General features: G+C 66.1%; 101 protein-coding genes. 31 read left to right on the top strand and 70 right to left on the bottom strand.

Features of this window, described 5'->3' with window-relative positions; translation table 11 throughout:
* The first annotated feature begins 149 nt into the window (after positions 1–149).
* The 4 genes from CSQ99_RS17720 to CSQ99_RS17705 are packed head-to-tail and all read left to right on the top strand — an operon-like array spanning position 150 to position 3,341.
* Entirely contained in the window at positions 150–470 is a 321-nt protein-coding gene (locus CSQ99_RS17720) for a HypC/HybG/HupF family hydrogenase formation chaperone (protein ID WP_099040308.1), read from the top strand.
* A complete protein-coding gene (gene hypD, locus CSQ99_RS17715) occupies positions 467–1,567 on the top strand; it encodes a hydrogenase formation protein HypD (RefSeq protein WP_099040307.1) in 1,101 nt (366 codons plus the stop codon). Before CSQ99_RS17720 ends, hypD begins: the two co-directional genes overlap by 4 nt.
* Positions 1,560–2,639: a hydrogenase expression/formation protein HypE gene (gene hypE, locus CSQ99_RS17710; protein WP_099040306.1), complete on the top strand. Its 1,080-nt coding sequence runs from the start codon at positions 1,560–1,562 to the stop codon at positions 2,637–2,639. Before hypD ends, hypE begins: the two co-directional genes overlap by 8 nt.
* Complete coding sequence (locus CSQ99_RS17705; protein ID WP_099040305.1) at positions 2,640–3,341, top strand: DUF6390 family protein; 702 nt, start codon at positions 2,640–2,642, stop codon at positions 3,339–3,341. It begins immediately after the preceding gene.
* A 1-nt stretch (position 3,342) separates the two neighbouring features.
* Here the strand turns inward: CSQ99_RS17705 and CSQ99_RS17700 are convergent, their stop codons facing one another.
* Together CSQ99_RS17700 and CSQ99_RS17695 are read right to left on the bottom strand one after the other, a co-directional pair.
* Entirely contained in the window at positions 3,343–3,537 is a 195-nt protein-coding gene (locus CSQ99_RS17700; RefSeq protein ID WP_099040320.1) for a DUF3046 domain-containing protein, read from the bottom strand.
* 10 nt (positions 3,538–3,547) lie between these two features.
* A complete protein-coding gene (locus CSQ99_RS17695) occupies positions 3,548–4,720 on the bottom strand; it encodes a glycosyltransferase (protein ID WP_099040304.1) in 1,173 nt (390 codons plus the stop codon).
* Between the two features lie 41 nt (positions 4,721–4,761).
* Here CSQ99_RS17695 and CSQ99_RS17690 point away from each other — a divergent pair, with 41 nt between their 5' ends.
* Together CSQ99_RS17690 and CSQ99_RS17685 are read left to right on the top strand one after the other, a co-directional pair.
* A complete protein-coding gene (locus tag CSQ99_RS17690) occupies positions 4,762–5,202 on the top strand; it encodes a limonene-1,2-epoxide hydrolase family protein (protein WP_099040303.1) in 441 nt (146 codons plus the stop codon).
* A gap of 29 nt (positions 5,203–5,231) precedes the next feature.
* Positions 5,232–5,648, top strand: coding sequence for a DUF5313 domain-containing protein (locus CSQ99_RS17685; protein WP_099040302.1), 417 nt, complete (start codon positions 5,232–5,234; stop codon positions 5,646–5,648).
* Here CSQ99_RS17685 and pspM read toward each other — a convergent pair.
* The 4 genes from pspM to pgsA all read right to left on the bottom strand — a co-directional run bounded on the left by pspM (position 5,645) and on the right by pgsA (position 8,464).
* Positions 5,645–6,463 (bottom strand): phage shock envelope stress response protein PspM, encoded by an 819-nt coding sequence (pspM, locus tag CSQ99_RS17680; protein ID WP_099040301.1) that lies wholly within the window; start codon positions 6,461–6,463, stop codon positions 5,645–5,647. The genes CSQ99_RS17685 and pspM overlap by 4 nt on opposite strands.
* 18 nt (positions 6,464–6,481) lie before the next feature.
* Entirely contained in the window at positions 6,482–7,294 is an 813-nt protein-coding gene (gene pspA, locus CSQ99_RS17675) for a phage shock protein PspA (RefSeq protein WP_099040300.1), read from the bottom strand.
* Between the two features lie 114 nt (positions 7,295–7,408).
* A complete protein-coding gene (clgR, locus tag CSQ99_RS17670; RefSeq protein ID WP_099040299.1) occupies positions 7,409–7,741 on the bottom strand; it encodes a transcriptional regulator ClgR in 333 nt (110 codons plus the stop codon).
* A 126-nt stretch (positions 7,742–7,867) separates the two neighbouring features.
* Complete coding sequence (gene pgsA / locus CSQ99_RS17665) at positions 7,868–8,464, bottom strand: CDP-diacylglycerol--glycerol-3-phosphate 3-phosphatidyltransferase (RefSeq protein WP_099040298.1); 597 nt, start codon at positions 8,462–8,464, stop codon at positions 7,868–7,870.
* Positions 8,465–8,505: 41 nt separating this feature from the next.
* Between pgsA and CSQ99_RS17660 the strand changes: the two genes are divergently transcribed.
* On the top strand, positions 8,506–9,015 hold the full coding sequence (locus CSQ99_RS17660) for an amino-acid N-acetyltransferase (RefSeq protein ID WP_176561069.1): 510 nt from the start codon (positions 8,506–8,508) through the stop codon (positions 9,013–9,015).
* A 51-nt stretch (positions 9,016–9,066) separates the two neighbouring features.
* Here the strand turns inward: CSQ99_RS17660 and CSQ99_RS17655 are convergent, their stop codons facing one another.
* Positions 9,067–11,523 carry an FtsK/SpoIIIE family DNA translocase gene (locus CSQ99_RS17655; protein WP_176561068.1) on the bottom strand — a complete coding sequence of 819 codons (2,457 nt, stop codon included), beginning with the start codon at positions 11,521–11,523 and terminating at the stop codon, positions 9,067–9,069.
* A 267-nt stretch (positions 11,524–11,790) separates the two neighbouring features.
* Here CSQ99_RS17655 and CSQ99_RS17650 point away from each other — a divergent pair, with 267 nt between their 5' ends.
* The 3 genes from CSQ99_RS17650 to CSQ99_RS17640 are packed head-to-tail and all read left to right on the top strand — an operon-like array spanning position 11,791 to position 13,789.
* Positions 11,791–12,105 (top strand): putative quinol monooxygenase, encoded by a 315-nt coding sequence (locus tag CSQ99_RS17650; protein ID WP_099040296.1) that lies wholly within the window; start codon positions 11,791–11,793, stop codon positions 12,103–12,105.
* Positions 12,105–12,917, top strand: a complete 813-nt coding sequence (locus tag CSQ99_RS17645; protein WP_099040295.1) for a mycofactocin-coupled SDR family oxidoreductase — start codon at positions 12,105–12,107, stop codon at positions 12,915–12,917. Before CSQ99_RS17650 ends, CSQ99_RS17645 begins: the two co-directional genes overlap by 1 nt.
* The gene (locus tag CSQ99_RS17640; protein ID WP_099040294.1) at positions 12,917–13,789 is read left to right on the top strand and encodes an SAM-dependent methyltransferase; all 873 of its coding nucleotides are present in this window, start codon (positions 12,917–12,919) and stop codon (positions 13,787–13,789) included. Before CSQ99_RS17645 ends, CSQ99_RS17640 begins: the two co-directional genes overlap by 1 nt.
* Positions 13,790–13,794: 5 nt before the next feature.
* Here CSQ99_RS17640 and CSQ99_RS17635 read toward each other — a convergent pair whose 3' ends face one another.
* From CSQ99_RS17635 to thyX, 3 genes are read right to left on the bottom strand one after another with little or no spacing between them, the layout of a single operon-like run.
* Positions 13,795–15,474, bottom strand: a complete 1,680-nt coding sequence (locus CSQ99_RS17635) for a ribonuclease J (RefSeq protein ID WP_099040293.1) — start codon at positions 15,472–15,474, stop codon at positions 13,795–13,797.
* The gene (gene dapA / locus CSQ99_RS17630; RefSeq protein ID WP_099040292.1) at positions 15,474–16,376 is read right to left on the bottom strand and encodes a 4-hydroxy-tetrahydrodipicolinate synthase; all 903 of its coding nucleotides are present in this window, start codon (positions 16,374–16,376) and stop codon (positions 15,474–15,476) included. The genes CSQ99_RS17635 and dapA overlap by 1 nt, the downstream gene beginning before the upstream one ends.
* A 25-nt stretch (positions 16,377–16,401) precedes the next feature.
* Positions 16,402–17,163 (bottom strand): FAD-dependent thymidylate synthase, encoded by a 762-nt coding sequence (thyX, locus tag CSQ99_RS17625; protein WP_099040291.1) that lies wholly within the window; start codon positions 17,161–17,163, stop codon positions 16,402–16,404.
* A 130-nt stretch (positions 17,164–17,293) separates the two neighbouring features.
* Here thyX and CSQ99_RS17620 point away from each other — a divergent pair, with 130 nt between their 5' ends.
* Positions 17,294–17,593: a DUF4193 domain-containing protein gene (locus CSQ99_RS17620; RefSeq protein ID WP_099040290.1), complete on the top strand. Its 300-nt coding sequence runs from the start codon at positions 17,294–17,296 to the stop codon at positions 17,591–17,593.
* Between the two features lie 35 nt (positions 17,594–17,628).
* Positions 17,629–18,216 (top strand): nucleoside deaminase, encoded by a 588-nt coding sequence (locus CSQ99_RS17615; RefSeq protein ID WP_099040289.1) that lies wholly within the window; start codon positions 17,629–17,631, stop codon positions 18,214–18,216.
* On the opposite strand, the gene CSQ99_RS17610 is transcribed toward CSQ99_RS17615, so the two are convergent.
* The 4 genes from CSQ99_RS17610 to CSQ99_RS17595 form a co-directional block, all read right to left on the bottom strand.
* Complete coding sequence (locus CSQ99_RS17610; protein WP_099040288.1) at positions 18,209–18,958, bottom strand: alpha/beta hydrolase; 750 nt, start codon at positions 18,956–18,958, stop codon at positions 18,209–18,211. The genes CSQ99_RS17615 and CSQ99_RS17610 overlap by 8 nt on opposite strands.
* A 66-nt stretch (positions 18,959–19,024) precedes the next feature.
* The gene (locus CSQ99_RS17605; RefSeq protein ID WP_099040287.1) at positions 19,025–20,239 is read right to left on the bottom strand and encodes a winged helix-turn-helix domain-containing protein; all 1,215 of its coding nucleotides are present in this window, start codon (positions 20,237–20,239) and stop codon (positions 19,025–19,027) included.
* Positions 20,236–20,721, bottom strand: coding sequence for a dihydrofolate reductase (locus tag CSQ99_RS17600; RefSeq protein ID WP_099040286.1), 486 nt, complete (start codon positions 20,719–20,721; stop codon positions 20,236–20,238). Before CSQ99_RS17600 ends, CSQ99_RS17605 begins: the two co-directional genes overlap by 4 nt.
* Before the next feature lie 7 nt (positions 20,722–20,728).
* On the bottom strand, positions 20,729–21,523 hold the full coding sequence (locus CSQ99_RS17595; protein WP_176561075.1) for a thymidylate synthase: 795 nt from the start codon (positions 21,521–21,523) through the stop codon (positions 20,729–20,731).
* Positions 21,524–21,583: 60 nt separating this feature from the next.
* Between CSQ99_RS17595 and CSQ99_RS17590 the strand changes: the two genes are divergently transcribed.
* Both CSQ99_RS17590 and CSQ99_RS17585 read left to right on the top strand, forming a co-directional pair.
* The gene (locus CSQ99_RS17590; protein WP_099040284.1) at positions 21,584–22,321 is read left to right on the top strand and encodes a dienelactone hydrolase family protein; all 738 of its coding nucleotides are present in this window, start codon (positions 21,584–21,586) and stop codon (positions 22,319–22,321) included.
* A 43-nt stretch (positions 22,322–22,364) separates the two neighbouring features.
* Positions 22,365–23,285, top strand: a complete 921-nt coding sequence (locus tag CSQ99_RS17585) for an HpcH/HpaI aldolase/citrate lyase family protein (protein WP_099040318.1) — start codon at positions 22,365–22,367, stop codon at positions 23,283–23,285.
* Here the strand turns inward: CSQ99_RS17585 and CSQ99_RS17580 are convergent.
* The 7 genes from CSQ99_RS17580 to aldR all read right to left on the bottom strand — a co-directional run bounded on the left by CSQ99_RS17580 (position 23,279) and on the right by aldR (position 27,240).
* A complete protein-coding gene (locus CSQ99_RS17580) occupies positions 23,279–23,740 on the bottom strand; it encodes a hypothetical protein (RefSeq protein ID WP_099040283.1) in 462 nt (153 codons plus the stop codon). The genes CSQ99_RS17585 and CSQ99_RS17580 overlap by 7 nt on opposite strands.
* Positions 23,741–23,801: 61 nt before the next feature.
* On the bottom strand, positions 23,802–24,254 hold the full coding sequence (locus tag CSQ99_RS17575) for a flavodoxin family protein (RefSeq protein ID WP_099040282.1): 453 nt from the start codon (positions 24,252–24,254) through the stop codon (positions 23,802–23,804).
* Positions 24,254–24,637 (bottom strand): hypothetical protein, encoded by a 384-nt coding sequence (locus tag CSQ99_RS17570; RefSeq protein ID WP_176561067.1) that lies wholly within the window; start codon positions 24,635–24,637, stop codon positions 24,254–24,256. Before CSQ99_RS17570 ends, CSQ99_RS17575 begins: the two co-directional genes overlap by 1 nt.
* Entirely contained in the window at positions 24,634–25,338 is a 705-nt protein-coding gene (locus CSQ99_RS17565; protein WP_245908966.1) for a hypothetical protein, read from the bottom strand. The genes CSQ99_RS17570 and CSQ99_RS17565 overlap by 4 nt, the downstream gene beginning before the upstream one ends.
* Positions 25,339–25,497: 159 nt before the next feature.
* The gene (locus tag CSQ99_RS17560; protein WP_099040281.1) at positions 25,498–25,962 is read right to left on the bottom strand and encodes a tetratricopeptide repeat protein; all 465 of its coding nucleotides are present in this window, start codon (positions 25,960–25,962) and stop codon (positions 25,498–25,500) included.
* Entirely contained in the window at positions 25,962–26,696 is a 735-nt protein-coding gene (gene dapB, locus CSQ99_RS17555; RefSeq protein WP_099040280.1) for a 4-hydroxy-tetrahydrodipicolinate reductase, read from the bottom strand. The genes CSQ99_RS17560 and dapB overlap by 1 nt, the downstream gene beginning before the upstream one ends.
* Positions 26,697–26,724: 28 nt before the next feature.
* Positions 26,725–27,240 (bottom strand): HTH-type transcriptional regulator AldR, encoded by a 516-nt coding sequence (aldR, locus tag CSQ99_RS17550; RefSeq protein ID WP_099040279.1) that lies wholly within the window; start codon positions 27,238–27,240, stop codon positions 26,725–26,727.
* A gap of 92 nt (positions 27,241–27,332) precedes the next feature.
* On the opposite strand from aldR, the gene ald reads away from it, so the two are divergent.
* Positions 27,333–28,448: an alanine dehydrogenase gene (ald, locus tag CSQ99_RS17545; protein ID WP_099040278.1), complete on the top strand. Its 1,116-nt coding sequence runs from the start codon at positions 27,333–27,335 to the stop codon at positions 28,446–28,448.
* A 5-nt stretch (positions 28,449–28,453) separates the two neighbouring features.
* On the opposite strand, the gene CSQ99_RS17540 is transcribed toward ald, so the two are convergent.
* From CSQ99_RS17540 to CSQ99_RS17510, 7 genes are all read right to left on the bottom strand, one after another.
* Positions 28,454–28,870 (bottom strand): YchJ family protein, encoded by a 417-nt coding sequence (locus tag CSQ99_RS17540; RefSeq protein WP_099040315.1) that lies wholly within the window; start codon positions 28,868–28,870, stop codon positions 28,454–28,456.
* A gap of 220 nt (positions 28,871–29,090) precedes the next feature.
* Complete coding sequence (bla, locus tag CSQ99_RS17535; protein WP_099040277.1) at positions 29,091–29,987, bottom strand: class A beta-lactamase; 897 nt, start codon at positions 29,985–29,987, stop codon at positions 29,091–29,093.
* Positions 29,988–30,004: 17 nt separating this feature from the next.
* A complete protein-coding gene (locus CSQ99_RS17530) occupies positions 30,005–31,357 on the bottom strand; it encodes a M16 family metallopeptidase (RefSeq protein ID WP_099040276.1) in 1,353 nt (450 codons plus the stop codon).
* Positions 31,335–33,587 carry a polyribonucleotide nucleotidyltransferase gene (locus CSQ99_RS17525; RefSeq protein ID WP_099040275.1) on the bottom strand — a complete coding sequence of 751 codons (2,253 nt, stop codon included), beginning with the start codon at positions 33,585–33,587 and terminating at the stop codon, positions 31,335–31,337. The genes CSQ99_RS17530 and CSQ99_RS17525 overlap by 23 nt, the downstream gene beginning before the upstream one ends.
* A gap of 307 nt (positions 33,588–33,894) precedes the next feature.
* Positions 33,895–34,386: an LppU family putative lipoprotein gene (gene lppU / locus CSQ99_RS17520; protein WP_099040274.1), complete on the bottom strand. Its 492-nt coding sequence runs from the start codon at positions 34,384–34,386 to the stop codon at positions 33,895–33,897.
* 19 nt (positions 34,387–34,405) lie between these two features.
* Entirely contained in the window at positions 34,406–34,675 is a 270-nt protein-coding gene (gene rpsO / locus CSQ99_RS17515; RefSeq protein ID WP_006241975.1) for a 30S ribosomal protein S15, read from the bottom strand.
* A 162-nt stretch (positions 34,676–34,837) separates the two neighbouring features.
* A complete protein-coding gene (locus tag CSQ99_RS17510) occupies positions 34,838–35,830 on the bottom strand; it encodes a bifunctional riboflavin kinase/FAD synthetase (protein ID WP_099040273.1) in 993 nt (330 codons plus the stop codon).
* Between the two features lie 113 nt (positions 35,831–35,943).
* Here CSQ99_RS17510 and mntR point away from each other — a divergent pair, with 113 nt between their 5' ends.
* Positions 35,944–36,615 (top strand): manganese-binding transcriptional regulator MntR, encoded by a 672-nt coding sequence (gene mntR / locus CSQ99_RS17505; protein WP_425437834.1) that lies wholly within the window; start codon positions 35,944–35,946, stop codon positions 36,613–36,615.
* 76 nt (positions 36,616–36,691) lie between these two features.
* On the opposite strand, the gene truB is transcribed toward mntR, so the two are convergent.
* The 3 genes from truB to CSQ99_RS17490 all read right to left on the bottom strand — a co-directional run bounded on the left by truB (position 36,692) and on the right by CSQ99_RS17490 (position 39,197).
* The gene (gene truB / locus CSQ99_RS17500) at positions 36,692–37,573 is read right to left on the bottom strand and encodes a tRNA pseudouridine(55) synthase TruB (protein WP_099040271.1); all 882 of its coding nucleotides are present in this window, start codon (positions 37,571–37,573) and stop codon (positions 36,692–36,694) included.
* Complete coding sequence (gene pptT, locus CSQ99_RS17495) at positions 37,570–38,181, bottom strand: 4'-phosphopantetheinyl transferase PptT (RefSeq protein ID WP_176561074.1); 612 nt, start codon at positions 38,179–38,181, stop codon at positions 37,570–37,572. The genes truB and pptT overlap by 4 nt, the downstream gene beginning before the upstream one ends.
* A 65-nt stretch (positions 38,182–38,246) precedes the next feature.
* Positions 38,247–39,197 carry a metallophosphoesterase family protein gene (locus tag CSQ99_RS17490; RefSeq protein WP_099040269.1) on the bottom strand — a complete coding sequence of 317 codons (951 nt, stop codon included), beginning with the start codon at positions 39,195–39,197 and terminating at the stop codon, positions 38,247–38,249.
* Positions 39,198–39,354: 157 nt separating this feature from the next.
* On the opposite strand from CSQ99_RS17490, the gene CSQ99_RS17485 reads away from it, so the two are divergent.
* Positions 39,355–39,936 (top strand): DUF3558 domain-containing protein, encoded by a 582-nt coding sequence (locus tag CSQ99_RS17485; protein WP_099040268.1) that lies wholly within the window; start codon positions 39,355–39,357, stop codon positions 39,934–39,936.
* On the opposite strand, the gene CSQ99_RS17480 is transcribed toward CSQ99_RS17485, so the two are convergent.
* On the bottom strand, positions 39,933–40,994 hold the full coding sequence (locus CSQ99_RS17480) for a hypothetical protein (RefSeq protein ID WP_099040314.1): 1,062 nt from the start codon (positions 40,992–40,994) through the stop codon (positions 39,933–39,935). The two genes, CSQ99_RS17485 and CSQ99_RS17480, sit on opposite strands and share 4 nt — an antisense overlap.
* A complete protein-coding gene (locus CSQ99_RS17475) occupies positions 40,984–42,117 on the bottom strand; it encodes a sulfotransferase family protein (protein ID WP_099040267.1) in 1,134 nt (377 codons plus the stop codon). The genes CSQ99_RS17480 and CSQ99_RS17475 overlap by 11 nt, the downstream gene beginning before the upstream one ends.
* Before the next feature lie 44 nt (positions 42,118–42,161).
* On the opposite strand from CSQ99_RS17475, the gene CSQ99_RS17470 reads away from it, so the two are divergent.
* Together CSQ99_RS17470 and CSQ99_RS17465 are read left to right on the top strand one after the other, a co-directional pair.
* Positions 42,162–42,779, top strand: coding sequence for a TetR/AcrR family transcriptional regulator (locus tag CSQ99_RS17470; protein WP_099040266.1), 618 nt, complete (start codon positions 42,162–42,164; stop codon positions 42,777–42,779).
* Between the two features lie 10 nt (positions 42,780–42,789).
* Complete coding sequence (locus CSQ99_RS17465; RefSeq protein WP_099040265.1) at positions 42,790–44,484, top strand: CocE/NonD family hydrolase; 1,695 nt, start codon at positions 42,790–42,792, stop codon at positions 44,482–44,484.
* Here CSQ99_RS17465 and CSQ99_RS17460 read toward each other — a convergent pair.
* Together CSQ99_RS17460 and CSQ99_RS17455 are read right to left on the bottom strand one after the other, a co-directional pair.
* Entirely contained in the window at positions 44,473–45,036 is a 564-nt protein-coding gene (locus tag CSQ99_RS17460; RefSeq protein WP_176561064.1) for a DUF1802 family protein, read from the bottom strand. The two genes, CSQ99_RS17465 and CSQ99_RS17460, sit on opposite strands and share 12 nt — an antisense overlap.
* Positions 45,033–45,314 (bottom strand): DUF2277 domain-containing protein, encoded by a 282-nt coding sequence (locus CSQ99_RS17455; protein WP_099040264.1) that lies wholly within the window; start codon positions 45,312–45,314, stop codon positions 45,033–45,035. The genes CSQ99_RS17460 and CSQ99_RS17455 overlap by 4 nt, the downstream gene beginning before the upstream one ends.
* A gap of 22 nt (positions 45,315–45,336) precedes the next feature.
* On the opposite strand from CSQ99_RS17455, the gene CSQ99_RS17450 reads away from it, so the two are divergent.
* Both CSQ99_RS17450 and CSQ99_RS17445 read left to right on the top strand, forming a co-directional pair.
* Positions 45,337–46,095: an enoyl-CoA hydratase gene (locus CSQ99_RS17450; RefSeq protein ID WP_099040263.1), complete on the top strand. Its 759-nt coding sequence runs from the start codon at positions 45,337–45,339 to the stop codon at positions 46,093–46,095.
* A complete protein-coding gene (locus CSQ99_RS17445; RefSeq protein ID WP_099040262.1) occupies positions 46,092–46,658 on the top strand; it encodes a class I SAM-dependent methyltransferase in 567 nt (188 codons plus the stop codon). Before CSQ99_RS17450 ends, CSQ99_RS17445 begins: the two co-directional genes overlap by 4 nt.
* 53 nt (positions 46,659–46,711) lie before the next feature.
* On the opposite strand, the gene CSQ99_RS17440 is transcribed toward CSQ99_RS17445, so the two are convergent.
* The 8 genes from CSQ99_RS17440 to rimP form a co-directional block, all read right to left on the bottom strand.
* Positions 46,712–47,161 (bottom strand): hypothetical protein, encoded by a 450-nt coding sequence (locus tag CSQ99_RS17440; RefSeq protein WP_099040261.1) that lies wholly within the window; start codon positions 47,159–47,161, stop codon positions 46,712–46,714.
* A 9-nt stretch (positions 47,162–47,170) separates the two neighbouring features.
* Entirely contained in the window at positions 47,171–48,514 is a 1,344-nt protein-coding gene (locus CSQ99_RS17435; RefSeq protein ID WP_099040260.1) for an MATE family efflux transporter, read from the bottom strand.
* A 33-nt stretch (positions 48,515–48,547) separates the two neighbouring features.
* Positions 48,548–49,546, bottom strand: coding sequence for a DHH family phosphoesterase (locus CSQ99_RS17430; RefSeq protein ID WP_099040259.1), 999 nt, complete (start codon positions 49,544–49,546; stop codon positions 48,548–48,550).
* Complete coding sequence (gene rbfA / locus CSQ99_RS17425; protein WP_099040258.1) at positions 49,521–50,036, bottom strand: 30S ribosome-binding factor RbfA; 516 nt, start codon at positions 50,034–50,036, stop codon at positions 49,521–49,523. The genes CSQ99_RS17430 and rbfA overlap by 26 nt, the downstream gene beginning before the upstream one ends.
* A 47-nt stretch (positions 50,037–50,083) precedes the next feature.
* Complete coding sequence (infB, locus tag CSQ99_RS17420) at positions 50,084–52,789, bottom strand: translation initiation factor IF-2 (RefSeq protein ID WP_099040257.1); 2,706 nt, start codon at positions 52,787–52,789, stop codon at positions 50,084–50,086.
* 67 nt (positions 52,790–52,856) lie between these two features.
* Positions 52,857–53,132, bottom strand: coding sequence for a YlxR family protein (locus CSQ99_RS17415; RefSeq protein ID WP_425437833.1), 276 nt, complete (start codon positions 53,130–53,132; stop codon positions 52,857–52,859).
* Between the two features lie 201 nt (positions 53,133–53,333).
* Positions 53,334–54,335, bottom strand: coding sequence for a transcription termination factor NusA (nusA, locus tag CSQ99_RS17410; RefSeq protein ID WP_099040255.1), 1,002 nt, complete (start codon positions 54,333–54,335; stop codon positions 53,334–53,336).
* Positions 54,332–54,871: a ribosome maturation factor RimP gene (gene rimP / locus CSQ99_RS17405; RefSeq protein WP_099040312.1), complete on the bottom strand. Its 540-nt coding sequence runs from the start codon at positions 54,869–54,871 to the stop codon at positions 54,332–54,334. Before rimP ends, nusA begins: the two co-directional genes overlap by 4 nt.
* 166 nt (positions 54,872–55,037) lie before the next feature.
* Between rimP and CSQ99_RS17400 the strand changes: the two genes are divergently transcribed.
* On the top strand, positions 55,038–55,550 hold the full coding sequence (locus CSQ99_RS17400) for a hypothetical protein (RefSeq protein ID WP_176561071.1): 513 nt from the start codon (positions 55,038–55,040) through the stop codon (positions 55,548–55,550).
* Positions 55,547–56,056: a ferritin-like domain-containing protein gene (locus tag CSQ99_RS17395; protein ID WP_099040254.1), complete on the top strand. Its 510-nt coding sequence runs from the start codon at positions 55,547–55,549 to the stop codon at positions 56,054–56,056. Before CSQ99_RS17400 ends, CSQ99_RS17395 begins: the two co-directional genes overlap by 4 nt.
* Positions 56,057–56,092: 36 nt before the next feature.
* On the opposite strand, the gene CSQ99_RS17390 is transcribed toward CSQ99_RS17395, so the two are convergent.
* The 8 genes from CSQ99_RS17390 to CSQ99_RS17355 form a co-directional block, all read right to left on the bottom strand.
* The gene (locus tag CSQ99_RS17390; protein ID WP_099040253.1) at positions 56,093–57,835 is read right to left on the bottom strand and encodes a proline--tRNA ligase; all 1,743 of its coding nucleotides are present in this window, start codon (positions 57,833–57,835) and stop codon (positions 56,093–56,095) included.
* Positions 57,836–57,862: 27 nt separating this feature from the next.
* Positions 57,863–59,365 (bottom strand): MFS transporter, encoded by a 1,503-nt coding sequence (locus CSQ99_RS17385; protein ID WP_099040252.1) that lies wholly within the window; start codon positions 59,363–59,365, stop codon positions 57,863–57,865.
* Between the two features lie 77 nt (positions 59,366–59,442).
* Entirely contained in the window at positions 59,443–61,023 is a 1,581-nt protein-coding gene (locus CSQ99_RS17380; RefSeq protein ID WP_099040251.1) for an MFS transporter, read from the bottom strand.
* A gap of 33 nt (positions 61,024–61,056) precedes the next feature.
* Positions 61,057–62,265, bottom strand: coding sequence for a uroporphyrinogen-III C-methyltransferase (cobA, locus tag CSQ99_RS17375; protein ID WP_099040250.1), 1,209 nt, complete (start codon positions 62,263–62,265; stop codon positions 61,057–61,059).
* Between the two features lie 9 nt (positions 62,266–62,274).
* Entirely contained in the window at positions 62,275–63,660 is a 1,386-nt protein-coding gene (locus CSQ99_RS17370; RefSeq protein WP_099040249.1) for a cobyrinic acid a,c-diamide synthase CobB, read from the bottom strand.
* A gap of 94 nt (positions 63,661–63,754) precedes the next feature.
* Positions 63,755–64,369, bottom strand: a complete 615-nt coding sequence (gene cobO / locus CSQ99_RS17365; protein WP_099040248.1) for a cob(I)yrinic acid a,c-diamide adenosyltransferase — start codon at positions 64,367–64,369, stop codon at positions 63,755–63,757.
* A gap of 36 nt (positions 64,370–64,405) precedes the next feature.
* Positions 64,406–66,235 (bottom strand): magnesium chelatase subunit D family protein, encoded by a 1,830-nt coding sequence (locus tag CSQ99_RS17360; protein WP_099040247.1) that lies wholly within the window; start codon positions 66,233–66,235, stop codon positions 64,406–64,408.
* Complete coding sequence (locus CSQ99_RS17355) at positions 66,232–66,678, bottom strand: GNAT family N-acetyltransferase (RefSeq protein ID WP_099040246.1); 447 nt, start codon at positions 66,676–66,678, stop codon at positions 66,232–66,234. Before CSQ99_RS17355 ends, CSQ99_RS17360 begins: the two co-directional genes overlap by 4 nt.
* Before the next feature lie 165 nt (positions 66,679–66,843).
* Here CSQ99_RS17355 and CSQ99_RS17350 point away from each other — a divergent pair, with 165 nt between their 5' ends.
* Genes CSQ99_RS17350 through CSQ99_RS17340 form a run of 3 tightly spaced genes read left to right on the top strand, consistent with a single transcriptional unit; the run spans position 66,844 to position 70,111 of the window.
* Positions 66,844–67,878: an alpha/beta hydrolase gene (locus CSQ99_RS17350; protein ID WP_099040245.1), complete on the top strand. Its 1,035-nt coding sequence runs from the start codon at positions 66,844–66,846 to the stop codon at positions 67,876–67,878.
* The gene (gene mtr, locus CSQ99_RS17345) at positions 67,875–69,290 is read left to right on the top strand and encodes a mycothione reductase (RefSeq protein ID WP_099040244.1); all 1,416 of its coding nucleotides are present in this window, start codon (positions 67,875–67,877) and stop codon (positions 69,288–69,290) included. The genes CSQ99_RS17350 and mtr overlap by 4 nt, the downstream gene beginning before the upstream one ends.
* Positions 69,287–70,111 carry a siderophore-interacting protein gene (locus CSQ99_RS17340; RefSeq protein WP_141562692.1) on the top strand — a complete coding sequence of 275 codons (825 nt, stop codon included), beginning with the start codon at positions 69,287–69,289 and terminating at the stop codon, positions 70,109–70,111. The genes mtr and CSQ99_RS17340 overlap by 4 nt, the downstream gene beginning before the upstream one ends.
* A gap of 37 nt (positions 70,112–70,148) precedes the next feature.
* Here CSQ99_RS17340 and CSQ99_RS17335 read toward each other — a convergent pair whose 3' ends face one another.
* The 12 genes from CSQ99_RS17335 to CSQ99_RS17280 form a co-directional block, all read right to left on the bottom strand.
* The gene (locus CSQ99_RS17335) at positions 70,149–70,895 is read right to left on the bottom strand and encodes an energy-coupling factor ABC transporter ATP-binding protein (protein ID WP_099040242.1); all 747 of its coding nucleotides are present in this window, start codon (positions 70,893–70,895) and stop codon (positions 70,149–70,151) included.
* On the bottom strand, positions 70,880–71,653 hold the full coding sequence (gene cbiQ, locus CSQ99_RS17330; RefSeq protein ID WP_099040241.1) for a cobalt ECF transporter T component CbiQ: 774 nt from the start codon (positions 71,651–71,653) through the stop codon (positions 70,880–70,882). Before cbiQ ends, CSQ99_RS17335 begins: the two co-directional genes overlap by 16 nt.
* Positions 71,654–71,656: 3 nt before the next feature.
* Complete coding sequence (locus CSQ99_RS17325; protein WP_099040240.1) at positions 71,657–72,007, bottom strand: PDGLE domain-containing protein; 351 nt, start codon at positions 72,005–72,007, stop codon at positions 71,657–71,659.
* Entirely contained in the window at positions 72,004–72,705 is a 702-nt protein-coding gene (locus CSQ99_RS17320) for an energy-coupling factor ABC transporter permease (protein ID WP_425437832.1), read from the bottom strand. The genes CSQ99_RS17325 and CSQ99_RS17320 overlap by 4 nt, the downstream gene beginning before the upstream one ends.
* 185 nt (positions 72,706–72,890) lie before the next feature.
* Positions 72,891–75,347 (bottom strand): GcvT family protein, encoded by a 2,457-nt coding sequence (locus CSQ99_RS17315; protein WP_099040239.1) that lies wholly within the window; start codon positions 75,345–75,347, stop codon positions 72,891–72,893.
* Positions 75,347–76,270 carry a choline/ethanolamine kinase family protein gene (locus CSQ99_RS17310; protein WP_099040238.1) on the bottom strand — a complete coding sequence of 308 codons (924 nt, stop codon included), beginning with the start codon at positions 76,268–76,270 and terminating at the stop codon, positions 75,347–75,349. The genes CSQ99_RS17315 and CSQ99_RS17310 overlap by 1 nt, the downstream gene beginning before the upstream one ends.
* 10 nt (positions 76,271–76,280) lie before the next feature.
* On the bottom strand, positions 76,281–76,616 hold the full coding sequence (locus tag CSQ99_RS17305; protein WP_099040237.1) for an ArsR/SmtB family transcription factor: 336 nt from the start codon (positions 76,614–76,616) through the stop codon (positions 76,281–76,283).
* Between the two features lie 74 nt (positions 76,617–76,690).
* Entirely contained in the window at positions 76,691–77,413 is a 723-nt protein-coding gene (locus CSQ99_RS17300; RefSeq protein ID WP_099040236.1) for a FadR/GntR family transcriptional regulator, read from the bottom strand.
* Between the two features lie 13 nt (positions 77,414–77,426).
* The gene (locus CSQ99_RS17295; RefSeq protein ID WP_176561070.1) at positions 77,427–78,203 is read right to left on the bottom strand and encodes a 3-oxoacyl-ACP reductase; all 777 of its coding nucleotides are present in this window, start codon (positions 78,201–78,203) and stop codon (positions 77,427–77,429) included.
* A complete protein-coding gene (locus CSQ99_RS17290) occupies positions 78,200–79,564 on the bottom strand; it encodes an aldehyde dehydrogenase family protein (RefSeq protein WP_099040234.1) in 1,365 nt (454 codons plus the stop codon). The genes CSQ99_RS17295 and CSQ99_RS17290 overlap by 4 nt, the downstream gene beginning before the upstream one ends.
* Positions 79,561–80,307 carry a gamma-glutamyl-gamma-aminobutyrate hydrolase family protein gene (locus CSQ99_RS17285; protein WP_099040233.1) on the bottom strand — a complete coding sequence of 249 codons (747 nt, stop codon included), beginning with the start codon at positions 80,305–80,307 and terminating at the stop codon, positions 79,561–79,563. Before CSQ99_RS17285 ends, CSQ99_RS17290 begins: the two co-directional genes overlap by 4 nt.
* Positions 80,294–81,661 carry a glutamine synthetase family protein gene (locus CSQ99_RS17280; RefSeq protein WP_099040232.1) on the bottom strand — a complete coding sequence of 456 codons (1,368 nt, stop codon included), beginning with the start codon at positions 81,659–81,661 and terminating at the stop codon, positions 80,294–80,296. The genes CSQ99_RS17285 and CSQ99_RS17280 overlap by 14 nt, the downstream gene beginning before the upstream one ends.
* Before the next feature lie 180 nt (positions 81,662–81,841).
* Between CSQ99_RS17280 and CSQ99_RS17275 the strand changes: the two genes are divergently transcribed.
* The 3 genes from CSQ99_RS17275 to ngg all read left to right on the top strand — a co-directional run bounded on the left by CSQ99_RS17275 (position 81,842) and on the right by ngg (position 87,034).
* A complete protein-coding gene (locus CSQ99_RS17275; RefSeq protein ID WP_099040231.1) occupies positions 81,842–83,413 on the top strand; it encodes an amino acid permease in 1,572 nt (523 codons plus the stop codon).
* 61 nt (positions 83,414–83,474) lie between these two features.
* Positions 83,475–85,274, top strand: a complete 1,800-nt coding sequence (locus CSQ99_RS17270) for an N-acetylglutaminylglutamine amidotransferase (protein WP_099040230.1) — start codon at positions 83,475–83,477, stop codon at positions 85,272–85,274.
* Positions 85,271–87,034, top strand: a complete 1,764-nt coding sequence (ngg, locus tag CSQ99_RS17265; RefSeq protein ID WP_099040229.1) for an N-acetylglutaminylglutamine synthetase — start codon at positions 85,271–85,273, stop codon at positions 87,032–87,034. The genes CSQ99_RS17270 and ngg overlap by 4 nt, the downstream gene beginning before the upstream one ends.
* A 19-nt stretch (positions 87,035–87,053) precedes the next feature.
* Here the strand turns inward: ngg and CSQ99_RS17260 are convergent, their stop codons facing one another.
* The 5 genes from CSQ99_RS17260 to CSQ99_RS17240 form a co-directional block, all read right to left on the bottom strand.
* On the bottom strand, positions 87,054–87,617 hold the full coding sequence (locus CSQ99_RS17260) for an alpha/beta hydrolase (RefSeq protein WP_099040228.1): 564 nt from the start codon (positions 87,615–87,617) through the stop codon (positions 87,054–87,056).
* Positions 87,618–87,678: 61 nt separating this feature from the next.
* On the bottom strand, positions 87,679–88,341 hold the full coding sequence (locus CSQ99_RS17255; protein ID WP_099040227.1) for a hypothetical protein: 663 nt from the start codon (positions 88,339–88,341) through the stop codon (positions 87,679–87,681).
* Positions 88,338–89,858: a cobyric acid synthase gene (locus tag CSQ99_RS17250; protein ID WP_099040226.1), complete on the bottom strand. Its 1,521-nt coding sequence runs from the start codon at positions 89,856–89,858 to the stop codon at positions 88,338–88,340. The genes CSQ99_RS17255 and CSQ99_RS17250 overlap by 4 nt, the downstream gene beginning before the upstream one ends.
* 90 nt (positions 89,859–89,948) lie before the next feature.
* Positions 89,949–90,809 carry a type I methionyl aminopeptidase gene (map, locus tag CSQ99_RS17245; protein ID WP_099040225.1) on the bottom strand — a complete coding sequence of 287 codons (861 nt, stop codon included), beginning with the start codon at positions 90,807–90,809 and terminating at the stop codon, positions 89,949–89,951.
* Positions 90,810–90,843: 34 nt separating this feature from the next.
* Entirely contained in the window at positions 90,844–91,446 is a 603-nt protein-coding gene (locus tag CSQ99_RS17240) for an acyl-CoA-like ligand-binding transcription factor (RefSeq protein WP_099040224.1), read from the bottom strand.
* Position 91,447: 1 nt separating this feature from the next.
* On the opposite strand from CSQ99_RS17240, the gene CSQ99_RS17235 reads away from it, so the two are divergent.
* Positions 91,448–92,560, top strand: coding sequence for a DUF1214 domain-containing protein (locus CSQ99_RS17235; RefSeq protein ID WP_099040223.1), 1,113 nt, complete (start codon positions 91,448–91,450; stop codon positions 92,558–92,560).
* The gene (locus CSQ99_RS17230; RefSeq protein WP_099040222.1) at positions 92,557–93,738 is read left to right on the top strand and encodes a sulfotransferase family protein; all 1,182 of its coding nucleotides are present in this window, start codon (positions 92,557–92,559) and stop codon (positions 93,736–93,738) included. Before CSQ99_RS17235 ends, CSQ99_RS17230 begins: the two co-directional genes overlap by 4 nt.
* Here CSQ99_RS17230 and CSQ99_RS17225 read toward each other — a convergent pair.
* Positions 93,731–94,339 (bottom strand): DUF1707 SHOCT-like domain-containing protein, encoded by a 609-nt coding sequence (locus CSQ99_RS17225; RefSeq protein WP_176561063.1) that lies wholly within the window; start codon positions 94,337–94,339, stop codon positions 93,731–93,733. The genes CSQ99_RS17230 and CSQ99_RS17225 overlap by 8 nt on opposite strands.
* Positions 94,340–94,389: 50 nt before the next feature.
* Positions 94,390–96,198, bottom strand: a complete 1,809-nt coding sequence (locus CSQ99_RS17220) for a penicillin-binding transpeptidase domain-containing protein (protein ID WP_099040221.1) — start codon at positions 96,196–96,198, stop codon at positions 94,390–94,392.
* Between the last annotated feature and the right edge of the window lie 205 nt (positions 96,199–96,403).

Here is a 96,403-nt window from a genome sequence, read left to right as displayed (position 1 = left end):
ACCCCACCAGGGTCAACCCGCACTGCGGGTGACAGGAATTTCGCGAGTCATTCCTCCGGTCTGCTACGACACGCTATGGACTGCAATCCCATTCACCTGCCGTGACACCCATACAAGTCGGAATTTCTCATGAGGAAGGGAGGCCGCTGATGTGCTTAGCGGTACCGGGGAAGATTGTCAGCATCGACGACCGTGACGGCACTCTGATGTCAGTCGTCGATTTCGGTGGAATCAAGAAAGACGTCTGCCTGGAGTACATCCCCGATGCGGAAGTCGGCCAATACGTCGTCGTCCATGTCGGTTTCGCACTTCAACGCCTCGACGAGGAATCAGCGATGCGCACACTCGCCGAGTTCGAACACCTCGGGGTGCTGAAAGAGGAGTTCACCGACGGTTTCGAGCTGGCCGCCCAGCAGGCCGGTCTCGACAACCCCAACTCGACCAACGGAAACACTGAGGTGAAGTCATGAAGTACCTGGATGAGTTCAGCGATCCCCAACTCGCCGGACATCTCGTCGACGAGATCAAGGCTGCCGCCAGTCAGCGGTGGTCGATCATGGAAGTATGTGGCGGACAGACGCATTCGATCATCCGGCATGGCATCGACCAGCTGTTGCCGGATACCATCGAGATGATCCACGGTCCCGGTTGCCCGGTCTGCGTGACGCCACTGGAGATCATCGACAAGGCCCTGGAGATCGCGTCACGACCCGATGTGATCTTCTGTTCATTCGGCGACATGTTGCGGGTGCCCGGCAGCGAAAAGGACCTGTTCGGTGTCAAGAGCCAGGGCGGCGACATCCGGGTGGTGTACTCACCGCTCGACGCGCTGAAAGTGGCACAGGACAACCCCGACAAACAGGTGGTGTTCTTCGGCATCGGCTTCGAGACCACCGCGCCAGCCAACGCGATGACCGTATATCAAGCCAAACGCCTTGGTATCGATAACTTCTCGCTACTGGTATCCCACGTCCTCGTGCCGCCGGCGATTTCGGCGATCATGGAATCGCCGTCCTGCCGGGTGCAGGCCTTCCTGGCCGCCGGTCATGTCTGCACCGTGATGGGGACCGAGGAGTATCCGTCGCTGTGCGACAAGTACGACATTCCGATCGTCGTCACAGGCTTTGAGCCGCTGGACATCCTCGAAGGAATCCGGCGCACGGTGCTGCAGCTGGAATCGGGACGTCACGAACTGGAAAACGCCTATCCGCGCGCGGTCCAGACCGAGGGGAACTCCGCGGCCAAGGCCATGCTCCTCGACGTCTTCGAAGTGACCGACCGAGCGTGGCGCGGCATCGGCATGATCCCGAGTAGCGGGTGGCGACTCTCGCACGCCTACCGCGACTACGACGCCGAGCATCGCTTCTCCGTCACCGACATCCACACCGAGGAGTCGTCGGTTTGCCGGTCGGGCGAGGTGCTCCAGGGGCTGATCAAGCCGCACGAGTGCGAGGCGTTCGGCACATTGTGCACCCCGCGCAATCCCCTTGGCGCCACGATGGTCTCGTCGGAGGGAGCCTGCGCCGCCTACTACCTGTACCGGCGGCTGGAGTTGTCGAATGCCTGAGACCCCCGCGGAGGCCGGCGCCACCATCGACATGGAGTCGTGGGTGTGTCCGGCGCCCCTTCGGGATTCACCGAACATCGTGATGGGACACGGTGGCGGTGGCGCGATGTCGGCCGAACTCATCGAGCACCTCTTCCTGCCTGCGTTCGGTCCCGCGGCCGATGCGGGCATGGGCGATTCCGCGGTGCTGGATGTCGGCAATGTGCGGTTGGCGTTCTCGACCGATTCCTTTGTGGTCAGACCGCTGGTTTTCCCCGGCGGTACGATCGGCGACCTCGCGGTGAACGGCACCGTCAACGACCTGGCGATGGCGGGTGCGCGGCCACTCGTGCTGTCAACGGCCTTCATTCTCGAGGAGGGCACCCCTCTCGATGAGCTCGCACAGATCGCCCGCGCTGTGGGGACGGCGGCGATGGCGGCAGGCGTCAAGCTGGTGACGGGCGACACCAAGGTGGTCGATGCCGGTCACGGGGACGGCGTATATATCAACACCGCCGGCATCGGGCTGATCGACGAACGCGCCGACATCCGTCCGCAGCGGGCGACCGAGGGCGACGTCGTCATCGTCAGCGGCGACATCGGCGTACACGGGGTGGCGGTGATGAGCTGCCGCGAAGGACTGGAGTTCGGCACCACCGTCGCGAGCGACACTGCGCCCCTGCACGGCCTGGTTGCCGCGATGATCGAAACGGGTGCCGATATCCACGCGCTGCGCGATCCCACCAGAGGTGGCGTCGCGGCGACGCTGAACGAGATCGCCAAGACGGCTCGCGTCGGCATCTCGCTGGACGAGCGGACACTACCGATCCCCGCCGAGGTCCGCGACGCCTGCGGGCTGCTGGGCCTCGACCCGCTCTATGTGGCCAACGAAGGCAAGCTGCTCGCGTTCGTTGCATCGGCGGACGCCGATAGGGTTCTCGCCGCCATGCAAGCCCACCCGCTCGGCGCCCACGCCACCGTGATCGGTCACTGCGTCGGCGAGCATCCGGGGATGGTGTCCGCCAAGACCGCACTGGGCGGCACCCGCGTCGTCGACCTTCCCATCGGCGAACAACTACCGCGGATCTGCTGAATGAGGGGGCACGAGACCTTCGCCTGCTTCGCCTACCCGCCGAACGAACTGGGCTATTGCGGGCCCGCCGACGTCGCTCACACCGAACTCGCGTCGCATGCGCGGGAGTTCGACGGCGCATGGCCATATCTGCAGGCGATCGCGGATGCCGCGGGGATTTCGGACCCTCTTGATTCCGACGTCGTCCGCAGTTACTGGATAGGTGGACCCCTGCTGGACAAGGTCGATCCCGCCGAGCTGTTGTCGCGACTGCGTAACGCCTTCACCGGCCAGGTCACCGGACTGCTCGACGATCTGCCGGATCGGGCACACGCATTGGCGCATCACAGTTTTCACGTGTTCGTGGTCTACCCCTGGGTGCAGTTTCTCGACCGCGATCCGACGACGCCGCTGCGGGTGATGCAGGACTGCCGGATCCGCTGGGGAAAGGTCGCATCGATCGACGGCGAGCGCGCCGAGATCGTCTCCCGCCGGTTGACCTTCGACGACGGCACACTCGCGCTCGGCGATCCCGGGGTGCAACGGGTGCGCTGGAGCCAGGACGGAGACTCGCTGGCACCTGCCCCGGCACCCGGCGAAACGGTCTCTGCCCATTGGGACTGGGTGTGCGGGGCGCTCAGTGAGGGAGACGCGACGGCCCTCGAAACGGCGACTCTGACGACACTCGACCTGGTGAACGGGGCCCGCTCGCGGAGCGCTTGAGTCACCACTGATCGCGCGGGACGTCGAAGTCCGCGCACAGCGCGCGCCAGACGTCACGCGGGTCGACGCCGTCCTCGATGGCCTGCACAGGGGTGCGCCCGCCGAGGCTCGTGAGCACGTGGTCGACGAGCAGCGACGCACCACGCACCGATCCGAACTGACCCTCGACGAGGACGTTGAATTCCGTCAAACGCACGCCGCCCAACCTACGCCTTCGGTGCGACCGCTTCATGGCACACCCGTACCGGATCGTCGACACCTGCGATGGATGCTCCGGCCCGCCGTGCCGCCTCCCGATAGCCCTGCGACGACAACACCTCGCGCACGGCTGTCGTCAACGCCTCCGCAGTCAACGGACGTACGAGTAGTGCGCTGCCCTGCCGCACAACGCGATTGGAGATCTCCCATTGGTCGCCGCCACCTGGCACCACCACCAGCGGCACGCCCGCCAGCAGCGTCTTGGACACCATGCCGTGCCCGCCGCCGCAGACCACCACGTCGGCGTTCGACAGCAGCTCGTCCTGGCGCCCGAGCCCGACCACCGCCCACGGTGGCACCGGCGCATCGGGGCCACGCAGCCGCGAAACGACGACCCGCGACCCCGCCGGAAGCGCATCCCCCGGCGTCAGGGTGCCCAGGGCCAGCTCAGCCAGGCCGCGAGCACCGGTGGTAGCCGTCGACGGTGCGACGACCACCACCGGCCCGGAGCCCGGTGGAATCTCCAGCTTCGACGACGTCGGCTCAAAGTGCAGCGGCCCGACAATCGCCGCCTCGGAAGGCCAGTCGGGTCGCGGTACCTCCAATGCGGGGAGCGTGGCGATCAGCCGCCGGCGCGGACCCGGATCGGTTGCAGGTAAACCGATTTCGACACGCGCGGCCTCCCGCTGTCGGAGTCCGTCCCGCCACGACCGGGCGGACAACGTGCGCAGCACCGCGTCGCGGACCTTGCCGCGGATTCCGACGCCCGGTGCCAGTCCGCTGCCGATCGGCGGAAGCCCCTTCGACGGCCGATACAGCGGCTGGGGGTTCAGCTCGACCCAGGGCAGTCCCAGCAACTCGGCGGCGAATCCACCGGCAACGGTGATCACATCCGACACCACGAGGTCCGGCGCCAGCTCCGTCAGTTGCGGCACGTTGAGCACCGCCATCCGCGCCGCACGCTGATTGATCTTCGCTCCGGCATCGGCATCGTCATCCGCCTCGGTCACGTCCAAACCGAGGAGTTCGACCGCTTCAACCCCGGCCGCTTTCGCCGTAGCCAGCCATCGTGTGCCGGTCACAAGTGTCGGTGAATCCCCGTTGGCCAGGAAGCGAAGGCACAGCGCAATGGCCGGAAAGGCGTGCCCCGGATCGGGTCCGGCAACGACCGCGACGCGCATTGGGCCTACCATGCCACAGCGCCGCACCATAGGCTGAGGACATGACCGACCAGGCTTCCCCTGTGAGACCCGACCTCGACAACGTCCGTGCAGTGGAAACGTTCCTCTACGCATTGCAGGACGAGGACTTCGACACCGCCGACCGCCTACTCGCGGACAACATCGAATGGGAGAACGTCGGCTTCCCCATCATCCGTGGCCGCGAACGCATCATCGGGCTGTTGCGACGGGGCGAAGGCCGCATGGGCTTCGAGGTCAAGGTCCATCGCATCGCCGCCGAAGGCAATGCGGTGCTGACCGAGCGCACCGACGCGATGGTGTTCGGACCGCTGCGCATTCAGTTCTGGGTCTGCGGGACCTTCGAGGTGCATGCGGGCCGAATCACCCTGTGGCGGGACTATTTCGACACGCTGGACTTTGTGAAGGGCACCCTCCGGGGAATCGCTGCGACGGTGTTCCCTTCGCTGCGCGCGTCCATGTAGCCTGCGGATTGCTACCATTCGGGCTCGATATGAGCACAGAACCCGCGCGCACCAGGCCGAACCTGTTCGAATACACCGGCTACTGCTACGGCCGTGCGCTGCCCGCCTCGATGCACGACTGGGTGCGCAACGACCTGGCGGGCAAGGGCGCGACGGTCCGCATGATGATCCGCGTCTTCGTTCCGGCGTTCATCATCCTGATCCCGTTCTGGTTCATTCCGACGACGCTGGACGTGCACCTGTCCATGACGCTGCCGATCCTGATCCCGTTCGTGTTCTTCTCACACGCGCTCAACAAGGTCTGGCGCCGACACATGCTGCGAAAGCACGGTCTGGACCCGAACCTGGTCGACGTGCTCTCCCGCGAGAAGAACGCCCACGTCCACGAGGCGTATATCGAGCGCTACGGACCCCGGTCAGGGCCGTCGAGTTCACACGACGTCTAGGCCCGGCGCAGGTGTCCGAGTTCGTCGAAGGCCTGTGCCCACCCGAGCAGGCGATCGGTCGCATTCGACAGCTCGTTGCGGTACCGCTGCTGCGCCATGGGTGAGCTCGACATCGATCCGGTGTTGGCCGCCGACACCAGTTGCGCTGCTGCGGTCACCATTTCGTTGTACTGACGGCTGCCCTGGTCCAGCTGTGCTGTGAACGCCTGGATCGTCGGGGCCAGATGCGCGCGCGACTGCGGTGCGGAACTGATCGTCCGTTCCATCGACACCACCTCGTTGGCGGTCGCAGTCATGGTGGCGGCCGTCTGGTTGGCCGCGGCGCTCAGTTCACGAAGCTCGTCGGCGGGCAGCATCCGGCCGCGCTCCATCACACCGAGCAGCGAGAACAGGCCGCGTTCTGAGGCTGCCAGCGCGGCCATCGGCTGGCGGGCAGCCGAGCCCCACGCCGGAAGTCGACGAACGCTGCGGGATCGCGGCGGCGGCAACGGCTCACCTCGCAACCAGCGGTAGCGCAGGAACGACAGCGTCGCCAAGAAGGCCGCGCCGACCGCGATGGGAGCCGGAATGAACAGTGCCCAGAACGGGGTCTCCCACGCCGACAGCAGCCCGGTCACGCCGATCCAGAACACCGACGACACCGTGAAGAAGACGCCCAACCGCAACGCCCAGCGTCGCTTGCGCAACAATTTGGCACGCGGATCGGCTGCGGCGTTGAGCTTTTCGGCCATCACGTCGGACCACTCTGCCGCGGTGTCCACGCCGCGCTGCACCAACGAGCGCAAGGGCTCCGGTCTACTCGCTCGCGAATTCACACCTGTTCCTCACGGAATTTATTGCGACAGCGGGTTTTCTGGTGTCGCTTGGGGGTTGGTAGCGGGGGCGGCTGGTGCGGCAGCGGCGTTACCGCCCGCCGGCAACTGCTCACCGCGCATGGACGCTCGGATCTGCTCGAGCCGCGAATGCCCCGCCATCTGCACGCTGGCCGACTGCACCTCCATCATCCGGCCCTGCACGGAGTTCTGCGCCAGCTCGGCCGAACCAATGGCGTTGGCGTAGCGGCGCTCGATTTTGTCGCGCACCTCGTCGAGGCTCGGCGTGGTGCCTGGCGCGGCGAGCTCGCTCATCGACCGCAGCGACGCGCTGACCTGCTCCTGCATCTTGGCCTGCTCGAGCTGGCTGAGCAGCTTGGTGCGCTCGGCGATCTTCTGCTGGAGCATCATCGCGTTCTGCTCGACGGCCTTCTTGGCCTGCCCGGCGGCCTGCAGTGCCTGGTCGTGGAGGCTCTTGAGGTCCTCGACGCTCTGCTCTGAGGTCACCAGCTGCGCGGCGAACGCCTCGGCGGCATTGGTGTACTCGGTGGCCCTGGCGGCGTCACCGGCGGCGGTGGCCTGATCGGCCAGGGTCAGCGCCTGACGGACATTGACCTGAAGCTTCTCGATGTCGGCGAGCTGGCGGTTGAGCCGCATCTCCAGCTGGCGCTGGTTGCCGATGACCTGGGCGGCCTGCTGGGTCAACGCCTGGTGCTGGCGCTGGGCCTCTTCGATGGCCTGCTGGATCTGCACCTTTGGATCGGCATACTCGTCGACCTTGGAGCTGAACAGCGCCATCAGGTACTTCCACGCCTTGGTGAACGGGTTGGCCATCGGTTCGTTCCGCCTTCGTGTCTGTCGTTGTCTCGGCCTTGGGCCGCCGGCTTACCGTGCGACCCAATCTATCGGGTCGGCGACCATTGCCGCACCTACACCGGCTCCGGCTTTTTAGGCGACCGCCATCGACACAACCTGGGGAATGACGACCTTGGTCGCTGCGTCGATGTTGGCCGCGCCGATCGACTCGCGTTCGAACGCGGCAAGCTCCTTGCGGCCCATCTCGTCGCCGGCTTCGAACAGCACCCGCGACAGCGGCACGTCCAACGCACTGCAGATGGCGCTGAGCAACTCGCTGGAGGCCTCCTTGCGCCCGCGCTCGACCTCCGAGAGGTAGCCGAGGCTGACCCGGGCGGAATCGGACACTTCGCGCAGGGTGCGGCCCTGCTCGGTGCGAGCACGGCGCAGGACGTCGCCGATCACCTCGCGCAGCAATGCCGTCATCGTGCTCCCCTTCCGAGAGGTCCGTCGCTGGCTTTGTATTAGGGCAACGCCGCGGGCTTGCGGGTGGTTCCCGGATCGGGCAAATAGCCGACGTCCGGGCCGAAACCGCAGCAAGGAGGCTTGGCGTCAGTGCGCGGCGGGGCGTGCGCGCGAATCGCGGATCGCGGAGACGACGTAGTCCACGCCGGTGACCACCGTCAGGACCACTGCCGCCCACATCACGACCCACGCGCCGGTGAGCCAAGGGCCCGACAGCGGGAGCACAAACAGGCCGATGGCCACACCTTGGACGAGGGTTTTCAGTTTGCCGCCGCGACTGGCCGGGATGACTCCGTGGCGAAGGACCGCGAATCGCAGCACTGTGATGCCGATCTCGCGCGTCATGATCACCACGGTGATCCACCAGGGCACCTCGCCGAGCATCGACAGGCCGATCAAGGCGGCGCCGATGAGCGCTTTATCGGCGATCGGGTCGATCAGCGTGCCGAATTCGGTGACCATCCCGTAGCTGCGGGCGAGCGCACCGTCGAACCGGTCCGTGATCACCGCCACCGTGAACACGATGAATGCGGCTATCCGCCAAGATGTTTCGTGGCCGTCGGCGACGAAGAGCACGACCAGGAAGACAGGTACCAAGGCCAGTCGCACACCGGTGAGCACGTTGGCGATGTTCGCCACGCGGGCGCGCGGAACCACAGGATCGGTGGTTGGTTCGCCCGGCACCGCAACAGAATATCGGTTGCTCGGACCGATACTCTCCACGTGTGAGCGCAGATCCCGGACAGGTCGCCATCCGGCGGGCCAGAACCTCGGATGTGCCGGCGATGAAGGCTCTGGTCGACATCTACTCCGGAAAGATCCTTCTCGAGAAGAATCTGGTGACGCTCTACGAGACCGTCCAGGAGTTCTGGGTCGCCGAGATCGACGGCGAACTGATCGGGTGCGGCGCGCTGCACGTGCTCTGGTCCGACCTTGGCGAAGTACGCACGGTGGCGGTCCACCCCAAGGTCAAGGGCCATGGGGTCGGCCACGCGATCGTCGACCGGTTGCTGGATGTGGCCAGAGATCTGCACCTGGAACGCATCTTCGTGCTGACCTTCGAAGTCGCGTTCTTCAGTCGACACGGCTTCCAGGAGATCGCCGGCACCCCGGTCACGGCTGAGGTCTACGAGGAGATGTGTCGCTCATACGACACCGGCGTGGCCGAGTTCCTGGACCTGTCCTACGTCAAGCCCAACATCCTCGGCAACACCCGAATGCTGCTGACGCTTTAGTGAGTTCGGCGTGCTGAGTCACGCTGAGCGTGACCTGGCACGCCGAAATCGCTACTCCTCGTCGTCGTCGCCTGCATCGCCGCCGCGGATCAGCATCAAAGTGCCTGCCAACTCGTCGGGCTTGACCAACACCTCGCGGGCCTTGGATCCCTCGCTCGGGCCGACGATGTTGCGGGTCTCCATCAGGTCCATCAACCGGCCCGCCTTGGCGAAGCCCACCCGCAGCTTGCGCTGCAGCATCGACGTCGACCCGAACTGACTGGACACCACCAGCTCCACCGCCTGCAGGAACACGTCCATGTCGTCGCCGATGTCGGGATCGACGTCGGTGCGCTCACTGTTGGTCTTGGCGACCGTGACGCCTTCGGTGTACTCCGGCTCGGCCTGGTCCTTACAGGCGCTGACGACGGCATGGATCTCCTCGTCGCTGACGAAGGCGCCCTGCAGCCTGATCGCCTTGTTGGCGCCCATCGGAATGAACAGGGCGTCGCCCATGCCGATCAGCTTCTCTGCGCCCTGCTGGTCGAGGATCACCCGGCTGTCGGTCAGCGACGAGGTGGCGAACGCCAGCCTGGACGGAACGTTGGTCTTGATCAGGCCCGTGACGACGTCCACCGACGGCCGCTGGGTGGCCAGCACGAGGTGGATGCCGGCCGCGCGCGCTTTCTGGGTGATGCGCACGATGGCATCTTCGACATCGCGCGGGGCCGTCATCATCAGGTCGGCGAGCTCGTCGACGATCGCGACGATGTAGGGATAGGGCTTGTACACGCGCTGACTTCCGAGTGGAGCGGTGATCTCCCCTGTCCGCACCTTCTTGTTGAAGTCGTCGATGTGCCGCACCCGGCTTGCCTGCATGTCCTGGTAGCGCTGTTCCATCTCCTCGACCAACCACGCCAGCGCGGCCGCCGCTTTCTTCGGCTGGGTGACGATCGGGGTGATCAGATGCGGAATGCCTTCATAGGGGGTCAGTTCCACCATCTTCGGGTCGATCAGGATCATCCTGACCTCTTCCGGAGTGGCCCGCGCCAGCAGCGACACCAGCATCGAGTTCACGAAGCTCGACTTGCCCGACCCTGTCGAACCGGCAACCAGAAGATGCGGCATCTTCGCGAGATTGCACGAGATGTATTCGCCCTCAATGTCTTTGCCGAGGGCGATCACCAGCGGATGATGGTCGCTGCGTGTCGTGGGGTCGGTGAGCACGTCGGCCAGCCGAACCATCTCGCGGTCGACGTTGGGTACCTCGATGCCAACGGCGGACTTGCCGGGAATCGGCGCCAACATCCGCACGCTCTCCGTCGCGACCGCGTACGCGATGTTCTTCTGAAGTGCGGTGATCTTCTCGACTTTGACGCCCGGCCCCAACTCGACCTCATACCGCGTGACCGTCGGACCGCGGGTGCACCCGGTCACGGCCGCGTCCACCTTGAACTGGTGAAGCACCTCCGAAATGGACTCCGACATACGGTCGTTGGCGGCAGTACGCCGCTTCGGCGGGTCGCCCGCGGCGAGCAATTCAAGCGGCGGCAGCGTGTAGGGGCCTTCGACGACGCGATCGACGATCTTGGGCTTGGCCTTCTTCTTCCGTGCCCTGGCGGTGGGCTCGGGAATGGTCGGCGTCTCGTCCTCGATCGGATAGTTCTCCATCGGGGTGCCGGTGGGCCACGCCGTCGCCTCGTCGTTTCCGTAGCCGGCGGGGTCGTCGTAGTAGCCGTCGGAGAAGTCGTCTTCGGCCGCGACGGCGGGTTCATCGTCGTCGTAATACTCGTCGTCGTAGTACTCACCCCGCAAGGCGCGCGGCGAGAACATCGTCCGAAGGGTGTCGGGTACCTCGCGGATCGTCGTCCCGGTGACCAGCAGCAGGCCGAAGAGTGCGGCGATGAACAGCAGCGGCACCGCGATCCACACCGTCAGCCCATCGGAGAGCGGACCGCCGATCGCGAAGCCGACGAAGCCGGCGGCGTGTTGTCGCGCGACGGACTCGGCAGGGGAACCCGCCCACAGATGCCACAGGCCCAACGCGGGCAGCACGATCATGGCCGTGCCGAGGATCAGCCGGGGCCGCGTCTCGGGGTCGGGCTCGGTGCGCATGAGCACCACGGCGATCACGGCCAGCGCGAGCGGCACCAGCGCTACCGAGGAACCGACGAGCACCCGTAGGAACGTGTCGATCCAGGCCCCGACAGGCCGCGCCGCATCGAACCAGGAACTCGCGGCGATCACCACGGCGACGCCGAGCAGTGCCAGGGCGATGCCATCACGGCGGTGGCCAGGCTCGAGGTCGCCGGCTCGGCCGACGGACCGGGCCGTCGACCCGGCGCCCTTGGCCAGCATCAACCAGCCCGCGCGCACACCGCGGCCGACGGTGGCGCCTGCCGTTGAAATCGGCGAGGGGCTCCGTCGTGGTGCCGGTTTCCGCTTCTGGGTGGTCCGCGTTCCGGCCCGTGCGCTGGACTTTGACCTGCTAGAACGGCTGCCGGAGCGCGCGGCGGTCTTACTGGGCATGCCTGTAAGACTAGTCGCAACAGCCCCATAATCACCATCAGCCACACGGGTCACAGAAAGGTATCAATCGCCGACCTGATCTGCGGTTGCGTGCCCAAATGGCCGAAAAGACACAGGTCGCGGCGATTTCGACCGCGAACAAGGCGCCTTGCGCTTCCTGCTCGCGTTGGTCGGCCTGGCGTGGGCGCCGGGTGGCCGGAATTTAGTTAGGTTCGCTGAGTAGGGTGATCTCACGTCTGGCCAGCACTCACCGAGGAGTTCATGCCCATGCCCATCGTCGTCGTCGCAACCATGACCGCAAAGCCCGAGTCGGTGGACACCGTCCGCGATGCATGCAAGCAGGCCATCGAGGCGGTGCACCAGGAACCCGGATGTGAGCTCTATGCGCTGCACGAGTCCGACGGGACCTTTGTCTTCGTCGAGCAGTGGGCTGACGCCGACGCGTTGACGGCGCACAGTCAAGCACCCGCTGTCGCCACACTGTTCGGCACCGTCGGCGAGCACCTCGACGGCGCACCGGACATCAAAATGTTGGAGCCAGTGGTCGCCGGAGATCCCGCGAAGGGCGCGCTGCGTCCCTAATGCCCGCGCTCGACGGCAAAGTCGCATTCATCACCGGCGCCGCCCGCGGTCAGGGCCGCGCCGAGGCGGTCAGGCTGGCCTCCGACGGTGCGAACATCATCGCGGTCGACATCTGCGACCAGATCGCATCGGTGCCCTATCCCCTGGCCACATCTGACGATCTCGCTCTGACGGTCAAGCTCGTCGAGGACACCGGTGCGCGAATCGTGGCGCAGCAGGCCGACGTCCGCGATCAGCATGCCTTGAACAAGGCTCTGGCGGCCGGCGTCGACGAACTCGGCCGGCTGGACATCGTGGTCGCGAACGCCGGTATCGCGCCGATGCAATCGGGTCCAGAGGGGTGGCAGGACGTCATCGACGTCAACCTGACCGGCGTGTACCACACCGTCGAAGTGGCGATCCCGACGATGATCGATCAGGGTGAGGGCGGGGCCATCGTGCTCACCAGTTCGGTGGCGGGACTGATCGGCGTCGGCAGCCACGACGCAGGCGCCGTGGGCTACGTCGCAGCCAAACACGGCATCGTCGGGCTGGTTCGGTTGTACGCCAATCTGCTTGCTCCACACAGTATTCGGGTGAATTCAGTGCATCCGGCGGGTGTGGATACGCCGATGATCAACAACGAGGCCACCCGGCAGTGGCTTGGCAACATCGCCGACAGGACCCCGCAGGAGATGGGCAACGCGTTACCGGTGCAGATGCTCCAGCCCGAAGACATCGCCAACGCGGTGGCGTGGCTGGTTTCCGACGAGGCGCGCTACGTCACCGGTGTGACGCTGCCCGTGGACGCCGGATCGGTCAACAAGCGCTGATGGCGCACAACCCGGCCGCGCAAACTGCCTTCGGCCCGATGGTCCTGACCGCCGTCGAGCAGCGCGAGGCACCGGAGCGCCGACTCGTCAACGACGACTTGGCGTTTGCGTTCCTACCTGCTGGGCTGCGCGCCGTGGTGAGTGCGACGCGGCTCGGTCTTCTCCGGCGCCTGATGATCGGCGCGACCGAGCGGTCAGGCCCTGGACTGTGGGTGAATCTGGCTTGCCGCAAACAATTCATCGACGAGAAGCTCGATGACGCCTTGCCCGGCATCGACGCGGTCGTCATCCTCGGCGCGGGAATGGACACCAGGCCGTATCGCCTCGCCCGGCGGTCCGACGTACCGGTATACGGGGTAGACCTGCCGGTCAACATCGGACGCAAGGAAGCCGTCGTACGTCGGGTGTTGGGCCAAGCACCTCCGTCGGTTCGGTTGGTACCGGTGGATTTTGAAACCGACGATCTCGCCGCAGAACTCGCCAGGGCCGGGCATCGCGGCGACCAGCGGACCTTCTTCATCGCCGAGGGTGTGACGCAGTACCTGACCGCCGATGCGGTGCGCACCACCTTCGAGTACCTGCGGGCCGCCGCCCCTGGCAGCCGGTTGGTGTTCACCTACGTGCGAAGGGATTTCATCGACGGCACGAACATGTACGGCGCCAGGTCCGCCTATCGCAGGTTCCGCGAGAAGACTCAGCTTTGGCAGTTCGGACTGGATCCCGCCGAAATTTCCAGCTTTGTGGCCGAATACGGATGGCGGCTGATCGAACAGGCCGGACCGGACTACTTTCTACGCCACTACGTCGGACCGGCCGGCCGCAATCTGACCGCGTCGCAGCTGGAGTGGACGGCCTACGCCGAGAAGACCTGACCAGGCTAGATCTCGATGACCGTTGGCACGATCATCGGCTGGCGGCGATAGACCTCGCCGACCCATTTACCGATAGCGCGGCGTACCGCCTGGGCGATGCGGTTGACATCGGTCACCCGTTCGGCGGCAAGGGCTTCCAGTGCTTCCTCGACTTTGCGAACGGCAGGTTCCAGCGACTTCGGGTCCTCGGAGAAACCGCGCGAGTGCAGGTGCGGCGCAGAAGCCAACTTGCCGGTTCCGCTTCGCAGTACCAACGTCACCCCGATGAAACCCGAAGACAGCGTGAGGCGTTCACCGATCACCGTCTCGCCGACGTCCCCGCCGACCAGCCCGTCGACGAACATCTTGCCCGTCGGCACCGCACCGGAAACGAACGCCCGGCCCGCCACCAGGTCGACGCTGACACCGTTCTCGGCCAGCACGACGTTCTCCTCCGGCACCCCGGTGCTCGCCGCCAGCGCCGCATTGGCCCGCAGCATCCGCCAGGTTCCGTGCACCGGCATCACATTGCGCGGCCGCACGCCGTTGTACAGGAAGAGCAGTTCCCCGGCATAGGCGTGTCCGGTGACATGCACGCGGACATGGGCATTCGTCACGACGCGGGCACCGATCTTGGCCAACGCGTCCAGGACGCCGAAGATCGCTTCCTCGTTGCCCGGTATCTGGGACGACGACATGATGATGAGATCGCCCGATGTCAGGGTGATGCTGCGATGCTCTCCGCGCGACATCCGCGACAGCGCTGCCATCGTTTCGCCCTGGGTGCCGGTGGTCACGAGCACTACACGCTCGGGAGCCATCATCTCCGCCGCACCGATGTCGACGATGTCGTCGTCGTTGGCGAGCGTTATGTAGCCGAGCTCCTTGGCAATCCCCATGTTGCGGACCATCGACCGTCCGACGAACGACACCTTGCGGCCCAGCGCAACCGCCGCATCGATGATCTGTTGCACACGACCGACGTTCGATGCGAAACAGGCCACGATGACACGCCCCTGCGCATTGCGCATCAGCCGGTGGATGTTCGGTCCGATCTCGCTTTCCGAAGGCCCGACCCCGGGAATCTCGGCGTTGGTCGAGTCGCACAGGAACAGGTCCACACCGGAGTCGCCGAGCCGCGACATGCCCGGCAGGTCAGTCGGCTTGCCGTCGGGCGGAGACTGGTCGAGCTTGATGTCACCGGTATGCAGCACGGTGCCCGCACCGGTGTGGATCGCGATCGCCAAACAGCCGGGAATGGAGTGGTTGACAGCGAAGTATTCGCACTCGAAAACGCCGTGCCTCGAGCTCTGGCCCTCGTCGACCTCCTCGAACCTCGGCTTGATCCGGTGTTCGCGGCATTTCTCGTTCACCAGCGCCAGCGTGAACTTCGACCCGACCACCGGGATGTCGGGGCGCAGCTTGAGCAGGTACGGGATGGCACCGATGTGGTCCTCGTGCGCGTGGGTGAGCACGAGCGCCTCGACGTCTTCGAGGCGATCGGAGATCAGGCGCAGGTCCGGAAGGATCAGGTCGACCCCGGGCTCATCGTGCGTCGGGAACAACACTCCGCAGTCCACGATCAGCAAACGGCCCAAATGCTCGAAAACCGTCATATTGCGGCCGATTTCGCTGATACCACCCAGTGCGGTGACACGTAGTCCCCCTGGGGCCAGCGGCCCCGGAGGCGCGAGTTCTTCGTTCACTACCGCAGCACCGTGGCAGCCCGCATATCTGCGGCCAGCGCCTCAATCTGGTCCGGCGAGGCCGGCACTTGTGGAAGTCGCGGGTTGCCGGCCTCGAATCCCTGCAACCGCAGGCCCTCCTTGGCCAAGGTCACGCCGCCCAGCCGAGCTTGGGCGTCGGCCAGTGGGCCGAGCGTGACGTTGATCTTGCGTGCCGTCGCGACGTCACCGGAGGCGAACGCCGACAACATGTCCCGCAGCTGACTGGCGGCCACATGGCCCCAGACACTGATGAAGCCGACGGCGCCCATCGCCAGCCAGGGCAGGTTCAGCGCGTCGTCGCCCGAGTAGTACGCCAGCCCCGTCTCGGCGATGATCTGCCCGCCTCCGTGAAGATCACCCTTCGCATCCTTGATCGCCACGATGTTGGGATGGCGGGCCAGCGTGCGGACGGTGTCCCACTCGATCGGAATGGCGGACCGCGGCGGGATGTCGTACAGCACCACCGGAAGCGGCGTGGCATCCGCGACGGCGGTGAAATGCGCGACCAGTCCGGACTGCGGCGGACGCGAGTAGTACGGCGTCACGACCAGTAGGCCGTGGGCGCCCTCGCCCTCGCATGCCCGGGCCAGTTCGATGCTGTGCTCGGTGTCGTAGGTCCCCGCGCCGGCGATGATGCGGGCTCGGTCGCCGACCGCCTCGAGTACCGCCCGCAGGAGAGTCAGCTTCTCGCCGTCCGTCGTCGTCGGCGACTCACCGGTGGTGCCGGAAAGCACCAAGCCGTCGCAGCCTGCGTCGACAAGGCGGATCGCCAGGCGCGCCGCGGCCTCGATATCCAGGGTGCCGTCGGCCTTGAACGGCGTCGCCATCGCGGTCAGCACGGTGCCCAGCTGGGCTGTCACGTCGAATCCGCCGTTGCTCACGAACAGTGAGATTACTCGCTCGGCCTCACGCTTCTGTGGCTAGCGGGCTGGTTGCCACCTCTGTGCCGTCAGCCAGCCCGTAGATCTCGAAGTCGGAGAACACCTGCGGGGCGACGTCGATCAGTTGGCGCAGACACTCGACGGCCAGTCGGCGAATCTCGATGTCGGCGTGCTCGCTGGCTCGCATTGCGATGAAATGCCGCCAGGCGCGGTAGTTGCCGGTGACGACGATGCGGGTTTCGGTGGCGTTCGGCAGCACCGCGCGGGCGGCCTGTCTGGCCTGCTTGCGTCGCAGTAGCGCTGACCTGTCCCCGGACTGACTGCCCAACTTTGCTTCGAGCCTGCCAAGCAATTCCGTGTACGCCGCGCGGCTGGCGTCGGCGGCGGTGGCGAAGATCTCCGCAAGCTCGGGATCGTCCTCCATCCCCGGGGGGAGAACTACCTGCGAGTCGTGCTCGGGAACGTAGCGCTGCGACAGTTGCGAGTAGGAGAAATGGCGGTGGCGGATCAACTCGTGGGTGGCCGACCGCGAGATCCCGGTGATGTAGAACGACACCGACGCGTGTTCGAGCACCGAGAAGTGACCGACGTCGATGATGTGGCGCAGGTAGGCAGCATTGGTCGCGGTTCGCGGGTTGGGCTTTGACCAGCTCTGATAGCAGGCCCGGCCAGCGAACTCCACCAACGCCGGCCCGCCGTCGGCGTCGGTGGTCCACGGCACGTCCGGAGGCACCACGAAATCGGTCTTGGCGATCAGCTGTACGCGCAGCGGCGCGATCTCGGCCACGGCTCACCCTAGCGTGGGGCGTTCGGATCAGTGATCGCTGACGCACGCGTTTGGATTTCGCATTCAAAGGGAATTATGCGGTCCTCGTGCGGCGTTAAACGCAACACGGATCTTGGAGGGAGTGTGGCCAATGCCCACCGATTACGACGCACCTCGCGCCCAGAACACCGATGAGCGTGATCAGTCCCTGGAGGACATCACCGCCCGCCGGCGTGAGCAGGCCGACGTCGCTGTACTCGATGTCGATGACGGCGATACCGTCGACCCGATCGATCTGCCCGATATCGACCTGTCCGGTGAGGAGCTCATCGTCCGGGTGATACCGAAGCAGGCCGACGAATTCACCTGCTCCAGTTGCTTCCTGGTGCATCATCGCAACCGCCTGGCGCTGCAGTCAGGTGAGAAGATGGTGTGCTCGGACTGCGTCTGACGGCTCGGCGTCACCATCTGCGTTAGGGTGACGCCATGGCAGCCCCTGCCGCGGCATCCCGCCTGCTCGAGGTGATGGAACGCGACGTCCTGCCCATGACCGAGCGCGGTGTCGCGGCGGGCAACAAAGTCTTCGGCGCAGCGCTTCTGCGCAAATCCGATATGTCGCTTGTCCTAGCCGGCACGAATAGCGAGACCGACAATCCGCTGCTGCACGGCGAGATCAGCACCCTGAACCAGTTCTACGAGATGGCCGATCGGCCCCCCACGCGCGATCTGGTGTTCCTGTCCACACATGAGCCCTGCCCCCTGTGCCTGTCGGCCATCACGTGGGCCGGATTCGACAATTTCTACTATTTCTTCACCTACGAGGATTCGCGGGACGCCTTCGGTATCCCCCACGACCTGTTGATCCTCAAAGAGGTGTTCGGCGTCGAGGACGGCGGTTACCGGCGCACCAATGCATTCTGGACCGCCTATTCGATCCGCGACCTCGTCGACGCCGAACCCGAACCGCTGCGCACCCAGCTGCTCGAGCAGGACCAGCGGATCCGCGATGTCTACGCCGGGCTGTCGCAGACTTATCAGGAATCCAAGGGCGACAACGACATTCCGTTCAACTGATTAGTTCGGTGACCCGGGCTTCGAGCCAGCCCAATACCGGCGGCGCGACCTGAGACAACGCCGAATCCGCGACGATCCAGTGCGGCAGGTCCGGGTGATGGTGCTCCTGAGCCGAATACCTGCGCGCGATGCGCCGGGAGATCCAGGTGGCGACGTTGCGGTCGGCACCTCCGCTGACGCACAACACGGGGCAGTGCACAGCCTTGGGGTCGACGCGGGTGTCGCGGCTGCCCAGGCTCATCGAGCGGAAGACATGTGCGGAATCGGGCACGAAACCGGCGATGAGCTCCTGCTGCTCCGCTGCGGGCAGTCCGAAGAGCGGGACCGCGCGAAACGTCTCCTCCGACGGCTTCACCGGTGTGCCCTTGATGAGGCTTCCCATGATCGGAAACAGGTGAGGCAACGAGCGCAGCTGAGGCCACAGCACACCGGGCGGCACCGGCGCCAGCAGCACCAACGCCTTGGGATCACGGGCAGCCGCCACATGCTGGGCGACCAGGCCTCCGATGCTGTGCCCGATCACGATCGGCGTCTCGTCCAACTCGTCGTAGGCCGCGAGCGCGTGAGCGATGTAGTCGGACAACGTGACGCTGGCCAGCACCGCCATGTCAACCGGATCGTGGCCGGGGTACACCGGGGCGTGGACGCGGTAGCCGGCCGACTCGAGCGTGCTCACCCAGCCCGACAACAACTTCGGGGTACTGAACATGCCGTGCAGGAGCAGAATCGGTGGTCTGGACATGCGTTCATCCTGACGGAGATCGAGCGTTGGATCGATTACCCGAGAGGTAATCAACCCGCCGACTCCTCAGCGGGCGATGGCGCGGCGCAACGCATGCGCGAGATCGCCCCGCTCACCGACACTGACGTCGGCGAGTCCCAGCCACGACGCCATCGCCTGCAACTGGAGCGCCAACGCCGGCACTATCCGCGACGGCTGCTCACCCTCCTCAGCGAATGCGCCCACGACGTTCAGCGTCCCCTGTGCCCGATCGGCCTTCAGATCGACGCGTCCGACGAGTCTGCCGTCAAGCAGAAACGGCCACACGTAGTAGCCGAACTGACGCTTGGGCGCCGGCGTGTAAATCTCTATGCGGTAATGGAATTGCCAGAGCCGCTCCACCCGTGGCCGGAAGAAGATCAACGGGTCGAAAGGGCACAGCAGCGCCGTCCCCCGGTCACGCCGAGGAACGATCTGGCCCGCGGGCAGGTAAGCCGGTGCGGCCCAGCCGTCGACCTCGACCGGCTCCAGCTCACCGTCGGCGACGAGCTTGGCGATCGCCGGTTTGCTCTGCTTCGGGCTGAGCCGGAAGTAGTCGCGGATGTCGGCCTCCGTCCCGATACCGAGCGCACCCGCGGCACGCAGCGTCAGCTCTCGTACCGCCTCGTCGTCGTCGACCTGCCTGGCGACCACCTCCGGCGGCAACACGCGCTCGGTGAGGTCGTAATGGCGGGCGAACCCGACGCGGGTGGCCGTTGTCAGGACACCGGACGACCACAGCGCCTCCGTCACCCACTTGGTCTCGCTGCGGTCCCACCACGGCCCCTTGCGGCCGCGCTGTTCGGCGCCGATGTGGGCTTCGATCTGACCGGCGGTCGACGGGCCGAGTTCCGCGATGGCGGCGACGACGTCGTCGGCCAACCGCCCGTTCTTCTTGACGATCTCTTTGCCCCATCGGCCGTCGGTGTACTCCCGCATCCGCCAGCGCAGCAGCGGCCAGTCGTCGACGGCCATCAGGGCGGCCTCGTGCGCCCAGTATTCGACGAGTAGGCGCGGGGACCTGGCGGTGTGGCTCCACGCCGCGCGATCAAGCACCCCGCGGTCATACGGGCCGAGCCGGCTGAACACCGGCGCGTAGTGGGCACGTACCGCTACCGACACCGAATCCAGTTGCAGCACTTGGATCCGCGAGACCAGCCGGCGCAGGTGCGCGCGCGTCACCGCCCCGGTCGGCGGCGGCTCGGTGAAGCCCTGCGCCGCGACGGCGATCCGACGGGCCTGCGCGGCGGTCAGCGTGCTCACGGGCGAACGTAGCTGAAGAACCGGTAGCGCAAACCGGAGGAGCTGGTCAACCACTCCCCTTTGGTGCCTATCCAATGTTCATCCAGCGTGGGCGCCACCGCATCGCCGTCGTCGCGGGGCACGTCGACCTCCACCTCGGTGACCTCGCACCGCGTCGCCAGGGGCAGCGCGAGCGCGTAAATCTGTTCACCGCCGATCACCCAGGTGATGTCGTCGGTCAAAGCATCCTGAAGCAGGGGAACCACATGCGCACCGTCGGCCATGTAGTCAGCTTGCCGGGTCAGTACGACATTTTTCCGCCCCGGCAGCGGCCGCACCTTCGCGGGCAGCGACTCCCAGGTCAGCCGACCCATCACGACGGTGCGCCCCATCGTCAGCTCTTTGAATCGGGCCTGGTCCTCGGGCAGCCGCCACGGGATGCCGCCGTCGCGACCGATGACACCGGAACTCGACTGGGCCCATATCAGCCCCACCGTCGTCATGCGGCTCTCATACTGCGACGGGGGCCTTGATCGCCGGGTGCGGGTCGTAATTCTTGATCACGACGTCGTCGTACGTGTAGTCGAAGATCGAGTCACGCGGCGCCAGAACCAATTCCGGATACGGCCGCGGATCCCGGCTCAGCTGTTCGGTGACCTGCTCGACGTGATTGTCGTAGATGTGGCAGTCGCCGCCGGTCCAGATGAACTCGCCCACTTCGAGGCCGGCCTGTGCCGCCATCATGTGTGTCAGCAGCGCGTAGCTGGCGATGTTGAAGGGCACGCCGAGGAAGAGGTCGGCGCTGCGCTGGTAGAGCTGGCAGCTCAGCCGGCCGTCGGCGACGTAGAACTGGAAGAACGCGTGACACGGCGGCAGTGCCATCTGCGGGATCTCGCCGACATTCCACGCCGAGACGATGTTGCGTCGCGAATCAGGATCGGACTTGAGCAACTCCAGAGCTGCGCTGATCTGGTCGATGTGCTCACCTGACGGCGTGGGCCACGACCGCCACTGCACGCCGTACACTGGGCCCAGATTGCCTGTCGGAGAAGCCCATTCGTCCCATATCGTGACACCGTGCTCCTGCAGCCAGCGCACATTCGAGTCGCCTCGCAGGAACCACAGCAACTCGTAGACGATCGATTTGGTGTGCACCTTCTTGGTGGTGAGCAGCGGAAAGCCGGCCGTCAGGTCGTAGCGCAGCTGGTGGCCGAACAGGCTGCGGGTGCCGGTGCCGGTGCGGTCCGATTTCGGGGTGCCACGCTGCAGTACCAGGCGAAGGAGATCTTCATACGGCGTGCTTATAGACCCAGTGACAGGCACTCGGTCAGCTTACGTCGGCACGGCAGGAGTAGAACGAAAGGCATGCCGACCATTACCGACAGCATCACCACCGCCGATGGCTCCTGCCCCGTCACCCTGCACACCCCCGACGGAGACGGCCCGTGGCCAGGGATCGTCATGTATCCGGATGCCGGCGGCACCCGGCAGACGTTCCGGGAGATGGGCGACAAATTGGCGGGTCTCGGCTACGCCGTACTGGTGCCCGATGTCTACTACCGCGACGGCGACTGGGCGCCGTTCGAGATGGCGACGGTGTTCACCGACGACGGCGAGCGCAAGCGGCTGTTCTCCATGATCTCGAAGGTGACGCCGGACATCATGGCCGCCGATGCGGGCGCGTTCTTCGACTACCTGATGTCGCGGCCCGAGGTCAGCGGTGAGGCGTTCGGCACCACCGGTTACTGCATGGGCGGGCGAACGTCTTTGGTCGTCGCGGGGCGGGTCCCACAGCGGGTTGCGGCGGCGATGTCGTTTCACGGCGGCGGTCTGGCCGGCGACGACCCCGGCAGCCCGCACCTGCTCGCCGACCAGATGACGGCCGCCGTCTATGTCGGTGGCGCCGAGAACGACGCGTCCTTCACGCCCGAGGCCGCCGAGACGCTGGACAAAGCCCTCACCGCGGCGAACGTCGAGCACACCATCGAGTTCTATGAGGCCGGACACGGATTCGCCGTTCCTGACAACGCGCCGTATGACTCTGCGGCGGCGCAGCGGCACTGGGACGCGACGAAGTCGTTCTTCGGCGCCCACCTGGGCTGACCCCGGGTAACGCCGCCCCGGGCGGGTGCGCAACCATGAACTGATGGACGACAAAGCCACGGCTGAGCACCCCGATTCCGACGAGGGATCGCGCATCGACCCGGTACTCGCCCGCAGCTGGCTGTTGGTGAACGGCGCGCAGTACGACCGCTTCGCACCCGCGGCCGCATCTCGCGCCGACATCGTCGTGCTCGATATCGAGGACGCGGTCGCTCCGAAAGACAAATTGAGCGCGCGGGACAACGTGGTCCGATGGCTGGGCGAGGGCAACGGCGACTGGGTCCGCGTCAATGGGTTCGGCACGCCGTGGTGGGCCGATGATCTCGAAGCATTGGGCAAGTTGTCGCTCGGCGGGGTGATGCTGGCGATGGTGGAGTCCGTCGACCATGTGACCGAGACCGCCAAGCGGCTCCCGAACGTGCCGATCGTGGCCCTGGTTGAGACGGCCCGCGGCCTGGAGCGCATCACCGAGATCGCCGCCACGAAGGGCACGTTCCGACTGGCGTTCGGCATCGGTGACTTCCGGCGTGACACCGGCTTCGGGGACAACCCGACGACCCTGGCGTACGCGCGTTCGCGGTTCACGATCGCGGCCAAGGCGGCGCATCTGCCCGGTGCGATCGACGGTCCGACGGTCGGGTCCAGCGCACTGAAGCTCAGCGAGGCGACAGCGGTGTCCGCCGAGTTCGGCATGACGGGGAAGATCTGCCTTACGCCCGATCAGTGTCCGACGGTGAACGAGGGACTGTCACCGTCTGCAGAGGAAATCAGTTGGGCCAAGGAGTTTTTCACCGAGTTCGAACGCGACGGTGGAGAGATCCGCAACGGCTCCGACTTGCCACGAATCGCCAGGGCCAACAAAATCCTCGACCTGGCCCGCTCCTATGGCATTCACGAATCAGAGTTCGATGACGTCGACGACCCCGCGCACATCCCCGCGCCGTCAGACACCTATCACTACTGAGATTGCTTTTCGTCTCTGTTCAGGTAGTTGCCGATTGCGCGCGCAATGCCCCGGCCGGCGTAGATGGCGGCTACCACCGACAGGATGATCATCGCGATGAACATCACCAGCCAGTTCGACCGGCTGTGGCTGACGTTCCACCAGACGACTGTGAACAGGACCGCGCAGATGAACACCACGATGTCGCGCCAGTTTCCGCTGTAGGAAACTGCGGCCTCGCGTATTTTTCGCGACCGTTCTGTTCCCTCGACCAGGTCGCCGATGCGCTCGGTAATGCTCGCCTTCAGGCGGGCCTTCAGTTCTGGCTGATCGTCGGGGATCCGTTCGAGCAGGTCCATGTCCTTGGCGATCATGGCGCGAACGTCGGGGCCCTTGAAGCTGCCTGCCGCGGCACCAAGCAAGGCACCGCCGGCTATCGGCGCCGCGCCCAAAGCGAGATCGGCTATACCCGGCATTCGTCTCCTCCGTCAGCTTCGGGGTCGATTTCACGCTACATGGCAGGCCATGCCGGCTGATTCATTCCATCAACTGCGCGGCGACGGTCGCGCCGAGTTCCCAACACGATTCGAGATCGGCTTTGCTCGGCTTGCCTGCGACCACAACGTATTCCGCAGCCTTCATCCAGCCCAGGCCCGTCGTGATGGCGGTGACTCCATTCTCGGCACCCTCGGTCCCCTCATTGCCGTGGAGGTACAGGCCGAACGGCCGCCCCCGCGTCGCATCCAGGCATGGATAGTAGATGACGTCGAACGCATGTTTGAGGGCTCCGCTCATGTAGCCGAGGTTCGCGGGACTTCCGAGCAGATAGCCGTCGGCTTCGAGCACGTCGGTCGCGGAAACGGTGAGCGCAGGCCTACGCACGACCTCGACTCCCTCGATTTCGGGGGCGCCGGCACCGGAGACGACGGCTTCGAACATCTCGTGGGTGTGCGGCGACGGCGTGTGATGGACGATCAGCAGGCGGGACACTATCCGCTCGCGCGCCAGGCTCGGTGCGGGTGCGCGTCGCGCGGTACCGACTCGACGGCATCGCCGACGTCGACGGTGACGGCGTCATGAATCGGCGCTGCCACGAAGGGGATTCGCAGCAGACCGTAGAAATCGTCGGTCGGGACGAACGTGTGTGCGCGCGCGAACAGAGGTTCGGCGTCGAACACCCGCACCCGCAGCTTTTCCCGGCTCAATCTGCCCAATTCCCTGCCGGATTCCGGGTCGGTGATCACGGGTCCCGTGCTGGAGTTCACCGCGAAGACCATTCCGACCGCCACCCCGGACTCAGTGCCCCGGTTGATGACCAGCGTGTGGTCGTCCTCGATGAGCGCGACCTGACCGGTGATGCGCTGACCGGTCACGATGCCGCCAGCGAACTGCTCTCCCGCAACGCCGACGTGGATCCGATACGGATACGCGGCCGCAGGTCGTCTTCACCTGCGCGAAGCGGCATCTCGGCGTGGCTCCCCGCATCACCTTCGGTTCCCAGGGTGAGTTCGACAGCCGTCTTCGCCTGGACGATCGCGATGACGGCCTGCTGGTGATGATCGGTGCCCAGTGAGGTGAGAGCCAGCGCGAGTCTGTTGTCGACGTACTCCACCGATCGCTGCAGGCTCGCGGACGTCGGTTCAGCTGTCCGGGCATCCGGCTGCGCGACTTCGCCGTCGAGTCGGTTGTACCAGCGATATCCGAGGACTCCCAGGACGCCGGAGCAGGCCGGGATCACCACGACGGTGCAGACCAGGCCGAGCGTGGCCTCCGCCGCGATGGCACCAACGAGACCGACGAGCAGGAGCATGCCCGCGACGAAGAACACCTTCAGGCTCGACGGGACCGCTTCAACTGTGCGACCGATCTGCCCGATGACGCGAGCGCAGTAGCGGGCCGCACCGGCAAGGAACCTGCCGATGCCGGCCGCGACGGCGAGTGCGATGCGCCCCATTCGGTCTGCATGCTCGGCGGTGATCGGAGATCTCGGCATTGCCCAGGCCTTCGGCTTCGGCGATGCGGTCGTCACGTCGTCGGTGTGGTCGGGTTGCTCACTTCCCGGAGCCGAACCCACGACAGTCACATTGGTATCAGAGGTATCAGAAACCACATAGGTATCATCACCCCATCGGCGTCCGCTTGCGCTCCTGGCGCGCCGAAAGGGTCGGCAAGACTTCGCAGTCAGCTCGGACGGGCCGACCTAACCCCGCCGGCCCAACGCTGCCTCCGCACCTCACGTCCGTTCCTCCAACTCGACTGCCTTCTTCATGGCTTCCCGCGCACGGCTGCGATCACCGGCATAGTCGTAGGCACGAGCCAACCGGTACCAGTGCCGCCAGTCGTCCGGATCGTTCTCCAGTTCGTCGCGCACGGTCGCGAAGAGTGCGTCGGCGGCGCCGCGCTCGATCCGCCCGGACGCCATCCTCGGTAGCGAGCTGACGTCGAGTTCCATGCCCTCGTCTTTGACGATCCGGCCCAGGCGCTGGTGGGTTAAGCCGGCCCGCAGGGTGCTGACCATGACCCAGATGCCGATGAGGGGCATGATCATCAACGCCAGACCGAGTCCAACGGCGGCGGGTTCACCAGAGGTCATGAACGCCACCGCGATTCGGCCGAGCAGATAGAAATAGAGAACCAGCGCGACGCACATGAAGCCGATCAGCAGCTGAATGCGCAGGGATCGCGATTTCTCACTCATCAGAGGTCGAGCAGCGGCTCGATACCCACGGTGAGGCCGGGACGTTCGGCGACCTTGCGGACGGCCAACAGCACGCCGGGGACAAAGGATGTGCGGTCGAAGCTGTCGTGCCGAATGGTCAATGTTTCGCCCTGCGTGCCGAAGAGCACCTCCTGGTGCGCGACGAGACCTGCCAGCCGCACGGAGTGCACCGGGATTCCGTCGACGTCCGCGCCTCGGGCGCCGTCGAGGCCGGTGCTGGTCGCGTCGGGATTGGGCGGAAGGTCTTTGCGTGCCTCGGCGATCAGGCGAGCGGTGCGTGCGGCCGTGCCCGACGGTGCGTCGGCCTTATGCGGATGGTGCAATTCGATGACTTCGGCGGATTCGAAGAACCGGGCGGCCTGTTGCGCGAAATGCATCGACAGCACGGCACCGATCGCGAAGTTCGGTGCGATCAGCACCGCGACGTCCGGCTTCGCGGACAGCCATTGCCGGACCTGGCTCACCCGCTCGTCGGTGAACCCGGTGGTACCCACGACCGCGTGGATTCCGTTGTCGATCAGGAATTTCAGGTTGTCCATCACGACATCGGGATGCGTGAAGTCGATGACGACATCGGTGCGGGAGTCGACCAACTCACTCAGCGGATCACCGGCGTCGACGCCAACGGTGAATGTCAGGTCCGCAGCATCCCCGACTGCCTCGACCATCGTCGCGCCGACCTTGCCTTTGGCTCCCAGCACCGCCACTCGCATGGGGCAACCCTAATTGGTGGGATCGACGCTAGAGCGGGGAGGCGCCGCGCAGGTGCTCGAAGATCAACGACGTCTGGGTACCTGCCACATCGGTGTCGGCGTTGAGGTTTTCCACCACGAACGACCGCAGGTCGTCGGTGTCGCGTGCGGCGACGTGCAGGATGAAATCCTCCGCACCGGCCAGGAAGTAGACGTCCATGACTTGTTGTTTGCGTCTGATCTGGTCGATGAAGCTGTGAATCTTGCCGCGGGCGTTGGACTGCAGGCTCACCGAGATCATCGCTTGCAGAGTCAGACCGATGGCGGCGGGATCGATGTCGGTGTAGAAACCCCGGATCACTCCGAGGTCCTGCAGCCGCCTCAGCCGCGCGTGGCATGTCGACGGGGCGATGCCGACGACGTCAGCCAAAGCGCTGTTGGAGATGCGGGCATCGCCGTGCAGCGTGAGCAGGATTCGCCGATCCACGTCGTCGAGATCGATGGGCCGAACATCATTCGGCGGGCGTGACAGACGCGCCGGTCCTGTCGATTTTTCTTCGCGCATAGGCGGATTCTAACGAATGATCGGCGGCTTTATTGCCTTTATATCGAATGTTCTTCACACTTTAGGCAGACAATTCGACTATAGGAGCGATCATGCGCGTCGGCATTCCGACCGAGATCAAGAACAACGAGTTCCGTGTTGCGATCACCCCCGCCGGAGTCGCCGAGCTGGTGCACCGGGGCCACGAGGTGCTCATCCAGGCCGGTGCCGGCGACGGCTCGGCGATCTCCGATGCCGACTTCAAGCGAGCCGGCGCGCAGATGATCGCCGGCGTCGACGAGGTCTGGGAAGAGGCCGACCTCCTGCTCAAGGTCAAGGAGCCGATCGAGGCCGAGTACGCCCGCCTGCGCAAGGGTCAGACGCTGTTCACCTATCTCCACCTGGCCGCATCCAAACCGTGCACCGATGCGCTGATGACGTCCGGAACGACGTCCATCGCCTATGAAACCGTCCAGTTGGCTGATGGCTCACTCCCGCTGCTCGCTCCCATGAGTGAGGTCGCGGGCCGACTCGCAGCACAAGTCGGCGCCTACCACCTGATGCGCACCCACGGCGGGCGCGGCGTCCTCATGGGCGGCGTCCCCGGCGTAGCGCCTGCCAACGTCGTGGTGATCGGCGGTGGAATGGCCGGCGACAACGCCGCCGCCGTCGCCAAGGGCATGGGCGCCCATGTCACCGTCTTCGACCTGAACATCAACACCCTGCGCAAGATCGACGCCGAGTACGGCGGCAGCATCGAGACCCGTTACTCGTCGCGCCTCGATCTCGATGACGCGGTGAAGGAAGCCGATCTGGTCATCGGAGCTGTCCTGGTCCCCGGCGCCAAGGCCCCCAAACTCGTCACGAATTCGACCGTCGCACACATGAAGTCGGGCGCGGTGCTCGTCGACATCGCGATCGATCAGGGCGGTTGCTTCGAGGATTCGCGGCCCACCACACACGATGACCCCACGTTCGCGGTGCACGACACCCTGTTCTACTGCGTGGCCAACATGCCGGGTGCGGTGCCGCGCACGTCGACCTATGCGCTGACCAACGCCACGATGCCGTACGTGCTGAAGCTGGCCGACAAGGGTTGGCAGGCCGCCTGCGAGGCCGACCCGGCACTGGCCAAGGGTCTGTCGACACACGAAGGCTCCCTGCTCTCCGAGCAGGTCGCCATCGATCTGGATCTGCCCTTCACCGATCCGGCCACCCTGCTGGCCTGATCCGGTCACCTGAACAATTCCCCGTCCACGTAAAACCACCGACGGGCTCTCACGGCGAAGCGGGACCGCTCATGCAGCGTTCCCGCCGCATCGGCAGGAGCAGAGTGGCCTGAGCCGCTGTTCTGCAGGTAGTGGGCGAGGAATTCGACCTGACCCGACTCGTCGCCGCTCAACCCTTCGACGGTGTGCAGAATCTCGAGTCCGGTCCAGGTCAATCCGACCTCCGCCGTCAAGTCGGCGGGCCGAGTCCGTGGATGCCACGTCTGCCAGACGTAGTCGAGGTGGTCCGCGGCATAGGCGCTGTAGCGCGCCCGCATCAATTGTTCGGCCGTCTCGGCCTGACATTCACCGAGGTGCAGCGGCAGACAGCAGCGACCGAACGGCTCGTCTGACCCGCATGGACACGGCGCGGTTGAGCGCATGATCACAGTGTGCCAATGGCCGCCGCGCAGAGCGTGACCTGGTGCGGTTTGCTACCAAAACCGGGGTGATCCCAAAACGATAGGGAATCACCCGCTTCCCCGCGGCCGACGACTCCCGACTGTCGAATCGGCCCTAGTCGCAATCGCTCGAGGGTTAAACTGCCGCTGACCAGGCGCACCTGACCGGGAGGGGGAGCCAGGTGCCCTGGTCGCCGGGTCTCTACCCGAGAAGCGTCGGCATCACCAGCGCGGTGACCTCCCCGATCAGCGGGCGCATGTTCTCCGCTTCCGGGTCATTTGCTTGCGATCGAGTCAGAATCGCGAGCAGAACACGTTGGCCGTCTGGTCCGTATGCGATACCGACATCGTTCGTACTGCCGTAGTCCCCGCTGCCGGTCTTGTCGGCGGTGGTCCAGCCCGGCGGGAGCCCGGCGCGCATGCTCGATGTCTGGTTGGCGCGCATCCAGTTCTCGAGCAATCCGCGTTGGGGCGGTGCCAAGACGTCTCCGTCGAGCAACGCGCGATAGCCCCCACCCAGCGCCTCCGGCGTGCTGGTGTCCCGCAGATCACCCGGAATCGCCGAGTTCAACTCGATCTCCCATCGATCAAGCCGCGACCGTTCGTCTCCGATGCTGCGCGCGAAGGCGGTGATCGACGGCGGACCGCCGATCCTGGTCAACAGGATGTTGGCGGCCGCGTTGTCGCTCTGCTGCAGCGCGGCCTGGCACAGCTCGGCCAGCGTCATCTCGCCACCGGCGCGCGGTTCAGTGAGGGGCGAATTCGGCAGGATCGAAGCCGGGTCGACGAACATCGTGTCGTCGAGCGACAGCTCGCCATGCTGGGCCATCTGCAACACTCGCGCCGAGGCGTAGCCCTTGAACGTCGAGCACATGGCAAAGGGATCCTGCGCACGGTGGGCAACGGTCTTGCCGGACACCAGGTTCGTCGCGAAAATGCCGATGAAGGCGTTGTGCTGGTGCTCAAGACCTTGGATTGAAGCGTCCACGGACGACGGCGGCGCCGCCGGATCCGCCAACGCAGGATTCTGTGAGGTTGCGGCGACTGCGGCGAGTGTCAATCCACCGAGCAGTACGTGCCGCCGGGACAGTTGAGTCATCGATCCCAGACTAATGGTCAGCGAGTGATGGCCCGAAGCGGCTGTGGCAGCATCTTTTTCGATGTTTGCGGTCCGAGAACAGCTCCACCGTAAGGCCGGGTCAGCAGTTTGCGAGCGACGGTGTTCACCTGATCGATCGTCACCGCTTCGATCTTGGCGAGGGTGTCGGCAATCGTGCGGTGCGCACCGTAGTTGAGCTCGCTGCGACCGATCCGGTTCATTCGGGAGCCGGAATCCTCCAGGCCCAACACCAATCCACCACGCAGTGAGCCCTTGGCGATCCGATATTCGGTCTCCGTGATGCCATCGCGGGCCACGGCCTCGAGCACATCGACGGTCACCCGGGCGACTTCGTCGAAGCGCTCCGGAAGGCACGCTGCGTAGATCGACAGGGCACCGCTGTCGGAGAAGGTGTCCACTGTCGAATAGACCGAGTACGCCAACCCGCGCGTCTCCCGGATCTGTTGGAACAGTCGGGAACTCAGCCCGCCACCCAAGGCGGTATTGAGCACTGACAGTGCCCATCGATGCTCCCAGTGCCGACCCGGCGTCCGGACGCCGAGCGATAGATGGGTCTGCTCCGCATCCTTGGTGACGATTTGCAGTGTCGGCCGGCCCGCGACACGGCCGGTGCCCTTGCGCGGCGGCACGGACTTGTGGCCGCGAACCAGGCGAGGACCGAAGTGCTGCCGCACCAGCGCCATCACCTCGTCGTGGTCCACATTTCCGGCGACGGCGACGACCATCCGCTCCGGCGTGTAGCGGCGCATGTGAAATGAATGCAGCTGCGCCCGGGTGATCGCCGCGATCGAGGACGCGCTGCCGATCACCGGGCGTCCGACCGGATGCGTACCGAACATCGCCGACAGGAAAACGTCGCCGAGGGTGTCCTCGGGATCGTCGTCACGCATCGCGATCTCCTCGAGCACCACGTCGCGCTCGATCTCGACATCGTCTGCGGCACAACGACCCCGCAACACCACGTCGGCAACCAGGTCGACGGCCAGTTCGAGATCGGTGTCGAGCACGTGGGCGTAGTAGCAGGTGTGCTCGCGGGCGGTGAACGCGTTCAGTTCACCGCCCACCGCGTCGACGGCCTGCGCGATCTCGACCGCCGAGCGCGTCGGCGTCGACTTGAACAGCAGGTGTTCCAGGAAGTGCGCGGCACCGGCAACGCTGGGTCCCTCATCGCGGGAACCCACGTCGACCCACACCCCGACCGATGCCGAATGCACCGATGGGATGTACTCGGTGACCACGCGCAGGCCACCGGGCAATACGGTGCGACGCACCTTTGAAAAATCCCGAGTGGAGGATTCCGTTTGACCTGCGCCGCGGCGCAAACCTCTAACTGGTGGCCGCTGCGGCATCTGCCGGTGCAGTCTCCGAGGGCGCTTCCGCTGTGTCGTCTTCGGCGACGAGGACCAGCGAGATCTTTCCGCGGTTGTCGATGTCGGCGATCTCAACGCGCAGCTTGTCGCCGACCGCGACCACGTCCTCCACCTTGGCGATCCGCTTGCCGCGGCCCAGCTTGGAGATGTGTACCAGGCCGTCCCGGCCAGGCAGCAGCGACACAAAGGCCCCGAAATCGGTCGTCTTGACCACGGTTCCGAGGAACCGCTCGCCGATCTTGGGCAGCTGCGGGTTGGCGATCGCGTTGATCTTGTCGATCGCAGCTTGGGCCGCTTCGCCGTTTGAGGCGCCGACGAACACGGTGCCGTCGTCCTCGATCGAGATCGATGCACCGGTCTCCTCGGTGATCGAGTTGATCATCTTGCCCTTGGGGCCGATGACCTCGCCGATCTTGTCGATCGGCACCTTGATCGTCGTGATGCGCGGTGCGTACGGGCTCATCTCGTCGGGCTCGTCGATGGCCTCGGCCATCACTTCGAGGATCGTGATGCGTGCGTCCTTGGCCTGACTGAGAGCACCCGCCAGGACTTGTGAGGGAATCCCGTCGAGTTTGGTGTCGAGCTGCAGCGCGGTGACGAACTCCTTGGTGCCTGCGCACTTGAAGTCCATGTCACCGAAGGCATCCTCGGCACCGAGGATGTCGGTCAGAGTGACGAAGCGGCGCTCGATCTTGCCGTCCACCTCGACATCGTCAGACACCAGACCCATCGCGATACCCGCGACCGGAGCCTTCAGTGGCACACCGGCGTTCAGCAGCGACAGGGTCGACGCACACACCGAACCCATCGAGGTCGACCCGTTGGAGCTCAGCGCCTCTGACACCTGGCGAATCGCGTACGGGAACTCCTCGACCGTCGGCAGCACGGGCATCAGGGCCCGCTCTGCCAGCGCGCCGTGGCCGATCTCGCGACGCTTGGGCGAACCGACGCGGCCGGTCTCACCGGTCGAATACGGCGGGAAGTTGTAGTGATGCATGTAGCGCTTGCTGGTCTCGGGTCCCAGCGAGTCGATCTGCTGGGCCATCTTGACCATGTCCAGGGTGGTGACACCCATGATCTGGGTCTCACCACGCTCGAACAGCGCACTGCCGTGCGCCCGCGGGACGACGGCCACCTCGGCAGACAGCGCCCGGATATCTGTGACGCCGCGGCCGTCGATGCGGAAGTGATCGGTCAGGATGCGCTGGCGCACAAGCTTCTTGGTAAGTGATCGGAACGCTGCGCCGATCTCCTTCTCGCGGCCGGCGAACTGCTCGGTCAACCGGTCGAGCACCTCGCCCTTGATCTCGTTGGTGCGATCGTCGCGCTCTTCCTTGCCCGCGATGGTCAACGCCTTCGACAGCTCGTCGGTGGCCACCGAGGACACCGCGAAGAACACGTCTTCCTGGTACTCCGGGAACACCGGGTAGTCGGCCGTGGGTTTGGCGGCCTTTTCGGCCAGCGCCTCCTGTGCAGTGCACAGCGCGGCGATGAACGGCTTCGCGGCTTCCAGGCCCTCGGCAACCACGGCTTCGGTCGGGGCGCCTGCGCCGCCGGCGATCAGCTCGATGACCTTGTCGGTCGCCTCGGCCTCGACCATCATGATTGCGACGTCGTCGGCCGTCTTGCGGCCTGCGACCACCATGTCGAAGACCGCTCCTTCGAGCTGCTCGACGGTCGGGAACGCGACCCACTGACCGTCGATCAGCGCGACGCGCACGCCGCCGACGGGCCCGGAGAACGGAATGCCGGAAATCTGGGTCGACGCCGACGCGGCGTTGATGGCCAGGACGTCGTACAGGTCCTTGGGGTCCAAGCTCAGGATGGTGACCACGACCTGGATCTCGTTGCGCAGACCCGAGATGAAGGTCGGGCGCAGCGGCCGGTCGATCAGGCGGCAGGTCAGGATCGCGTCCGTGGACGGCCGGCCCTCACGGCGGAAGAACGAGCCGGGGATACGGCCTGCTGCGTACATCCGCTCCTCGACATCGATGGTCAGAGGGAAGAAGTCGAAGTGGTCCTTGGGCTGCTTGCTGGCCGTGGTGGCCGACAACAGCATGGTCTCGTCGTCGAGGTAGGCGACGACGGCGCCGGCGGCCTGCTTGGCCAGCCGGCCGGTCTCGAAGCGGATGGTGCGGGTGCCGAAGCTCCCGTTGTCGATCACGGCGGTGGATTCGTACACGCCGTCTTCAAGTTCAACTACAGACATGGTCGTCCGTATGGCCTCTCTGGTTCTCAGTCTTCACTGTTTAGCTGTTTCGCGTTGTCACAGCGTGTGAACCACCAGCCTCGAATGGGCCACGGCCATCGATCGAAGCTGTCGGGTATCGGACCCGGCAGCCACTACCGAAGACCGTGCGATCGGGCCTGTCGTTGATCCAGCACAGTCGATATGACACGCGGGAACGGCGCTCGCGGAACTGCGATCACCGCACCCAAAACATTCGAGCCGAAACCGGCTGTCGAACTCAGCCATCCTACATTGCAGCAGGTACGGCACTGAAACCGCCAGCCCCTCAATTCACGTCCTCCACACACACGGTGAAGTTGCGCTCGTCGTAGGGATAACCGACGCCGCTGGCGCACTGGTCGACGTTGGCCACGTCCGCCAAGATCTGGGTGGCGCGCTGGCGGTTGGGCACCGAGGAGTCGTCGCAGTCGGCCCGCAGCGGATCCTTGTCGTTGTTCGGGTCGATGCTCATGCAGTCCCCGACCACCCAGTCGATGTCCATACAGATCGTCGTGCTGGTGTCGGAGAAAGTGCTGCGCATCGAGTAGTACGAGTCGACGTCCGCCGGGCACTGTTCGCTGGTCTCGACGCTCGCCGCCACCTTGAAATTGGACTCGGCGCTGCCGCAGTCAACCCTGGTCACTTCGGGCCGCTCCGGGGTGCCGCCCGTCTTCAGACAGTCCCCCACCGCCAGGTCCGTGGCCGACGAGGACGAACAGCCGGCCAAACCCCCGATCGCAATGATCGCCGCCGCGACGACCGCGGGCAGGTTCTGCACGTCCGCCGACTTGCGTGTGTCAGCGACGCAGCCCGAGGCGCTCGATCAACGAGCGGTAGCGCGCGACGTCGACCTGCGCGATGTACTTGAGCAGGCGGCGCCTGCGGCCGACCAGCAGCAGCAGACCACGACGTGAGTGGTGGTCGTGCTTGTGCATCTTCAGATGCTCGGTGAGGTCGGAGATCCGCTTGGTCAGCATCGCAACCTGGGCCTCCGGCGAACCGGTGTCGGTGTCATGCAGGCCGTACTCGCCCAGAATGGTCTTCTTTTGTTCGGCAGTGAGCGCCACGAAATTACTCCATCGAATCGGTCCGCGAACATAGGGCCCGTTGAGCCCCGTTAAGAAGCGCAGCCACCGCGAACTGCAGCGCACGCTCGGTCGCCGAGAAGTCTAACAGCGCACCGCGGCGAGCCGCGAATTCAGCAGAGGTTGAGCTGCGAAATCGCAGGTCTACTGCGCTGCAAGGATGCCCCGCGCCCGCTCGGTGTCGGCGCCCATCGCCGTGACCAGATCCTCGACCTTGGCGAATTTCTCCTGTCCGCGGATGCGCGCGACGAAATCGACAGCCACGTGCTGGCCGTACAGGTCAGCCGACGTGTCGAGCACGAATGCCTCCACGGTGCGGGTCCGCCCCGAGAATGTCGGGTTGGTGCCGACTGAAACCGCGGCCTGATATCGCTCACCTGGGACGACGGCGCCCACGATCGGACCGTGGCCGAGCACCGTGAACCACGCCGCGTAGACGCCATCGGCGGGAATGGCCGAGTACATCGGCGGTGCCACGTTGGCCGTCGGAAAGCCAAGTACCTTGCCGCGACCATCGCCGCGGACCACGACGCCTTCCACCCGGTGCGGGCGCCCAAGGGCCTCAGTGGCGGCGACGACGTCACCGGCGTCGACGCAGGAGCGGATGTAGGTCGACGAGAACGTGACGGTCTCGTCCCGGCTGGTAGCCGTCTCCCCAAAGGCCTCAGACACCAACGTCATGCCCTCGACCGCGAATCCGAACCGTTCACCGGCCTTGCGCAGCAGGTTGACGTTGCCCGCGGCCTTCTTCCCGAAGGTGAAGTTCTCCCCGACCACGACCTCGACCACGTGCAGGCGCTCGACCAACAGTTCGTGGACGTAGCGCTCGGGTGTGAGTTTCATGAAGTCCGAGGTGAACGGCATGACCAGGAACACGTCGATACCCATCTCCTCGACCAACTCGGCGCGCCGCGTCAGCGTCGTCAACTGGGCGGGATGGCTGCCTGGGAAGACGACCTCCATCGGATGCGGGTCAAAGGTCATCAACACCGTCGGCACGCCGCGTGAGCGACCCGCCTTCACCGCGTGATTGATCAACTCTTGATGACCTCGATGGACACCGTCGAATACGCCGATGGTGACGACACATCGGCCCCAGTCCGTCGGGATCTCGTCCTGTCCCCGCCAGCGCTGCACAGCGCAAGCCTACGGCGCACGCGCCGCGGCGGCGGAGCTAGATCGCCAGATCACGTGACAACTGCCTAAACTTCTCAGGTGTGAGTCCGAATGGTGATCCGCGCGACTTGACGATGGTCGCCCAGGATTACCTCAAAGTGATCTGGACAGCCCAGGAGTGGTCGCACGAAAAGGTCAGCACCAAGCTGCTGGCCGAACGGCTCGGCGTATCCGCGAGTACGGCCTCGGAATCGGTTCGCAAGCTCGCCGATCAGGGTCTGGTCGATCACGAGAAGTACGGAGCGGTGACACTGACCGAAGCCGGCCGGGCGGCCGCACTGGCGATGGTCCGAAGACACCGGCTCATGGAGACCTTCCTCGTCCGTGAACTCGGCTACAGCTGGGACGAGGTGCACGACGAAGCCGAGGTGCTCGAGCATGCGGTGTCCGATCGGATGCTCGAACGCATCGACGCCAAGCTCGGACATCCGACGCGCGACCCGCACGGCGACCCGATCCCCGCATCCGACGGCCGGGTGCCCACCCCCGATGCCCGGCAACTATCGGTCTGTCGCGACGGCGACACCGGAACCGTCGCGCGAATCTCGGACTCGGATCCGGAGATGTTGCGCTATTTCGACAGCGTCGGCATCAGCCTGGATTCGCGGCTGCTGGTGCTGGCCCGCCGCGACTTCGCGGGCATGATCTCGGTGGCCGTCAAGTCAGCCGACGCGGGCGAGCACGAAAAGGGCACCACCGTGGATCTGGGAAGCCCTGCGGCAGAAGCTATTTGGGTTGTCGGCTAGCTCACGCTGAAGAAGTTTGTACGAATTCGCCATGACAGGCTCCGACCTGAAAACCGAATTCAGTATGCGCTCGTGGTCACAACGTGGCTGGTCGCAGCACCACTACCGACCGGGTGCGTGCCGCTTCGTCCCGCAGCAACGCGATGACGTTTCCCTCGGGCGCCGTCGCGGCGTAGGTCCCCTCGATGCCCGCGGGCTCGAGCGGACGACCGTGTCGAGTGTCCTCGGCCTCGCTCGCAGACAGGTCACGACGGGGAAACGTGAGAAGGCACGCCTCGTCGAGCGAGTACGACAACCGGGGCTGTCCGGCGAGATCGTCCAGGGTTGCGGCTTGCTCCAACCCGAAGTTACCGACGCGGGTTCGGCGCAGCGCGGTGAGGTGACCGCCGACACCCAGCGCATCGCCGACATCACGTGCCAGCGCACGGATGTAGGTACCGCTGGAACAGTCCACCTCGACGTCCACGTCGACGAAATCCGCTTGGCGCCGAACTGATCGCACGTCGAATCGGTCGATGCGAACGCTGCGCGGCGCGAGTTCGACGGTGTGTCCTTCGCGGGCCAGTTTGTAGGCCCGCTGGCCGTCGACCTTGATGGCGCTGACGGCCGAGGGAACCTGGTCGATCTCACCGCGCAGCGCGGCTACCGCCGCCTCGATCTGCGAGTCACCAACCCCGGCGGCCGACGCCGTCTGCAACACTTCCCCTTCGGCGTCCTCGGTCGATGTGGTCTGGCCCAGCCGGATCGTCGCGACATACGACTTGTCGGTCGCCGTCAGCATGCCGAGGATCTTGGTGGCCCGTTCGATACCAACGACCAGCACCCCCGTCGCCATCGGGTCGAGAGTGCCTGCGTGACCGACCTTTCGGGTACCGAAGATCCGCCTGCAACGGCCGACCACGTCGTGGCTGGTCATACCCGAAGGTTTGTCCACGACCACAAGGCCGGCTTCGGTCACAGCACGATCGCCGTGAGCGTCAGACCGTCACACACCGACCAGCGTCCCGCCAGCGTCTGCAGAGGTGGCCCGGAGAGGGCGGCAGGATCGACCAGGATCCGCGACTCGAATCCGCCCGAGGTGCCATTGCCGTCGACGTCGAAGGTTATGTGGGCATCCTCGAACCCTAACCAGCGATGCGTGACCGGAAACCATGCCTTGTAGGTGGCCTCTTTGGCGCAGAACAGGATTCGGTCCCAGTGCAGTCCAGTCGGCAGCGCCTGCAGTTCGACGCGCTCCCCCGGCAGGCTGATGGCGTCGAGCACCCCCTTGGGGAGCACGTCGTGCGGTTCGGCGTCGATGCCAACGGATCGAATCGCGTCGTGTCGGGCCACGGCCGCGCCCCGGAAGCCTTCGCAGTGGGTGAGGCTGCCAACGATGCCGTCGGGCCAGCACGGTTCGCCCTTCTCCCCCTTGAGAATCGGTACCGGCGCAACACCGAGTTCGCCCAGCGCCTCGCGCGCGCAGTACCGCACGGTGATGAACTCGTTGCGTCGCTTGGCCACCGATCTCGCGATCAGCGGCTCTTCCTCGGGCAGCGGCGCGAGTTCCGGCGGGTCCGTGTACATTTCGGCGGCGGCGAGCGCGTGTCCGTCATCGGGCAGCACACCGGAAAGCAGTGTCGCCACGACTTTCACGACTGCCTGGCCTTGATGCGCTCCTGCACCTTCTGCGCGTGCTCGCGCATATCCTGGGTGATCTCGAAGTGCCCGCCGAACTCGTTGAGATAGCCGGGCGCATACATCGGGTCCGGCAGTATCTGCCGGAGCCACCGATATGGCTTGCGGCGGCGCCACTCTCGGGGATACCCGACGGAGACCTCTTCGTGGCGCACCCCGTCGTACCACGTGGTGCGTGGGATGTGCAGGTGCCCGTACACCGAACACACCGCGTTGTAGCGCGTGTGCCAGTCGGCGGTCGCCGTGGTGCCGCACCACAGCGCGAACTCGGGGTAGAACATCGCATCGCAGGGTTCACGGACCAACGGAAAGTGGTTCACCAGGACGTTGGGCGTCATCCAGTCGAGTTCCTCGAGCCGCTTACGGGTGTAGCTGACCCGATCGCGACACCACGCGTCGCGCGTGGCGTACGGCTCGGCCGACAGCAGAAACTCGTCGGTGCCCACCACGTTGCGCTCGCGAGCGATCGCAAGACCCTCCGCCTTGGTCGCCGCCCCCTGCGGCAGAAACGTGTAGTCGTACAGCAGGAACATCGGCACGATGGTCGCTGGGCCGCCCTCTTCCGTCCACACCGGGAACGGGTGCTCCGGAGTGATGACACCCATCTCGTCGCACATGTTGACGAGGTAGTCGTAGCGGGCCCTGCCGAAGATCTGCATCGGGTCGCGGTTGGTGGTCCACAACTCGTGATTGCCCGGCACCCAGATCACCTTGGCGAAGCGCTTACGCAGCAGATCCAACGCCCAGCGGACCTCGTCGGTGCGTTCGCCGACATCGCCGGCCACGATCAGCCAGTCGTCGGGAGTGGCGGGATACAGCGATTCGGTGACCGGCTTGTTGCCGGTGTGACCGGTGTGGAGGTCGCTGATGGCCCAGAGGGTGGGCTGCCGGCCGTCGCGTGTCACAGCCCTCAAGCCTACGTGCGACCGACAAACCTCTCGGCACCCCAACTAGAACATGTTCTCGTTTCCGCTTCGGACAGTCGCAAGGGGCCGCTAGACTCCCCGGGCAGGATTCGGACCAGATGCCGGCGGCCCCGCCGCCATGACAGCAGGGGGTTTAATGCTCGCCAAGCTGCGCGTTCTCGCAGCGCTGTGTGCGCTCGTCGCAGCGGTGATCCTGGTGGGCCAGGCCAATCCCGGCGAACCTCTGCAGGTGCGCGCATCGGACATTCCGATGACCAACGTCACAACCAGCATCAAATACCCGGTCATCGACATCACCGATCCGGATCCGTTCAACCCGTGCCGCGACCTCCCGCTCGACGTGATGGGGTCCCTCGGCCTTACCTTCACGCCGCCGATCCCCGAAGAAGGGATGCGGTGCAAGTACGACGCAGGCAACTATCAGATGACCGTCGAGGCGTTCGTCTGGAAGACGTTCGAGGAGGCCCTGCCCGCGGACGCCATCCAGCTCGATATCGCGGGGCACCGCGCGGCCCAGTGGTGGGTCATGAAGCCGACCGACTGGAACAACCGCTGGTGGGTCACTTGCGCGATCGGATTCGACACCGACTACGGCCTGATCCAGCAGACGATCTTCTTCTCGACGATCTACTCCGACCCGATCCCCGACTGTATGCAGACCAACCTGCAGCGCGCCCACGAGTTGGTGCCGCACTACAAGTTCCAGGGGGACTCCTAGCGGGTGATCCTGTCCATCGGGCTCGAACGTTCGAGCATGCCGATGGCTTCTTCACCGTCCCACCGGTAGCGCACGCCTGCCTGCTGTAGCGCCGGAAACGTCCAGTTCGCCATCTTCTCGAGCATCTCTGCGGGAACCTCGCTTGGGTCGGTGATGTCATGTGTCGACACGACCGTCTCGCCCTCGATCCGGACAGTGCCGCGATCGGTCTCGAGGACGACCGAGACGTCCTCACCTCGCGGTTGCAGGCGGGTCAGCCATGGCGCTTGCACAGCACGCGCCGGGATCAGGCCGCCGTCACCGTCAAACAGATAGCCCTCGTTGAACGCCGGCTCACCGTCAGGTCGCGGCGGATAGGCGATGTAGCCGAACGCCCGTCCGCCTTCAAAGAGCGCCGACTGCCAGCAATGGCCCCAGAAACCCTCCAGCCGGCGCACGCCCTGGCGGCGGATCCGAAGGCCACTTCCGCGGAACGCGTGCTGTTCGCCGGCCACGTGCACCGAACCGGTCGCCCGGAACAACTGCTCGTAGCGCGGCCCGCCCATCAGGTCGCCCACGATCGACGTCTTCAGCTGCGAATCCGCATCCGCGTGCAGCGCGCCCTGCACCCACGGCGGCACGGCCATCTTCGCCTCGACCTCGAACCGCAGGTCGACCCGCGGCCCGTCCTTGCGTCCCTCGATCAGCTCGCTCGACGACGTCGCGTCGGCCTGGCCGTCGAACGTCATCGTCCAGACGTCGAACGGTTCGACGCACCTGAACACCAGCGGACCTGCGCCGAGCACCGTGGCCCTGCCGTCGGCGCCGGTGGGCGGCACGCTCGCGCCCTCGTCACGCAGTCGGTACACCCGCCCGTCGGCGAAGGCGACGTTGACCTGGACCCCGTGCGTCTCCCAGTTCGCAGCGACCGCCTCGACACCGATGCGCGGCAACCCCACTTCGCCGCGATCGTCGACGACCCAGAAACTCACCGAATCCCGCATCTCGGGGTTGTCCGGCCGCGTGGCGAACATGTGCTCGCGTGCCGGGTCGATGCCGCCCGTCAGGTCAATTGCCATGCGCATCCCCCAGGTAGGTATCGACGTAGCTGGAGAAAAGCGGCCGAATTGCGTTGAGGTCCATGCCGAATGCCTGCGGATCCGCCTTCGGATGCGCTTCACGGTTCTCGGCGTTCTCCGCCCACCAGGCGCGCATACCGTTCTCGAACTCCTCGGTGACGGGCTCGCCGAGCCAGGCATAGAGCCGACGCACCTCGCCGACCGGATCGTCCTGCATTGCCCGAAAGTCGATGTCGTAGAAGCGATCATCGGCACCGCTCGCCCGGTACTTCATGGTGCGGTCCATGCCCGTCGACCACTGCTTGACGTTCAGCTCACCGAGATAAGGGCGGTCGACCTCATCGCTGAATCCTCCGACTATGTCGGCATATACGTCGGCGACCGAGAGCATCACATCGGTCGGGTCGCGGTGCGTCATCACAAAACGGGCATCGGGAAACACCCGATCGAGATAGTCGATCCAGATCACGTGGGCAGGTGACTTCAACCGCCACGGCCGCGTTGGCTCACCCCACTGCAACAGTTTCAGGACGCGCCGCTCGTAGCGGTAGGTGGAGGTGAAATCGGCCCGCTCCAACAACCAGTCGGAGTAGGACGGAATCTGCGCGAACGCCTGGAACATCTGCGACTTGAAATCGAGCGCCATCAGGTCGAGGCATTCCATCGGCCCCGCAATGTCGTTGGGGACGTGGTGCCTGGTGCCGACGACGACCGGCCGTTGATCCGGCGGGATCCTCGGATCGTCACCGGCCACTGTGGACGGCGGCGGACACGGCCGGGTGGACTCCCAACTGCGCAGGTAGCGGATGTGCGGATCGCGGGCCAGCAGGAAGGACAGCGCGGTCGACCCGGTGCGGGGCAGACCGAGGCCGAACAGCGGCGCCTCGATAGGTTCGTCGTCGATCTCGGGATGCCGGCGATACCAGTCCTCCACCTGCAAGCGCTGGCACAGGTGCAACCCGAGGCGGTCGTAGACGAACCTTTCGCCGCGGCCATTCAGTCGTGCTTCGTCATCCAAGGCGCGCAGCAGGATCTCCAGCCCCTCGCGGTAGCTGTCGTCGCCGAAGTCGTCGAGACCGGTGCGCTCGACTGCGGCAGCCATCAATTCATCCGGTGATGCCACGGTGCACCTCCAAGCCCAATTGGTGACAGTACACTGTCACTATTATGAGCGAGCCGTCAATAGCGAGCCGACGCACCTACGACAACCGCGCACGTCAGGAGAAAGCGGCGCAGACGCGGAAGCGCATCGTCGCGGCGGGCAGCGAGCTGGTACACGACTTCGACTCCTGGAATTGGCGGGATCTCACGTTCAGGGCTGTGGCCGAACGCGCGGGCGTCGGTGAGCGGACCGTCTACCGGCACTTCCCCACCGAGCGCCATCTGCACGACGCGGTCATGCAACGCCTGGAGTCCGAGGCGGGCATCTCATATGAGGACGTCGACCTGACGAACATCGGCGACGTCACCGGTCGGGTATTCGCGTCGTTGCAACGATTTTCGGTGCGCAAATCCGTTGAGGCGCCGCAGGACCCCACGTTCGTCGGTGTCGACGTGCGCAGGCGCGAGGCACTCACGCGCGCGGTGTCGGCGGCGGCGCCCGGGTGGTCGGCAGCCGAACAACAGGTGACGGCGGGCCTTCTCGACGTGCTGTGGAACGTACCCAGCTACGAGCGGTTGGTCGGGGAATGGGACATCGAAGGGACCGACGCCACCCGCGCGATTGCTTGGGTGATGGCCAAGGTCGTTGCGGCAATCGAGGACGACGCCCCACCGCCTGCGTAGCCTGTGTGGGATGACCGCGGTATCCGATCCCGCCACCGAATCCCCGACCGGTGGCAAGTTCAAGGCATTCACCGAACAGACGCTGACCCGACTGCTCCACCTGCCGCCGCAGACGACCGGATACACCGTGCACCGGCGCGTGCGGGTGCCGATGCGCGACGGTGTCACATTGCTCGCCGACCACTATGAGCCGACGACCGCCACTCCGGCGGGCACGCTGCTGGTCCGCTGCCCGTATGGCCGGGGCTTCCCGTTCTCCTTGATGTACGCCAGCCTCTACGCACGACGCGGCTATCATGTCGTCTTCCAAAGCGTGCGTGGCACATTCGGCTCCGAGGGCACCTTCGAACCGATGATCAACGAAAAGGCCGACGGTGCCGATACCGTCGAGTGGCTGCGTCGCCAACCATGGTTCACCGGTTCGTTCGCCACCATCGGCCTGTCCTATCTCGGCTTCACCCAGTGGGCCCTGCTCGCCGATCCGCCGCCGGAGATGAAGGCCGCGGTCATCACAGTGGGCGTCCACGATCCCAGTGGTCCCCGTTGGGGTACCGGCTCATTCGGGCTGAACGATTTTCTCGGTTGGAGCGACCTGGTTTCCCACCAGGAGGATCCGAGACTGCGTATGGCTTTGCGACAGGCCCGCGCACGGCGTGCGATGGCCCGCGCGACAAGCGGATTGCCCGCAGGAGAGGCGGGCCGAGCCCTGCTGGGGGCGGGCGCCACGTGGTGGGAGGACTGGCTCGACCATCCCGAGGCCAACGACCCGTTCTGGGCGCAGCGGACTGCTTGGGATGCGTTGAAACGCGCCGACATTCCCGTGTTGTTGATCGGCGGCTGGCAGGACGTGTTCCTCGATCAGACCCTCACTCAGTACGACGCGCTGAAGCGCCGCGGGGTCGACGTCGCCATGACCCTCGGCTCCTGGACCCACACTCAGATCATGTACAAGGGCGCATCCACGGTGACCGGCGAATCGCTCGACTGGCTCGACGCCCACCTCGGTGGCAGCGGCACGACGCGCAGTCCGGTCCGTGTCGAGGTGAACGGGAAGGGCTGGATCGACCTGCCGGAGTGGCCGCCGACGATGCCCGAACGGGTCCTCTACCTGCAACCCACCGGCCAACTCGGCGACGCGGCACCGCCGGACACCGCTTCCCCGAGCCGATTCACCTACAACCCCGTGCATCCGACGCCCACGATCGGCGGCCGACTGCTCGCACCCGAGGGCGGCTACCGCAAGGACGCCAAGCTCGCCGAGCGGCCCGATGTGCTGTGCTTCACCGGCGACCGGCTACCGGCAGATCTGTACGTCGCCGGGACACCGGTCATCGAGCTGTCGCACTCCTGCGACAACCCGTACCACGACCTGTTCGTGCGCGTCAGCGAAGTGGATGCCAAGGGCGTCTCCCGCAACGTGAGCGACGGATACCAGCGCAGCGCAACAGGTTCGGGTAGGTCGGGAGGTTCCGACACCGTTCGCATCGAACTGGATTCGACCGCGCACCGGTTCCGCGCCGGATCGCGAATCCGGGTCTTGATCGCCGGAGGCTCGCATCCACGGTTCGTCCGCAACCTCGGCACCAGCGAGTCGTTGGCCAGCGGCCGCGAGCTCATGGTGTCGACACACACCGTGCACCTCGGCGACGGCGGGGTCTCGCGGCTGGTCCTGCCGGCCGGCTCAGAACCGCCGTCAGGCCACTGAGCGACGCACCTGCTCGGCGATCTCGGCGAGCGCCTCATCGGAGTGCACCGGTGGCGCCCAGTCCGGGTCGATCGGCAGTGGGACCCAGCTTTTGCAGCCCGCGTACTCAGGGATGCGCGCCAGCCGCACCGGCTCGCGCAGCGGGCAGGCCTGCATCACCAACACGGTGAGGCGATGCTTGGGCCGGAAGTCCAGCCGGTCGGCTTGCACCGATTCCGCAGTCCAGATGTGCAGCGATTCGATCTCGTCGAGGCGCTCGGGCCGGGCGACCTCGATCGCGGCGACGACGTTGGCGCCGGCCCGCAGGACGACCTCGTCGTCGGTGCTGTCGGCCACGGCGGCGTCGAGCAGATCGCGGTGTTGGGGCCGCACACGCTCGGCGTGGCTATGGGCGACCGTGGGAAATAACACGAAGCGCGATGCCGTGACCGCGAACCGTTTCTCGTGGATGCCGCCCTTGCGCAGCAGCACGGTCTGCCTACCGTCGAGCAGGCCGTGTACCGCCGCGCTCCACTCTTTGAGGGCGGGCCGGGTCAGCGTCTTTGCGGTCACCCGGTGCCAGCGGCTCGGGCCTCGATGCGCGCCCGCACCTCGGGACGCCGCAACGGCGGAACGGTCTTCGGTGGCTGACGACGAGGCGCCAGACTGGCCAGCAGCCTGGTGGTGATCTCGGTGACCTCGGTGACCGCCTCCTCGAAGGCCGCGACGTTCGCACCTGACGGCCGCGTGATGCCGCTGACCTTGCGGACGTACTGACGCGAGGCCGCCTCGATTTCCTCTGCGGTGGCCGCCGGTTCGAGGCCACGCAGCTCGGTGATGTTTCGGCACATGACTCCACGATAGGTTGGGGCCATGACGAACGACCATGTGCTGCTGATCGACACCAAGGATCGGGTTCGGACGCTGACGCTGAATCGTCCGCAGTCCCGCAACGCCCTGTCGTCGGCGCTTCGCACGCAGTTCTTCGATGCGCTTCGCGATGCCGAGGCCGCCGATGACGTCGACGTCGTCATCTTCACCGGGACCGATCCAGTGTTCTGCGCGGGACTGGACCTCAAGGAACTCGGCGACTCCACCGAGCTGCCTGATATCTCGCCGAAATGGCCGGCGATGACCAAACCGGTGATCGGCGCGATCAACGGCGCGGCGGTGACCGGCGGGCTGGAACTGGCGCTGTACTGCGACATCCTGATCGCCTCGGAGAACGCCCGGTTCGCCGACACCCACGCCCGGGTCGGCCTGATGCCCACCTGGGGACTGTCGGTGCGGCTGCCGCAGAAGGTCGGCGTCGGTATGGCCCGCCGGATGAGCATGACCGGCGACTACCTCTCGGCCGCCGAGGCGCTGCGGGCGGGGCTGGTCACCGAGGTCGTGCCGCACGACGAACTGATCCCGACCGCACGCCGGATAGCGGCGTCGATCGTCGGCAACAACCAGAAAGCGGTACGCGCTCTGCTGGCGTCATATCACCGGATCGACGAGGCGGGCACCGCCGAAGGTCTGTCGATCGAGGCCGAGTCGGCTCTCGATTGGATGCGCACGGCCAGCGGTGATGACATCGCAGCGAGTCGCGCCGCCGTATTCGAACGCGGACGGGCCCAGGTCCGGTGAACGAGGCGCACGAGCGCTGCGGCAGCGAGGAGTGGCGCCAGATGATCCGCGAGGTCATCTTGCCGTGGGCGTTAGGCCACACGGACCTCGGCGACGACGTTCTGGAGGTCGGGCCCGGGTACGGGGCCACCACCGATGTGCTGAGCGAGTCGGTGCCGCGGCTGACGTCGGTCGAAATCGACGAAGACCTTGCGGCGATGCTCGGCGAACGGTTCGCCGACGCGGCCAGCGTGGAGATCGTGCGCGGCGATGCGACGGCGCTGACGTATGGGGACGATCGCTTCACCGGCGCAGCATGTTTCACGATGCTGCATCATGTTCCTACCGTCGAGTTGCAGGACCGCCTGTTCGCGGAAGTCGCCCGCGTGCTGCGGCCAGGCGCGCCGCTGGTTGCCAGCGACAGTCTGGCCAGCGACGAGCTCGAGGCGCATCACGAAGGCGACACCTACAACCCGGTCGACCCGTCGACACTGCCGTCCCGGCTGGAGGCAGCAGGTTTCACCGGTGTGAACGTGCGCACCAACGAGTTCGGCTGGACCGTCATCGCACGTGTGGCTACGTAAGCGAATCCGGCGCGCGTATCGACCGCCACGGGCGGTTCGCGCACCGAATCGCATCAGGGGCTGGGCGGTGGGACGTCGATGTCGACGCGGACCACTTGCTCGATCCCGGGCTGATAGGTGACAGGCTCGGCTGGGGTCGGACCGAACGTCGGACTCAGCTCGCCGCCGGGACCGGCGAACTGGACGTTGAACGTCGGCATCACGGGGGCGCTGGTGATGTAGAGCGCCTCGCAGACGCCGTCGGAGAGCCTGGAGCGGAAGAACTGACCGACGGCGACGGCCTCGGCCATGGTGGCGCCGTCGGAGAGAAGCACCGAGGATCCTCGACGAATAGGCCCGAGTGCTGCCGTGCCGACGCACTGGTCGGCGTCGTCGACCGCTACGAAGGACTGACGGAGCTGCACGTAGACGGCGGTGCCAACGGTCGGATCGGCCATCGAGGACGGTGCCGCGACAAGGCTTGCCCAAGCCACGACGGCAAAGAGGTATGCGGACCGCTTCATGAGTTGAGCCTAGGCGGTGCCCGGCACCAGCCAGCGACCGGAGAATGCCCGCCAGCCGACGAACACCAACCGCAGCACCATGAAGGTCGACAATCCGGCCCAGATGCCCAGCAGGCCCCAGCCGTACGCCAACGACAACCAGATCAACGGCAGGAACCCGACGAGCGCGCTGATCAGCGTGGCGTTGCGCATGAACTTGGCGTCGCCGGCGCCCAGAAGGACCCCGTCGAGCGCGAAAACGATTCCGGCGACCGGCAATTGAGCAACCATGAACCACCACGGGATGCCGATCGCGTCGAGCACCGAGCGGTCGTCGGTGAACACGCTCGGGATCACCGAGGCGCCGACCGCGAACACGCCTGCCAGCAAGCCGGAGGCCAGCGTCGAGAAGATGGTGACTCGCCATGCCACCGACTTCGCGTGGGAAAGTTGGCCCGCGCCGAGCGCGGCGCCCACCAATGACTGCGCAGCGATGGCGAGCGAGTCCAGCACCAGGGCGAGGAAATTCCACAGTTGCAGCACCACCTGATGCGCCGCGACCGCGGCAGCGCCGAAGCGGGCGGCGACGGCCCCCGCCGAAACAAAGCAGGCTTGAAACGCCAAGGTGCGCAACAACAGATCGCGGCCGAGCACGACCTGTTCCCGCAGCACCGTCGGCTCGATCCGCCACGACACCCGCTCAACGACCAGCGCGCGCAGGAAAAACAATGCGGCGAGCCACTGCCCGATGAGGTTCGCGACGGCCGAGCCTTCCAGCCCGAGCCGCGGCATGCCCAGCCAGCCGTACACCAGCAGCGGGCAGAGCACCGCCGACAGCGCGAAACCCGTGACGACATAACGCAGCGGGCGCACGGTGTCCTGCACGCCGCGCATCCAGCCGTTGCCCGCCGCCGAGATGAGAATCGCCGGCACCCCGAAGATCGCGATCCGAACCCACGGCAACGCCTCGTCGGCGATCTCACCGCCCTCAGAAGCGCCAGCCAGTGCGGACACCAGCGGGACGGCCGCGGCCTGGACGACGATGACGATCAGCGCGCCCAAACCCAGCGCCAGCCAGGTGGCCTGCAGGCCCTCGCCGACCGCCGACGGACGGTCACCCGCGCCGAAGAACCGCGCCGAGCGGGCGGTGGTGCCGTAGGACAGGAACGTCATCTGCGAGCTGAGCGTGGCCAGGATCAGCCCGCCGATCGCCAGGCCGGCCAACGGCAGAGCACCAAGCCGGCCGACGATGGCGATGTCGAAGAGTAGATAGATCGGCTCTGCGGCCAGCACCCCGAGGGCGGGTAGCGCCAGCCCGGCGATGCGGCGGCCGGTTGCAGTCGGGGCCGCTGGGCCTTCGGCCGGTTCAGGCAAGGTGCCGGCTGATGAAGGCGCGGGCAGACGGAATCAGCGGAGGGCCTCGCGGAGCGCCTGAACGACATCGTGGGCAGATCCGGTCGCCGAGTAGCCGGCGGCCAGCAGGTGCCCGCCCCCGCCGAATGTGCTGGCGAGGGTGGCCAGGTCGTAGGACTTCGAGCGCATCGAGACCGACCAGTGCGCTGGCTCGATCTCCTTGAAGACCGCCGCCACCTCAGCCTGTTGGGTGGTGCGCACGATATCGACGATGCTCTCGACTTCCTCGGGCCGTGCGTTCTGCCATTCCTCGTGTCCCACAACGGCATACACCAGACCTCGACCATCGGCGGCGTCGGCAACCAGCTGCGCCGAGGCCAGCACGCGCGACAGCATCGGCAGCCACGCGAAGGGGTGGCTGTCCAGTAGCGCCCGGCTGATCGACGCATTGTCGACGCCGAGGTCGACAAGCCGGCCCGCCAGCCGGTGTGCGCGGGCGCTGGCCCAGCGGAACGAGCCCGTATCGGTGGTCAGCCCGGCGTACAGACAGTGCGCGACGCCGAGGTCGATCGGCTTGCCCCACGCGTCGAGGAGTTCGGCCACCAGCATCGTGGTGGAGTCGGCTGACGGATCGACGAAGTTGGCGGTGCCGAACAGCTGGTTGGAGGCGTGGTGGTCGATGACCAACACTTCACGGTCGGGATCGGCGAGCTCGCGCAGCGCACCCAACCGATTGACGCTGGGAATGTCGACGGTCACCACCAGATCGGCGTCCCGGCGCATCGCGTCGGGCGTGACGAGCAGGTGCGCACCGGGCAGCGACTGAAGCGATTCGGGCAGGTTCGCAGGTGCCGCGAAGCTGACCTCAACGCTCTTGCCCGCATGGTCGAGTACCAGCGCCAGCGCCAGTCCGGAGCCGAGCGTGTCGGCGTCGGGAAAGACGTGGCACACGACGCTGACGCTCTGCGCGGCGGACAGCAGGTCGGCGGCGGCGCGGGCGTCGACACGATCGCCCGCGATTGGTGTGTCAGTCGCTTTGTCGATCGCGGTCACCGGTGTCCTCAGCGTCGAACTCGTCGTCTCGGTCCCCCGCGAGTGTTTCCGTAGCCTGCGCCCCGTCTACACGGTACGGGTCGGCATCGCCTGCGTGCTGGGCACCTTCACGAACTCTCGCCAAATCCTCATCCGCGGCCTTTGCCCGAGCTAGGAGCTCCTCCATCCGGTCTGCCACGTCCGGGACGGTGTCACGTTCGAACGCCAGTGTCGGAGTGAACCGCACGCCCAGCGCGGCACCCACCCGCGTACGCAGCACACCTTTGGCGCTGTCGAGCGCAGCCGCCGCCCCCGCATAGTCGGGCTCTTCGTCGAGACTGCGACCGAACACCGTGTAGAAAAGCGTCGCATCGTGCAGGTCACCGGTGACTTTGGCGTCGGTGATCGTCAGTCCGGTCAGCCGCGGGTCCTTGATCTCGAACTCGATCGCCGAGGCGACGATGGTCGCGATGCGCTTGGCCAGCCGCCGTGCCCGTGCCGGGTCAGGCATGCCCGACCGTCCGCTCTTCGCCCGAGAGGCTCATCGCTGCCACGCGCCTACACACGCTCTTTCTCAACGAGCTCGTAGGCCTCGATGACATCGCCTTCCTTGATGTCGGAGTACGTCAGCGTCAGACCACACTCGTAGCCGTCGCGCACCTCGGTGACGTCGTCCTTCTCCCGCTTCAGCGACGAGATCGTGACCGTCTCGGCCACCACGACGTTGTCGCGGAGCAGGCGCGCCTTCGCGTTGCGCCGGATGAGACCCGAGGTGACCAGGCAACCGGCGATGTTGCCGACCTTCGACGAACGGAAGATCGCGCGGATCTCGGCGCGGCCGAGCTCCTTCTCCTCGTACACCGGCTTGAGCATGCCCTTGAGCGCGCTCTGGATCTCGTCGATGGCCTGGTAGATCACCGAGTAGTAGCGGATGTCGACACCCTCGCGGTTGGCCAGCTCAGTGGCCTTGCCCTCCGCACGGACGTTGAAGCCGATGATGATCGCATCCGAAGCCGACGCCAGGTTGACGTTGGTCTCGGTGACGCCGCCGACGCCGCGGTCGATGACACGCAGTTCGACCTCGTCGCCGATCTCGATACCCAGCAGGGCCTCTTCCAGCGCCTCGACGGTGCCGGAGTTGTCGCCCTTGAGGATCAAGTTCAGCTGCGACGTCTCCTTCAACGCTGCGTCGAGATCATCCAGGCTGATCCGCTTACGCGTGCGCGCGGCGAGTGCGTTGCGCTTGCGCGCGCTACGCCGGTCGGCGATCTGCCGAGCGATACGGTCCTCGTCGACGACGAGCAGGTTGTCACCGGCGCCCGGCACCGACGTGAACCCGATGACCTGCACCGGCCGTGACGGCAATGCCTCTTCGACGTCCTCGCCGTGCTCGTCGACCATGCGGCGAACGCGACCATAGGCGTCACCGGCCACGATGGAGTCACCGACGCGCAGCGTGCCGCGCTGGATGAGCACCGTGGCGACGGGTCCGCGACCGCGGTCCAGATGCGCTTCGATGGCCACGCCCTGGGCTTCCATGTCGGGGTTCGCCCGCAGGTCGAGCGCGGCGTCTGCGGTCAGCAGCACCGCCTCCAGCAGCGCCTGGATGTTGGTGCCCTGCTTCGCCGAGATGTCGACGAACATGGTGTCGCCGCCGAAGTCCTCAGCCACCAGGTTGTACTCGGTGAGCTGGGCCCGGATCTTGGACGGGTCGGCGCCCTCCTTGTCGATCTTGTTGACCGCCACCACAATCGGCACATCGGCCGCCTGTGCGTGGTTGATGGCCTCAACCGTCTGCGGCATGACGCCGTCATCGGCGGCGACCACGAGGATGGCGATGTCGGTGGCCTTCGCGCCACGCGCACGCATAGCGGTGAACGCCTCGTGGCCCGGGGTGTCGATGAAGGTGATCGGCCGCTCGCTGCCGTCGTGCTCGACAGCCACCTGGTAGGCACCGATGTGCTGGGTGATGCCACCGGCCTCACCCTCACGCACGCTGGCGTTACGGATGGTGTCGAGCAGTCGGGTCTTGCCGTGGTCGACGTGACCCATGACGGTGACGACCGGCGGACGCTGCTCGAGATCTTCCTCGCCGCCCTCGTCCTCGCCGTAGGTGAGATCGAAGGATTCCAGAAGCTCACGATCTTCGTCCTCGGGCGACACGACCTGCACGACGTAATTCATCTCGCCGCCGAGCAGTTCGAGCGTCTCGTCGCCAACGGACTGCGTGGCTGTCACCATCTCGCCGAGGTTGAACAGCGCCTGCACCAGGGCCGCCGGGTTCGCGTCGATCTTCTCGGCGAAATCGACCAGCGATGCGCCGCGGGCCAACCGAATGACCTCCCCGTTGCCGTGCGGGAGCCGCACGCCGCCGACGACGGGCGCCTGCATGTTCTCGTATTCGGCGCGTTTCGCCCGCTTCGACTTGCGTCCACGCTTGGGCGCACCGCCGGGACGACCGAACGCACCCGCCGCGCCACCGCGCTGGCCGGGCCGACCGCCGCCACCGGGGCGACCGCGATAACCGCCGCCAGCCGCGGGCGCAGCGCCACCGCCACCGCCGGCGCCACCGCCGCGGTAGTTACCGCCACCGCCGCCACCACCGGGGCCGCCGGGGCGACCACCGCCGCCACCGCCGGGACCACGGCTACCGGGACCGGGCCGCGGTCCACCTGGACGACCGGCACCAGCGGCACCGGGCCGGGGCCCGGCCGGCCGCGGAGGCATATTGCCCGGCGACATGCCGGGGCGCGGAGCTCCTGGCCGCGGGGCACCCGGCCGGGGTGCCTGCGGACGCGGAGCCGGCCGCTCGACCGGCGTCTGGGACGAGAAAGGATTGTTGCCGACACGCGGTGCACGCGCGGCGGGCTTGGGCGCTGGGCTGGGCCGGGGGCCGGGCGTGGCGCCGGGTGTGGGGGCCGGAGGTGCGGCCGGTGCCGCAGGCGGGGCCGCCGGGGCCGCAGCGGCCGCCGGAGGTGGCGCGGGTGCGGCCGGCTCCGGAGGCGGTGCCGGCTTGGGTGCGGCCGGTTTCGCGGGTGCCTTCGCAGCGGGCTTGGCCGGGGATCCGTTACCGGCGGCCGGGACCTTTTCAGCGGCAGGCTTGGCGCCGCCGAATGATTCGCGCAACCGGCGCGCAACGGGGGCCTCCACAGTGGAGGACGCTGATTTGACGAATTCGCCCTGATCGCTCAGGCGGGCGAGAACTTCCTTACTGGTGACACCGAGCTCTTTAGCCAACTCGTGTACACGGGCCTTACCTGCCACTACAACTCCTGTCTAGGAGGCGGCAGCGGTGGTTGGCGCCGCGCCTCGGGTTAGCTATGACGCATGGTCATCGAGACTTCACGGTGTGCTCATGTTCTTCGCTACCTGTCTTGTTGCCTTGGTGGGCGAGCCCTTGAGCGCCTCGAACTGCGCTTAAGTGCTCTAACACCGCGGTGGTGTCCGGTGAACCGGTGATCCGCAACGCTCGGACGAATGCCTGCCGTCGAATTGCTGCGTCTAGACACTGCGGATCGAGATGCAACCAGGCACCCCGCCCCGGCAGTTTTCTGGCGGTGTCAACGGTCACGGCCCTCCGGCCATTCCCGCCGTCCGCAGCGACCACACGCAGCAGTTCGACGGCCAGCTCTCGCTTCCGGCAGCCGACACACGTCCGGACTGGTCCTTTAGGGACGTCTGTCGCGGGTCGAGCCTCAGCAGCCGAAGTCTCGCGCTGGATCACGGTTCAGTCTAGCCATACCTGGTCGTTGCGCCTAAATGACCGTCCGTGCCGATCTGTCGGCGTGGACGGCGCGTTGACAACTCCTCACCCGGTCGGTATGGCCTCCGCATCACTGCGGATGTCGATGCGCCAGCCGGTCAACCGGGCCGCGAGCCGGGCGTTTTGGCCCTCCTTGCCGATCGCGAGGGACAGCTGGAAATCCGGCACGACGACGCGCGCGGCGCGGGCAGCCTCGTCGATGACGCTCACCGACACCACCTTGGCCGGGGATAGGGCGTTGGCAACGAACTTCGCCGGATCGGGATCGAAGTCGATGATGTCGATCTTCTCGCCGGACAGTTCACTCATCACATTGCGCACACGCTGGCCCATGGGTCCGATGCAGGCGCCTTTGGCGTTGAGCCCCGCCACCCGTGACATCACCGCGATTTTCGAACGGTGGCCGGCTTCACGTGCGACCGCCACGATCTCCACGGACCCTTCTGCGATCTCGGGGACCTCAAGTGAAAACAGCTTGCGCACGAGGTTGGGGTGTGTGCGCGACAACGTGATCAACGGTTCGCGGGCACCCCGACTGACGCCGACGACGTAACAGCGCAGCCGGTCGCCGTGTTCGTAGCGCTCCCCCGGCACCTGCTCGGCCGACGGGATGACACCCTCGGATCCTTTGGTCTCACTGCCCATTCGGACGACGACCAAGCCGCGGGCGTTGGCACGCGCATCGCGCTGGATCACCCCGGCGACGATGTCGCCTTCGCGGGCCGAGAACTCGCCGTAGTTCTTCTCGTTCTCGGCATCGCGCAACCGCTGCAGTATCACCTGACGCGCGGTGGTGGCCGCGATGCGGCCGAAACCCTCTGGCGTGTCATCCCATTCGGAGATGACGTTGCCATCCTCGTCGGTCTCGCGTGCCAGCACCTGGACCATGCCGGTCTTGCGGTCGATCTCGATGCGTGCGTCGGCCTCATGCCCCTCGGTGTGGCGGTAAGCAGTCAGCAGTGCCGACTTGATCGTTTCGACGACGACGTCGACAGATATTCCTTTGTCAGCCTCGATCGCATGCAATGCCGCCATGTCGATGTTCACCGCGGATCCCCCTTCCCGGATTGACCGGCCAGCTCCAGCTCACGCTCATTTGGAGGTGAAAACTCAACCTGTACAACAGCTTTGGCGACACTGCCGATCGGCAGCTCCCGCACCGCCAACTTCCCACCACGACCTTCGCGCACTACCAATCGCACGACGCCGCCGCCGGTTTCACCCAGCCGGCCAGTCAATTGGGTGCCATCGGACAGCGTCAGCTCGACCTTGCGACCTCGGGCGCGCCGGAAATGCTTTTCTGTGGTCAGTGGCCGGTCCACTCCCGGCGAGGTGACCTCGAGGACATACGGCGCGGCCGTGTCGTCGACACGGTCCAGCAGTTCGGATGCGGATCGGGACAGTGCGGCGGCCGAATCCAGGTCAAGGCCGTTGTCCCCGTCGGCCACCACTGTTATGCGCGGCGGGCGTGCGGCCGCGTCGATGATCACGTCTTCGATCTCATAGCCTGCGCGCGCGAACTCATCGCCAAGTAGCTCGACGACCTGTTTCTGCGAAGGTAATCCCGCAGACCGCTCCGTCACGGCGAGCTCCTCATCTTGAGTTGTCTCCGACACTGGTTCCGGGTGTCGCGATGTGTCTTGGAACCAAGATCGCAGAGGACCCTGGAACCGCCTATCAACGATACGCCAGCGACGCCGTGGTAACGGCAAAAGCGCGGTGGCGGTGGACGGTCCCGGCAATGGCAAGATGTTGCTCGTGCCGAGCCCCAACCCGACTGTCAGCAGGCGGCGAGTCCTGGTCGGGGCGGCGGCGTTGGCGCTGCTCGGGGCGTCCACAGCGGCGTGTGGGTCATCGACACCGTCGCCGGAAGTCGAAGAGCTGGCCGCGCAACTCGAGCGGGCCCGCTCGGACAGCCGGCTGGCTACCGACGCAGCGGCCGCCGTGCGCGGCGCGACCGTGGAGACGCTGAACACGGTTGCGTCCGAGCGGTCGGCCCATGCCCAGGCGCTGTCCGACGAACTAGTGAGGATGCGCGGAGCCGACGCACCCACCGCGACCTCGACCACCACCACCACTGCCGAGGCCGCCGAACCTCCCACCGCGGAAGACGTCATCGCCGCGCTGCGTCAGTCGGCGGACAGTGCGACCGGACTGGCGGCGAAAATGTCGGGTTACCGCGCCGGCCTACTCGGCTCGATCGCTGCGGCCTGTACCGCGGCGTACACCGTCGCACTGGATCCGCCAGGGAGCCCGCAATGACGTCCCCCGATCCCACCCCAACGACGACGACGTCGTCGCGGGCCGCCGAACCGACCAGCCCGTCGAAGCCGCCGAACGCCGCCGACGGCGCACTGTTCGACGCGATCGCGACCGCGCAGGCGTCGATCTACGGCTACGGGATCGTGTCGGCGCATACCGTTCCCGACACCAACTATCTCGTGTCGGCTTCGATGGCCCAGCACCGTAAACGGCGCGAGGAGGCCTTGGCGATGCTGCAAGCCCGATCGGTGGACGCGCCACTGCCTGCGGCCGGATATCAGCTGCCGATCGAGGTCGACAACCCCACGGATGCGGCAAATCTCGCGGTGCGGATGGAAGAGGACACCGCCGTCGCGTGGCGAGCCGTCGTCGAGCAGGCGACCGACGAACAGGAGCGCGCGTTCGCGGTCGGCGCGCTGACGGAGTGCGCGGTCATGGCGGCGCGGTGGAGTCGCGTTCTCGGCACGGAGCCGATCACGGTCGCGTTTCCTGGCGGCACCGAATAGTCCCAAATCTTCGGTGTGGGCCCACGCTCCCGCGAGCTAGGAACTCAACGCCGTCGCGATGTCGGCGGCCGCGTTCTCGACTGGAACCTCCCGGGTTTCGCCGGTGAACCGGTTGCGCAACTCGACGACGCCATCGGCCCAGCCGCGACCGACCACGACGACCCACGGCACTCCGAGCAACTCGGCGTCCTTGAACTTGATTCCGGGTGATGCTTTCCGGTCATCGAGGAGCAACTCGAGACCTCGCGCGTCCAATTCGGCTGCCAACGCCTCCGCGCCGGTGCGGGCGGCGTCGTCCTTGTTGGCGATCACGACATGGAGGTCGAACGGCGATACCGACGACGGCCAGCGTAACCCCAACTCGTCGTGGTGCTGCTCGGCGATCACCGCGACCAGTCGCGACACCCCGATGCCGTAGGACCCCATGGTCAGCCGCACCGGCTTGCCGTTCTCGCCGAGCACATCGGCCTCGAAAGCATCGGCGTACTTGCGGCCCAACTGGAAAATGTGCCCGATCTCGATGCCCCGTGCCGAAACCAGCGCCCCCGCACCGTCGGGTGACGGATCGCCGTCGCGGACATCGGCGGCCTCGATGGTGCCGTCGGCGACGAAGTCACGTCCGGCGACCAGGCCGACCACATGCTTGCCCGTCTCGTCGGCGCCGGTGATCCACGACGTGCCGTCCACCACCCTCGGATCGACCAAAAATCGAATCTTGTTGGCCAGCAACGCTTTCGGGCCGATATAGCCCTTGGCCAGGAACGGGTGCTTGGCGAAGTCGGCGTCGTCGAGCAGCGCGTACTCGGCCGGTTCCAACGCGGCACCCAGCCGTTTGTCGTCGACCTCGCGGTCGCCCGGCACGCCGACGGCAAGCAGCTCCCACTCGCCGCCGGGCAGCCGCGTCTTCAGCATCACGTTCTTGAGCGTGTCGGCGGCGGTCACCTCACGGTCCAGCACCGTGTTGGCCCACGCGACGAGCGTGGCGATCGTCGGAGTGTCAGGGGTGTCGTACACCTTGGCCGCGGGCTGGCCGTCGATCGGCAGCGATTCCGGGACCGCCGTCGTGACGGCCTCGACGTTGGCGGCATAGCCGGATTCTTCGCAGCGCACGAACGTGTCCTCACCGATGTCGCTTTCGGCCAGGAACTCCTCGGAGGCGCTGCCACCCATCGCCCCGGACACGGCCGAGACGATCACGTACTCGACGCCCAGCGCGTCGAAGATGCGTTGGTAGGCCCCGCGGTGCGCCTGATACTGCGCGCGCAAACCGTCGTCGTCGACGTCGAAGGAGTAGGAGTCCTTCATGATGAACTCGCGACCGCGCAGGATGCCCGCCCGTGGACGCGCCTCGTCGCGGTACTTCGTCTGGATTTGGAACAACAGCAGCGGGAAATCCTTGTAGCTGCTGTACTCCCCCTTGACCGCCATCGTGAAGAACTCTTCGTGCGTCGGCCCCAGCATGTAATCGTTGCGCCTGCGGTCCTGCAGTCGGAAGACGCCGTCGCCGTACTCGGTCCATCGGTTCGTGACCTCATAGGGCGCCTTGGGCAACAGTGCGGGGAACAGGATCTCCTGACCACCGATGGCGTTCATCTCGCCGCGGACGACGGCCTCGATCTTGCGCAGCACCCGAAGGCCCAGTGGCAGCCAGCTGTACAGCCCGGGCCCGATCGGCCGGATGTAGCCGGCCCGGACCAGCAGCTTGTGGCTTGCCACCTCGGCGTCGGCGGGATCGTCACGCAGCGTGCGCAGGAACAGCTCGGACATGCGGGTGATCACAGCCGACAACCTTACTGACCGGCTCCGCTAAAGCTCGCCCGCCTCCACGGCCTCGCGAGTGTGTTGCGCTGCCGCGATCTGGCGCGCCGAGAACCCGATCCAGAACGCAGTGACGCCGACGATCACCGCGACCCCCGCCACCCAGAGCAACGAGTAGGTGTAGCCGAAGCCCAATGCGTCGAGTTGAGCGGGTGTCATGTCCTTGACCGGACCCGTCGTACCACCCAGATAGAGCGTGCGGGAGGTCTGCACGGCCTGAATCACGACCAGCACCACCGGACCGCCGAGGTTCTGCACCATCAGCGTGATCGACGACACCGGGCCGATCTCCTTCGGTCCCACCCCGGCGATCGCACACAGCGGCAGGATCACCGCGATCGCGCCGATGCCGAAGCCACCGACGACGACGAGCCCGAACAGGTCCGGAAGGTACGGGACGTCGCGGTCCAGTGTCGAGCCGTAGAGCATGGCGGCGAGCACGAACAACCCGCCGCCGAGGATCAGCCAGCGCGGCGCGACATGAGGCGCGAGCTTGGCCGCCACGATGCTGCCGATGCCGAACGCGATTGCAAACGGGATGAAACTCACACCCGCGCGCACGGGCGAATAGCCGAGCACATCCTGGACGAGCAGGCCGACCATCACGCTGAGCGTCAACATGACGCCACCGGCCAGGAACAGGGAGATGAAGGTCATCACCCGGTTCCGATTGTCGAACACCGAGAAGGGAACGATCGGGTGGTCGGCGGTGCGCTCGACGATCAGGAACGCGAGGAAGAAGCCTGCCGACGCGATACCGGCGCCGATCACCCACGGGTCGACCCAGCCTCGCGGCGGGCCCTGCGTGAACACCAACACCGCCGAGGTGCAACCCAGAGTGGCCAGGATGGCGCCGGTGACGTCGAGCTTCAACCGTTCGTGATGCGTCTCGTTGATCTTCAGGACGGCGACGATGATGATCACGATCCCGATCGGGATGTTGATCAGGAACGCCAGCCGCCACGAGATAACGGTCAAGGCGCCGCCGAGCACCAACCCCAGGACCGATCCGATGCCCTGCATCGCCGCCGACACGGCCATGGCGCGGTTTCGTGCCTGCCCGACCGCGTACGTCGTCGCGATGAGCGCCAGGCCCGTCGGCGCGGCGATCGCCGCACCCGTGCCCTGTACCGCCCGCGCGATGATCAGCGTGACGCCGTCGGTGGCCAGCCCGCACACCAACGACGCGATCGTGAACACGCCGACACCGGACAGGAACGCACGCTTGTGGCCGATGGCGTCGCCGATGCGTCCACCGAGCAGCAGCAGCCCCCCGAAGGCGAGCACGTAGGCGGTGATCACCCAGCTCTTACCGGGGTCGGAGAGGCCGAGGTCGGCCTGCATACGCGGCAGCGCGACGATGACGATGGTGCCGTCGAGGGTCGACATGAGCTGCATACCGGTGATCGCGATGATCGCCGGGCCCAACACCGATGAGGACAGCGGTTTGGTGGCCCGGTCCGACCCTGAGGAACCGCCCACCGCAGACATGGCTTGCCAGCCTACCGAGGCACGGATTCGGCGCGCCTATAGACGCCCAGCGGGCGTGTGCGCGCCGAAGTCGCGAGCTAGAGCTCGCCCTGGTCGATCGCTTCCTTGACTTCCTGCGCGTGCGCTACCTGCGCGGCCGTGTAGCCGATGAACAGCGCAGCGACGCCGACGATCACCGCGACCGCGGCCACCCACAGCAGGCCGTAGGAATAGCCCTGATCCAGCGCGTGCAATTGGGCAGCGTTCATGTCCTTGACCGGCCCGGTGATGCCGCCCAAGTACAGCGTGCGCGACGTGATGACCGCCTGGATCACGGCCAGAACGACCGGCCCGCCGAGGCTCTGCAGCATGAGCGCGATCGCCGAGACCGGGCCGATCTGATCGAATCCCACCCCGGCGATGGCGGACACGGTCAGTGGGACGACGATCATGCCGATGCCGAATCCGCCGACGGTGATCGGAAGGACCAAGTTCGGGAAGTACGGGATGTTCGCGTCCAGCGTGGAGCCATAGATCATCGCGGCGAGCACCAGCACACCGCCTGCGATCACCAGGACGCGCGGCGGGAACTTCGACACCAGCGCAGACGACACGCCCAGCCCGATGCCCAGTGCGATCACGAACGGAATGAAGCCTATGCCGGCGCGTAATGCGCTGTAGCCCATGATGTCCTGGACGTACAACCCGATCAGCACGGTCAACGTGAACATCACGCCGCCCGCCATGAACACCGCCGCGAACGTCGCGACCCGGTTGCGGTCCTTGAACAAGTCCAACGGCACCACGGGGTTCTCGGCGGAACGCTCGACGTAGACGAAGGCCAGCAGGAACGTGCACGCGGCCAGCCCCGAACCGATCGTCACCGGCGACACCCAGCCCTGTTCGGGCCCCATCGAGAACGCGAACACCGCTGCGGTACACCCCAGGGTGGCCAGGATGGCACCGGCGGCGTCGAGCTTCAGCCGCTCGCGGTGGGTCTCACGAAGGGTCTTGCGGGCCAGGTGGATCATCAGCAGCCCGATCGGGACGTTGATCAGGAACGCCCAGCGCCACGACACCTCGGTCAGCGCACCGCCGACGATCAGACCCATGACCGATCCGATGCCCGTCATCGCCGCGAATATCGCGGTCGCGGCATTACGCGCCGGCCCCTTCGGGAACGTGGTCGCGATCAGCGCGAGAGCGGTCGGTGACGCGATCGCCGCGCCGACGCCCTGCAGCAGCCGGGCCGTGACCAGGGTCGCCTCATTCCACGCGAGGCCGCACAGGACCGAGGCGATGGTGAACAGCGCGACGCCGACGATGAAGGTGCGCTTGCGCCCGATGATGTCGCCGAGGCGTCCACCGAGCAGCATCAGTCCGCCGAACGTCAGAACGTAGGCGGTGATGACCCAACTGCGACCTGCGTCGGAGAGGCTCAGTTCGTCCTGAATCTTAGGAAGCGCGACGATCGCGACAGTGCTGTCCATGGTGGCGAGCAACTGCATACCGCCGATTGCGATCACCGCGGCGAAGAACCGCCGCGACGGCAGCCAAGCCGGGTACCTGCCGGTTCGCTCCTTGCCGGGGTATCCCACGTTCAAAGGTAACGATCGGTTTGCCCCGCCTTCGGCGTCGCGGAACATCGCTGCCCGCTCTGCGTCATTGAGAGCCGTCATAGCGGGTTACCTTACAGTAATCTTAAGAATCCTTTAACTGGCGAAGGCCGCCACCGGGCCGATCACGATGATCGCGGGCGGCCGAACGCCGTCTTCCCTAATGCGGTCAGGGGCGTCCGCGAGGGTCGCTCGCAGGGTCCGCTGCGACGCGGTGGTGCCGTGCTGAACGACCAGAACCGGCGTATCCGCAGGTCGACCGCCCTCCAGCAGTACCTTGGCGAATTGCTCGATGCGCTCGACGGCCATCAGCAACACGATCGTGCCCGACATCGCGGCCAGCGCATTCCAATTAACTAACGATTCGGGATGATCAGGCGCAACATGGCCGCTGACCACCACAAACTCGTGCGTGATCCCTCGGTGAGTGACCGGAACGCCGGCTAGCGCGGGAACCGCTATGGCACTTGTCACACCCGGCACAACTGTGACAGGAATCCCAGCGTCCGCGCACGCGATCACCTCTTCATAACCCCGCGCGAACACGAACGGGTCGCCACCCTTGAGCCGGACGACGAACTTGCCCGCCTTGGCCCGGTCGATCAGCACCGCGTTGATCGCGTCCTGGGCCATCGCGCGCCCGTATGGAATCTTCGCGGCATCGATCACCTCGACGTGCGGCGCGAGTTCGGCCAGCAGCTCCTGCGGCGCCAGCCGGTCGGCGACGACGACGTCGGCGTGGGCCAGCATGCGCCTACCTCGCACGGTGATCAGTTCAGGGTCGCCGGGCCCGCCGCCGACCAGCGCCACCCCGCCGGGGAGTACGCCGGGGGTCTCGGCAGCGATGAGCCCCTGCTGCAGGGCCTCGTGGATCGCCGACCGGATCGCCGCTGACCGCCGGTGCTCTCCACCGGCAAGCACGCCGACGGACAAGCCCTCGTACTCGAAGGATGCAGGGGTGACCGCGGTCCCTTCGCGCGCCACGTCGGCGCGCACGCAGAAGATCCGGTGCTGCTCAGCCTCGGCGACGATGGCGGCGTTGACAGCCGGATCGTCGGTGGCCGCGATCGCGTACCAGGCGCCTTCCAGATCGCCATCCCGAAACTCTCGTATTTGCAAGGAGATTCCATGCTCCTGCTGACTCAAGGCCTCCACCGCAGGGGTGACACTGCGGGCAATGACGTGCACATCGGCACCATTGGCCACCAGCAGCGGTAGCCGTCGCTGCGCCACGGTGCCGCCACCGACGACGACGACCTTCCTGCCATCGAGGCGCAGGCCGACGAGGTAGGCGTTCTCGCTCACCCGGCGAGCTTAGAGGTTGCGGCGGCTGGAGTAGAAGCGCGCCTGGGCCGCGGCCACGAAGCGGGTGATGGCGTCCGGGTGCGCGGCCGGATGGGTGTGTAGGTAGCTCGCGTGGACCCCGGTTTTCACCGCACCGTCGGTGGTCGGCCCGCCGGGGCGGCCGCTGTACGCCCACGCCGGAGGATAATCTTCGTGGAATCGCACTGTGCTGCGGTGGAACTCGTGACCGACGGTGCGGTCGCCGATGGCGTACAGCGACGATTCGGCCACCGCGACGGCATTGCGGTAGCCCAGGGTCAGGCGATCGGTGAAACGTGCCGAACCGGACAACACTCCGCACATCGGATGGCCGTCGAGGTCGTCGACCAGATAGGCCAGGCCGGCGCATTCGGCGTGCACAGGTGCACCGGATGCGGCAAGCCTCTTGATCTGCTGCCGCACAACTTCATTGCCCGACAATTCGGTACCGAACTCTTCCGGGAACCCGCCGGGCAGTACAAGTGCGGTGGCCTGCGACGGCAGCGGGTCGGTCAGCGGGTCGAATTCCATGACCTCTGCGCCAGCGCCGCGCAGGAGTTCGCGGTGTTCTGCGTACCCGAAACTGAACGCCTTCCCCGCCGCGAGTGCCACCGACACGGCGCCCGTTACCGGGGCGGCCGCGGCCGGATCCCATGGCGCGTCGGCAACCTGGCTGGCCGCGATCTCGGCGATCGCCGCCAGGTCGACATGGCGGGCAACCCGTCCGGTCATCGCCTCCACCGCGGCACGGGCCGCATTGCCGTGTTCGACGGCGGTGATCAGGCCGAGATGTCTTGATGGAACGGACAACTCGTCGACTCGCGGAATGGCACCGAACACCGGCAGCCCAGCGTGCTCGCACGCCTGGCGCAGCACCTCCTCGTGGCGCGGCGAGCCGACGCGGTTGAGGATGACGCCGGCAACCCGGATCTTCGGGTCGAATGTCGAGAAGCCGTGCAGCAGAGCCGCGGCGCTGTGGCTCTGACCGCGTGCGTCGACCACCAGAATCACCGGCGCACCGAGCAGGGCGGCCACGTGCGCAGTAGACCCTTCGGCAGTGCCCGTGAAGCCCTCCGCGATCCGGCCGTCGAAAAGTCCCATCACACCTTCGATGACCGCGATATCGGCCGCCGCGCTGCCATGCCGGTACAGCGGGCCGATCAGCTCTTCACCGACGAGCACCGGGTCGAGATTGCGGCCCGGCTGCTGCGCGGCCAGCGCGTGATACCCAGGGTCGATGAAGTCCGGTCCTACCTTGAACGGTGCCACGGTACGGCCCGTTTGCCGCAGAGCACCCATCAAACCCGTTGCCACGGTGGTCTTGCCGCCGCCCGACGCGGGGGCGGCGATGACCACGGCCGGTGTCGATCCGCTCATGTCGAGCGACCGTGTTTGTACGCCGACACGCCGCAAATGTTGGCATTTTGCGGTCGTCCCCTACTCACGTGTGGGCCCTCACGGCGGTTGAGCGTCACCACTCGATGCCCTTTTGGCCCTTGCGACCGGCGTCCATCGGGTGTTTGACCTTCGTCATCTCGGTGACGAGGTCGGCGGCGTCGAGAAGTGCCTGCGGAGCGTCGCGGCCCGTGATGACCACGTGCTGCGTGCCCGGCCGCGCGGTCAGCACCGCGATCACCTCATCGACGTCGACCCACCCCCACTTCAGGGGATAGGTGAACTCGTCGAGGACGTAGAAGTCGTGGCGTTCGTCGGCCAGCCGACGGGTGATCTCCGCCCAGCCGTCGGCCGCCGCGGCGGCATGATCGTCCTCGTCGCCGTGCTTACGCGACCACGACCAGCCCGCACCCATCTTGTGCCACTCGACGGGGCCGCCGACGCCGTGCTCGTCGTGCAACCTGCCCAGCTGGCCGAATGCGGCCTCTTCGCCGACCTTCCACTTCGCGCTCTTGACGAATTGGAACACCGCGACCGAAAAGCCCTGGTTCCACGCCCGCAGCGCCATGCCGAACGCGGCGGTCGATTTACCCTTGCCCGCGCCGGTGTGCACCGCGAGCAGTGGAGCGTTGCGGCGAACGCGTGTGGTCAGCCCGTCGTCCGGGACGGTGGCCGGTTGACCCTGTGGCATGCGCGACTCTCCCCTACTTCGTGTGGGCCCAAAATCTCAGGCGGCGGTGCGCACCACGTCGGTGAGGTTCTCGGCACGCAGCTGCGCCAGATGCACCGTGGGCGCACCCAGATGGCCGGCCAGCTGCTCCGCCAAACCCAGTCGCACATAAGAAGTCTCGCAGTCCACCACCACGGCGGCCGCGCCCTCCGCCACCAGCCGGGCCGCCGCCTCCCGAGCGCGCCCCAACGGGTCCGGCCCGCCGGTGGCGCGACCGTCGGTGAGCACCACCACCAGACTGCGTCGTGCCCGGTCCCGCGCCTTCTCCCGGATTACCACGTCCCGCGCGGCCAGCAGGCCTTGGGCCAGCGGAGTTTTGCCTCCCGTGTCGAAGCGGGCCAGCCGGCGACTCGCGATGTACACCGACGACGTCGGCGGCAGCAACAACCTGGCTTCGGCCTGGCGGAACGTGATCACCGCGACCTTGTCGCGCCGCTGGTACGCGTCGCGCAACAACGACAACGCAGCCCCACCTACAGCCGACATCCGGTCGCGTGCGGCCATCGACCCCGACGCGTCGACCACGAAGATCACCAGATTGCCTTCGCGGCCTTCGCGAACGGCGTGGCGCACATCGTCGGGTGTGGGCCGCGGTCGACCCGGCACCCGCTGGTTTCCGACGGCAGCCAGCAGGGTCCCGAATACGTGTAGCCCATGGCCCTCGGTTGCGAGCGTGGTCGACGAGACGACGGTCCCGGTCCGGTTGCGCGCGCGGGATCTGCGTCCCGGCGCTCCCTCTCCAACGCCGGGAACTACGAGTGCACGGGTCTGGAACACCGCCGACGGCGGCGCGCTGGGCCGTGTAGCTGAGCTCGAATTCCGCTGCGGCACAGGATGGTCAGACACCTCATTCGACGGTGATTCACCGCCGCCAGGCGGGTCCGGGTCGGGATCGGACTCCTGATCGGCGGACTCCCCCGCCTGCTGCATCGCATCGTCGAGCTGTCCGGGATCAATGCCGGGATCATCGAACGGGTCGCGGCGACGCCGGTGCGGCAACGCCAGCTCGGCCGCCACCCGGACGTCTTCCTCGGCGACCGTGTCGGCCCCGCGCCACGCGGCGTGGGCCACCGCTGTCCGGGCGATCACCAGATCGGCACGCATTCCGTCGACGTCGAAGGACGCGCAGAGGGCGGCGATACGCCGTAACTCGCTGTCGGGCAAGCTCACCGAGCTCACCCGGTCGCGCGCGGCGGCAATGCGGCCGACCAGTTCGGCGTCGTCATCGGCGTAGCGTTCGGCGAATCCGGCCGGGTCGGCTTCGAACGCCATGCGCTGCCGGACGACCTCCACGCGTATGTCGACATCGCGCGAGGCGTGCACGTCAACGGTCAACCCGAACCGGTCGAGCAACTGTGGACGCAGTTCGCCCTCTTCGGGATTCATCGTGCCAACGAGCATGAAACGCGCATCGTGGCTGTGCGAAATGCCGTCTCGCTCCACGTGCACCCGACCCATCGCGGCGGCATCGAGAAGCACGTCGACCAAGTGGTCGTGCAGCAGGTTGACCTCGTCGACATAAAGCACGCCGCCGTGCGCGCGGGCCAGCAGGCCCGGCGAGAACGCGTGATCGCCGTCACGCAGCACCTTCTGCAGATCCAGTGAACCGACGACGCGGTCCTCGGTCGCACCGATCGGCAACTCGACCAGCGCGGCGCCGTCCACCGCGGCCAGCACCTTGGCGAGGCCCCGCACAGCAGTCGACTTCGCCGTGCCCTTCTCGCCGCGGATCAGCACGCCACCGATCTCGGGACGCACCGCGCACAGCAGCAGCGCCAGGCGCAGGCGCTCGTGGCCGACGATCGCGCAGAAGGGGTACGTCGTCATGATTTGATCATCGGGACGTGCGGAATGCCGTCGTCGAGAAACTCCGCCCCGTCACGGACGAACCCGTGGTGGGCGTACATCTCCTCGAGATAGGTCTGTGCATTGATATGGCACGGATAGTCACCGACCTCGGCGAGTGCGGCCTGCAACAGCCGAGAGGTGTGCCCCTGGCCGCGTGCTGCGCGTTTGGTGCAGACCCGGCCGATGCGAAAGCCCTTGTGGCCACCCGGATGTTCTTCCATCAGCCGCAGAGTGCAGATGACTTCACCGTCGGGTCCCTCGAGCCAGAAATGACGGGTTTCGGTGAGCAGATCCCGTCCGTCCAGTTCGGGGTATGGAGTGGCCTGCTCGACGACGAAAACCTCGACGCGCAGTTTGAGCAGTTCGTAAAGCGTGGCGGCGTCGAGGTCCTTGGCCCAACTTCGGCGTAGCGCAACCGTCATCGGGCGCTCACCGGCCCGGCGGGGCTCTTAGTTACCTGCGGGTCAGACACCCGAAAGATCATCCTCCGTGGTCGGTTTCTTTCGACTTGGCGAATTTCAGGTTATCCCGCCGTCATCTGCCCACGTCGGCCCAGGTAGTCCGAGAGCCGCGACTAAGGTGGCTGTGTGACCGAGTGGGAGCCAGATGTGCTGGCCGGTTACCGGCAGCAGACGGTTGAATTGGGACCTGATCCCGACGGGGAAGGGCAGCTCGTCGCCACGCTGGTGCGCCGCGGCGAGGCCGACCCGTCGGCTACCCACGCGGTGCTGGCAGTACACGGTTTCACCGACTACTTCTTCCATACTGAACTCGCCGATCACTTCGCCAGCCGCGGCTACGCGTTCTACGCGCTCGATCTACACAAATGCGGACGATCGTGGCGAGAAGGGCAGACTCCGCACTTCACCACCGACCTGGCCCGATACGACCGTGAGCTGATCCGCGCGCTGGACCTCATCAACGCCGAATCGTCTGCCGACGTGCTCGTGTACGGGCACTCGGCCGGCGGTCTCATCGTGTCCCTGTGGCTGGACCGGCTGCGGGGCCTCGGTCTGACGGGGCGCAAACGGGTCAGCGGCCTGCTGCTCAACAGTCCCTGGCTCGATCTGCAGGGCCCGGCGTTCCTGCGCGCCGCGCCGACCGGCGCGGCGATCGCGGCGCTGTCGCGGATGCGCAAGTTGACCGTGGTGCGCCCGCCGGTGGCCGAGGGCGGTTATGGCTCGACGCTGCATCGCGACTACGCGGGCGAATTCGACTACGACCTCAGGTGGAAGCCGATCGGCGGATTTCCCGTCACGTTCGGCTGGATCCACGCGATCCGCCGCGGACACGCCAAACTTCACCGTGGGCTCGACGTCGGGGTGCCCAACCTGATCCTGCGCTCCGATCGCAGCGTGCGCGAGGTAGCAGACCCCGACATCATCCAACGCGGGGATGCGGTGCTGGATGTCAACCAGATCGCCCGTTGGGCCGGATGCATCGGCAACAGGACCACCGTCGTACCGGTCACCGACGCCAAGCACGACGTGTTCCTGTCGGTTCCGGAAGCGCGCCAGGCGGCCTACGCTGAATTGGACCGCTGGCTGGACAGCAACGTCGCCAACGGCAGCGTCGAAACCGCCGACTCGACAACACAACCCGAACGAGGAGCGGCGAGATGAATCACTTCGATATCGCGATCATCGGTACCGGCTCGGGCAATTCCATCATCGATGAGCGCTACGCAGACAAACGGGTGGCGATCTGCGAACAAGGGGTGTTCGGCGGCACCTGCCTCAATGTCGGCTGCATACCCACGAAGATGTTCGTCTACGCGGCCGAAGTCGCCCAAAGTGCCAGGGAATCAGCGCAATACGGCGTGGACGCACACATCGACGGTGTGCGGTGGCCGGATGTCGTGTCGCGGGTGTTCGGCCGAATCGACCCGATCGCAATGGGAGGCGAGAATTACCGACGCGCGTCGCCGAACGTCCAGGTGTTCTCGAGCCACACGCGGTTCGCGCCGACGAAATCCGATGGCAGGTATGCGTTGCGGACAGACGACGGCGATGAGTTCACCGCTGACCAGGTGGTGATCGCCGCGGGCTCGCGGGCTGTGGTGCCCGACGCCGTCACCGCGTGCGGGGTGCCGTATCACACGAGCGACACCATCATGCGCATCGCCGACGTGCCGGAGCGCTTGATCATCGTCGGGGGCGGCTTCATTGCGTGCGAGTTCGCACACGTCTTCTCGGCACTCGGCAGCCACGTGACGCTGATGATCAGGGGCAGCACCCTACTTCGCGGTCACGACGACGACATCTCGATGCGTTTCACCGACATCGCGTCCAAGAAGTGGGAGATCCGTAACCATCACGAGCTGGCCGACGCGCGGCAGGTCGGCGACTGCGTCGAGATCACCTGCCAGGACGGCTCGAAGGTGCGCGGCGACATGCTGCTGGTCGCCACCGGCCGCGTGGCCAACGGTGATCTGCTCGACGCAGAGAACGCAGGCGTGAAGGTGAACGCAAACGGTCAGGTGGTGGTCGACGAGTTTCAGCGCACGACCGCACGCGGCATCTTCGCGTTGGGTGACGTGTCGTCGGATTTTCAGCTCAAGCATGTGGCCAACCACGAGGCCCGCCGGGTGAAGCACAACCTCCTGCAGGATTGGGACGACACCGACGCACTCGTGCCGTCCGACCATCGGCATGTGCCGTCGGCGGTCTTCACCGACCCGCAGATCGCGAGCATCGGACTCACCGAGAACGAAGCGCGCGCAAAGAATCTCAACATCAGGGTCAAGATCCAGGACTTCGGCGACGTCGCGTACGGCTGGGCGATGGAGGACACGACGGGCATCGCGAAGATCATCGTCGACGACGACAGCGGCCTGATTCTCGGCGCGCACATCATGGGACACCAGGCGTCGTCACTGATTCAGCCGCTGATTCAGGCGATGGCGTTCGACCTACCGGCACAGGACATGGCGCGCGGCCAATACTGGATCCACCCCGCGTTGCCCGAGGTCATCGAGAACGCGCTGTTGGCGCTCTGCGGCGAACCGGCCTGGCCCCCCTCCAAAAGGCATTGACCGCCCCGGTCGTTACCGGCTCGGTGGTCGAATCGGTGCCGCTGGGCCGGCACATGCAACGGGTGATCATCCATGCGCCCGGTCTGGATCACCTCCAGCTGCCCCGGATCGGAGACGCCGCGCTCGGAATCTATTTCGGCTCACCCGACGATCCCGCCCCAACGGCGCGGACTTACACCGTGCGCGAACATGATTCGACGACAGCGCGAATCACCGTCGACGTCGTCCTGCATGGCGACGCGGCCGGGACACGGTGGGCAACCGGCGCTGCGCCTGGCGACGGCGTGGAGCTCGCCCACGCCAAGTCCTGGTTTCGGCCGCCGCCCCATGCCGACCGTCACGTCCTGGTCGCCGATCTCGCGGGCCTGCCTGCGATTTCGCGGCTGATCGAAAACAGTGCGCACGGTGACACCACCGCGATCGTGGAAGTGCGCCACGAAGACGATCTCGATTACCTGCCGAAGCAGCGCGACCTACGGCTCATCCCCTCGATCGGAACCGGAAACGGTGTTACCGACAGTGTTCTGCCGCAATTGGTCGCGCAGCACTGTTCGTCCACCGACGATGGCTATTGTTGGTTTGCCGGTGAAGCCTCCGGGGCGCGCACGGTTCGCAAGTTCCTTCGCCGCGAGCAGGGTTGGACGACAGATCAAACCGATGTCATCGGCTATTGGCGACGCGATGCCGATAAGTGGTCGGATCGCTTCGTGCCCCACGGCCCGCGGATGTACGCGATCTACCAGAAGGCCATCGCAGAGGGCAAGAGTGAGAAGGTCGCACTCGAGGAGTTCGACGATGCGCTAGAGCGTCTGGGGCTGTGAGCAGAAACCCAGCGCGTGACCCCAGCCGCAATCGGTGTCACCGACCCCGCACCGAAAAGCCCCACGGCAACTCGAGGCGGTGTGCGGCCAGCAATTCCGAGTCGGACAGAATGTCGGTGATCGGGCCGTCGGCGACGATGACACCGCCGTCCATGACCACTGCGCGATCGCACAGCTGCGCCGCGTACGGGAGATCATGGGTGACGATCAACATGGTCGCGTCGAGTCCCGCCAGCGTTTCGGCGAGTTCGCGGCGTGCGACGGGGTCCAGGTTGGCCGACGGCTCGTCGAGCACCAGGATGTCGGGCTGGCAGGCAAGCACGGTTGCCAGTGCGGCCCTTCGCCGTTGACCCGCGGACAGGTGGGTGGGACTGCGCTCGGCGTCGTCGGTCAGCGACACCACCGCAAGTGCGTTCGCCACGCGGGCGGCGAGCTCCTCACCGCGCAGCCCGAAATTCGCAGGCCCGAACGCGACGTCCTGAGCGACGGTGGGCATGAACAGCTGATCGTCGGGGTCCTGGAACACCAGCCCGACGCGCCTGCGGATGTCGTGAAGACTCTTTCGGTCCAGCGGAATTCCGCTGATCTGTATCGAACCGGTGGTCGCCGTCAGGACACCGTTGAGGTGCAGCATCAAGGTGGTCTTGCCCGCCCCGTTAGGTCCGAGTACCGCGACCCGCTCACCCGCTGCCACCTCGAGGTCGATCCCGTCGAGCGCCACATGCCCGTCCGGGTACACGTGCCGTAGCCGATCGATACGGATCGCGGTCACAGCGTCACCCACGCCGCCACCGACACCGCGACCGCTGCAGCGGCTGGCAGCATCGCCACCACCCACTGGGTCGTGGCGGCCCTCGGCGGGGCCCCGATCACCGCGAGATCCGGAGCCCTGCCGTCGAATCCGCGCGACAACATCGCCGCATACACCCGTTCGCCACGCTCGTAGGAGCGCAGGAACAACGCGCCGATGCCGGTCGCGATCGCGCGGGCCTGATGCAGGGCCCGCGGTGAGTCACCTCGTGCGATCCTGGCCATTCGCATGCGGCTCACCTCGGCCGCCAGCAGGTCGATATAGCGGATCATCAGTACGAGGACCGACGTCACCACGGCGGGCACAGCGAGCCGGCTCAGCGCCGCGGGAAGCTCGGTCGCGGATGTGGTGGCGGCGAGTGTCAGCGCGGCAGCGACACCGAGCGTGCCCTTGATGACGATGCCCCAGGCCGCCCACAGCCCGGTCACCGAAAGCTGTAGTCCCGCGACGTCGATGCGCTGCCCACCCTCGGCGAACGGCAGCAGGACAGCGAGTATCAGAAAGGGCGCCTCGATCAGCATGCGAGGTAAAACCCACCGCAGGGGGATCCGTGCTAGCCGCCATGTCACGAGGACGATCGCAGCGTAGATCGCGAACGGCCAGAACATCTCTCGCGGGGTCGCGACCACCGCGAGGACGAACACCAAAAGACAGACGATCTTGACCTCGGCGGGCGTCCGATGTACGGCCGACTCGTCGTGACGGTAGAGCGGATGCGCGCCCGCGCCCATGCGTCAGGTCTGCTTGTCGTCCGCGGATCGCCGGCTTCTGGCGATCAGCCAGAACGCCGCGCCCGCCACGGCGACGGTCACAAGGACACCGACGATGCCCGCGATCCCGCCGGTGCCGTCCTGCCCGCCGACCGCGTAGTCGGCCAGCGGCGACGTGGACATGGCGTGCTCTGAGGCGTGTTGTGCGATGCAGTCGCCGGTGAGCTGTTCACCGTCAGCGGTTTCGATGACCTGGCACCCCTGCAGCGTCGCGGAGTCCAGCCCATCTGGGCTGGCGCTGGCGAAGTAGGAGACGAACCCGGCGATCAGCAGGGTGGCGGCGGCGAACGCAATCCAGAACGACCATCGCTTCACGCCGGCACCTCCACCCGGGCGCCGCGCATCAGATAGACCAGGTCGGGTCGCGATCGTGCCACCGCCATCACCGTGACGGCAGTGATCAACCCCTCCCCGATGCCGATCAGCACGTGGGTGCCGAACATGTAGCCCGCCACCGTTGGAAGCGATGTGACGCCGGCGCCGCCGATGGCGTATTCGACGACAAATGCCATTGCCGCACAAACCGTTCCGATCAGCGCGGCGATGAACGAGATGACACCGAGTGCGGGCACCGGCAGGACGGGCGTGCGACGCCGAGCAATCGCGTAGAGGGCGACAGCTGTGGCGTACCCCGCAGCGACGCCGACGACGGCCATGTTGGTGATGTTGGTGCCCAACGCGGTGATCCCGCCGTCGGCGAACAACAGCGACTGCACGATCAGCACGATCGCGATGCACAGCGCGCCGGTGTACGGGCCGACGAGGATCGCCGCGAGTGCGCCGCCGAGCAAGTGGCCGCTGACCCCCGGCAGGATCGGGAAGTTGACCATCTGAACCGCGAAGATGAACGCCGCAACGAGGCCGGCGAGCGGCACCGCGCGTTCGTCAAGCTCGCTCCGCGCTTTCACCGCGCACAGCCCGATGGCAGCGACGGCGATGAGACCGAAGATCACCGAGGTCGGCGCATTGACGATGCCGTCGCTCATATGCATGGCGACCGAGTTCACAACCACAAGGCGAGCCTAGAACCCACACCGAACACCTGTCTAGCTGAACATGTGTTCATGTGTGAACGCCAGGCGCCCTAACGCTTGGTGGCGGTGATCAAGAGATACTCGGCCTCCCATGTCGCGCACTGCTCGCCTCCCTGGTTCCAGCTGGTGAGGAACTCCGACAGCCTTCCTCAGCTCATCGAGCTTTACGGGCGGATTCGCTCGTTCGCCGGGTCGTACAGCGGTCGCAGTGACGCCGAAATCGGGTACAACCGGCCGCCGACGTTGACCTGGTAGCTCCCGCCCTTCACCCAATCGGCGTCGACGACACCGCCGTCGGATCTACGCACGTAGGCCAACCCGACGCACGCACCGGTCGTCTCACCCCACGCCGCCGACGTGACCTGCCCCGCCACGACGCCATCGCGCCGTATCAATTCGCCGCCCCACAGCATCGCGTCGGCATCGTCGACCTTGAATCCGACCAGCCTGCGGCGTGGCCCCTCGGCCTTGGCGTTCTCGACGGCTTCGCGACCCAAGAACGCGATGTCGGTCTTGAGCTTGCACGCGAACAGCAGACCGGCCTCAACGGGATTCTCGCTGGGAGTCAGTTCCCGGCCGAATGCGCGGTAACCCTTCTCCAGTCGCAACGACTCGATGGCGTAGTAGCCGCCGCGACCGATACCGAACTGTGCGCCCGCCGACATCAGGTCCTGATAGACCCCGACCGCGAATTCAGCGGGAACATAGAGTTCCCAACCCAATTCGCCGACGTAGGTGATGCGCGTGGCGCGCACCGTGGCATATCCGAGCGGGATCTGCCGACTGGCGCCGAACTCGAAGGCCTCATCGGAGAGATCGGCAGAGGACAGGCTGGCGAGCAGATTTCGGGAGTTGGGGCCCATCACACCGAATACGGCATACGCCGACGTCACGTCGACCAGTGCGGCGTCGGCGTCCGGCGGCAGATTCGCGCGGATGTGGTCTTTGTCGCGTTCGGTCGTTGCGGCGCTGCTGACGATCAGGAACTCCTCGGCGCCGGTGCGGGTGACCGTCACGTCCGACTCGTAGGTGCCCCGTTGGTTGAGCATGCCCGTGTATACCGAACGGCCGACCGGCACACCGACGTCGGCGGTGCACAGCCACTGCAGCGCCGACTCTGCGTCCGCGCCGGCCAGGATGTACTTCGAGAACGACGTCTGGTCGAAGACCGTGACGTTGTTCCGCGTGTTGGACTGTTCGGCCGCCGACCACGGCAGCCAATTCGGCTTACCCCAGGTGTATTCGATGGTCGGCGCGAGACCGGCGGGGGCGAAGAAGTTGGCGCGCTCCCACCCCATCCTGCTACCGAAGTTGGCGTTCGCAGCCTCGATCAGGTGGTGCACCGGCGAGCGTCGGAAAGGTCGCGCAGTCGTCATCTCCCTGTTCGGCCACGGAATCTCGTAGTGCAACCCGAGGACTTCCGCGACGCGGTCGTGCAGCCACCTGGTGTTGCCGTTGAACGGAGCGAACCGCCGGATATCAACCCCCGTCAGATCGCCGGTGGGCGCGCCGTTGACGATCCACTCCGCGAGCGCACGGCCGGCGCCACCCGCGGTGGCGATGCCGACAGAGTTGAAACCCGCTCCGACGTAGAAGTTCTCCATCTCGGGCGCCTCGCCGAGGATGAACTGGTTGTCGGGCGTGAAGCTCTCTGGACCGTTGTAGAACTTCTTGATACCCGTCACCTCGAGCGCGGGAATCCGCAGTAGCGCACTGTTCATCAGTACTTCGAAGTGCTCCCAGTCCTCGTCCAGGAGCTGGAACTCGAACGGGTGCGGGATCTGATCCGGTGAGACCCATGGCTTCGCCTCCGGCTCGAAGCCTCCGATCACCAACCCCCCGACCTCTTCTTTGAAATATGTGTAGCCGTCGGGATCACGCAGGATCGGCAGGTCCGGATGCACACCTTCGATGCCGTCGGAGACGACGTAGAAGTGCTCGGCCGAGTGCAGCGGAACGTTGACGCCGGCCATCGCACCGATCTGTTTCGCCCACTGGCCGGCACAGTTGACGACGATCTCGGCCTCGATGTCGCCGGCATCCGTGCGCACGCCCGTTACCCGGCCGTCGGCACTGAGTACGTCACGCACCCTGGTCTTCTCATGGATCCGCGCACCGCGCATCCGCGCACCCTTGGCCAACGCGAAGGTCAGGTCGGTCGGGTTGGCCTTTCCGTCACCCGGCAACCAGATCGCACCGACGAGGTCGTCGACGCGCATCACCGGAAAGTGCTCGAGTGCCTCTTCGGGGCTCAGCAGTTCGCACTCCATGTTGAAGGCCTCGGCGCTGGCGGCGGTACGGCGCAGCTGGATCATCCGGTCCTCGGTACGCGCGACCGTCACTCCCCCGCACTGCTTGTAACCTGCCGACAGCCCAGTCTCGCTTTCGAGCTCTGCATAGAGCTGAGTCGAGTACTGCACCAGTCGCGTTGCGCTCTCCGAAGCACGCAGCTGCCCCACCAACCCGGCGGCGTGCCACGTCGTGCCGCTCGACAATTGCCCCTGCTCGAGCAGCACGACATCGGTGAAGCCGAGTTTGGTCAGATGGTAGGCAACGCTCGTGCCGATGACACCGCCACCGATGACGACGACATGCGCGCGGCTACCAAGCTCGCCCGCCATCAGTCGACAGCCTGCACGTCGTCGAGCAGCCGAGCCAGGTTCGGTCCCTTGAACTCGGCCACCGCACCCTCATACCGTTCCATCGCCCATCCCCAGAAGTCGAAATCGATTGCGCTCGAACCATTCTGTATACAGCCCCATAGTGTCCAGCCGTACTTGCCGACGATGCCCTGCAGCTGCGCCCGCGCGGTCTTGTTGCGCAGACGCCGTCCGTAGTACGCGGCGACGAACTCGTCGAGTTGGTCGGTGGACAGCTCGCACTCGGCCCACGTGTTCCCCAGCTCGAAACAAGGATCGTTGTTGCCGGAGTATTCGTAGTCGATCAGCCAGATCCGTTCGCCGTCCTCGATGAAGTTGCCGGCCAGCAGATCGTTGTTGCACGGCACGGTGCCCTCATCGGTCTTCGTCAGCACGCTGGCGATCGCGTCGAAGGTGTCGGCATGATCGTGATAACCGTCGGGGATCCGAAACCCCTTGTCCAAAACCGTCTTCAGATACGCCCGCTGGCGCTCGAACATGTCGAAATGACCTGCGAACCGAGGTCCGTCGTGCAGTTTCCGCACCGCGGCTGCCGCCTTGGCGATCACACCCGGCCGTTGAAAGTCGTCGTTGGACAGGGTCTTTCCCTCGAGATATCCCAGTAGCAGAATGCCGAGGTCCGGACGATAGTCGATCACGGGCGCGCCGACGCCTGCCTGCTCGGCAGCCCTGGTGTTGTGACACTCGCGGTCGCGGTCGATGCCCAACATCTTCGACGACGTGTCGGTGCACCGCGCCACGTATATCGCGTCGGGTGTGGTGATCTTGACGTTACGGTTCGTCAGCCCCCCGGACAGGTCTTCGAGGCGCCGGGGCAGTCCGGCCAACGTCGGAATCTTGTCGAACATCTCGTTGAGTTGTTCGTCGGTCAGCGTCAGCGGCATGCGTTGCTCTTCAGCCGTGCCGGGCGCCGATCCAGTGCAGTAGGTCGTGCACGGTCTCGTCTTCGAGGCGGTAGCTGACGGCGCGGCCGACCCGGGTGGAGCTCACCCAACCCTGCTGGCGTAGCACCCGCAGAGCCTGCGACACCGCATTCTCCGACCGCCCCAGCACCGAGGCCAGGTCGCCGACGTTGATCCCGGGTGCACGGTGCAGCACGAGCAGAATCTCCAGGCGGTGAGCATCCGACAGCAGGTCGAATCGCTGCGCCCAGCCACCGGTGTCGACATCGGCCAGCGCCGACGATGCCCGCCGCACCACCGCGCCGACTTCCGCTTGGCCACCTGCCATCCGTCAAATCTAACCCCACGGGCATCCGGAATGGTCGCGATGACGTCTGTGTTTGCGCTGCCACCGACTTCGCCTCAATCCAGGAATCCGTGCAGCAGGGTGGCCGAGCCCTCGACGTGGGCGAGCATCGCTGAGGCAGCACCGTGACCATCACCGGCCAGAATCGCCATCACAATCGCCTCGTGCTGTTCGTCGGAGTGTGCGATGTTGCGCGCCAGCAGCGGAATCTGGTCGAGCAGCCCATTGAGGCGCATCCTGTTCTCGGCCACCAACGGCACCAGCGACGGCGATCCCGCCGCCTCGGCGATCGCCAGGTGCAGCCTCGAATCCAGCCGCCGATAGTCGTCGGGAGCGGCACCTCGGACGTCGGCCAGCCGCGCCCACAGTTCTTCCCGCTCGGACGCGGTCAGGGTCCGGTTGGCGGCCAGCCGCGCGGCGCCGACCTCGAGAATCTCCCGCAGCCGCAACGCGTCGTCGAGGTCCGCGCGGGTCACCGCATCCGTGTCCTGCGTGTGCCGCGGTAATTCGTCGGCCAGGAACGTGCCGCCGTAACGGCCCCGCCGCGAGACCAGGTATCCGGCGTCGGCCAGCGACTTGATCGCCTCCCGCACGGTGTCGCGGCTGACGCCCAGTCGCGACGCCAGCTCCCGCTCCGGCGGCAGCGACTCGCCGGGAGCGAGCACGCCGAGGCGGATGGTCTGCAGAAGCCGTCCGACCGTGTCCTCGAAGGCGTTTCCGGGCCGCACCGGGCGCAGCAGAGCCTCGCTCGCCAGTGGTACGTCCGGATCGGCAGTCATGATTTCAGGGCCTCTAGAGGGGGGTCACATACGCCGAGCTGATGCCGCCGTCGACCAGGAAGGACGACCCCGTGATGAATGAGGCGTCGTCGCTGGCCAGGAATGCCACGGCGGCGGCCAATTCCTCCGGTTCGGCGAACCGCCCCACCGGTATATGAACCAGGCGACGGGCTGCGCGCTCGGGGTCCTTGGCGAACAGTTCCTGCAGCAGCGGTGTGTTCACCGGTCCCGGGCACAACGCGTTGACGCGAATTCCTTGACGCGCGTACTGCACGCCCAGCTCCCGCGACATCGCGAGCACCCCACCTTTGGACGCGGTGTATGAGATCTGCGACGTCGCCGACCCCATCACCGCGACGAAGGACGCGGTGTTGATGATCGAGCCCTTCTGCTGCGGAACCATATGGCGCAGGGCGGCTTTGGAACAGAAGAACACCGACTTCAGGTTGATGTCCTGCACCCGTTGCCATGCGTCGATGCCGGTGTTCTCGATGAGATCGTCCTCCGGCGGGCTGATGCCGGCGTTGTTGAAGGCGATGTCCACCGATCCGTGTGTCTCGGCCGCGGTGTCGAACAGGGCGTCCACGGCGGCCTGGTCTGAGACATCCACCGGGACAAAGGTTCCGTTGAGATCGTCTGCGACGGACTTTCCGGTGGTCGGATCGATGTCACCGATGACTATCGTGGCGCCTTCGGCGCGCATCCGCTTGGCGCTCGCCAGTCCGATCCCGCTGGCGCCGCCGGTGATCACGGCGACCTTGCCCGCGAGTCGTTGGGTCAGGTCCATCAGGCATCTCCGATCGCATAGAAAACGTTCTTGGTTTCAGTGAATGACAGCGGCGCATCCGGCCCGAGTTCACGGCCCAGCCCTGACTGTTTGAACCCGCCGAAGGGAGTGTTGTACCGCACCGACGAATGCGAATTGACTGACAAATTACCGGCTTCCACCGCCCGCGACACACGCATCGCCCGCGACAGATTGTCTGTCCAGATCGATCCGGACAGGCCGTACGGGGTGTCGTTGGCCAACGCGATGGCGTCGGCCTCGTCGTCGAACGGAAGCACCGCCACCACCGGGCCGAAGATCTCCTCGCGCACGGTGCGATCCGAGCGGTCCGGGGTCAGCACGGTCGGCGGGAACCAGTAGCCGGGCCCCGACGGCGCATCACCGCGGAAGGCGACCGGTGCGTCGTCGGGCACATAGGACACGACGGTGTCCCAATGCGACTTCGACACCAGAGGACCCATCTCGGTATCCTTGGCTGCCGGGTCGCCGACCGTCACGCCCTTTACAGCGGGTTCGAGCAATTCCATGAAACGGTCGTAGACGTTGCGCTGCACTAGGATTCGGCTGCGGGCACAGCAGTCCTGACCGGCGTTGTCGAAGACTCCGTACGGCGCGGTGGCCGCGGCCTTCTCGAGATCGCAGTCGTCGAACACGATGTTGGCGCTCTTACCGCCCAGCTCGAGGGTGACCCTCTTGACCTGAGCTGCCGCGCCCGCCATCACGTGCGTGCCGATCTCGGTGGACCCGGTGAACACAAGCTTGCGCACGTCGGGGTGGGTGACGAATCGTTCGCCGACCACTGAGCCCTTGCCCGGCAGTACTTGGAACAGATCCGCTGGTAGGCCCGCCTCGACCGCGAGTTCGCCGATACGGATCGTGGTCAGCGGCGTCCATTCCGCCGGTTTCACCAGCACCGCGTTCCCCGCGGCCAGGGCAGGTGCGAAGCCCCACACCGCGATCGGCATCGGAAAGTTCCACGGCGTAATGACACCGATCACGCCCAACGGCTCGTTGAACGTGACGTCAAGACCACCGGCCACCGGGATCTGCTTGCCCGACAGCCGCTCCGGTGTGGCGGAATAGTACTGCAGGACATCGCGAACATGACCGGCCTCCCACGTCGCGTTACCGATCGGATGTCCGGAGTTGGCGACCTCCAGCGCGGCCAGCTCGTCGACGTGCCCGTCGACCGCGGCGGCGAAGGACCGTAGCGCCGCGGCACGATCGCCCGGCGCCAACCGAGCCCAATCATGTTGTGCCGCCTTGGCGCGCGCCACCGCGTCGTCGACGCCATCGACACTGGTCTGCTCGACGGTGCGCAGCAGTTCCTCGGTAGCGGGATTGATCAACTCACTAATCGTCACGCGGTCACCTTTTCTCTTGAATACACCGCGGCCGCTTCCACCAACGCGGCGAACAAGCGCAAATCGTCAAGCGTTTCCTCGGGATGCCACTGGACGGCCAGGAGGAAGCGGTCACCACTGAACTCGACCGCTTCGATGACGCCGTCGGCGTCGCGGGCGCTGACGATCAGGCCCTCGCCGAGGCGATCGATGGCCTGGTGGTGATAGCACTGCGCGTCGGATGACTCACCGATCAGTGCCGCCAGCCGCGTTCCGGGAGCGGTACGTATCGACGATGTCGAGAAGATCGCGTTGCCCTTCTGGTGCGCAGAATGACCGACGACGTCGGGCAGATGCTGGTGCAGAGTGCCGCCCAGTGCGACATTGAGCACCTGCGCACCGCGGCAGATCCCCAGGACAGGCATGCCGCGCCGGATGGCGCCGGACAGCAGTTCGAATTCCCACGCATCGCGCATGCGGTTGTCGTCGTTGGCCTCATCGGTGGCGGGGTGCGGCGGCTGACCGTAGGTGGCCGGATCGATATCTCGACCGCCGGTGACGATCAGCCCGTCGATTCCGTCGAGCACCCGCTCGGCGATAGCCGCGTCCACCGGCTGCGGCGGCAGCAGCGCCGAGATCCCGCCAGCCAGCCCGACACCCTCGAAGTAGATGGCGGGCAGGAAGCTGGCGCGGACATCCCATACCCCCGTTTGCGACCGCTGCAAATACGTGGTCAATCCGACAAGTGGCCTAGAGCCGCTCAAAGCCCCGCACCTTTTCCCAGTCGGTCACCGCCGCGTCGTACGCGGTGAGCTCGATGCGCGCATTGTTGAGATAGTGCTCGACGACATCGTCGCCGAACGCCGCGCGAGCCACAGCCGATTCGCCGAACAGCGTTGCCGCCTCGCGCAGTGTGGTCGGAAGGCATTCGGCGCCACTGGTGTAGGCGTTGCCCTCCAACGCCTCCGGCAATTCCAACTCCTGCTCCATTCCGTGCAGGCCACCAGCGATCAGCGCCGATACCGCGAGATACTGGTTGACGTCGCCGCCGGGTGCGCGACATTCCACCCGCATGCCGTGACCGTGCCCAACCACGCGAAGGGCGCAGGTACGGTTGTCCATTCCCCATGCGATCGCGGTCGGCGCGAAGCTGCCAAGGGCGAACCGCTTGTAGGAGTTGATGTTCGGTGCGTAGAACAGCGTCAGCTCGCGAAGGGTGGCCAGCTGACCGGCAATGAAACTGCGGAACATCGGCGACATGCCGTCCGCTGCGTCCGAGTCGGCGAACACGGCACCGCCATCCTCACCTCGTAACGAAATGTGAATGTGGCAGCTGTTTCCTTCGCGCTCATCGAATTTCGCCATGAAGGTCAAGCTCTTGCCGTGCTGATCGGCAATCTCCTTGGCGCCGTTCTTGTAAATCGTGTGGTTGTCGCACGTGGTCCTGGCGTGGTCGTAGCGGAAGGCGATCTCCTGCTGGCCGAGGTTGCATTCGCCCTTGACACCTTCGCAGTACATGCCCGCGCCGGTCATGCCCAACCGAATGTCACGCAGCAACGGCTCCATTCGGGTCGAGGCGAGCATTGCGTAGTCGATGTTGTAGTCGGTGGCCGGCGTCAGGTGGCGGTACCCCTTGGCCCAGGCCTCGCGGTAGGTGTCGTCGAAAACCATGAACTCGAGTTCGGTACCGACGTAGGGCACGAGGCCGCGTTCGCTCAGTCGGTCGATCTGGCGGTTGAGGATACTGCGCGGCGCGACCGTCACCGGTTTGCCGTCCACCCGCTCCAGGTCACCCATCACCAACGCCGTACCCGGCACCCAGGGCAGGCGCCGCAGCGTCGAGAAGTCGGGCTTCATGACCATGTCGCCGTAGCCGGTCTCCCAACTCGACATCGCGTACCCGTCGACGGTGTTCATGTCCACGTCGACGGCCAGCAGGTAGTTGCAGCACTCCGCACCATGCTCAGCGGTGTCTTCGACGAACAATCGCGCCGACACCCGCTTGCCGGTGAGCCGCCCCTGCATATCGCAGAACGCCAGGATCACGGTGTCGATCTCGCCGGCGGCGACCAGTTGCTCGAGGTCGGCTTGCGACAACATGCCGGGTGTCTGGCCCATTGCGGGACCTTCCTCTAGAAAACCGATGATGACGGGCAGCCAACCATTGGAGTTTGCTCGACGGGGCGTTCTCCGGATTCTTTTACAAAAATGTCATTCCAAAGGTAGGACAGCCGACCAATGGCACTCTATTGTCCCTACTCAGTGAGCGCGAGTCCCACCCCGCGAAGGAGAACCGCCGTGCCAGAAGGTCACGAACATCTCGACGAGGATGAACGACATCTCGCCAGCCTCGGCTACGCGCAGGAGTTGAACCGCTCCTGGTCCGGCTTCTCCAACTTCGCCATCTCGTTCTCGATAATTTCGATCCTGGCGGGTTGCTTCACCTCGTTTGGCCTGGGCTGGAACAACGGCGGTCCCGCAGCGATCGCCTGGGGCTGGCCGATCGTGTCGATCTTCATCCTGATTATCGGACTGTGCATGTCCGAGCTCGTGTCGGCATACCCGACATCGGGTGGAATCTATTGGTGGGCAGCGAAACTCGGCGGCCCCAAGGCGGGTTTCTACACCGGCTGGCTGAACCTGATCGGGCTGATCGCCATCCTGGCTTCAGTGGCGTACGGTTGCGCGACTTTCCTCGACCTCACGCTCGGCACTTTCAGTGAGACCTGGCTCGAGGGATACAGCCTGACGCGGACGTTCTTGCTGTTCGTGATCATCCTGGCCATCTCGGCGACCATCAATATCTTCTCGTCGCACTTGCTCGCCGTCATCAACAACGTCTCGGTGTGGTGGCATGTCGCGGGCGCACTGTCCGTCGTCGCGATCCTCTGGCTGCTGCCGGAGCAGCACGCCAGCTTCGGCGATGTGTTCGCCAAGACCATCAACAACAGCGGCATGTTCGGAGGCGAGACTTCGGGGATCGGCTTCCTGTTGTTCGTGCTGCCGATCTCGGCAATTCTGACGCAGTACACGATCACCGGTTACGACGCTTCGGCGCACCTGTCCGAGGAGACCAAGAGCGCGGCCGACGGTGCAGCCAAGGGCATTTGGCGGTCCATCTTCTACTCGGCGATCGGCGGCTGGATCCTCCTGCTGACCTTCCTGTTCGCCGTCAACGACTCCGACGCGGTGTCCGCAGGCGGTGGTGCGGTCGTCGGAATCTTCAACCAGGCGCTGGACTCGCAGTGGGTGGCGATCATCCTGCTGATCTCGACGGCCGGGCAGTTCTTCTGCACCACGGCGTGCCAAACGAGCGCGTCACGGATGTTGTTCGCGTTCAGCCGCGACCGTGCGGTACCCGGCCACCAGCTGTGGTCGAAGGTGAGCAAGAACAAGATCCCCGCCAACGGCGTCATCATCACCGCGGTCCTCGCGGCTACCATCACGCTCCCCGCACTCGTCGAGGTCGACATCAACGGCGCCCCGGTCCCAGTCGCCTTCTTCGCCGTGGTCTCGATCGGCGTCGTCGGCCTGTATCTGTGTTTCGCAGTGCCGATCTACCTGCGCTGGCGGATGGGCGACCGGTTCGAGGTGGGTCGATGGAACCTGCGGGGTCATCACAAGTGGATGGCTCCGGTCGCGGTCGTCGAGATCATAGTCACGTCGATCATCGCGATGTTCCCGACATCTTCGGGCGGTGTGCCGTGGGGCGACGCCTTCGAATGGAAGTACGTCAACTACACCCCACTGCTGGTCGGCGGAGTACTGATCCTGCTCTACATCTACTGGCACGTGTCGGTGAAGAAGTGGTTCACCGGCCCGGTCAGGCAAGTGGACGTGACCGGTGAGCAACTGGAGGGTGTCTCCTAACTCACACAGCGACGAGGCGGCATCAGGTTTCCCGTCCGTCGACGAGGGTAGAGTCCCAGATGTGTGCGGAGCCACCGGCGAGGTGCGACTCGACGGCCATACACCTGATATCACCGCGGTCTCGGCCATGGCCGAGGCCATGGAGCCTCGGGGTCCTGACTCCGCAGGCGTGTGGTCGCAGGGCAGGGTCGCGCTTGGTCATCGTCGCCTGAAAATCATTGATCTGTCAGAAGCCGGCGCGCAGCCGATGGTCGACTCCGATCTCGGGCTGTCCATTGCGTGGAATGGCTGCATCTACAACTACCAGCAGCTGCGCCGCGAGCTGAGCGATTACGGCTACCGGTTCTTCTCCCACAGCGACACCGAGGTGTTGCTCAAGGCCTACCACCATTGGGGTGACCGGTTCGTCGACCGTCTACACGGCATGTTCGCGTTCGCGATCGTCGAACGCGACAGCGGACGGGTGCTGCTCGGACGCGATCGACTGGGCATCAAGCCGCTCTACATCACCCAGGATGCGTCGCGTATCCGGTTCGCGTCATCGCTTCCCGCATTGCTCGCCGGCGGCGGTGTCGACACCCGAATCGATCCGGTGGCCCTGAACCACTACATGTCGTTCCACTCCGTCGTCCCCCCGCCGCGCACCATCCTGCGCGGCGTCGCCAAGGTGCCGCCCGCATCGCTGGTGGCCATCGAGCCGGACGGGCGTACGAAGACCGTCACATATTGGGAACCTGATTTCTGCCGCCGCGACGATCGGGCCGACTGGTCCGAACGTGACTGGGAGGACGCCGTTCTCGCCTCCCTGCGGGTGGCCGTCGAGCGCCGCCTGGTCGCCGACGTGCCCGTCGGGTGTCTGCTGTCCGGCGGAGTCGACTCCAGCCTGATCGTCGGACTGCTCGCCGAGGCGGGCCAGCACGGGTTGGCGACGTTCTCCATCGGCTTCGAGTCGGTGGGCGGAGTTGCGGGCGACGAGTTCAAGTACTCCGACATCATCGCCGAGCGTTTCGGCACCGATCACCATCAGATCCGCATCGGCACCGACCGGATGCTGCCCGCACTCGACGGCGCGATCGGCGCCATGAGCGAGCCCATGGTCAGCCACGACTGCGTCGCCTTCTATCTGCTCAGCCAGGAGGTGGCCAAACACGTCAAGGTGGTGCAGTCCGGGCAGGGCGCCGACGAAGTGTTCGCGGGCTACCACTGGTATCCGCCGATGGCCGACGCGACGTCACTGGACGGCGCGGTCGCCAACTACCGCACCGCGTTCTTCGACCGTGATACCGCGGGCATCGCTGGGCTCGTCACGCAGGACTACCTCACCGACGGCGATCTGAGCCAACAGTTCGTCACCGACCATTTCGCCAGGCTCGGAGCCGAAACCGGGATCGACCGGGCGCTGCGCCTCGATTCCACGGTGATGTTGGTGGACGACCCGGTCAAGCGCGTCGACAACATGACGATGGCGTGGGGTCTGGAGGGCCGAGTGCCGTTCCTCGACCACGAACTCGTCGAGTTGGCGGCGTCCTGTCCGCCCGAGTTGAAGATCGCGCACGAGGGCAAGGGTGTGCTCAAGCAGGCGGCCAGGAAGGTGATTCCCGCGGCGGTCATCGATCGCCCCAAGGGCTACTTCCCGGTGCCGGCGCTGACGCATCTCGAAGGGCCGTACCTCGATCTGGTGCGCGATGCCCTCTATGCGCCGGCGGCCAAGGAGCGCGGGTTGTTCCGCCCTGAGGCCGTCGACCGGCTGCTTGCCGACCCGAACGGTCGCCTGACCCCGCTGCGGGGCAACGAGCTCTGGCAGCTCGGACTGCTCGAACTGTGGCTGCAAAAGCACGGCATCAACGGGACGGCGGCGTGACGACCTTGAACCCCGACAGCACCGAAGCGATCACGCTCGGCCTGCACGACGCGTCGCCGCAGCACCTGGTCGACGCGATGGCCAACGACGTGGCCGTCGAAATGGGCTGGGGCCGGCTGATTTTCGGGCAGACGTTCGCAGACCCGGCGAAGCTCGCCGAGGTCTTGCGGCAAGAGGGGCATGGTCGTCGCGACATCTGTATGTACGCCCGCGAGCCGCACGTCCTCGTCGCGATGGCGCCTGCCGAGTTGTTCATCGATCCCAGCCACACCTACCGGTTGAGGTTCAGCGACGAGGACGCGCCAGCCCCGTCGCCGACGGGTTTCACCATCCGCTCACTCGAACGGCGCGAAGACGCCGAGGAGATCAACCGCGTCTACGTGCGCTGCGGAATGGTGCCCGCACCCGTCGAGGTGTTATGGGAAAACAGCGAAGACCGTGATGCGGTCGACTATCTGGTGGCGGTCCGTGTCGACGACGGGTCGCTGGTCGGCACCGTCACCGGCGTCGACCATACGCGATTGTTCGACGATCCGGAGAACGGCTCGAGCCTGTGGACGCTGGCCGTCGACCCGACCACCAGCCTGCCGGGCGTGGGCGCCGCGCTGACCCGTGCGTTGGCCGCGGTGTACCGCGAGCGGGGCCGGTCCTACATGGATCTGTCGGTGGCCCACGACAACGAGGCCGCCATCGGGTTGTACGAGAAGCTGGGCTTCGAACGTGTTCCGGTCATGGCCGTCAAGCGCAAGAACGCGATCAACGAACCGCTGTTCACCCATCCGCCCGAGACCGTCGACGATCTGAACCCCTACGCGCGGATCATCGCCGACGAAGCGATGCGCCGCGGCATCTGGGTCGAGATTCTCGACGCGGGAGCCGGCGAGATGCGGCTGTCGCACGGTGGCCGCAGCGTCATCACCCGGGAGTCGTTGTCGGAGTACACGTCCGCGGTGGCGATGGCGCGGTGTGACGACAAAAGACTGACCCGTCGCCTGGTGTCGGAGGCCGGAATCCAGGTTCCCAAGGGACGTCTGGCCAGCTTCGACGAGAACGACCATGCGTTCCTCGAGGAGGTCGGCGACGTCGTCGTCAAACCCACCCGTGGGGAACAGGGCAAGGGCATCACTGTCGGCGTCACCGGAGCCGACGAATTGGATGCGGCGCTGGCACGGGCCCGCGAAGAGCACCCCGAGGTATTGATCGAGCAGCGGGCGCCCGGCGATGATCTGCGCCTGGTGGTGATCGACGGCAAGGTGGTGGCCGCCGCGCTACGCAAGCCCGCCGAGATCACCGGCACCGGCCACCACAAGATCCGCGAACTCATCGATGCGCAGAGCCGCAGGCGCGCCGCGGCAACCGGGGGTGAATCGCGCATTCCCGTTGACGACGTCACGGTGGCGACGGTCGCCGAAGCGGGGTTCACGTTCGACGACGTCCTGCCCGAAGGGCAGACCCTGCGTGTGCGCCGAACGGCGAACCTTCATCAGGGCGGCACGATTCACGATGTGACTTCCAAGGTGAACCCGCATCTGAGCGAGGTCGCGGTGACCGCCGCGGACGCCATCGGAATCCCGGTCACGGGCATCGACCTCCTGGTTCCCGATGTCACCGCACCGGAGTACGTGTTCATCGAAGCCAATGAGCGGCCCGGGCTGGCCAACCACGAGCCCCAGCCCACCGCAAAGGCTTTCGTCGACTTCCTGTTCCCGGGCAGTCCCGCCCTGCCCCAGGCCTGGACACCCGACGAGGTGCCCGAATGAGCACCCTTACCGGCTAGACCTACCAGGTGCTGGTGCGCATCACGATCTCGGCAGCAAGTTGCGCCGTGGACTCCTGGGCGTTTCGTCGGCCCAGTAGATCGACGAGCCGGTAATCGCCGTACACGTAGCGCTGACTGGCCTTGGCGATGGCGCGTGCCGCGGACGTACTGACCAGGGCGGTGGTGTTCATTTCCACGGGCGGACAACGGTCGTCGCGGACCACCCCGGCGGGATCGGGGACACGCGGGTGGCCACGGTCGATGACGACCAGCCCGATGAACCGGTCCAGCCGGGTCGCGGCCAGCTCCCACGCCAGTTCGCCGCCGACGCGGTCACCGACCAGCAACGCCCACTTCACGTCGAGCGCGTCGAGGACGCCGATCACGGCCTTGGCGGTCAACCGCGGGTCCGGCGCGATGACCACGGTCCGCAGCGAGGCGGTGTGCAGACGCTGGCACACGGGTTCATAGGCGGCAGGTGCATGGTGTGCGGCGCCAAGCACCACGACGACGGAGCCCTTTTCGGGACCGGCGACGTCAACGGACACGCCAACGCCGTCGACGGTGACGGTGGTGGGCGGCATTCGGCCACGCTACAGCCGGTCATCATGGAGCGGGTGGTTTTTCGCACCGAGCTGACAGACCTCAGTTCAATCGCGCGCGGTCGGCCTGCTTCGCGGTGATTTCCAGAAACGTCTGCGGCAGCGAACCTTTGACGGGGATCGACTGGTTTGCTGTCGGAAACGCGATTCCGAACACCGCGGTGTCCCCGATGTTCTCGAAAGAGAAGTAGACGCTCTCCGATGTGCCGCTCAACCGCATGGTCTGCTCGTACACCAGCGCGTCGACGCGCGGGGTTTCCATTCTCGTGGTGGTCATCGGGATGCCGGGGGTCGACGAATCGAAGAACGTCTCGAACTCGGCGCACCGATCGGCGACCGCCGCCAACCTGTCGAGGTCCAGTTGCCACGTCAGCACGGTGATGACCATCCGCGCGCCGTCGTAGGCGACGAGGTACTCCGCCGCGCTGCCCGGGCCGCGTTCGGCCGAGTCGGCGATAACCCGGGTCAGTCCGTCCGAGCGGCCTTCCGGACGGGACAGCATCGCCGGCGGGGCGCCGGCACCGTCGGCCTCGCCGGGCTCGCGAGTGATGCGTTCATACTGCACGCCCTCAGGGAAGTCCGCGGGGGTGAGCAACACCTTCTCGAGCCGGGCGCCGGGCCAGGTCGCAGTGCCCGCGATCGGTTGGGCGCAGCCCCCCACGAGTAGTGCCGTGGTGAGAACGACCAGCACATTGCGCCAGGTCATGGTGTCAGTCTAGGGGCGATCGTCGGCAGTCTCGGCGGACCGTGCTCCAGCAGCGCGAGCACGGCGGCGACGTCCACATGGCTGGTGATCAGGTCGGCCATCACGTCGAGTTGGGCGTCTCGGCGCCCGCGGACATCGACGTCATCGGCAACCACGAAACCGTCTCGGCCCGCTGCCGCTGCCGCTGCGGTGAGCCAACGTCGCCGCACGTCATCGTTATCGAGCAGACCGTGCCAGTGAGTGCCGTAGACCGCGCCGCGGCGAATCCCCACACCGAGCCAGTCGTCCTCGGTGGAGCGACGAAGGCGACCATGGTGAATCTCGTAGCCGTGCAAAGGGGCTTCGTGGTGGCCCCCCTGATGATCCCCGTGGTGGCACAGCGTCTTTTCCGGAGCGAACTCGATGTCGGCGTCGAGCAACGCGAGTCCGTCGACGTGTCCGGCCTGAGATTCCACCGAGTCGTCGATGCGGCTGCAGAGCATCTGGAATCCGCCACAGACACCGAGCACCGGTTTACCGAGTCGAGCGTGGGCCACGACGGCGTCGGCCAGTCCACGCTCACGCAACCAGGCGAGGTCGGCAACGGTGGCCTTGCTGCCGGGAATCACGATGACGTCGGCGTCGGCCAGTTCCGCGGGGTCGCCGGCCCAGCGCACCAACACGCCGGGCTCGCAGGCCAGCGCCTCGACGTCCGTCGAGTTGGAGATGCGCGGCAGCCGGATCGCCGCCACCCGCAACCACTGCTGCCCGCGCGGGGTCTGCGGGTCGCCGACAACACGATGCGCCAGCACCGAGACGGAATCCTCGGCGTCGAGCCACAGCCCATCGCTGTACGGGATCACTCCATAGGTCGGCCGGCCGGTCAAATCCCGCAGTTGCGTCAGCCCGGGAGCCAGCAGTGCGGGGTCGCCGCGGAACTTGTTGACCAGGAATCCGCAGATGAGCCGCTGGTCCTCGGGTTCGAGCACCGCGACCGTGCCGTAAAGATGCGCCAGCAGTCCGCCGCGATCGATGTCACCGACGATGACGACCGGCAGATCAGCGGCACGGGCCAGCCCCATGTTGGCGATATCGGTCGCACGCAGATTGATCTCGGCGGGTGAACCCGCACCTTCCACGATGACAGCGTCGAATTCGTTTCGCAGAGTTCGTAATTCGTCGGCGACCACGGTTGAAAGTCGCTCACGGTGGGTGAAGTAATCCTTGGCGCCGACGGTGCCGACCACGCTGCCGCGAACCACGAGTTGCGAGGTGCGGTCGCTGCCCGGCTTGAGCAGCACCGGGTTGAAGCGAACGCTCGGCGCCAGGCCGGCGGCGCGGGCCTGCATCGCCTGGGCGCGACCGATCTCACCACCTTCGACCGTGACCGCTGAGTTGTTGGACATGTTCTGCGCCTTGAACGGCGCGACGCGAATGCCCTTGCGCGCCAGCAGTCGGCACAGTCCGGCGACGACCATGGACTTACCGGCATCGGACGTGGTACCGGCGACCAGCAGCGCTCCCCCGGCGGTGGTCACCGCCGTTCCCTGCGGTGAGTGTGCGTTTTCATACGGCAAACACGGCGTGTTGCGTACGAAACCGCACAATCGGCATCACAATCGAGCGCGTCAGTCGGCGAGCGTCAGGATTTCGGCGCCGTCTTCGGTGACCACCAGCGTGTGCTCGAACTGCGCGGTCCACTTCTTGTCCTTGGTGGCGACCGTCCAGTCGTCGTCCCAGATCTCGTAGTCCAGCGCGCCGAGGTTGATCATCGGCTCGATCGTGAACGTCATGCCGGGCTCCAGCACCGTCTGCACGGCAGGCTGGTCGTAGTGCAGCACCACCAGCCCGTTGTGGAATGTGGTGGCGATGCCGTGGCCGGTGAAATCACGAACCACGTTGTAGCCGAACCGGTTTGCGTACGACTCGATGACACGGCCGACGACCGAGAGCGCGCGCCCGGGCTTGACGGCCTTGATGGCCCGCATGGTGGCCTCGTGGGTGCGTTCGACGAGCAGCCGGTGTTCCTCGGACACGTTGCCCGCGAGGAAGGTGGCGTTGGTATCGCCGTGCACGCCGTCGATGAAGGCCGTCACGTCGATGTTGACGATGTCGCCGTCCTCCACCACGGTCGAGTCGGGGATGCCGTGGCAGATGATCTCGTTCAGCGAGGTGCAGCAGGACTTCGGATAGCCCTTGTAGCCCAGCGTCGATGGATACGCGCCGTTGTCGATCATGTACTCGTGAGCGATGCGGTCCAGTTCGTCGGTGGTGACGCCGGGCTCGACGGCCTTACCGGCCTCGGCCAGCGCGGCCGCCGCGATGCGTCCGGCCACGCGCATCTTCTCGATCACCTCGGGGGTCTGCACCCACGGCTCACTGCCCTCCTGCGCGGTCGCCTTGCCCACGTATTCGGGGCGGACGATCGAGCGGGGCACCGGCAGCGTCGGCGACACCACGCCGGGGCGAAGTGCGGTACGAACAGACATGGCGCCAGAATAGTCGGCTTCGGCTCGCGCCCGCCTACTCGATGTGCAGTGCCGACAGGGCGGACCGCACACGTTCAGGCAGCGATCCGCCGTGTACGAGCCAGTCATCCAGCGCGATCCGTACCGACGCCATGGCCATCGCGCCGATGAGCCGCGGACGCGGATCGTCGGCCGACAGATCGCCGATACGCGGTGCCACCAGGTCCGCGATGACGGCCTCGTAGCGCAGGTAGATCTGCAGCGTCCAGGCGCTGAGCGCGGGCGACGACCGGGTCAACGTCGCCAGGTCGCGTACCTGAGCGCTGATCGCCTCGAACCCGTCGCCCAGATCACCGAAACCCGCGACGACAGCCTCACCCGCCGACAACTTCGCCGGTTGCTTGGCGATGACCGCGGTGATCGCATCCAGCCAGCGCGTCGTCATCCCTTCGGCGACGGCATCCTCTTTCGAGCTGAAGTACCGGAAGAACGTGGCGCGCCCGACCTCGGCCGCCGTCGCGATCTGTTCGACGGTCACTCCCGCCAGGCCGCTCTCGGAAACCCGCTGCGCCGCTGCCGTGGCGATCCGGGCGCGGGTGGCCCGCTGCCTGCGGACCGTGAGGCTTTCCCGAGATTTCTCTAGTGAGACGGCGTCCATGATGAGACTATGTCTCACTGTGGACACCAATGGCAACCAACCCGCGCCGAAAACCCTGGAATCCTGGCGGCTCGTTCAGCAGATGCTCGCCGACCTCACTGCGTCGGTGACCGAGGACGCGATCGATGAGCGCGAACTGATCGAAGGCCTTCAGGTCGTCGCGAAGATCACCGGGCTGTGCGCGGAACTGACCGTCCAGGCCGATCCCGAGCGGCCGAATTTCTTCGACATGTCGTCGGACACCCGAATGATCGGCGGTCCGAACCCCGACGGCCGGTACCTGTTGGCGATGATCCGTGGCGATCGCGCCTATCGCGTCACCGGTACGCGCGGCACCACGGCCTATCTCGGATTCCAGGTGCTCGCCGGTACGGGCCTGACGCCCCGACGCATGGCGGGCTATCTCAGCGACACGGAACTCGATCTGGACGACGGCGCGTTCGAGGTGCTGTTCTCCCCCACCGAGCCGTCAGCGGCACTTCTCGGCTCGGCGCAGTGGGTGCGCATCCCGGAAGACGCCTCATCGATCGTTGTGCGCGAATATGTCGGCGACTTCGCGGCTGAACGGCCCGCCGCCATGCGCATCGAACCCGTCGCTCCCGAAGAGTTGCAGCCGATCACCGATGAGGTTGCGGCAGCACAATTCACGGCGATGGCGTGGACCATCGTCAAACTGGCCACGATGCACCGCACCATCAAACCCGAGCTCCTCGCACAACCCAACGAACTGCTCACCGCCGAGGCCGCCGAACTCGGCGCCGCCGACACCACGCCGGACAACCTGTACATGATCGGCACCTTCGGATTGGAGACCGACGAGTCACTCGTGCTCGAGTTCCGGCCCCCCGACACCCGGTTTTGGAACATCACCCTCGAGAGCATCTGGCACGAATGCCTCGAGCCCAGGCAACGCCACAGCTCGGTCACCAACAAAGCCGCCGCCCCAGACGCCGACGGGATTGTGCGGATCAGTATCGGCGCCAAGGACTTCGGGCACGGTCACTGGTTGGACACCGGAGGTCGACGGCGCGGTTTCATCATCCTTCGATGGCTCGACAAACCACAACCGTTCGAGGTGCGCACCAGCGTCCGTCGTGGTGAGAAGAACGGGTGAGTACCGAGCGTTTCCAGCCCCACCTGCTCATCGAGCAGGCCTGCGAACAAGCGGGCAGCGACGACTTCGGCGGCGACGACAGCTGGCGAGAAGGCCTGTCCCTGCTGTGTGACGGGCTGGTCACCGAGGCGCGGCTGAACGACCTGGGCGTGGAGATCGCGGTGCTCGACCTCATACGCCCCATGGTCAGCAGGCTGCAGATCACCAAGTGGCGCAAGGACAATCCGGAAGTCGTTACCCAGCCGATCAGCCGACCGATCTTCATCGTCGGGCAGCCACGCACCGGCACCACGATCCTGTTCGACCTCCTCGCCCAGGACCCCGCGCTCCGGCCTCCACTGACGTGGGAGGTGGACAACCCGCACCCGCTGCCCCGACCGGAGACATATGACACCGACCCGCGTATCGCCGAAGCCCAGGCGAGCATCGAGATGTCCGAGCACATCGTTCCCGGACTGCTCGCGTTTCATCCGATGGGCGCGCTGCTCGGTCAGGAGTGTGTGCGGATCACCGCGGGACAGTTCTGCAGCATGATCTTCTCGGTGCAGTACCGGCTGCCGTCCTACTACCGCTGGCTGCTGTACGACGCGGACTATCAACCGGTCTATCGGTATCATCGAACGTTCCTGCAGCACCTGCAGTCCGGCGTACCCGGCGGGGCCTGCTCCTGGCTGTTGAAGTCGCCCGCCCATCTGTGGCAACTCGACGCGCTGATCGCCGAGTATCCCGACGCCCTCATCGTGCAGACCCACCGCGACCCGCTCAACGTGATCTCGTCGATCAGCGCACTGACCCACCATCTGCGCCGACTTGCGTCCGACGACAGTTCGATCTCCGACTGCGCAGGCCAATCGTGCGAGGAGATCGTGGTCGGTCTCGAACGCGGCATGACATTGCGCGATTCACCGGCGCTGGCCGGAATGCAGATCGTCGATGTGCAGTTCGCCGATTTCATCCGCGATCCGTTCGCCACCATCCGCGGGCTGTATGCCGAACTCGGACGCGAGCTTTCGCCCGTAGCCGAGCAGAACATGCGCGCGCACTTGGCCGCCCACCCCGGAGATGGTGGCGGCAGCCGTTATACGTGGGGCGACACAGGTTTGGACGCCGGCCTGGTGCGCGAGCAGGTGCGTGAGTATCAGCAACGGTTCGGGGTGCCCGACGAACCGCTCAAATGATCCGCCCGAAACGCAGCCCCTTGCGCGGACCGCGGATATCCACCGAACCGCACACCACCTTGCCCGTCAGGATCACATGCGGTTGCCCGTCGGCGGGTGCGTCCTTGCGGTGGTCGTGGGCGCTGCCGACGACCACCTCGACGTCGTCGATCGACGCGCTGGCGCCGTCGGGTAGCCGAAGGTCGAGACCACCGAACTTCAAATCGAGTTCCACCACGACGATCGAGCCCGCGAAGCGCGCCTTGGTGAGGTCGAGGTCAACCGAACCCATCCGCCGGTGTAGCGCCAGCCGGGTCGGCACGGTCCACTCACCCTGACGCTTGAGCGAACCGAGCACACCGCGCAGTTCGACCCGATCGGCGGCAGTCGTGACGATCGCGCCGGGCCCGGGCAGATCGCCGACGAGGGTGTCGAGATCGGAATGCAGCCGGGCGGTGGACACCAGCGCCGAACGCTCCTCGAACTCGTCGATGTCGATCAGTCCGAGCGCCACCGCGTTGTGCAGCCGGCGCAGCGTCCCGTTGCGGTCCGCGTCGGAGATGCGCATCCCAGCCTGCGCGTCGGAGATGCGCATACCAGCTTGGTCATCGAGCCCTGTCATAACGGTTCAACGGTACCGCCGCGGCGGTGCGCGATCGAACCCACGCGGGCTCAGGCCAGGTAGCTCGGCGGCAGGGAGTCGAACATGCCCTTGAGCATTCGCACCGCGTATTCCGAGGACCCGCCCCCGACGATCAGGGCGGCGAAGGCCATATCGCCGCGGTAGCCGGCGAACCACGAATGCGAGCCGCCCGCAAACTCCGCCTCACCGGTCTTACCCCGCACGTCACCTGCGCCCTGGAGATCCTTGGCGGTGCCGTTGGTGACGACCAAGCGCATCATCGGCCGCAAGCCGTCGAGAATCTTGGGACCGATCGGCGTCTGGTCACCGGTGACCGTCGTCTGCCGACCTTCGATCAGTTGCGGCACAGGCGTTTTCCCGGCTGCAACGGTGGCTGCGGCCAGCGCCATCCCGAACGGGCTGACCACCACTTTGCCCTGCCCGAAGCCGTCCTCAGTGAGTTCTGCCAGATTCACCGTCGGTGGCACCGAGCCCGTCACCGTGGTCATGCCCTCGATCGCGTAATCCGTCCCGATGCCGTACTTGGCGGCAGCTTGGGTCAACCCACGCGGCGGCATCCGACTGGCCAGCTCGGCGAAGGTGGTGTTGCACGAACTGGCGAATGCCCGCGACATCGGCACGGTGCCGAGGTCGAAGCCGCCGTAGTTGGGCACCGTGCGATGGCCGATGTCCATGGTGCCGGGGCAGGGCAGCAGCGTGTTCGGGGTGGCCATGTCGCGTTCGATGGCCGCTCCGGCCGTGACCATCTTGAAGGTCGACCCCGGCGGGTAGAGACCGGTGGTGGCCAGCGGGCCCTGCGCGTCGGCCGAGGAGTTCTGCGCGACGGCCAGGATCTCTCCGGTGGACGGCTTGATCGCGACGATCATCGCCTGCTTGCCGGTGGTGTTGACGGCATTCTGGGCGGCGCTCTGGACAGCCCGATCCAGGCTGATAGTCACCGAAGGCGCCGGTTCGCCCGGCACCTCGTTGAGCACGTCGACGTCGACGTCGTTCTGGTTGACGCTGACCACGCGCCATCCCGCTTGGCCGTCGAGTTCGTCGACCACCGCCTTCTTGACCTCGTTGATGATGGCCGGTGCGAATTTCTCGTCGGTCGGCAGCAATTCGGCCTGCGGTGTGATCACCACACCCGGCAGCGTTCCGATCGCGCCGGCCACCCGATCGTGGTCGGACTGACGAAGCGTGATCAGGTACATCGGCTGCTTCGACGAACTGGCCTGCTCGGCGAGGCGCTGCGGGTCCAGCGTGTTGTCGAACGGCCGCAACGCGTCGGCCACCGCCCGCGCGGTCGTCATCAGCGAGCCGGCCGCGGCCTGGGCGTCGAGCGAGAAGTTGTAGTGGTAACCGGGCACCAGGACGTCGGTGCCGCCACGTTCGTTGACCGAGGCCCGCCGGGGAGGATCGGCGCGCAGTGCCAGCGTCTGGTTCTCACCGAGCTTGGGGTGCACCCCGGTGGCGCTCCAGCGCACTTCCCACTGGCCCTCGGTGCGGACCATGTTCAGCTGTCCGTCGTAGGTCCAGGTCCGGTCCTTGGGCAGATGCCAGGTGTAGCGGTAGGCGACGCTGCCGGTGTCCTCGGCGTACTTCGAGCTCAGAATCACGGCGTCGAGATGGGTGGCCTGCAACCCCGCCCACGCGTCGTTGAGTGCCTGGCGCGCATCGGCGGGCCGGTCACTCAACTCGGCGGCGGCTCCGGTGTCGCCGGCGACGAGCGCGGCGAAGAATTCTTCAGCCGTCGGCTCGGGCCCGTTGGGCTTGGGGGTACATGCGGTCCCGAGGGCGACGCTCACCACCGCGACCATCACGAGGGCCGATACGCGTGATACTGAAGTTGCCATTGAGGCAGATGTTACGAATCCGAGACGTCAACATCGTGGAGGCGCGCACGAAATCCACGAATTGCAGACAAAGTTCGACCTGATTTCAATGGGTGATTGCAACACTTCGCGTAGGAGTGTTGATGGCTCGTCCTTTGGTGTTGAAGTCAGTGCTGCGTCGGTACTGGGATTTGGTGGCCGAAGGGGTGCCGCCATGGGTGGCAGG

The organism is Mycobacterium neglectum (assembly GCF_002591975.1).
In the GTDB taxonomy this organism is placed as follows: domain Bacteria; phylum Actinomycetota; class Actinomycetes; order Mycobacteriales; family Mycobacteriaceae; genus Mycobacterium; species Mycobacterium neglectum.
Note: the sequence above shows the minus strand (reverse complement) of the source record. Positions and strands in the feature narration are given on the sequence as shown.

Bases quoted from the DNA above. Each gene is read 5' to 3' on its own strand.
- CSQ99_RS17560 (WP_099040281.1), bottom strand. From the start codon at position 25,962: ATGAGTGAGAAATCGCGATCCCTGCGCATTCAGCTGCTGATCGGCTTC.
- CSQ99_RS17220 (WP_099040221.1), bottom strand. From the start codon at position 96,198: ATGGCAACTTCAGTATCACGCGTATCGGCCCTCGTGATGGTCGCGGTG.
- CSQ99_RS17600 (WP_099040286.1), bottom strand. From the start codon at position 20,721: ATGACGACGGTGGGGCTGATATGGGCCCAGTCGAGTTCCGGTGTCATC.
- CSQ99_RS17720 (WP_099040308.1), top strand. From the start codon at position 150: ATGTGCTTAGCGGTACCGGGGAAGATTGTCAGCATCGACGACCGTGAC.
- CSQ99_RS17400 (WP_176561071.1), top strand. From the start codon at position 55,038: ATGTTGCTCGTGCCGAGCCCCAACCCGACTGTCAGCAGGCGGCGAGTC.
- CSQ99_RS17385 (WP_099040252.1), bottom strand. From the start codon at position 59,365: ATGTCTGCGGTGGGCGGTTCCTCAGGGTCGGACCGGGCCACCAAACCG.
- CSQ99_RS17485 (WP_099040268.1), top strand. From the start codon at position 39,355: ATGCTCGCCAAGCTGCGCGTTCTCGCAGCGCTGTGTGCGCTCGTCGCA.
- CSQ99_RS17540 (WP_099040315.1), bottom strand. From the start codon at position 28,870: ATGCGCTCAACCGCGCCGTGTCCATGCGGGTCAGACGAGCCGTTCGGT.
- CSQ99_RS17650 (WP_099040296.1), top strand. From the start codon at position 11,791: ATGCCCATCGTCGTCGTCGCAACCATGACCGCAAAGCCCGAGTCGGTG.
- hypE (WP_099040306.1), top strand. From the start codon at position 1,560: ATGCCTGAGACCCCCGCGGAGGCCGGCGCCACCATCGACATGGAGTCG.
- bla (WP_099040277.1), bottom strand. From the start codon at position 29,987: ATGACTCAACTGTCCCGGCGGCACGTACTGCTCGGTGGATTGACACTC.
- CSQ99_RS17310 (WP_099040238.1), bottom strand. From the start codon at position 76,270: ATGCCGCTGACGCTGACCGACGAACAACTCAACGAGATGTTCGACAAG.
- CSQ99_RS17440 (WP_099040261.1), bottom strand. From the start codon at position 47,161: ATGAAGCGGTCCGCATACCTCTTTGCCGTCGTGGCTTGGGCAAGCCTT.
- CSQ99_RS17225 (WP_176561063.1), bottom strand. From the start codon at position 94,339: ATGACAGGGCTCGATGACCAAGCTGGTATGCGCATCTCCGACGCGCAG.
- aldR (WP_099040279.1), bottom strand. From the start codon at position 27,240: ATGCGCGAAGAAAAATCGACAGGACCGGCGCGTCTGTCACGCCCGCCG.
- map (WP_099040225.1), bottom strand. From the start codon at position 90,809: ATGTCTGTTCGTACCGCACTTCGCCCCGGCGTGGTGTCGCCGACGCTG.
- CSQ99_RS17360 (WP_099040247.1), bottom strand. From the start codon at position 66,235: ATGACGACGTACCCCTTCTGCGCGATCGTCGGCCACGAGCGCCTGCGC.
- CSQ99_RS17315 (WP_099040239.1), bottom strand. From the start codon at position 75,347: ATGGCGGGCGAGCTTGGTAGCCGCGCGCATGTCGTCGTCATCGGTGGC.
- mtr (WP_099040244.1), top strand. From the start codon at position 67,875: ATGAATCACTTCGATATCGCGATCATCGGTACCGGCTCGGGCAATTCC.
- CSQ99_RS17255 (WP_099040227.1), bottom strand. From the start codon at position 88,341: ATGACCTGGCGCAATGTGCTGGTCGTTCTCACCACGGCACTACTCGTG.
- CSQ99_RS17470 (WP_099040266.1), top strand. From the start codon at position 42,162: ATGAGCGAGCCGTCAATAGCGAGCCGACGCACCTACGACAACCGCGCA.
- CSQ99_RS17280 (WP_099040232.1), bottom strand. From the start codon at position 81,661: ATGGGCCAGACACCCGGCATGTTGTCGCAAGCCGACCTCGAGCAACTG.
- CSQ99_RS17525 (WP_099040275.1), bottom strand. From the start codon at position 33,587: ATGTCTGTAGTTGAACTTGAAGACGGCGTGTACGAATCCACCGCCGTG.
- CSQ99_RS17305 (WP_099040237.1), bottom strand. From the start codon at position 76,616: ATGGCAGGTGGCCAAGCGGAAGTCGGCGCGGTGGTGCGGCGGGCATCG.
- hypD (WP_099040307.1), top strand. From the start codon at position 467: ATGAAGTACCTGGATGAGTTCAGCGATCCCCAACTCGCCGGACATCTC.
- dapB (WP_099040280.1), bottom strand. From the start codon at position 26,696: ATGCGAGTGGCGGTGCTGGGAGCCAAAGGCAAGGTCGGCGCGACGATG.
- CSQ99_RS17655 (WP_176561068.1), bottom strand. From the start codon at position 11,523: ATGCCCAGTAAGACCGCCGCGCGCTCCGGCAGCCGTTCTAGCAGGTCA.
- pptT (WP_176561074.1), bottom strand. From the start codon at position 38,181: ATGTACACGGACCCGCCGGAACTCGCGCCGCTGCCCGAGGAAGAGCCG.
- CSQ99_RS17235 (WP_099040223.1), top strand. From the start codon at position 91,448: ATGAGACTATGTCTCACTGTGGACACCAATGGCAACCAACCCGCGCCG.
- mntR (WP_425437834.1), top strand. From the start codon at position 35,944: ATGGTCGCCCAGGATTACCTCAAAGTGATCTGGACAGCCCAGGAGTGG.
- CSQ99_RS17685 (WP_099040302.1), top strand. From the start codon at position 5,232: ATGAGCACAGAACCCGCGCGCACCAGGCCGAACCTGTTCGAATACACC.
- cbiQ (WP_099040241.1), bottom strand. From the start codon at position 71,653: ATGGGCGCGGGCGCGCATCCGCTCTACCGTCACGACGAGTCGGCCGTA.
- CSQ99_RS17690 (WP_099040303.1), top strand. From the start codon at position 4,762: ATGACCGACCAGGCTTCCCCTGTGAGACCCGACCTCGACAACGTCCGT.
- CSQ99_RS17355 (WP_099040246.1), bottom strand. From the start codon at position 66,678: ATGACGGTTGCGCTACGCCGAAGTTGGGCCAAGGACCTCGACGCCGCC.
- CSQ99_RS17590 (WP_099040284.1), top strand. From the start codon at position 21,584: ATGCCGACCATTACCGACAGCATCACCACCGCCGATGGCTCCTGCCCC.
- rbfA (WP_099040258.1), bottom strand. From the start codon at position 50,036: ATGCCTGACCCGGCACGGGCACGGCGGCTGGCCAAGCGCATCGCGACC.
- CSQ99_RS17300 (WP_099040236.1), bottom strand. From the start codon at position 77,413: ATGACTGCCGATCCGGACGTACCACTGGCGAGCGAGGCTCTGCTGCGC.
- CSQ99_RS17395 (WP_099040254.1), top strand. From the start codon at position 55,547: ATGACGTCCCCCGATCCCACCCCAACGACGACGACGTCGTCGCGGGCC.
- CSQ99_RS17640 (WP_099040294.1), top strand. From the start codon at position 12,917: ATGGCGCACAACCCGGCCGCGCAAACTGCCTTCGGCCCGATGGTCCTG.
- ald (WP_099040278.1), top strand. From the start codon at position 27,333: ATGCGCGTCGGCATTCCGACCGAGATCAAGAACAACGAGTTCCGTGTT.
- CSQ99_RS17530 (WP_099040276.1), bottom strand. From the start codon at position 31,357: ATGCCGCAGCGGCCACCAGTTAGAGGTTTGCGCCGCGGCGCAGGTCAA.
- CSQ99_RS17240 (WP_099040224.1), bottom strand. From the start codon at position 91,446: ATGGACGCCGTCTCACTAGAGAAATCTCGGGAAAGCCTCACGGTCCGC.
- CSQ99_RS17645 (WP_099040295.1), top strand. From the start codon at position 12,105: ATGCCCGCGCTCGACGGCAAAGTCGCATTCATCACCGGCGCCGCCCGC.
- CSQ99_RS17480 (WP_099040314.1), bottom strand. From the start codon at position 40,994: ATGGCAATTGACCTGACGGGCGGCATCGACCCGGCACGCGAGCACATG.
- CSQ99_RS17455 (WP_099040264.1), bottom strand. From the start codon at position 45,314: ATGTGCCGAAACATCACCGAGCTGCGTGGCCTCGAACCGGCGGCCACC.
- CSQ99_RS17380 (WP_099040251.1), bottom strand. From the start codon at position 61,023: ATGACGGCTCTCAATGACGCAGAGCGGGCAGCGATGTTCCGCGACGCC.
- CSQ99_RS17370 (WP_099040249.1), bottom strand. From the start codon at position 63,660: ATGAGCGGATCGACACCGGCCGTGGTCATCGCCGCCCCCGCGTCGGGC.
- CSQ99_RS17450 (WP_099040263.1), top strand. From the start codon at position 45,337: ATGACGAACGACCATGTGCTGCTGATCGACACCAAGGATCGGGTTCGG.
- CSQ99_RS17695 (WP_099040304.1), bottom strand. From the start codon at position 4,720: ATGCGCGTCGCGGTCGTTGCCGGACCCGATCCGGGGCACGCCTTTCCG.
- clgR (WP_099040299.1), bottom strand. From the start codon at position 7,741: ATGACGGCATTGCTGCGCGAGGTGATCGGCGACGTCCTGCGCCGTGCT.
- CSQ99_RS17465 (WP_099040265.1), top strand. From the start codon at position 42,790: ATGACCGCGGTATCCGATCCCGCCACCGAATCCCCGACCGGTGGCAAG.
- cobO (WP_099040248.1), bottom strand. From the start codon at position 64,369: ATGCCACAGGGTCAACCGGCCACCGTCCCGGACGACGGGCTGACCACA.
- CSQ99_RS17615 (WP_099040289.1), top strand. From the start codon at position 17,629: ATGGCAGCCCCTGCCGCGGCATCCCGCCTGCTCGAGGTGATGGAACGC.
- CSQ99_RS17580 (WP_099040283.1), bottom strand. From the start codon at position 23,740: ATGCCGGGTATAGCCGATCTCGCTTTGGGCGCGGCGCCGATAGCCGGC.
- CSQ99_RS17620 (WP_099040290.1), top strand. From the start codon at position 17,294: ATGCCCACCGATTACGACGCACCTCGCGCCCAGAACACCGATGAGCGT.
- CSQ99_RS17705 (WP_099040305.1), top strand. From the start codon at position 2,640: ATGAGGGGGCACGAGACCTTCGCCTGCTTCGCCTACCCGCCGAACGAA.
- CSQ99_RS17585 (WP_099040318.1), top strand. From the start codon at position 22,365: ATGGACGACAAAGCCACGGCTGAGCACCCCGATTCCGACGAGGGATCG.
- pspA (WP_099040300.1), bottom strand. From the start codon at position 7,294: ATGGCCAACCCGTTCACCAAGGCGTGGAAGTACCTGATGGCGCTGTTC.
- CSQ99_RS17610 (WP_099040288.1), bottom strand. From the start codon at position 18,958: ATGTCCAGACCACCGATTCTGCTCCTGCACGGCATGTTCAGTACCCCG.
- CSQ99_RS17260 (WP_099040228.1), bottom strand. From the start codon at position 87,617: ATGCCGCCCACCACCGTCACCGTCGACGGCGTTGGCGTGTCCGTTGAC.